Annotated in this window: 104 protein-coding genes and 1 tRNA gene (2 of these 105 cut by a window edge); 54 read left to right on the forward strand and 51 right to left on the reverse strand. The window is 71.4% G+C overall.

Annotated features, from left to right (window positions below; translation table 11 throughout):
• The 7 genes from aspS to ACIOHP_RS05495 all read left to right on the forward strand — a co-directional run.
• Positions 1–1168, forward strand: the 3' portion of a protein-coding gene (gene aspS, locus ACIOHP_RS05465; RefSeq protein ID WP_401883613.1) for an aspartate--tRNA ligase. The gene continues 596 nt to the left of window position 1, outside the view; only the last 1168 of its 1764 coding nucleotides appear in the window; its start codon lies off the left edge, out of view; the stop codon is at positions 1166–1168.
• A gap of 134 nt (positions 1169–1302) precedes the next feature.
• Positions 1303–2250, forward strand: coding sequence for an intradiol ring-cleavage dioxygenase (locus ACIOHP_RS05470; protein ID WP_401883615.1), 948 nt, complete (start codon positions 1303–1305; stop codon positions 2248–2250).
• Positions 2251–2559: 309 nt separating this feature from the next.
• Entirely contained in the window at positions 2560–3477 is a 918-nt protein-coding gene (locus tag ACIOHP_RS05475; RefSeq protein WP_401883617.1) for an intradiol ring-cleavage dioxygenase, read from the forward strand.
• A 169-nt stretch (positions 3478–3646) separates the two neighbouring features.
• Positions 3647–4234 carry a hypothetical protein gene (locus tag ACIOHP_RS05480; RefSeq protein ID WP_401883619.1) on the forward strand — a complete coding sequence of 196 codons (588 nt, stop codon included), beginning with the start codon at positions 3647–3649 and terminating at the stop codon, positions 4232–4234.
• A 156-nt stretch (positions 4235–4390) separates the two neighbouring features.
• Entirely contained in the window at positions 4391–5002 is a 612-nt protein-coding gene (locus ACIOHP_RS05485; protein WP_401883621.1) for a DUF4956 domain-containing protein, read from the forward strand.
• Positions 4999–5787 (forward strand): polyphosphate polymerase domain-containing protein, encoded by a 789-nt coding sequence (locus ACIOHP_RS05490; protein WP_401883623.1) that lies wholly within the window; start codon positions 4999–5001, stop codon positions 5785–5787. The genes ACIOHP_RS05485 and ACIOHP_RS05490 overlap by 4 nt, the downstream gene beginning before the upstream one ends.
• 107 nt (positions 5788–5894) lie before the next feature.
• Complete coding sequence (locus ACIOHP_RS05495; RefSeq protein ID WP_401883625.1) at positions 5895–7679, forward strand: carbohydrate-binding domain-containing protein; 1785 nt, start codon at positions 5895–5897, stop codon at positions 7677–7679.
• Between the two features lie 2 nt (positions 7680–7681).
• Here ACIOHP_RS05495 and ACIOHP_RS05500 read toward each other — a convergent pair whose 3' ends face one another.
• Complete coding sequence (locus ACIOHP_RS05500) at positions 7682–8047, reverse strand: PH domain-containing protein (protein WP_266889888.1); 366 nt, start codon at positions 8045–8047, stop codon at positions 7682–7684.
• A 63-nt stretch (positions 8048–8110) separates the two neighbouring features.
• Positions 8111–8575, reverse strand: coding sequence for a hypothetical protein (locus ACIOHP_RS05505; RefSeq protein ID WP_401883628.1), 465 nt, complete (start codon positions 8573–8575; stop codon positions 8111–8113).
• A 148-nt stretch (positions 8576–8723) separates the two neighbouring features.
• On the opposite strand from ACIOHP_RS05505, the gene ACIOHP_RS05510 reads away from it, so the two are divergent.
• On the forward strand, positions 8724–10067 hold the full coding sequence (locus ACIOHP_RS05510; RefSeq protein ID WP_401883630.1) for a polysaccharide lyase family 1 protein: 1344 nt from the start codon (positions 8724–8726) through the stop codon (positions 10065–10067).
• A 69-nt stretch (positions 10068–10136) separates the two neighbouring features.
• Here ACIOHP_RS05510 and metG read toward each other — a convergent pair whose 3' ends face one another.
• Together metG and ACIOHP_RS05520 are read right to left on the reverse strand one after the other, a co-directional pair.
• Positions 10137–11864 (reverse strand): methionine--tRNA ligase, encoded by a 1728-nt coding sequence (gene metG, locus ACIOHP_RS05515; RefSeq protein ID WP_361552419.1) that lies wholly within the window; start codon positions 11862–11864, stop codon positions 10137–10139.
• A 132-nt stretch (positions 11865–11996) separates the two neighbouring features.
• A complete protein-coding gene (locus ACIOHP_RS05520; protein WP_401883632.1) occupies positions 11997–13739 on the reverse strand; it encodes a VWA domain-containing protein in 1743 nt (580 codons plus the stop codon).
• A 294-nt stretch (positions 13740–14033) separates the two neighbouring features.
• Here ACIOHP_RS05520 and ACIOHP_RS05525 point away from each other — a divergent pair, with 294 nt between their 5' ends.
• Positions 14034–16106: a PhoX family protein gene (locus tag ACIOHP_RS05525; RefSeq protein ID WP_401883634.1), complete on the forward strand. Its 2073-nt coding sequence runs from the start codon at positions 14034–14036 to the stop codon at positions 16104–16106.
• A 14-nt stretch (positions 16107–16120) separates the two neighbouring features.
• Here the strand turns inward: ACIOHP_RS05525 and ACIOHP_RS05530 are convergent, their stop codons facing one another.
• Complete coding sequence (locus ACIOHP_RS05530; RefSeq protein ID WP_401883636.1) at positions 16121–17047, reverse strand: LysR family transcriptional regulator; 927 nt, start codon at positions 17045–17047, stop codon at positions 16121–16123.
• A 172-nt stretch (positions 17048–17219) separates the two neighbouring features.
• Here ACIOHP_RS05530 and snpA point away from each other — a divergent pair, with 172 nt between their 5' ends.
• Complete coding sequence (gene snpA / locus ACIOHP_RS05535; RefSeq protein WP_361552407.1) at positions 17220–17858, forward strand: snapalysin; 639 nt, start codon at positions 17220–17222, stop codon at positions 17856–17858.
• Positions 17859–17930: 72 nt separating this feature from the next.
• Here snpA and ACIOHP_RS05540 read toward each other — a convergent pair whose 3' ends face one another.
• The 3 genes from ACIOHP_RS05540 to ACIOHP_RS05550 are packed head-to-tail and all read right to left on the reverse strand — an operon-like array spanning position 17931 to position 21656.
• On the reverse strand, positions 17931–19859 hold the full coding sequence (locus ACIOHP_RS05540) for an FUSC family protein (protein WP_401883638.1): 1929 nt from the start codon (positions 19857–19859) through the stop codon (positions 17931–17933).
• Positions 19860–19912: 53 nt separating this feature from the next.
• Positions 19913–20899 (reverse strand): endonuclease/exonuclease/phosphatase family protein, encoded by a 987-nt coding sequence (locus ACIOHP_RS05545; RefSeq protein WP_401883640.1) that lies wholly within the window; start codon positions 20897–20899, stop codon positions 19913–19915.
• 10 nt (positions 20900–20909) lie between these two features.
• Complete coding sequence (locus ACIOHP_RS05550) at positions 20910–21656, reverse strand: alpha/beta fold hydrolase (RefSeq protein ID WP_401883642.1); 747 nt, start codon at positions 21654–21656, stop codon at positions 20910–20912.
• Positions 21657–21770: 114 nt separating this feature from the next.
• On the opposite strand from ACIOHP_RS05550, the gene ACIOHP_RS05555 reads away from it, so the two are divergent.
• Positions 21771–23099 (forward strand): PLP-dependent aminotransferase family protein, encoded by a 1329-nt coding sequence (locus ACIOHP_RS05555; RefSeq protein WP_361552398.1) that lies wholly within the window; start codon positions 21771–21773, stop codon positions 23097–23099.
• Here the strand turns inward: ACIOHP_RS05555 and ACIOHP_RS05560 are convergent.
• The gene (locus tag ACIOHP_RS05560) at positions 23014–23544 is read right to left on the reverse strand and encodes a hypothetical protein (RefSeq protein WP_361552395.1); all 531 of its coding nucleotides are present in this window, start codon (positions 23542–23544) and stop codon (positions 23014–23016) included. The two genes, ACIOHP_RS05555 and ACIOHP_RS05560, sit on opposite strands and share 86 nt — an antisense overlap.
• 142 nt (positions 23545–23686) lie before the next feature.
• Here ACIOHP_RS05560 and ACIOHP_RS05565 point away from each other — a divergent pair, with 142 nt between their 5' ends.
• Entirely contained in the window at positions 23687–24232 is a 546-nt protein-coding gene (locus ACIOHP_RS05565) for an SH3 domain-containing protein (protein ID WP_361552392.1), read from the forward strand.
• Between the two features lie 61 nt (positions 24233–24293).
• On the opposite strand, the gene ACIOHP_RS05570 is transcribed toward ACIOHP_RS05565, so the two are convergent.
• Complete coding sequence (locus ACIOHP_RS05570) at positions 24294–24767, reverse strand: hypothetical protein (protein ID WP_401883646.1); 474 nt, start codon at positions 24765–24767, stop codon at positions 24294–24296.
• A gap of 137 nt (positions 24768–24904) precedes the next feature.
• Between ACIOHP_RS05570 and ACIOHP_RS05575 the strand changes: the two genes are divergently transcribed.
• Both ACIOHP_RS05575 and ACIOHP_RS05580 read left to right on the forward strand, forming a co-directional pair.
• Positions 24905–26065: a PP2C family protein-serine/threonine phosphatase gene (locus ACIOHP_RS05575; protein ID WP_401883648.1), complete on the forward strand. Its 1161-nt coding sequence runs from the start codon at positions 24905–24907 to the stop codon at positions 26063–26065.
• Positions 26066–26134: 69 nt separating this feature from the next.
• Positions 26135–27193 carry a hypothetical protein gene (locus tag ACIOHP_RS05580; protein ID WP_361552383.1) on the forward strand — a complete coding sequence of 353 codons (1059 nt, stop codon included), beginning with the start codon at positions 26135–26137 and terminating at the stop codon, positions 27191–27193.
• Here ACIOHP_RS05580 and ACIOHP_RS05585 read toward each other — a convergent pair.
• On the reverse strand, positions 27183–29144 hold the full coding sequence (locus ACIOHP_RS05585; protein WP_401883650.1) for an Ig-like domain repeat protein: 1962 nt from the start codon (positions 29142–29144) through the stop codon (positions 27183–27185). The two genes, ACIOHP_RS05580 and ACIOHP_RS05585, sit on opposite strands and share 11 nt — an antisense overlap.
• 182 nt (positions 29145–29326) lie before the next feature.
• On the opposite strand from ACIOHP_RS05585, the gene ACIOHP_RS05590 reads away from it, so the two are divergent.
• The 3 genes from ACIOHP_RS05590 to ACIOHP_RS05600 are packed head-to-tail and all read left to right on the forward strand — an operon-like array spanning position 29327 to position 33643.
• Entirely contained in the window at positions 29327–29692 is a 366-nt protein-coding gene (locus ACIOHP_RS05590) for a hypothetical protein (protein WP_401883652.1), read from the forward strand.
• Positions 29693–29696: 4 nt separating this feature from the next.
• Positions 29697–32270 carry a caspase family protein gene (locus ACIOHP_RS05595; protein WP_401883654.1) on the forward strand — a complete coding sequence of 858 codons (2574 nt, stop codon included), beginning with the start codon at positions 29697–29699 and terminating at the stop codon, positions 32268–32270.
• A complete protein-coding gene (locus tag ACIOHP_RS05600) occupies positions 32270–33643 on the forward strand; it encodes an extracellular solute-binding protein (protein WP_401883656.1) in 1374 nt (457 codons plus the stop codon). The genes ACIOHP_RS05595 and ACIOHP_RS05600 overlap by 1 nt, the downstream gene beginning before the upstream one ends.
• A 6-nt stretch (positions 33644–33649) precedes the next feature.
• On the opposite strand, the gene ACIOHP_RS05605 is transcribed toward ACIOHP_RS05600, so the two are convergent.
• Positions 33650–34891 (reverse strand): amidohydrolase, encoded by a 1242-nt coding sequence (locus ACIOHP_RS05605; protein ID WP_401883658.1) that lies wholly within the window; start codon positions 34889–34891, stop codon positions 33650–33652.
• 97 nt (positions 34892–34988) lie between these two features.
• Here ACIOHP_RS05605 and ACIOHP_RS05610 point away from each other — a divergent pair, with 97 nt between their 5' ends.
• Entirely contained in the window at positions 34989–35564 is a 576-nt protein-coding gene (locus tag ACIOHP_RS05610; protein WP_361484041.1) for a tellurite resistance TerB family protein, read from the forward strand.
• Position 35565: 1 nt separating this feature from the next.
• Here ACIOHP_RS05610 and ACIOHP_RS05615 read toward each other — a convergent pair whose 3' ends face one another.
• A complete protein-coding gene (locus ACIOHP_RS05615; protein ID WP_401883660.1) occupies positions 35566–35739 on the reverse strand; it encodes a hypothetical protein in 174 nt (57 codons plus the stop codon).
• A 126-nt stretch (positions 35740–35865) separates the two neighbouring features.
• Between ACIOHP_RS05615 and ACIOHP_RS05620 the strand changes: the two genes are divergently transcribed.
• From ACIOHP_RS05620 to ACIOHP_RS05635, 4 genes are all read left to right on the forward strand, one after another.
• On the forward strand, positions 35866–37209 hold the full coding sequence (locus ACIOHP_RS05620; protein ID WP_401883662.1) for a tetratricopeptide repeat protein: 1344 nt from the start codon (positions 35866–35868) through the stop codon (positions 37207–37209).
• Positions 37210–37269: 60 nt separating this feature from the next.
• Entirely contained in the window at positions 37270–38271 is a 1002-nt protein-coding gene (locus tag ACIOHP_RS05625; RefSeq protein ID WP_361484047.1) for a permease, read from the forward strand.
• Positions 38268–39002, forward strand: a complete 735-nt coding sequence (locus ACIOHP_RS05630) for a TIGR03943 family putative permease subunit (RefSeq protein ID WP_401883664.1) — start codon at positions 38268–38270, stop codon at positions 39000–39002. Before ACIOHP_RS05625 ends, ACIOHP_RS05630 begins: the two co-directional genes overlap by 4 nt.
• A 573-nt stretch (positions 39003–39575) precedes the next feature.
• Positions 39576–40382: a GAF and ANTAR domain-containing protein gene (locus tag ACIOHP_RS05635; protein WP_401883666.1), complete on the forward strand. Its 807-nt coding sequence runs from the start codon at positions 39576–39578 to the stop codon at positions 40380–40382.
• A gap of 29 nt (positions 40383–40411) precedes the next feature.
• Here ACIOHP_RS05635 and ACIOHP_RS05640 read toward each other — a convergent pair whose 3' ends face one another.
• Complete coding sequence (locus ACIOHP_RS05640) at positions 40412–41185, reverse strand: hypothetical protein (RefSeq protein WP_401883668.1); 774 nt, start codon at positions 41183–41185, stop codon at positions 40412–40414.
• 236 nt (positions 41186–41421) lie between these two features.
• Here ACIOHP_RS05640 and thrS point away from each other — a divergent pair, with 236 nt between their 5' ends.
• Positions 41422–42669 (forward strand): threonine--tRNA ligase, encoded by a 1248-nt coding sequence (gene thrS / locus ACIOHP_RS05645; RefSeq protein WP_401883670.1) that lies wholly within the window; start codon positions 41422–41424, stop codon positions 42667–42669.
• A gap of 27 nt (positions 42670–42696) precedes the next feature.
• Complete coding sequence (locus ACIOHP_RS05650) at positions 42697–43659, forward strand: nucleoside hydrolase (RefSeq protein WP_401883672.1); 963 nt, start codon at positions 42697–42699, stop codon at positions 43657–43659.
• Positions 43660–43742: 83 nt separating this feature from the next.
• Here ACIOHP_RS05650 and ACIOHP_RS05655 read toward each other — a convergent pair whose 3' ends face one another.
• Positions 43743–44675: an LAETG motif-containing sortase-dependent surface protein gene (locus ACIOHP_RS05655; protein WP_401883674.1), complete on the reverse strand. Its 933-nt coding sequence runs from the start codon at positions 44673–44675 to the stop codon at positions 43743–43745.
• Between the two features lie 284 nt (positions 44676–44959).
• Between ACIOHP_RS05655 and ACIOHP_RS05660 the strand changes: the two genes are divergently transcribed.
• Entirely contained in the window at positions 44960–46609 is a 1650-nt protein-coding gene (locus ACIOHP_RS05660) for a glycoside hydrolase family 13 protein (protein WP_401883676.1), read from the forward strand.
• 5 nt (positions 46610–46614) lie between these two features.
• On the opposite strand, the gene ACIOHP_RS05665 is transcribed toward ACIOHP_RS05660, so the two are convergent.
• Positions 46615–47358 carry a DUF4142 domain-containing protein gene (locus tag ACIOHP_RS05665; protein WP_401884126.1) on the reverse strand — a complete coding sequence of 248 codons (744 nt, stop codon included), beginning with the start codon at positions 47356–47358 and terminating at the stop codon, positions 46615–46617.
• A gap of 186 nt (positions 47359–47544) precedes the next feature.
• Between ACIOHP_RS05665 and ACIOHP_RS05670 the strand changes: the two genes are divergently transcribed.
• Complete coding sequence (locus ACIOHP_RS05670) at positions 47545–48312, forward strand: carboxypeptidase regulatory-like domain-containing protein (protein WP_401883678.1); 768 nt, start codon at positions 47545–47547, stop codon at positions 48310–48312.
• 4 nt (positions 48313–48316) lie between these two features.
• On the opposite strand, the gene ACIOHP_RS05675 is transcribed toward ACIOHP_RS05670, so the two are convergent.
• Positions 48317–51742: an ATP-binding protein gene (locus tag ACIOHP_RS05675; protein WP_401883680.1), complete on the reverse strand. Its 3426-nt coding sequence runs from the start codon at positions 51740–51742 to the stop codon at positions 48317–48319.
• Positions 51743–52164: 422 nt separating this feature from the next.
• Here ACIOHP_RS05675 and ACIOHP_RS05680 point away from each other — a divergent pair, with 422 nt between their 5' ends.
• On the forward strand, positions 52165–52839 hold the full coding sequence (locus ACIOHP_RS05680; RefSeq protein WP_361552341.1) for a DUF6445 family protein: 675 nt from the start codon (positions 52165–52167) through the stop codon (positions 52837–52839).
• 28 nt (positions 52840–52867) lie between these two features.
• Here the strand turns inward: ACIOHP_RS05680 and ACIOHP_RS05685 are convergent, their stop codons facing one another.
• Positions 52868–53338, reverse strand: a complete 471-nt coding sequence (locus tag ACIOHP_RS05685; RefSeq protein WP_401883682.1) for a hypothetical protein — start codon at positions 53336–53338, stop codon at positions 52868–52870.
• A gap of 124 nt (positions 53339–53462) precedes the next feature.
• On the opposite strand from ACIOHP_RS05685, the gene ACIOHP_RS05690 reads away from it, so the two are divergent.
• A complete protein-coding gene (locus tag ACIOHP_RS05690; RefSeq protein ID WP_361552335.1) occupies positions 53463–53978 on the forward strand; it encodes a hypothetical protein in 516 nt (171 codons plus the stop codon).
• 73 nt (positions 53979–54051) lie between these two features.
• Here the strand turns inward: ACIOHP_RS05690 and ACIOHP_RS05695 are convergent, their stop codons facing one another.
• On the reverse strand, positions 54052–54414 hold the full coding sequence (locus ACIOHP_RS05695; protein WP_361552332.1) for a DUF6479 family protein: 363 nt from the start codon (positions 54412–54414) through the stop codon (positions 54052–54054).
• A gap of 157 nt (positions 54415–54571) precedes the next feature.
• Here ACIOHP_RS05695 and ACIOHP_RS05700 point away from each other — a divergent pair, with 157 nt between their 5' ends.
• Complete coding sequence (locus ACIOHP_RS05700) at positions 54572–55498, forward strand: SMP-30/gluconolactonase/LRE family protein (RefSeq protein ID WP_401883685.1); 927 nt, start codon at positions 54572–54574, stop codon at positions 55496–55498.
• A gap of 65 nt (positions 55499–55563) precedes the next feature.
• On the opposite strand, the gene ACIOHP_RS05705 is transcribed toward ACIOHP_RS05700, so the two are convergent.
• From ACIOHP_RS05705 to ACIOHP_RS05720, 4 genes are all read right to left on the reverse strand, one after another.
• The gene (locus tag ACIOHP_RS05705) at positions 55564–58173 is read right to left on the reverse strand and encodes an immunoglobulin I-set domain protein (RefSeq protein WP_401883687.1); all 2610 of its coding nucleotides are present in this window, start codon (positions 58171–58173) and stop codon (positions 55564–55566) included.
• Positions 58174–58261: 88 nt separating this feature from the next.
• A complete protein-coding gene (locus ACIOHP_RS05710) occupies positions 58262–58789 on the reverse strand; it encodes a hypothetical protein (RefSeq protein ID WP_361550664.1) in 528 nt (175 codons plus the stop codon).
• Between the two features lie 162 nt (positions 58790–58951).
• Entirely contained in the window at positions 58952–59866 is a 915-nt protein-coding gene (locus ACIOHP_RS05715; RefSeq protein WP_401883689.1) for a hypothetical protein, read from the reverse strand.
• Positions 59867–59899: 33 nt separating this feature from the next.
• Positions 59900–60595, reverse strand: a complete 696-nt coding sequence (locus ACIOHP_RS05720) for a hypothetical protein (protein ID WP_401883691.1) — start codon at positions 60593–60595, stop codon at positions 59900–59902.
• Positions 60596–60766: 171 nt separating this feature from the next.
• Between ACIOHP_RS05720 and ACIOHP_RS05725 the strand changes: the two genes are divergently transcribed.
• The 3 genes from ACIOHP_RS05725 (at position 60767) to ACIOHP_RS05735 (ending at position 63797) form a co-directional block, all read left to right on the forward strand.
• Positions 60767–61801, forward strand: coding sequence for a hemin ABC transporter substrate-binding protein (locus ACIOHP_RS05725; RefSeq protein WP_401883693.1), 1035 nt, complete (start codon positions 60767–60769; stop codon positions 61799–61801).
• 77 nt (positions 61802–61878) lie between these two features.
• Positions 61879–62721 carry a hypothetical protein gene (locus tag ACIOHP_RS05730; protein ID WP_401883695.1) on the forward strand — a complete coding sequence of 281 codons (843 nt, stop codon included), beginning with the start codon at positions 61879–61881 and terminating at the stop codon, positions 62719–62721.
• A 23-nt stretch (positions 62722–62744) separates the two neighbouring features.
• On the forward strand, positions 62745–63797 hold the full coding sequence (locus tag ACIOHP_RS05735) for an NAD-dependent epimerase/dehydratase family protein (RefSeq protein WP_401883697.1): 1053 nt from the start codon (positions 62745–62747) through the stop codon (positions 63795–63797).
• Between the two features lie 9 nt (positions 63798–63806).
• Here ACIOHP_RS05735 and ACIOHP_RS05740 read toward each other — a convergent pair whose 3' ends face one another.
• Positions 63807–64187 (reverse strand): luciferase family protein, encoded by a 381-nt coding sequence (locus ACIOHP_RS05740; protein ID WP_401883699.1) that lies wholly within the window; start codon positions 64185–64187, stop codon positions 63807–63809.
• Between the two features lie 265 nt (positions 64188–64452).
• On the opposite strand from ACIOHP_RS05740, the gene ACIOHP_RS05745 reads away from it, so the two are divergent.
• Positions 64453–66144 carry a lysyl oxidase family protein gene (locus tag ACIOHP_RS05745; RefSeq protein ID WP_401883701.1) on the forward strand — a complete coding sequence of 564 codons (1692 nt, stop codon included), beginning with the start codon at positions 64453–64455 and terminating at the stop codon, positions 66142–66144.
• Positions 66145–66225: 81 nt separating this feature from the next.
• Here the strand turns inward: ACIOHP_RS05745 and ACIOHP_RS05750 are convergent, their stop codons facing one another.
• Complete coding sequence (locus tag ACIOHP_RS05750; RefSeq protein ID WP_401883703.1) at positions 66226–67380, reverse strand: sensor histidine kinase; 1155 nt, start codon at positions 67378–67380, stop codon at positions 66226–66228.
• A 114-nt stretch (positions 67381–67494) separates the two neighbouring features.
• On the opposite strand from ACIOHP_RS05750, the gene ACIOHP_RS05755 reads away from it, so the two are divergent.
• The gene (locus ACIOHP_RS05755; RefSeq protein WP_361550644.1) at positions 67495–67863 is read left to right on the forward strand and encodes a DUF4333 domain-containing protein; all 369 of its coding nucleotides are present in this window, start codon (positions 67495–67497) and stop codon (positions 67861–67863) included.
• Here ACIOHP_RS05755 and ACIOHP_RS05760 read toward each other — a convergent pair whose 3' ends face one another.
• Together ACIOHP_RS05760 and ACIOHP_RS05765 are read right to left on the reverse strand one after the other, a co-directional pair.
• Positions 67864–68955, reverse strand: a complete 1092-nt coding sequence (locus tag ACIOHP_RS05760; RefSeq protein ID WP_401883705.1) for a cytochrome P450 — start codon at positions 68953–68955, stop codon at positions 67864–67866.
• Between the two features lie 93 nt (positions 68956–69048).
• Positions 69049–69882, reverse strand: coding sequence for a patatin-like phospholipase family protein (locus ACIOHP_RS05765; protein WP_401883707.1), 834 nt, complete (start codon positions 69880–69882; stop codon positions 69049–69051).
• A gap of 103 nt (positions 69883–69985) precedes the next feature.
• Here ACIOHP_RS05765 and ACIOHP_RS05770 point away from each other — a divergent pair, with 103 nt between their 5' ends.
• Positions 69986–70633 (forward strand): TetR/AcrR family transcriptional regulator, encoded by a 648-nt coding sequence (locus ACIOHP_RS05770; protein WP_361550638.1) that lies wholly within the window; start codon positions 69986–69988, stop codon positions 70631–70633.
• A 150-nt stretch (positions 70634–70783) separates the two neighbouring features.
• On the forward strand, positions 70784–71902 hold the full coding sequence (locus ACIOHP_RS05775; protein ID WP_401883709.1) for a sugar ABC transporter substrate-binding protein: 1119 nt from the start codon (positions 70784–70786) through the stop codon (positions 71900–71902).
• A 52-nt stretch (positions 71903–71954) separates the two neighbouring features.
• Here the strand turns inward: ACIOHP_RS05775 and fxsT are convergent, their stop codons facing one another.
• The 5 genes from fxsT to ACIOHP_RS05800 all read right to left on the reverse strand — a co-directional run bounded on the left by fxsT (position 71955) and on the right by ACIOHP_RS05800 (position 77750).
• Positions 71955–75689, reverse strand: a complete 3735-nt coding sequence (gene fxsT / locus ACIOHP_RS05780) for an FxSxx-COOH system tetratricopeptide repeat protein (protein WP_401883711.1) — start codon at positions 75687–75689, stop codon at positions 71955–71957.
• Complete coding sequence (locus ACIOHP_RS05785; RefSeq protein ID WP_401883713.1) at positions 75689–76276, reverse strand: toll/interleukin-1 receptor domain-containing protein; 588 nt, start codon at positions 76274–76276, stop codon at positions 75689–75691. The genes fxsT and ACIOHP_RS05785 overlap by 1 nt, the downstream gene beginning before the upstream one ends.
• A 6-nt stretch (positions 76277–76282) precedes the next feature.
• Positions 76283–76459 (reverse strand): DUF397 domain-containing protein, encoded by a 177-nt coding sequence (locus ACIOHP_RS05790; RefSeq protein ID WP_401883715.1) that lies wholly within the window; start codon positions 76457–76459, stop codon positions 76283–76285.
• A complete protein-coding gene (locus tag ACIOHP_RS05795; RefSeq protein ID WP_401883717.1) occupies positions 76456–77295 on the reverse strand; it encodes a Scr1 family TA system antitoxin-like transcriptional regulator in 840 nt (279 codons plus the stop codon). Before ACIOHP_RS05795 ends, ACIOHP_RS05790 begins: the two co-directional genes overlap by 4 nt.
• 125 nt (positions 77296–77420) lie before the next feature.
• Positions 77421–77750 carry an antibiotic biosynthesis monooxygenase gene (locus ACIOHP_RS05800; protein WP_327718293.1) on the reverse strand — a complete coding sequence of 110 codons (330 nt, stop codon included), beginning with the start codon at positions 77748–77750 and terminating at the stop codon, positions 77421–77423.
• A 116-nt stretch (positions 77751–77866) separates the two neighbouring features.
• Between ACIOHP_RS05800 and ACIOHP_RS05805 the strand changes: the two genes are divergently transcribed.
• The gene (locus tag ACIOHP_RS05805) at positions 77867–78649 is read left to right on the forward strand and encodes a calcium-binding protein (RefSeq protein WP_401883720.1); all 783 of its coding nucleotides are present in this window, start codon (positions 77867–77869) and stop codon (positions 78647–78649) included.
• A 66-nt stretch (positions 78650–78715) separates the two neighbouring features.
• On the opposite strand, the gene ACIOHP_RS05810 is transcribed toward ACIOHP_RS05805, so the two are convergent.
• Both ACIOHP_RS05810 and ACIOHP_RS05815 read right to left on the reverse strand, forming a co-directional pair.
• A complete protein-coding gene (locus ACIOHP_RS05810) occupies positions 78716–79399 on the reverse strand; it encodes an ankyrin repeat domain-containing protein (RefSeq protein WP_401883722.1) in 684 nt (227 codons plus the stop codon).
• A 98-nt stretch (positions 79400–79497) separates the two neighbouring features.
• Positions 79498–81096: an alpha/beta hydrolase gene (locus ACIOHP_RS05815; RefSeq protein WP_401883724.1), complete on the reverse strand. Its 1599-nt coding sequence runs from the start codon at positions 81094–81096 to the stop codon at positions 79498–79500.
• 268 nt (positions 81097–81364) lie between these two features.
• Between ACIOHP_RS05815 and ACIOHP_RS05820 the strand changes: the two genes are divergently transcribed.
• Together ACIOHP_RS05820 and ACIOHP_RS05825 are read left to right on the forward strand one after the other, a co-directional pair.
• Complete coding sequence (locus ACIOHP_RS05820) at positions 81365–82936, forward strand: CBM35 domain-containing protein (RefSeq protein WP_401883726.1); 1572 nt, start codon at positions 81365–81367, stop codon at positions 82934–82936.
• A gap of 72 nt (positions 82937–83008) precedes the next feature.
• Positions 83009–83632: a phosphoribosylanthranilate isomerase gene (locus ACIOHP_RS05825; RefSeq protein WP_361484117.1), complete on the forward strand. Its 624-nt coding sequence runs from the start codon at positions 83009–83011 to the stop codon at positions 83630–83632.
• A 108-nt stretch (positions 83633–83740) separates the two neighbouring features.
• Here the strand turns inward: ACIOHP_RS05825 and ACIOHP_RS05830 are convergent, their stop codons facing one another.
• Positions 83741–84235 (reverse strand): MarR family winged helix-turn-helix transcriptional regulator, encoded by a 495-nt coding sequence (locus tag ACIOHP_RS05830; RefSeq protein ID WP_401883728.1) that lies wholly within the window; start codon positions 84233–84235, stop codon positions 83741–83743.
• A 42-nt stretch (positions 84236–84277) separates the two neighbouring features.
• Positions 84278–85201, reverse strand: a complete 924-nt coding sequence (locus tag ACIOHP_RS05835) for an amidohydrolase family protein (RefSeq protein WP_361550614.1) — start codon at positions 85199–85201, stop codon at positions 84278–84280.
• Between the two features lie 942 nt (positions 85202–86143).
• Here ACIOHP_RS05835 and ACIOHP_RS05840 point away from each other — a divergent pair.
• From ACIOHP_RS05840 to ACIOHP_RS05860, 5 genes are all read left to right on the forward strand, one after another.
• Positions 86144–86569, forward strand: a complete 426-nt coding sequence (locus tag ACIOHP_RS05840; protein ID WP_401883731.1) for a hypothetical protein — start codon at positions 86144–86146, stop codon at positions 86567–86569.
• A 111-nt stretch (positions 86570–86680) separates the two neighbouring features.
• Positions 86681–87001 (forward strand): MerR family transcriptional regulator, encoded by a 321-nt coding sequence (locus ACIOHP_RS05845; protein ID WP_401883733.1) that lies wholly within the window; start codon positions 86681–86683, stop codon positions 86999–87001.
• 249 nt (positions 87002–87250) lie between these two features.
• Entirely contained in the window at positions 87251–87454 is a 204-nt protein-coding gene (locus ACIOHP_RS05850) for a cold-shock protein (RefSeq protein ID WP_046247661.1), read from the forward strand.
• Between the two features lie 98 nt (positions 87455–87552).
• Entirely contained in the window at positions 87553–87855 is a 303-nt protein-coding gene (locus ACIOHP_RS05855) for an SCO5918 family protein (protein WP_361484127.1), read from the forward strand.
• Between the two features lie 206 nt (positions 87856–88061).
• On the forward strand, positions 88062–89411 hold the full coding sequence (locus ACIOHP_RS05860) for a phosphatase PAP2 family protein (protein ID WP_401883736.1): 1350 nt from the start codon (positions 88062–88064) through the stop codon (positions 89409–89411).
• A 21-nt stretch (positions 89412–89432) separates the two neighbouring features.
• Here the strand turns inward: ACIOHP_RS05860 and ACIOHP_RS05865 are convergent, their stop codons facing one another.
• Positions 89433–90704, reverse strand: a complete 1272-nt coding sequence (locus ACIOHP_RS05865; protein WP_401883738.1) for a helix-turn-helix domain-containing protein — start codon at positions 90702–90704, stop codon at positions 89433–89435.
• 214 nt (positions 90705–90918) lie between these two features.
• On the opposite strand from ACIOHP_RS05865, the gene ACIOHP_RS05870 reads away from it, so the two are divergent.
• Positions 90919–91638: a DUF4232 domain-containing protein gene (locus ACIOHP_RS05870; RefSeq protein ID WP_401883740.1), complete on the forward strand. Its 720-nt coding sequence runs from the start codon at positions 90919–90921 to the stop codon at positions 91636–91638.
• Positions 91639–91742: 104 nt separating this feature from the next.
• Entirely contained in the window at positions 91743–92528 is a 786-nt protein-coding gene (locus ACIOHP_RS05875) for a calcium-binding protein (protein ID WP_401883742.1), read from the forward strand.
• 405 nt (positions 92529–92933) lie between these two features.
• On the opposite strand, the gene ACIOHP_RS05880 is transcribed toward ACIOHP_RS05875, so the two are convergent.
• The 8 genes from ACIOHP_RS05880 to ACIOHP_RS05915 form a co-directional block, all read right to left on the reverse strand.
• Positions 92934–93701 (reverse strand): GAF and ANTAR domain-containing protein, encoded by a 768-nt coding sequence (locus tag ACIOHP_RS05880; protein WP_361550600.1) that lies wholly within the window; start codon positions 93699–93701, stop codon positions 92934–92936.
• Positions 93698–94432: an ANTAR domain-containing protein gene (locus tag ACIOHP_RS05885; protein ID WP_361550598.1), complete on the reverse strand. Its 735-nt coding sequence runs from the start codon at positions 94430–94432 to the stop codon at positions 93698–93700. Before ACIOHP_RS05885 ends, ACIOHP_RS05880 begins: the two co-directional genes overlap by 4 nt.
• A gap of 64 nt (positions 94433–94496) precedes the next feature.
• Entirely contained in the window at positions 94497–94865 is a 369-nt protein-coding gene (locus ACIOHP_RS05890) for an STAS domain-containing protein (RefSeq protein ID WP_401883745.1), read from the reverse strand.
• A 208-nt stretch (positions 94866–95073) separates the two neighbouring features.
• On the reverse strand, positions 95074–96579 hold the full coding sequence (locus ACIOHP_RS05895) for a DEAD/DEAH box helicase (protein ID WP_361550594.1): 1506 nt from the start codon (positions 96577–96579) through the stop codon (positions 95074–95076).
• A gap of 206 nt (positions 96580–96785) precedes the next feature.
• Complete coding sequence (locus ACIOHP_RS05900; RefSeq protein ID WP_401883747.1) at positions 96786–96962, reverse strand: hypothetical protein; 177 nt, start codon at positions 96960–96962, stop codon at positions 96786–96788.
• Positions 96959–97507, reverse strand: coding sequence for a DUF5994 family protein (locus ACIOHP_RS05905; RefSeq protein ID WP_401883749.1), 549 nt, complete (start codon positions 97505–97507; stop codon positions 96959–96961). Before ACIOHP_RS05905 ends, ACIOHP_RS05900 begins: the two co-directional genes overlap by 4 nt.
• Before the next feature lie 155 nt (positions 97508–97662).
• Positions 97663–97914, reverse strand: a complete 252-nt coding sequence (locus ACIOHP_RS05910) for a hypothetical protein (protein WP_361550588.1) — start codon at positions 97912–97914, stop codon at positions 97663–97665.
• A gap of 129 nt (positions 97915–98043) precedes the next feature.
• Positions 98044–99246 (reverse strand): Ig-like domain-containing protein, encoded by a 1203-nt coding sequence (locus ACIOHP_RS05915; protein ID WP_401883751.1) that lies wholly within the window; start codon positions 99244–99246, stop codon positions 98044–98046.
• A 228-nt stretch (positions 99247–99474) separates the two neighbouring features.
• On the opposite strand from ACIOHP_RS05915, the gene ACIOHP_RS05920 reads away from it, so the two are divergent.
• Genes ACIOHP_RS05920 through ACIOHP_RS05940 form a run of 5 tightly spaced genes read left to right on the forward strand, consistent with a single transcriptional unit; the run spans position 99475 to position 105119 of the window.
• A complete protein-coding gene (locus ACIOHP_RS05920) occupies positions 99475–100686 on the forward strand; it encodes a lipid II:glycine glycyltransferase FemX (RefSeq protein ID WP_401883753.1) in 1212 nt (403 codons plus the stop codon).
• The gene (gene murJ / locus ACIOHP_RS05925) at positions 100683–102308 is read left to right on the forward strand and encodes a murein biosynthesis integral membrane protein MurJ (protein ID WP_401883755.1); all 1626 of its coding nucleotides are present in this window, start codon (positions 100683–100685) and stop codon (positions 102306–102308) included. Before ACIOHP_RS05920 ends, murJ begins: the two co-directional genes overlap by 4 nt.
• 23 nt (positions 102309–102331) lie before the next feature.
• Positions 102332–103015: a response regulator transcription factor gene (locus ACIOHP_RS05930; RefSeq protein ID WP_361484157.1), complete on the forward strand. Its 684-nt coding sequence runs from the start codon at positions 102332–102334 to the stop codon at positions 103013–103015.
• Complete coding sequence (locus ACIOHP_RS05935; protein ID WP_401883757.1) at positions 103012–104484, forward strand: ATP-binding protein; 1473 nt, start codon at positions 103012–103014, stop codon at positions 104482–104484. The genes ACIOHP_RS05930 and ACIOHP_RS05935 overlap by 4 nt, the downstream gene beginning before the upstream one ends.
• Positions 104481–105119 (forward strand): hypothetical protein, encoded by a 639-nt coding sequence (locus ACIOHP_RS05940; RefSeq protein WP_401883759.1) that lies wholly within the window; start codon positions 104481–104483, stop codon positions 105117–105119. Before ACIOHP_RS05935 ends, ACIOHP_RS05940 begins: the two co-directional genes overlap by 4 nt.
• 112 nt (positions 105120–105231) lie before the next feature.
• On the opposite strand, the gene ACIOHP_RS05945 is transcribed toward ACIOHP_RS05940, so the two are convergent.
• The 5 genes from ACIOHP_RS05945 to ACIOHP_RS05965 all read right to left on the reverse strand — a co-directional run bounded on the left by ACIOHP_RS05945 (position 105232) and on the right by ACIOHP_RS05965 (position 109351).
• Entirely contained in the window at positions 105232–105585 is a 354-nt protein-coding gene (locus ACIOHP_RS05945) for a helix-turn-helix domain-containing protein (RefSeq protein WP_361484163.1), read from the reverse strand.
• A 537-nt stretch (positions 105586–106122) separates the two neighbouring features.
• Complete coding sequence (locus ACIOHP_RS05950) at positions 106123–106398, reverse strand: hypothetical protein (protein WP_401883761.1); 276 nt, start codon at positions 106396–106398, stop codon at positions 106123–106125.
• Between the two features lie 115 nt (positions 106399–106513).
• Positions 106514–108022: a DEAD/DEAH box helicase gene (locus tag ACIOHP_RS05955; protein ID WP_401883763.1), complete on the reverse strand. Its 1509-nt coding sequence runs from the start codon at positions 108020–108022 to the stop codon at positions 106514–106516.
• Between the two features lie 245 nt (positions 108023–108267).
• Entirely contained in the window at positions 108268–108471 is a 204-nt protein-coding gene (locus tag ACIOHP_RS05960) for a cold-shock protein (protein WP_004986771.1), read from the reverse strand.
• 412 nt (positions 108472–108883) lie between these two features.
• A complete protein-coding gene (locus tag ACIOHP_RS05965; RefSeq protein ID WP_401883766.1) occupies positions 108884–109351 on the reverse strand; it encodes a DUF5990 family protein in 468 nt (155 codons plus the stop codon).
• Positions 109352–109555: 204 nt separating this feature from the next.
• On the opposite strand from ACIOHP_RS05965, the gene ACIOHP_RS05970 reads away from it, so the two are divergent.
• Positions 109556–112081 carry a hypothetical protein gene (locus ACIOHP_RS05970; protein ID WP_401883768.1) on the forward strand — a complete coding sequence of 842 codons (2526 nt, stop codon included), beginning with the start codon at positions 109556–109558 and terminating at the stop codon, positions 112079–112081.
• Positions 112082–112136: 55 nt separating this feature from the next.
• Here the strand turns inward: ACIOHP_RS05970 and ACIOHP_RS05975 are convergent.
• A tRNA-Gly gene (locus ACIOHP_RS05975) sits at positions 112137–112210 on the reverse strand.
• A gap of 501 nt (positions 112211–112711) precedes the next feature.
• Here ACIOHP_RS05975 and dcd point away from each other — a divergent pair.
• Positions 112712–113287 carry a dCTP deaminase gene (dcd, locus tag ACIOHP_RS05980; RefSeq protein WP_013001952.1) on the forward strand — a complete coding sequence of 192 codons (576 nt, stop codon included), beginning with the start codon at positions 112712–112714 and terminating at the stop codon, positions 113285–113287.
• Positions 113284–113524, forward strand: partial view of a phosphoribosyltransferase gene (locus tag ACIOHP_RS05985; protein WP_401883770.1) — the 5' end (the start) only. Its footprint extends 257 nt past the window's final position; the window shows 241 of its 498 coding nt (coding positions 1–241); it begins with the start codon at positions 113284–113286; the stop codon falls past the right edge of the window. Before dcd ends, ACIOHP_RS05985 begins: the two co-directional genes overlap by 4 nt.

Here is a 113524-nt window from a genome sequence, read left to right on the forward strand (position 1 = left end):
GCAGTTCAAGCAGCTGCTGATGATCTCGGGCTTCGACCGGTACTTCCAGATCGCGCCCTGTTTCCGCGACGAGGACGCCCGTGCGGACCGTTCGCCGGGCGAGTTCTACCAGCTCGACGTCGAGATGAGCTTCGTCGAGCAGGAGGATGTCTTCCAGCCGATCGAGAAGCTCATGACGGAGCTGTTCGAGGAGTTCGGCAACGGGCGTCATGTGACGTCCCCCTTCCCGCGGATCCCGTTCCGTGAGGCGATGCTGAAGTACGGCTCCGACAAGCCGGACCTGCGGGCCCAGCTGGAGCTCGTCGACATCACCGATGTCTTCGACGGCTCGGAGTTCAAGGCGTTCGCCGGCAAGCACGTGCGGGCGCTGGCGGTGCCGGACGTCTCCGCGCAGCCGCGGAAGTTCTTCGACCAGCTCGGCGACTACGCCGTCTCGCAGGGCGCCAAGGGTCTGGCCTGGGTGCGCGTGGCCGAGGACGGTTCGCTGTCCGGGCCGATCGCGAAGTTCCTCACCGAGGAGAACGTCGCCGAGCTGACCAAGCGGCTGTCGCTGGCCGCCGGGCACGCGGTGTTCTTCGGCGCGGGCGAGTTCGACGAGGTCTCGAAGATCATGGGCGCGGTGCGGGTCGAGGCCGCCAAGCGTGCCGGGCACTTCGAGGAGAACGTCTTCCGGTTCTGCTGGATCGTCGACTTCCCGATGTACGAGAAGGACGAGGAGACCGGCGCGATCGACTTCTCGCACAACCCGTTCTCCATGCCGCAGGGCGGTCTCGAGGCCCTGGAGACCCAGGACCCGCTGGACATCCTCGGCTGGCAGTACGACATCGTCTGCAACGGTGTCGAGCTGTCCTCCGGCGCGATCCGGAACCACGAGCCCGAGATCATGCTGAAGGCCTTCGAGATCGCGGGCTACGACCGCGAGACGGTGGAGGAGAAGTTCGCCGGCATGCTGCGCGCGTTCCGCTTCGGCGCCCCGCCGCACGGCGGGATCGCGCCCGGCGTCGACCGCATCGTGATGCTGCTGGCCGACGAGCCGAACATCCGCGAGACCATCGCCTTCCCGCTCAACGGCAACGCCCAGGACCTGATGATGGGCGCGCCGACGGAGCTGGAGGAGGCGCGGCTGAAGGAGCTGCACCTGTCGGTGCGCAAGCCGCAGCCGAAGTAAGGCAAGCCTTGTAACTCGGTTGATCGCAAAGGGACTTGAAATCGACGGACGATTTCAGGTCCCTTTTGCGTGCGCGCCGGAAAGGGGCTGTTTTCTCAGCTCGTTGACAGCTTTCTTACCTAGCTTCCAGCCGCATGACAGCGAATCACCAGCCTCAAGAAGCAGCGGAAGTACGGGATGTGACGCGCCGTGAGGTCGTCGCGGTGGGCGCCGGAGCGATCGCGGTGGCGGGCCTGGGCGGCAGCGCGTACGCGGCGAACGACGGCGCGGGGGAGAGGAGACGGCCTGCGGCGCGGGCGGCCGAGGAGTGCTATGTGCTGACCTCGGAGACCATCGAGGGGCCGTACTACATCGACGCGGACAAGATCCGCCGGGACGTCACCGAGGACCGGCCGGGTATCCCGTTCGTCCTCAGGATCAAGGTGATCGACAACGAGACCTGCCGGCCGGTCCGGAACGCGGCCGTGGACATCTGGCACTGCGACGCGGTGGGCGTCTACTCGGGGTACGAGGACATGGGCAACGGGGGCGGCGGTGGACCCGCACCCACGGGTGCGCCCACGGGCACCCCGACCGGCGCCCCGACCGGCCCTCCCCCGGGCGGTGGCGGTGGGCACCAGGAGCCCACCGACGACACCCGCTATCTGCGCGGCACCTGGCGGACGGACCGGCAGGGGTTCGTCACGTTCAAGACGGTCTTCCCGGGTTGGTACCGGGGCCGCACGGTGCACATCCACGTCAAAGTGCACGTCAACGGTGAGTGGACGGACGCCGGTTACGAGGGCGGCACCACCTGCCACACGGGCCAGTTCTTCTTCGACGAGGAGTCGGTCCTGGCCTCGGCGGTCGTGGAGCCGTACGCCTCCAACACGGCGGAGCGGACCACGCTCGACGAGGACTCCATCTACGACGGCGGCGGCACGGCGGGCGGTCTGCTGAAGCTGCGTTACCGCAAGGACGACATCGCCAAGGGCGTGCGCGGGTCGATCACGGTCGGCGTGGACCCGGAGGCGACCAACGACGGGCAGGACAGCGGCCCGGCGCCGAGCGAGTCGGCCTCGCCGTCCGCGTCCGTGAGCTGATCCGTCCGGCATTTCTGCGAATCCGCTTTCCCCGACGCGCCTTCGGGGAGAGCGGAGGGTCGTTGAAGAAGTCGCGCAAGAGCAAAGCCGACTTCGGCTGCGTATCCTGCGGCTTTACCTGCAACGCGGATGAAAACGCAGGATGTCACAACGTGACGATGTTCTACGCCCTGCGGTGGCCCTGCTGTTGACGGCGGGCAAGTAGCGGGCGAGCTGAAATTAAGGCAAGGCTCAGCTATCTCTATTCTATGAAAAGATCACAGCCTATTCCCGTGGCTCTCCCAGTCTTCTTACCTAAGTTCGGTGCTCATGACGGGAAACCAGCAGCACAACGAGCCGAAGCACAAGCGGGACCTGACGCGTCGCAAGGTCGTCGTGGCGGGCGCCGGTGCCGCCGTGGCCGTGGGCGCCGGCGCCGCGCTCGCCTCGGGTGCCTTCGCCGACGAGACGACGAGCACCGCTTCCACGAGCGGCACCTCCTCCGCCGAGGTCTGCTACAAGCTCACCTCGGAGACCACCGAGGGTCCGTACTACATCGACGCCGACAAGCTCCGCCGTGACATCACCGAGGACAAGGAGGGCATCCCGCTCGTCCTCGACCTCAAGGTGATCGACTCGGAGACCTGCAAGCCGATCCGCAACGCCGCCGTGGACATCTGGCACTGCGACGCCCTGGGCATCTACTCGGGCTACGAGAGCCTGTCGACCGGCGGTGGCGGCACCGCCCCCACGGACGCCCCCTCCGGCACCCCGACCGGTGAGCCGCCGTCGGGCGCGCCGTCCGGTGGCACCGGGGGCGGGGTCCACGAGGAGCCGACCGACGACGAGCGCTATCTGCGCGGCACGTGGAAGACGGACAAGCACGGCAAGGTCACCTTCAAGACGGTCTTCCCGGGCTGGTACCGGGGCCGCACCGTCCACATCCACGCGAAGGTGCACGTGGGCGGCGAGTGGACCGACGCCGGCTACGAGGGCGGGAACACCTGCCACACCGGCCAGTTCTTCTTCGACGAGACGTCCGTGCTCGCCTCCGCCGAGGTCGAGCCGTACTCGACCTCGACGACCGAGCGCACCACGCTCGACGAGGACACCATCTACGACCAGAGCGGCACCGCGGGCGGCCTGCTCAAGCTGAAGTACGACAAGAAGAACATCGCCAAGGGCGTCGTCGGCTCCCTCACGATGGGCGTCGACCCCGACGCGACGAACGAGGGCACCTCGCTGTAGCACTCCGCTGTCACCACGGACACGCACAAGGGCGCCCGGGACGGTCATGTCCCGGGCGCCCTTCGCCGTGAACCGCCATGGCGTGCTCACAGGAGCCGTACAGACGGCTCGGCGTCCGCGCACAGCGGTCCGGGGTCTCATGGGGAGACCGCAAGCGCTGGAGGAAGCGATGGGATACGTCGTACTCGCACTGTTGCTGATCGTCGGAGCGGCCGCCGCGGTCGTCGCACAGCGGAGGCGGGGCGGTCGGGCGGAACCCGCCGTGCCGGTGGCCGCGCCGCCCGCTGTCCCCGAACCCGAACCCGAACCCGATCCCGGGACCGGTGCCCGTGTCGAGGCCGCGCGGTGGGTCGAGCGGCTCGGGGCCGGTCCGGCGGGGATCGACGCGGCGGGTGACAAGGCGGCCGTGCAGGCCCTCGCCGACGCGACCGAGCGGTACCGCGCCGCGAAGGGGGAGCTCGCCGCCGGGCGGTACGACTCGGCCGCGGCGGCCGCCGTCGAGGGCCTCCACTACGTCCGCGCCGCCCGCACCGCGCTCCGCCTGGACCCCGGGCCCGTCCTGCCCGGCCTGGGCACGGGCGCGGTGACCGCCCGCGACGGCCGCGTCATCGTGGCGGACCGCACGTACACCGTCTCCAACCGCTGGCGGGACGGGGTGACGCCGTACTACTACGCGGGCGGGGTCGTCGCCGGACGCCGGGTCCCCGGGGGCTGGTACAGCGCGCCCTGGTGGAACCCGGCGCTGGCGGTGGCCTGAGCGGTCAGATCTCCCAGACCGGAAAGAAGCGAACTCCTCGTGCAGCAGGGGAACTTGTGGCATCGGACCCCGACGGTCCGGACAGTGCCAAGACTTCTTAAAGTCGCTTAAGCCTTCTCAAAGCGGACTCACAGGCTGTTCCCCGAATGTTTGGCCATGACGTCAACAGCCGTTCACCAGCTGGTTCTTGTCGCCTCCGACCTCGCCGCAGTCTCGGTGCTCGTCTTCGGCGTCTACTTCCCGCGCCATCACCGCCGCGACCTCGTCGCCTCCTTCCTCGGCGTCAATGTCGGGGTGCTCGCCGTGGCGATGACCCTGAGCTCGGCGTCCGTGGGCATCGGGCTCGGGATGGGCCTGTTCGGTGTGCTGTCGATCATCCGGCTGCGGTCGTACGAGATCGCCCAGCACGAGATCGCGTACTACTTCTCCGCCCTGGCCATCGGCCTGCTCGGGGGCCTGCCCGCCGAGGCCAACCCGCTGACCGCCGCGATGACGGGCCTGATCGTCGCCGTGATGTACGTCGCCGACCACCCCCGCCTCTTCCCCCGCCACCGTCAGCGCAGCCTGCGCCTGGACTCCGCCTACACGGACGACGACGCCCTGCGCGCCCACCTCGAGGTCCTGCTCGGCGGCCGGGTGGTCAATCTGACGGTGCGCAGCGTCGACCTCGTCAACGACACCACCCAGGTCGAGGTCCGCTACATCGTCTCCGGCACCCCGGTCCCGCAGGAGGCCGGTACGCCCGCCGCACAGGACGTACCGGCGTGACCGCGCTCGACCCCGTCCACACGGCCGTACGGCTCCTGCGCCCCGTCGGTCTCGACGAACTCCCGCCGCTGCTGACCCGCCTCGACCGCAAGTACGTCCTGCCGCCGGCCGACCTGCCGATCCTGCTCGGCGCTCTGGGCGAGGACGTACGGGTCCTGGAGATCGACGGCGAGCGGCGGTTCGGCTACCGGTCCCTGTACTTCGACACCCCGGGCCTGGACGGCTACCTCGGCGCCGCTTGGCAGCGCAGACGCCGCTTCAAGCTGCGCATCCGCACCTACCTGGACTCCGGGGAGCGCTTCGTCGAGGTCAAGACGCGCGGCCCGCGCGGCATCACGGTCAAGGACCGCATGCCGTACGACGGTGATCCGCACCGGCTGTCCCCCGGGGCCCGCGCCTACGCCGACGACGTGCTCGCCGGGGCCGGCATCGACATCCGGCACCTCCGGCTCGAACCCACCCTGACCACGGCGTACCGCCGCACCACGCTCCACCTCCCCGCCACCGACAGCCGCCTCACCGTGGACACCGGTCTGACCTGGTCCCTCCCGGACGGCATGGCCGAACTGCGCACCCCCGACCGGGCGATCGTCGAGACCAAGTCCGGCCGGGCCGGCTCCGGCGCCGACCGTCTGCTGTGGTCCCTGCGCCACCGTCCCCTCCCGGTGTCGAAGTACGGCACGGGCCTCGCCGCCCTCCGCCCCGAACTGCCCGCCCACCGGTGGCTGCCCGTGCTGCGCCGCCACTTTCCGACCGTGCGGAGCGCGCCGCCGGGACAGCGGTGAGAGCGCCGCGGGCCGGTGGGGGGCCGGTCGCTCCCGCACCGCGGAGCCGCACATCGGGCGCGGTGCCGCGCCGTACCTCGCCCGGATCGCCCAGACAGGAGTTCCTCATGAGAATCCGTACGACGTCCGTCCGTACGAAGGCCATGGGTGCCGTGGTGTCCGCCGTGCTCGGCGCCGCCGCGCTGGCCGGGTGCTCGTCGTCCTCGGCATCGGAGGAGGAGGCCGGTGGGAGCTCGTCCTCGGCCGCTGCCTCCGTCGACGGCGCTCAGCAGGCCGCCGCCGTTCTCGCCGCCGACAAGGAGGCCCACGACGGGGATTTCACCACCTCGGGTGCCGAGGACGTCGCCCTCGACGGGAAGAGCGTCACGCTCACCGAGGGCGGGACGTACCGGCTCAGCGGCAAGCTCTCCGACGGGCAGGTGCTCGTCAACGCCCCCGGCCAGAAGGTGACGTTGATCCTCGACGGGGTCGACATCTCCAGCTCCTCCGGTGCGGCGATCGCGGCGACGGAGGCCGAGGAACTGGTGGTCGTCCTGGCCGACGGGAGTGCGAACACCCTCTCCGACGCCGACTCCTACGAGGAGGACGCGGAGGCGAACGCCGCTCTCTTCAGTGCCGGGGACCTCACCGTCGGCGGCGAGGGGGCGCTCACCGTGCACGGGAACGGCAACGACGGGATCGTGAGCAAGGACGGCCTGGTCATCGCGTCCGGCACGGTCACGGTCGAGGCCGCCGACGACGGCGTACGCGGCAAGGACTACCTCGTCGTGCAGGGCGGCTCGGTGAAGGTGAGCGCCCGGGGCGACGGGCTGAAGTCCGACAACACCGAGGACACCAAGGCGGGTTACATCGCCCTGTCGGCAGGGACGGTCCGGGTGAGCGCCGCCGGAGACGGCGTCGACGCGGCCACCGACCTGGTCGTCACCGGCGGCACGCTCGACGTCACCGCGAAGGCGACCGACGACTCCTCCGCGCACGGCCTGAAGTCCGGCGTGATCACGGTCCTGGAGAAGGGCACCGTCGAGGTCGACGCCTCCGCCGACGGGCTGCACAGCGACGCGGCCGTGCACCTGGGCGGGGCGAAGGTGACCGTCGCGGCCGGGGACGACGGGGTGCACGCCGAGGGCGATCTGGTCATCAGTGAGGGCGCGGTCGAGATCACGCGGTCGAACGAGGGACTTGAGGGCAAGGACATCACCGTCGCGGGCGGCTCGACGAAGGTCACCTCGGGTGATGACGGGGTCAACGCGTCGGGGAGTACGACGAGTTCCGAGGGTCAGGAAGACGACCAAGGCGGCGGTCAGGGCGGCGGTCCGGGTGGCGGTGGCCCCGGCGGCGGGGGCGGCGGGGAGTCCGTGGGTGACTTCCGTCTGAAGGTCACCGGCGGCACCCTCGTCATCGACGCGGACGGCGACGGCTTCGACTCCAACGGCACCGCCGAGATCACCGGCGGCACGCTCGTGGTCAACGGCCCCGAGACGGGCGGCAACGGGGCGCTCGACGTCAACGGCGGCTTCACCGTCAGCGGTGGGGTGCTGCTCGCCGCGGGCAGCGCGGGGATGGCCGTGGCGCCGGACGAGGAGTCCGGGCAGGGGTGGCTGTCGGCGACGCTCGACTCGGCGGTGGCGGCGGGGACGACCCTGCACGTCGTCGACTCCGACGGCGAGGTGGTCGCCTCGTACGTCACCTCGAAGGCGATCCAGAACATCGTCTACTCGTCGGCGGCCCTCAAGAGCGGCTCGGAGTACCGGATCTGGTCGGGCGGCAGGGCCTCGGGCGAGGAGACCGGCGGGATGTACACGGCGGGCGACCTCGACGGGGCCGACGAGATCGCCACGGTGACGGCGGGCGACGCCCCCGAAGGAGGCTTCGGGGGCGGCCCGCGCAGGTAGGGCTAGCGCGCGACGTACTGGGTGAGGATCGCCTGCACCTCGTAGATGTCCACGCCCTTGGTGAAGGTCTTCTGGATCGGCACGGAGTTGCCGGAGACCCAGATCTTCAGCTCGGCGTCGAGGTCGAAGGTGCCGGCCGTCTCCACCGCGAAGTGCGTGATGCTGCGGTACGGGATCGAGTGGTACTCGACCTTCTTGCCGGTGATGCCCTGCTTGTCGACCAGGATCAGCCGACGGTCGGTGAACATGATGACGTCGCGCACCAGCTGGTACGCCGCCTGCACGCCCTCACCGGCGCCCAGCAGCTTGCCGAAGTCCGATGCCGCCTGGCCCGGATCGATGGTGTGCGCGTTGCCGAAAAGTGCCATGGATGAAACCCCCCACTAGTGATCTTCGGCATGTATAGCGCCTTGTGGGGGCGTCTGCCTAGATCAGGTGTCGTAACTGCCGTCCCAGGGCGGCCCGAAGCCCAGATTGTCCGGGTACAGCTCGGCCCAGAGCTCGTCCTCGTCCTCCCCGGTGACCAGACCGAACAGGACATCGTCGACGACGAGCTGGAAGGGCCGTACGGCGATGTCGGTGTACGTGCGCCGGGGCAGACTGCGCAACAGCGTGGCGAGGTGGGCCCGCGCCCGGGCGAGTACCGAACCGTCGCGCTGCTGCTCCGCCCAGGTGCCGGCACACCAGATCCGCGAGTCGCGGTAGTTGCCCTCCGCGTCGAAGGTGTGCAGCACGGCGTAGAGGCGCTTGTGCTGCTCCCAGCCGCTGTCGAGCCGGAACCCCTTGGGGAACGCGTACGAGACCGACCCGAGGAACTGCCCGTCCGCGTATAGCCCGATGGCCTCGGTACGGCCGTGCGGCTCGTAGGCGATCGGGATGAGCCCAGGTACTGCCATGGCGCAAACCATACGTAGCTTCTCTGGCAAGTTCCGCCCCCCATCCATCAGTTGATCACCGATGAGACGAAACTTTTACGGCAACCTTTTGGATCTCCACGACCACAGAAGAGTCGGAACTACCTCCCAAGTACGTAAGGACTCATCCGTGGCTGCTCCCGCACACCGCCGGTCTCTCCGCAAGCGCCGCACCCTCGTCGTCTCCGCCGCCGTGGTGGCGGCCGGTGTCGGTGCGGCCGCGCTCGTGCTGAACGCGAACGCCGGGACCGTCGACCTGTACCACGAGACCCTCGCAGCCAAGGACGGCTGGGCCTCCTCGGGGACGGGCACGACCGGCGGCACGAAGGCCGACGCCGCGCACACCTTCACGGTCTCCACCCGTGCCCAGCTGGTCAAGGCGCTGGGCTCGGCCTCCGACACCACGCCCCGGATCATCAAGATCAAGGGCACGATCGACGCCAACACCGACGACGCGGGCAAGAAGCTGACCTGCGCGGACTACGCCTCGGGCACCGGCTACTCGCTCTCCGCCTACCTGAAGGCGTACGACCCGTCGACGTACGGCCGCTCCAAGCTGCCCTCCGGCACCCAGGAGAAGGCGCGCGCCGCCGCCCAGACCAAGCAGGCGAAGAACATCGTCTTCAAGGTCCCGGCGAACACCTCGGTCGTCGGCGTCCCCGGCACCAACGCCGGGATCACCGGCGGCATGCTCCAGATCCAGAACGTGGACAACGTCATCGTCCGCAACCTCGCCTTCGCCGCCACCGAGGACTGCTTCCCGCAGTGGGACCCGACCGACGGTGACGACGGCAACTGGAACTCCAACTACGACTCGGTGACCCTGCGCGGCGCGACCCACGTCTGGGCGGACCACAACACGTTCACCGACGCGCCGCACCTGGACTCGGCGAACCCGAAGTACTACGGCCGCGAATACCAGATCCACGACGGCGCGCTGGACATCACCAAGAGCTCCGACCTCGTGACGGTTTCCCGCAACCAGTTCACCAACCACGACAAGACGACGCTGATCGGCAGCAGCGACAGCGAGCCCGCGGGCAAGCTGCGTGTCTCGATCCACCACAACGTCTACAAGGGCATCACCCAGCGCGCCCCGCTGTCGCGCGTGGGCCAGGTCCACATCTACAACAACTACTACGACGTGACCCCCCTGAACGGCTACGCGGTGCAGTACAGCATCAACTCCCGCGCCAAGGCCCAGGTCGTCGCCGAGAACAACTACTGGAAGGTCCCGTCGTCGGTGAAGGTCGCCAAGCTCCTCAGCGGCGACGGCACCGGCTCCGTCAAGGGCTCGGGCAACCTGGTCAACGGCACGGTGACGGACCTGGTGGCGGCGTACAACGCGGCGTCGTCGAAGGACCTGAAGACGACGGTGAACTGGACGCCGACGCTGACGGCGGGCCTGGAGTCCTCGGCGAAGAACCTGCCGACGACGCTGGGTACGACGGCGGGCGCGGGCGTCCTGAAGTAGGGCCGATCACGCAAGGAAGGGCCCGGGACGTGCTGTCCCGGGCCCTTTTCTCGGTTCGTATGTGACTGCTTACGCGGCCGGCTCGCCGCCGAAGCGCTCCTTGTACGTCTCCAGGTCCTCGTCCGTGAGCTTGGCGAAGAGGACCGGCGGGACGGTGAAGGGGGTGCCGACCGGGACGGCGGTGAGGGCGCGGGCGGCTTCCGGGCTGATCCAGGTGGCCGTGTCGTTCTCGAGGGCGAAGGCCTGGCGCATGGCCGCCGAGGTGGCCGGGATGAAGGGCTCCGAGACCACCGCGTAGAGGTGGATCAGGTTCATCGCCGTGCGCAGGGTGAGGGCGGCGGCCTCCGGGTCGGTCTTGATCTCCAGCCAGGGGGCCTTCTCCTCCAGGTAGGAGTTGCCGGCCGACCACAGGGCGCGCAGGGCGGCCGCGGCCTTGCGGAACTGGAGGGCTTCCATCTGCTCCTCGTACTCGGAGAGGAGGCGGGCGATCTCCTCGCCCAGCTTCGTCTCCGCGGCGCCCGGCTCGCCGCCCGCGGGGACCTCCTCGCCGAAGCGCTTCTTGGAGAAGGACAGGACGCGGTTGACGAAGTTGCCGAGGGTGTCGGCGAGGTCCTTGTTGACCGTGGCGGTGAAGTGCTCCCAGGTGAAGGACGAGTCGTCGGACTCGGGAGCGTTGGCGATCAGGAAGTAGCGCCAGTAGTCGGCCGGGAGGATGTCCAGGGCCTGGTCGGTGAAGACGCCCCGCCGCTGGCTCGTGGAGAACTTTCCGCCGTAGTACGTCAGCCAGTTGAAGGCCTTGACGTAGTCGACCTTCTTCCACGGCTCCCGCACGCCGAGCTCCGTCGCCGGGAACATCACCGTGTGGAAGGGGACGTTGTCCTTCGCCATGAACTCGGTGTAGCGGACGGGGTTCTCACCGGAGTCGGCCTCGTACCACCAGGACTTCCAGTCCCGGTTCTCCGGGTCCAGGTCCGACCACTCCTTCGTCGCGCCGATGTACTCGATCGGGGCGTCGAACCAGACGTAGAAGACCTTGCCCTCGGCCGCCAGCTCCGGCCACGTGTCCGCCGGGACCGGGACGCCCCAGTCCAGGTCACGGGTGATCGCACGGTCGTGCAGGCCCTCGGTCAGCCACTTGCGGGCGATGGAGGAGGCCAGCTGGGGCCACTCGGCCTCGTGGCGGGAGACCCACTCCTCGACCTCGTGCTGGAGCTTCGACTGGAGGAGGAAGAGGTGCTTGGTCTCACGGACCTCCAGGTCCGTGGAGCCGGAGATCGCCGAGCGCGGGTCGATCAGGTCGGTGGGGTCCAGGACGCGGGTGCAGTTCTCGCACTGGTCGCCGCGGGCCTTGTCGTAGCCGCAGTGGGGGCAGGTGCCCTCGACGTAGCGGTCCGGCAGGAAGCGGCCGTCGGTGGGGGAGTACACCTGGCGGATCGCCCGCTCCTCGATGAAGCCGTTCTCGTTGAGGCGGCGGGCGAAGTGCTGGGTGATCTCGACGTTCTGCTCGCTGGAGCTGCGGCCGAAGTAGTCGAAGGCCAGCGCGAAGCCGTCGTAGACCGCCTTCTGGGCGTCGTGCGCCTGGGCGCAGAACTCGGCGACGCTGAGCCCCGCCTCCTTCGCGGCGAGCTCGGCGGGGGTGCCGTGCTCGTCGGTGGCGCAGATGTAGAGAACGTCGTGGCCGCGCTGGCGGAGGTACCGGGAGTACACGTCCGCCGGGAGCATGGACCCCACCATGTTGCCCAGGTGCTTGATCCCGTTGATGTACGGAAGGGCGCTGGTGATGAGGTGTCGAGCCATCGGGGGCTGCTCCCAGGTCGGAATTCTCGGTGCTTTGCGAACCAAGAAATCGTATCCGACATGGGTGGGCCGCCCGCTTTCCGTCCTGAGGGGTGGAAAGGGGCGGCCCGGGGGTGGTGGGGACGGTGAGGGCTACGGGCGCCAGTCGATCAGTACGCCGTCGTAGAGCTCCGCGTCCGTGAGCTCCTTGGGGGTCGGGCCCGCGTGGAAGAAGGCCGTGTTGTCGGTCTTCAGTTTGCGGAGGTAGTCGAACGCCTTGTTCTCGTGCTCGCCGAACGCGACGAAGGAGAAGAACACCGAGGGGTGGCTCTTCGCGGCGTCGGTCAGGGCCTGGGTGGCGGGGGTCTTCGCGTCGGGGGCGCCGTCGGTCTGGAAGACGACCAGGGCGGGGGTCTTCGCGTCGGGGGTGGTCTTGTCGTAGTGGGCGAGTACGGCTTCCACGGCGGCGTGGTAGCTGGTGCGGCCCATGCGGCCGAGACCGGCGTGCGCCTCGTCGATCGCGTCCTTCGGGGAGGCGGGGGTGAGGTCGGTGGTGCCGTCGACCTCGGTGGAGAAGAAGACGACGTGGACGGAGGGGGTGTCCGCCTCGGCGTCCGGGGTGAGCTGGGTCGCGAGCGCGAGCGTCTGGTCCGCGAGGGCCTGTGCGGAGCCGTCCTTGTAGTACGGGCGCATGCTCGCGGAGCGGTCCAGGACGAGGTAGGTCCTGGCGCGGGCGGTGGTGAGGCCGGCCTTGGCGAGAGCGAGGGCGGCGGCGTCGTGGGCGACCGCGGGCGTTCCCTGCGGGGCGGACTCGCCTTCGGCGGCCGCGGCGATCGGTTCGGGGGCGACGGGTTCCTCGACGACCGGCTCGGGCTCGGTTTCGGCGACCGGCTCGGGCTCGGTTTCGGCGACCGGCTCGGGCTCGGTGGTGGGCTCTACGACCGGCTCCGGCTCCGTCTCCGCGGCCGGTTCCGGGGTGGGCTCCTCCGTGACCGGTGCCTCGGCGGGGGCTTCGGCAGAGACCGCCTCCGGCGAGGTTTCCTCGGCGACCGTCTCGGGCTCGGTCACCGCCACGGGCTCCTCGGCAGTCGCCGGCTCCTCCGCGACGGCCTCTGCGGCCGCCTCCGGCGCGGACTCCTCGACCGCAGGCTCAGGCTCGGGGGCGGCTTCCGCGACCGGCTCGGTCTCGGTCGCCGGCGCCTCTTCCGCGACGGCTTCGGCAGCCGTCTCGTCCACGGCGGCCTCCTCGACCACCGGCGCGGACTCCTCGACCGGCTCCACCGGGGCCGGCGTCGGCTCTTCGGTCTTGGCTTCGTCCGTGACCGGTTCCGCTACGGCGGTCTCCGTCACGGTTTCCTCGGCGGGCGCCGGCGTCGGTTCCGCCGCAGGCTCCTCGGCGACCGGCGTCGGCTCTTCGGCCTTGGCTTCGTCCGCGACCGGTTCCGCTACGGCGGTCTCTGTCACGGCTTCCTCGGCGGGCGCCGGCGTCGCTTCCGCCGCAGGCTCCTCGGCGACCGGCGTCGGCTTCTCGGCCTTGGCTTCCTCCGCGACCGGTTCCGCCACAGCCTCCTCGGCGGCCACCGGTGCCGTCTCCGTCGAGCCCGCCGCAGGCTCGCGTTCCTCCACCGGGCCCCCCGGCTTCGGTACCGCCACGTTGTCGAACGCCGCCGACACGAGGTCGTGCTCGTCCTTCGTCGACAGGGACGCCGACGTCGACGGACGCTGCTCCGGGACCTGGGCCCCGGCCGAGGTCGAGGTCGTGGTCGAGGTCGGGGTCGAGGGCTCGGGTGACGGGGAGGGCACCGTCGGCTTCGTCCCTTCCGCACCCTCTGCCTCGGCGCTGCGCCCCTTGCGTGACCGGCCGAACGCGTTCCGCAGGAGAGTGAGAATGCCCATGTGCGCAACCCTTCGCGTGAGTTGATGCCCGTAAATCCCTGGCCAGGACGGACACGTAAGGTTAGCGGCCTCGGATGGTGATCTTGGGCAGGGGCTGCCACAGGACCCTGCCTCCGTCAAGACCGCCAACCGGCCACCGGCCGGTCCCCATCCTCCCCCGGGCCGCCAACTCTTCTACCGCTACCTCGGATTCACCGGCAGTTCACCGAGAGTCCCCGCTGCCGCACAAACGGGCTCCTAGCGTCCGTGACGCGGATTCAAGGGGATTCCATGGGGAAGCAAGGGGAACACAAAATGCGCAAACTGCTGCCGTTGATCAGAACGTCGTCGTCCGACGCCCACCCGGGCGGCCGCTCCGCCCTGACCTGCCTGTACCGGTGCGGCAACGCCTGCTTCCACGAGGCGCCCAACACCAGCGCCAACGAGTACGTCGGCGATGTCATCGCCGGTGCCGTCAGCCGGCGGTCGATCATGCAGGCCGCCGCCGTCGTCACGGTCGCCGCGGCCGCCGGCTCCGCCACCGTCGCGGCCGCACCGCGGGCCCACGCCGCCACCGACGCGACCGCCGCCTCGTACAAGCCCGGCACCGGCAAGGCCGCCCGCGGGCTCCGTTTCACCCCGGTCGCGCCCAACACCGCCGACCAGGTCACCGTCCCGGACGGCTACGCCCAGAACGTCGTCGTCCGCTGGGGCGAGCCCATCCTGCGCGGTGCGCCCGCCTTCGACCCGGAGAACCAGAGCGCCGCCGCCCAGGCCGGACAGTTCGGGTACAACAACGACTACCTGACCCTGCTCCCGCTGGGCCACGGCAAGCAGCTCCTCGTCGCCAACCACGAGTACACCGACGAGGTCCTGATGTTCCGCGGCTACGACGCCGCCAACCCCACCCGCGAGCAGGTCGAGATCGCCTGGGCGGCGCACGGGCTGTCCGCGGTCGTCGTCGAGGAGAGCCGCAAGACCGGCAAGCTGACCGTCGTACCCCGCCATCCCCTCAACCGCCGGGTCACGGCCACCACCGAGTTCCGGCTCACCGGCCCGGCCGCCGGCTCCGACCTCCTCAAGACGTCCGCCGACCCGACGGGGACGAAGGTCCTCGGGACGCTCAACAACTGCTCGGGCGGTACGACCCCCTGGGGCACGAGCCTGCACGGCGAGGAGAACTTCAACCAGTACTTCGCCAACAGCGGCCGGGCCACCGACAAGCGGTACGGCATCGGGACGGGCGCGACCGAGCGCAAGTGGGAACGCTTCGACAAGCGGTTCGACGTCGCCCAGGAGCCCAACGAGGTCCACCGGTTCGGATACGTCGTCGAGTTCGACCCGTACGACCCGACCTCCACGCCCCGCAAGCACACCGCCGTAGGCCGCTTCAAGCACGAAGGCGCCACCATCCGGCTCACCGACGACGGGCGCCCCGTCGTCTACTCCGGTGACGACGAGCGCTTCGACTACTTCTACAAGTTCGTCAGCAGCAAGCGGATGAAGAGGGGGACGGGCCGCGCCGTCCGCGAGCACAATCTCTCGCTGCTCGACGAGGGCACGCTCTACGTCGCCAAGCTCACCGGCGACTCCCCCGCCATCGAGATCGACGGCACCGGCAAGCTGCCCTCCGACGGCGAGTTCGACGGCAGCGGCGAGTGGATACCGCTGGCCACCGCGACCGCCAAGGGCGCCGTCTCGCACGTCGACGGCATGAGCGCCGACGAGGTCTTCGTCTTCACCCGCCTCGCCGGTGACAAGGTCGGCGCGACCAAGATGGACCGGCCCGAGGACATCGAGCCGAACCCGCACACCGGCAAGGTGTACGTCGCCCTCACCAACAACACCAACCGCGGTGTCGGCAGCAACGCCCCGGCGGACGAGGCCAACCCGCGCAACGCCAACAAGCACGGGCAGATCCTGGAGCTGACCGAGCGCTGGAACCGGCCGGAGAGCACGAAGTTCGCCTGGCTGCTGTTCCTCGTCGCCGGTGACCCGAACGATCCGGCGACCTACTTCGCCGGTTTCCCCAAGGACCGCGTCAGCCCCATCTCCTGCCCGGACAACGTCGCCTTCGACCCGCACGGCAACCTGTGGATCTCCACCGACGGCGCCCAGCTCGGCTACCACGACGGTCTCTTCGGCGTCGCGACGAAGGGCGACCGGCGCGGTGAGCTCAAGCAGTTCCTGACCATGCCGATCGGTGCCGAGACCTGCGGCCCGATCGTCCAGGACCGCCGTGTCCTGGTCGCCGTCCAGCACCCGGGCGAGATCAGCGGGGCGACGGTGGAGAACCCGGCGAGCGTCTGGCCCGACGGGCCGGGCCGGATCGTCCGCCCGGCGGTCGTGGCGGTGTGGCGCAAGGACGGCGACGACATCGGCGTCTGAGGTCCGGGTGCGGGCTACCGGGCGGCCGGGACGGCGCGTTCCAGCCACTCCCGGTACGCCGGCGCCTGCCTGGCCGCCTCCCAGTAGGCCTCCTCCAGCGCGGGGCGCACCCCGTCCAGGTCCGTCTCCGTGCGGGCCGCGAGCAGCAGCCGGACGCCGAGCGGGTCGCCCCGCAGCCGGCGTACGGCCATCTCGGGGCGGGGCAGACAGGACGGCTGGCAGATGGTGACGACCTCGCCGGTGGCGACCAGGGCGGCGGCCGTGTGGTAATCGCCGTGCAGGACACGGGGGTTGAGCCCGGCGGCACGGAACACCCGGTGCACGGCGTCCCATTCGCCGTCGACGGTGGGGTCGATCATCCACCGGTCCTGGGCCAGGTCGGCGAGGTCGACGACGGGCTTGGCGGTGGCGGGGTGATCGGCGGGCAGGGACACGAACTGCGGTTCCCGCTCGACGATCACGCGCAGCCGCAGGCCCTCCGGTATCCGCAGGGGAGACCCCTCCACCTCGTGCACGAAGGCGACGTCGAGCTGTCCGTCGGCGACCATGCGCAGCAGGGCGTTGGGCGAGACGTCCATGTGGAGGGTGGGCTCCTGGCCGTGCGCCCTGAGCCTTCGCAGCCACCCCGACAGAGCTCTGCTCGCGGTGGACCCGACGCGCAATTGCGGTCCACCCACGGCGGCGGCCCGTGCCTCGGTGACCAGGGATCGCATCTCGGCCACCAGCGGCCGGGCACGGCTGAGCACCAGCCGCCCGAGCGGGGTGGGTCGGCACCCGGTCCGTTCCCGTCTGAACAGCGCCCCGCCCAGCTCCTGTTCGATGCGTCTGAGCTGTGTGCTCAACGAGGGCTGCGCGACACCCAGTTGACGGGCGGCGCGGTGCAGACTGCCGGTGTCGGCTATGGCGCACAGCGCGCGAAGGTGCCTCACCTCGAGCTCCATGCCCTGGAAGACTAAAGCGGGCGCACAGGTTCCACCAGACGCACAAACCGCCGCCGACGCACGCGAATCGGGGCCCTGATAGCCCCGCCCTATCCCCGATTGCCATCATCACAGCGGGCGCACGGCATCCGAGACTCACATCGACGACTCACCCCCCACCAAGGAGTCATCGATGCGCAAGCCCATCATGGCCGCGGCACTGGGCCTCACTCTCGCAACGCTCGGTCTGGCACCGGCGGTTCCCGCGTCCGCGTCGACCGTCGGCTACACCGCGACCGCGACAACGACCACGGACGCCGACGAGGCCTTCTTCCAGGCGGTGCTGGACTCCGTCGCCGAGAAGCGCGCCGCGAACCCGGACAGCACGGCGGCCGTCACGGTTGTCTACGACGCGTCCCGCGCACCCACGTTCAGCGCGCAGATAGCCTCCAGTACCCAGATATGGAACAGCGCGGTCTCGAACGTGAAGCTCCAGTCCGGCTCGGCCGCCTCCGCCGACTTCTCCTACCGCGAGGGCAACGACTCCAGAGGTTCCTACGCCTCCACGGACGGTCATGGCAGCGGCTACATCTTCCTCGACTACCGGCAGAACCAGCAGTACAACTCCACCCGCGTGACGGCTCACGAGACCGGCCACGTCCTCGGCCTCCCCGACCACTACTCGGGCCCCTGCAGCGAGCTGATGTCCGGCGGCGGCCCGGGCACGTCCTGCACCAACGCCCAGCCGAACGCGACCGAGCGCTCCCGGGTGAACCAGCTCTGGGCGAACGGCCTCGCCGCGGCCATGGACAAGGCACTCCAGAAGAACTGACCCCACCCCCCACCCGGTGCGGCCGCCCTCCTGCACAGGGCGGCCGCACCCTTTTGTCGACGCGGCGAGGCGTCAGTGCGGCGACGCGATCGCCCGGGCCGCCGCCACCTCCTGACGCAACGGCTCCAGGACGCTCCCCGACGGCCCGGTCAGGTCGGTGCGGACGGTGTAGAGCGTCTCGGCCTCCCGTACGCCCTGCGCCAGTTCCCGCAGTTGCAGGACCACTTGGGCGACCTCGGCGTCCGAGGGCAGGGGTGCTCCGTGCTTGGTGCGCACCCTCGCGGCCGTCGTCGCGTCGACGATCCGTTCCACGGCGACGACCAGCGGCCACCACGCGGCGGCCCGGCGCCCCGTCGGCGGGGGTTCGGTCAGGGCGCGCTGGAACTCCGTACGGATGGCCGACAGGTCGCGGTACAGGCGGCGGCGCATACGGGCGCGGGCCGGCGGGTCCACGGCCTGCTCGCCGAAGGCGCCCTCCACATAGCGTGCGGTGTCCGCCACCGCGTCCGCCAGCCGGTCGCCGACCCTGGTGTGCCAGCTCTCCGGCCAGAGCAGGTAGCCCGCGACCAGGGCGATTCCGCAGCCCATCAGCGAGTCCACCAGGCGGGGCAGGAGCAGACCGGTGCCCTGGTGGTTCAGCACGTCCGAGAGCAGCAGGATCACGGGGGTGATCGCCGCCGTCTGGTAGCCGTACCCGCGGGGTGTCAGCGCCGGGATCAGCGGGGCCAGGGCCAGCATGACCGGTACGTCCCACCAGCCGCGCGGCACCTGCGACAGGACCGCGGCGGCGATCACCAGGCCCGCCACCGTGCCCATCGCCCGCAGCAGCGCCCGCGAGAAGACCGAGCCGAAGTCCGGCTTCATGACGAAGGTGATGGTCAGCGCCACCCAGTACGAGCGGGGCACCGGGATGATCGAGACCAGCACCTGGGCCACGCCGATGCAGAGCGCCAGGCGCAGGCCGTAGCGCCAGGAGGCCGCCGAGAGGGCCACGTCGCGGGCGGCCCGCGCGGCGCGGGTGCGCAACGCGGCCGGGCGCCCGAGGCGGTCGGCGATGGCGCGGGGGTCCACGTCGGGGGCCGCGACGACCTCGGCCGCGTGGCGCAGGGCGTGGCCGACGGCGCGGGTCGTCTCGGTCACGGCCACCGGCAGCCGGAGCCCTATGGGGCCCGTGTAGCCCGTCTCCACCGCCTGGGCGAGGTGACGTACCGCTTCCGGGACCTCCGGCGGGAGCGGCTTTCCCGTCAGATGGGCCGCGGGGGCCGCCTCCACCACCGGGGTGATCGCGTTCAACTGGGCGAGGAGGCGGGTGAGTTCGGGGCTGCGGCCGTGGTGGCGGGCGCGGCGGGCGAGGATGAGGTCGTACGACTGGTTCAGGGACTGCGTGACGGCCTGGCGGGCCTCGGCGTAGTCCGGGGTGCCGCACGCCGTCAGCAGAGCGGCGACCGTCCGGTACGCCCCGGCCACCGCCGCCCGCTCCGGCACTCCCGACCTCAGCGGCCAGGCCAGCAGGGCGAGGACGAGGACGAGCAGGCCACCGCCCGTCATCAGCACCGGCGCCAGCCACCACGGGCCCGGCATCGGCAGACCCGCTCCCACCACGGAGTTCAGCAACAGCAGCAGCCCCGAGACCGAGGCGACCGCGCCGATCGTCGAGATCATTCCGGACACGAGGGCCACGCCCGTGACCACCGCCACCGCCAGCCATCCATGGCCGTACACCAGCGAACCCAGGGTCACCCCCACCGCGCCGAAGAGCTGCGGGATCGCGATGTTGAGGATCCGCATCCGGTAGGCGTCGGCGGTGTCGCCGATGACGCCGGAGAGGGCGCCCATGGAGGCGAGGGCGCCGTACGCCGGCTCGCCCGCCGCCAGTCCGACGGCCAGCGGCAGGGTCATCGCGATGGCCGCGCGGGCCACGGCCGCCCGGTTGACGGGTGCCGGCTGGGTCTGGAGGTTCCGGACCAGCCAGTCGGGCGGTGTGAGGCCGATGCGGGACATGCGCCTATTACACGTCATCCCCGCACGTCACTCCCGCGCGTCATGGGCGTAGGTCAGGGGCGTACGTGCAGCGTGATCTCCACCAGCAGGGCCCGGTGGTCGGTGTCGGCCAGATCCAGGAAGCGGGCCGTCTCCGCGGAGAAGTCCGAGGACAGCAGGACGTGGTCGATCTGCGCCCCGAGCGTCGGCGCGGTCCGGGCCGGCCAGCTCGGTGCGCGGTCGTCGCCGGCGAGCCGGGCGGCGTCGCGCAGCCCGGTGTCGAGGATGCGGCGGAAGGCGGCGTGGTCCTGGGAGGCGTTGAAGTCGCCCGCCAGCAGGGTCGTCCCGCCCGCCTGCTCCGCGGCGAAGTCCCGCAGTGCGCCGAGCTCACGCCGCCACACGTCCACCTGCCCCGGCAGTGGCGGCATCGGGTGCGCGAGCTGGAGCCGTACGGCTTGCCCGCGGACGTCGGCGACGGCTCCGGGCATCCCCATCGTGCCGGGGACCGGATCGGTCGCCCTGAGGGGGAACCTGCTCAGGATCACCGACCCCGCGGAGCCGCCGCCCTCGACGGCCTGCCGGTGCGGATAGGTGCCGCCCAGGGTTCGCTTCAGCTCGGCGTCGCAGGTGTACTCGCACTCCTGCACGAACACCAGGTCCGGCTTCTCCCGCCGTACGGCGTCGGTGAGCGCCCCGGTGGCCTGCCCGAACTCCACGTTCGAGGTCAGCACCCGGAAGGAGGCGACCGCCGGCCCGCCCGGGTCGGTGGTCTTGCCGTACGGCTCGATGAACCAGGCCAGCAGCCCCAGCAGGACGACACTCCAGACCACGCCGGGCCACCAGCGGGCGAGCAGGACGAGGGCCAGGCCGGCCGCGGTGGGCGCGACCAGCCAGGGCAGGAAGGCGAGGAACTGGGGGACGGGCGTGATCCCGTCGACGTCGGCGAGCCGGCACCCCATGACGACACTGACGACGACGAACAGCACGGCGGCGATCCGGATGCCGAGTCTCCGCCGTGCTCGCCGTTCTCGTCGCACGGGCTGTTCCTCGGGGCTGCTCACCGCTCCGAGACTAGGACGACGCGTCCACCTTTGTCAGAAACTCCCCGAGCGCCTCGTTGAACTCCGCAGGCCGCTCCAGGTTCGGCATATGGGCGGCGCCCTCGATCACCCGCAGTTGCGAGGAGGGCAGGGCCGCGTGCATCGCCTCGGCGTCGGCGACGGGGGTGTAGGCGTCGTCCGTGCCCACGACGACCAGGGCGGGGACCGTGACGTGGGTGAGCAGGTCGCGGTAGTCGGGACGGGCGGCGCGGGCGCGCAGGGCCGCCGCGGCGCCCTGCGGGGAGGTGGCCGTCATCATGCGGTGGACGTGGGCCTTCACCTCGGCGTCCGCGTACGGGGCGACCATCTTCTCCAGCACCTCGTCGGCGTAGCCCCGCATGCCCTCCCGCAGCAGGCGGTCCGCCATGGCGTGCCGGACCCCGACGCCCTCGGGTGTCTCCGGCGCCGGGAACGTGTCGGCGAGCACCAGCCCCCGGACGCGTTGGGGGAACTGGCGGTAGCAGTCCATGACGATCTGGCCGCCCATGGAGAGGCCGGCCAGCACGCACGCCTGCACCTCCAGCTCGTCCAGCAGCTCCCGGATGTCCTGGGCGAACTGTTCGAAGCGCGTGACCTCGGGGACTCGCGGTGAGGGGCCGTAGCCCCGCAGGTCGGGGGTGATCACCTGACGGTCCGCGGAGAAGGCCGCGCGCTGCGGGTTCCACATCGTGTGGTCGAAGGGGTGGCCGTGGACCAGGACCAGAGGGACTGTCGCCATGACGTCGACCCTAGGCCGCCCCAACTCCTCGGTGCAATAGGATCTTTGCCCTCGGTGCAATCGCGAGAGCATGCAGAGCAGTGACGCAAGAGCAGTGCAGCAAGAGGGGGACCCGTGGACGACTACCGGCGCATCGCCGACCGACTCGCCGACGACATCGCCGCCGGACGGCTCAAACCCGGCGAACGACTGCCGCCGCAACGGCAGTTCGCCCGGCGGCGCGGGATCGCCGGATCGACGGCGGGCCGGGTGTACGGCGAACTCGTCCGGCGCGGGCTGGTGGTCGGGGAGGTCGGGCGCGGCACCTTCGTACGGGCCGCCCCGGCCGGGCCCGCCGGGCGGGCGCTGACCGAGCAGGCGACCCGGGCGCCCGTGAACATGGAGCTCAACTACCCTTCCGCGCCCGGCCAGTCGGAGCTCCTCGCCCCCGTCCTCGAGCCGCTGCTGCGCCCCGACGTCCTCGCCGAGGCGCTCCTCCCGGCCGCCGCCACCGGCACCGCGGCGGCGCGCGAGGCGGTGGCCGCACTCCTCGCGACCCCCGGCTGGCACCCCGACCCGGCCCAGGTGCTGTTCACCGGCAACGCCCGTCAGTCCATCGCCGCCACCCTCGCCTCCCTGGTCCGGCCGGGCGGCCGGGTGGGGGTGGAGGCGCTGACGTATCCCCTGGTCAAGGAGATCGCCGCGCGGCTGGGCATCACCCTGGTCCCGCTGGCCGGGGACGAGGACGGACCGCTGCCGCAGTCCATCGCCGCCGCCCATCGCACGGCCCCGCTGTCCGCGCTCTACCTCCAGCCGACGTTGCACAACCCCACCTCCCTGACGATGAGCTGGGACCGGCGCCGGGAGATCGCGCTCACCGTGGCCGACCTGAACCTCCCGGTCGTCGAGGACCGCATCTGGTCCTTCCTCCACCCGCACGCCCCCGACCCCCTCGCCGCCCACGCGCCCGGTCTCACCCACGTCGTCGACAGCCTGTCCAAGCGGGTCGCGCCGGGGCTCACCGCCGGCTTCGTCGTCGTCCCGAAAGACCGCCGCCACGCCGTGGCCGCCGCGATCCGCTCCGGCGGGTGGAGCGCGGGACGGTTCGCGCTGGAGGCGGCCGTCCGGCTGGTCGGGGCGGGGGTCGTCCAGCGGCTGGTGGAGGCCAAGCGGGCGGACGCGGCCGTGCGGCAACGGCTCGTCGCCCAGGAGCTCGACGGGTTCGTCGTACGGGCTCATCCGCAGGTCTACTACGCCTGGTGGGAGCTGCCCGCGCCGTGGCGTGCCGACACCTTCACGGCCGCCGCGGCGGCACTCGGGATCGCCGTGACACCGGGGCCCGCCTTCGCCGTCGACCCGAACCGGACGCCGGACGCGGTCAGGCTCGGGCTCGCGTCGGCCGCACCGCGGGATCTGGAACGGGCGCTGCGGACGCTTGCCGGCGTCGTGCGCAAACGGCCGTGAGCCAGGTGGCACAGGCCGCGGTGAGACCGAGGGCGACCAGCAGCCAGGAGACCGTGCGCAGGGTGACGGTGAGGGCGTCGTAGATGGCGCCGGCGGCCGGGCGGCGCGTCTCGTGCAGGTCGGAGAGGGTCAGATGGCGGCCGAGTGTCACCGCGAGGCCCAGGAACGCGCCGCCCAGCGCCGTGCCCAGCGAGGTCGCCGTGACCGCGCGGCGGCGGCAGGCGGCGACCGCGATACCGGTGGCGGCGAGGATCAACGCGGTGACGGGGAGCCAGAATCCGGCGACCTCGAACGGCACGTAGGGGTCGGCGAGTTGATGTCGGAGTCGGGGGAGCCCGGCATTTCTTCCGTAGGTCGCCCAGGCCGCGAGCACCCCGAACGGGACGAGCAGACAGGCCAGGGCGATCAGGGCGGCCGACACGGCGTTGCGGAGGGGTGAGCGCACGGTTCCAGGCAAGGGGCCCGGGGGTGCGTGCGCGACCGGGGTGACTGCATATGGCCGCATGACGGCACCCCCGGCCGGGCTCTCCGGTGGAGGGTTCACCCGAACGGGTGTTTCCTGGATCTGGGGAGAAGGAGGCCGATCTATGCGCACCACACCGGCCCTGCGGACCCTGGCCGCGGCCCTGCTCACCGGCGGCACCCTGGCCGTCGCGGCAGCGGGCACCCCGGCAGCAGCCGCCGCCCCGCCGAGTTACGCCGACGGGCATGGAGGCGGCGGATCCGGCGGTCCGATCTGGGGCACCATCGTCTCCGGCGTCGACCTCAATGTGAGAGCCGCGCCCACCACTCACTCGCCCGTCGTGGCACAGCTCTCGCCGTGGAGCCAGGACCGCGTGGACTGCAAGGTCCAGGGGCAGAGAGTCAACGGCAATCCGTACTGGTACTGGCTCGAGGGCGCCCAGGGCTGGGCGAGCGCCGCCTTCGTCGACACCGGCGGTCGCTCGGTGCCGAGCTGCGCCGATCCGTGTCCCGAGTGGAAGGACGGGGCCTGGAGCAACTGGGACGACCCGTACTGGAACGACTCATGGAGCGCGTCGGGGTCCGGAACCTGGAGTTTCTCCGGCTCGTGGAGCTGGAGTGCCACCGGGTCCTCGGCGGACGCCTGGGACATGTTCCCGGGCGGTGGGTGAGAGAGGGAGACGAAGGGGCCCGGCAGCGGCTGCCGGGCCCCTTTGCCCACGTCACCCGGGGTCAGCGCAGACGGTTTCCGGCCCCGTCCTCGCGTGTGTAGTAGCGGTAGAAGAACACGCCGAAGATGCCCGCCGTGACCACCAGCCCCAGGACCGCGGACCGCAGCACGCTCTCGCCGGTCTGGCTGTAGAGGAAGCCGACCGCCGCGCCCGCGAAGGCGGACTTCACCAGAGAGTGCAGCTCGCGCTTGAGCAGCGGCGCGAACGTCGCCACCGCGATGCACAGCACGATGAACGCGAGCGCGGTCACGAAGCCGAACAGGATGTTCCAGCCGGTGATCTCGCCGCCGCCGCGGCGGTTGGCCGCGGCCCAGTAGCCGTAGACCAGGCCGAGGACGACGGGGATTCCGTACCGCGCCGCCCTGTGGACCTGCTCGCTGAAGACATCGGGTGTGCCGCGGGTCTCCGCCGGCCTTCGGCCGGGGGGACTCCCATATCGCTTCGCTCCGCGGGACGCGGGTGCCGCATGAGCCATGAGAGGACTCCTCTCTCTCGCCCCCGGATTGCCCCCGGATTCCAGAGCACACCTGGGAGGAGGCGCTGGCAAGTCGGCGGACCGCGGTATTCGGCACCGGATGGCGACCCCGGGCACCCCGTGCTTCGCTGAACGGCATGAAGCGCGACGTCCGCAGCCGCGGTGAGCTGCTGCGGGTCCGCGGCCGGAGCGTCGCCTGGGTGCCGCCGCTGCTTTTGCTCATCGGCATCACGGTGATCGACTTCAACACGGCCGGCGAGTTCCGGATGATCAGCTGGGTCGTGCTGGTGCCCGGTATCGCCGCCGCGATCTGCGGGGTGTGGGGCACCGCGGTGTTCGCCGTGCTCGCGCTGCTGAACTACTTCCTCGCGGACACCTCGTACCCGAATCAGTACCAGAGCGGACTGCCCGACTTCATCCTCGTCGGCGTCGGCGGCGTCCTCGCCGTGCTGGCCTGCGCGGTCCGGATGCGCGGTGAGCGGTTGATGCTGCACATGCGGGACATCGCCGACACCACGCGCCGCACGGTGCTGCGCCCGATCCCCGCGGACTGGGGCGGCCTGGAGCACGCGGCGGTCTATCTCGCCTCCGACGTCGAGGCCCGGGTCGGCGGCGACTTCTACGACATCCAGCCCGGTCCGCACGGCACCCGGGTCCTCGTCGGCGACGTCCAGGGCAAGGGCCTCGCCGCGGTGGAGGCGGCCGCCGCGCTGCTCGGTACGTTCCGCGAGGCCGGGTACCACGAGGCCGACCTCACGACGGTCGCGGACCGACTGGAGGTACGGATGGTGCGGCACCGCCGCCACATCAAGGCACTCGGCCGCGGCGACGGCGACGGCAACCGCTTCGCCACGGCGGTGCTGCTCGGCTTCCCCGACGACGACACCGGCGCCGTCGACGCCGTCGTCTTCGGCCACGAACCCCCGCTGGTCGTCGGCCCCGACGGCGTACGGCACCTGCCGCCCGCCGAGGCGCTCCCGCTCGGGCTCGGTGAACTCGCCGGCGGCGGCCCGCCCCCGGTGCTGCGGGTGCCCCTGGCGCCCGGGGAGACCCTGCTGGTGACGACGGACGGCGTGACCGAGGCCCGTGACCCCGGCGGCCTCTTCTACCCGCTCGCCGCCGAGGTCGGCGACGCCGTCGCCGCCGATCCGCGCATCGCCGAACCGCACCGGCTGGTCGCCTTCGTCCGCGACGGCACGCTGCGGCACTGCGGGGGACGGCTGGCCGACGACACGACGGTGTTCGCGGTGCGGCGGCCGGTGGGCACTCCGTCAGGAATGGGACGTTCGCAGTCCTGAGGTCCGCCTTCGCAGCCGCAGCGGTTACGGTGCTGCCGTACGTGATCGACGGGGGATGGGGAGGGACCGATGCCCGGAACCGTGCTGCTGCTGGCCACCGCACCGGCGGGCAGGGGGTGTTTGGTCGACGCGGCCTCCGTGCTCCCCGTCCTCGCCGCCGTACCGCCCGCCGTCCTGTCCGGCACGGACACGGCCAACGTGGTCGAGCTCGCGGACCCGGTGGAGCCGCAGGCGGTCCTGACGCGGCTGCGGGCCGCCGCGGCGGCTCCCGGTCCGCTCACGGTGTTCCTCACCGGCCAGCTCCAGCTGGACCGCCGCCAGCACCTGCCCCACCTCGCGCTGGCCCGCACCACCCCCTCGACGGTCCGCTACACCGCCTTCCCCTGGCACTGGTTCCGGGACGAGCTGCGGCTGCGCCCGGCCGGCGCCACGGCCTTCGTCCTCGATCTGCACGCCGACCCGGAGACCTGGGAGTGGCTGCGGACCAACCCCCTGGACACGGGCCGCAACAACGCCGTCCACGGCCGGATCGCACCGCCGCCGTCCCGGCGCACGGTGTCGACGCCCGCGTACATGAAGGCCGTCGCGACGATCCTGCGCAGTGGACACCGGCCCCCGCTGGAGCAGTTGCACCAGCAGGCGCTGAGCCGGACCCCGCAGGAGGGCCTGGGGCACGTCCTGAGCGCGCAGGGGCCCGCCGCGGGCGACCCGCACGTGCTGATCTCGGCCGCCGTCGCGGCCCGGCGGCACGGGGACGCCGACTCACTGGCCGCGCACCACGAGCTGACCGCCGTACGCGCCCACGGGCCGGCCTCCGAGGAGGCGCTGCACTGGAGCGAGGTCCGGGCGGATCTGGCGATGTTCGCCGGGGATCCGGCGCGCAGCTGCCGGGCCTGGCTGTCCGTGGCCACCACGCGGCTGGCCGCCGGGCAGGCCCCGGACGCGCCCGCCGTGGAGGCCGCCGCCGACCGGGCCCACCATCAGTGGGGGCGGATCGACGACCCGGCGCGGGCCCGGGAACTCGGGCCCGCGCTGGCCGATCTGAGGGCGCGGGTGCCAGGGCGCCGCGAGGGCGCCCTGGACCATGTGCACCGGCAGCTGGGCCGGCTCCAGACGATCAGCTCGTGAAGATGAAGTACTTCCACGCGCCGTGCGTCGTCGAGTTCACGGTGTCGCCCGACGAGGAGTTGATGTACGAGGAGCGGACGCGCATCCGGTAGCCCGTCTCGTGCTCACCGGTGAGCTCCACCTTCGAGATGCCCGCGGAGCCCAGCGTGAAGTACTCCGAGCCGAGGTCGTACCACGTGCCGTCGTAGTAGAACTCGAACTCCATGCGCTGCCTGCGGTCCGGGTACGCCGTCATCGTGGTCGTGAACAGCGGGTTCGTGGACTTCTTGAAGTAGTAGTAGGTGTGACCCCACGTGTACTTCGTCTTGTAGTGCTTGCTGACGGCCGTCGACACCTTCACCTTGGCGCCGACCGTGCTCGACACCGACTTCGGCGCGTACCGGGCGTCGCCCGCGAACTTCGCCGTGACCTTGGTGTCCCGCTTCAGGTCGAGGGTGACGGACAGGTTGCCGCTGGAGTTGACCGTGCCGGACTTGACCAGCTTGTTGGCCTTGTCCCCGCCGAACGGGTCGGCCCAGATCTCCACCTTGCGGTTCTTGTACGTCGTACCGAGGTGCGCGGTGAACTTGACGTCCTGGCCGTACGAGTAGACCTTGCCGTTGTTGTTCAGCGTCAGGGTCGTCTTGGCGCGGGACACGGCGACGCTGTCGGAGCCGCTGCCGGCCGCGTGGCCGGCGTCACCGGCGTACTTCAGCGTGTACGTGACCTTGCCGCCGACCGTCGGGGTGTCGGTGAAGGAGTACGTGCCGTCGGCCTTCACCGACACCGCGGGGAGCGCCTTGCCGGAGGTGTTCTCCAGGTCGGTGCGGGTCGCCGTGAGCTTGGTGCCGGCGGGCAGCGCGACCTTGGAGGAGACCTTGCCCTTGACGGTGAGCTGCTTGGCGCGGGTGGCGGTGTCCGGGGCGGTGACGGTGACTGAAGTGGTCGCCCTGGTGGGGGCGTTCAGGACGCGCAGCGAGTGGACGCCCGCGCTGTTGGACGTCACCGCGAACAGCCGGGAGCCGTCCGGCGCCCAGGCCAGGCCCGAGGTGGAGAGCAGGTCGCTGCCGCTGGTGCTGCCGGTGTTCGGGAAGTCGTACTCCCGGACGGAGGTGGTGCCGCCCGGCTTGTAGACGTAGACGTCCGGCTCGTACGACCCGGAGATGCCGGCCGCGACCGCGCCGTCGGGGGCGATGGCGACGGCGTTCGGGTAGGCGTCGCTGGCGTAACTGCCGTCCGCCGTCAGGTCGGAGGTCTTGAACACCTGGTGGTGGTAGGGCGCGCCGCTGGCCACGACGACGTCCTGGCCGTCCGGGGTGACCTGGAGGTCCCCGAGGTTGCTGCCGGCCTCGGTGGAGTACGCGGTACGGGTCGGGGTGCCGGTCGACACGTCGTACGAGGCCAGGGCGACCGGGCTCTGGCCGATCGCGCCCGCTATCAGGGTGTCGGCGCCGGGTGCGGCGTCCAGCATCGGGCCGGTGTACCAGAGGTTCCCCTCCTGGGCGAGGGTGACCACGGGCTGCTCGCCGGAGAAGTCGACCGAGCCGATGTTGCCCTCGCCCGCCGAGCCGTAGCCGAACCACAGTTTGCCGCCCGCCAGAGCGACGCTCAGCGGGCCGTCGCCCGCGGAGTAGCGGGCGGTCTCGGTGTCGGTCGCGGTGTCGAACGCGACGATCGCGTCGGCGTCCCGGACGGCCGCGTACAGGGTGCCGGAGTCGGCGGACAGCTCCAGGCCGACGACACCCGGCAGGCCCGTCAGCTGGCGGGTGACGTTCCCCGCGTAGTCGGTGACGACGATCTTCCCGTTGCTCGGATCGCTGACGAAGACCCGCTGGTGGACGCCGTCCACCACGATGTCCGCGGTCTGCTTCACCGGCAGGGACCTGGTGGCGTCCGCGGACGCCGGCGTGGCGGTCAGGACCGCCGAGCTGAAGAGGACCGCCAGCGTGGTGGCGGCCGTGAGGGAGCGCATGCGCACTTCTGGTTCGAACCCCCCGGTACGAAAGTGGAGGCCCACGCGCACAGCCATGTGTGGAACCTGTGGGGCGCGTGTGGCGAGTGAGCGAAGAGTAAGTCATGCCACTGACAACGTCGGCACAGGGGTCCCGTGCAAACCCTCCCGTGCACACAACTCCGCTGCCATGATGGTGAGTTATGGCTGAGGGGGATGGAGTGGCCGACCAAGGCATACGCGTACGGCTGGACGGGACCGCGAGCGAGACCGACATCGACGCCCTGCGCAAGTGGCTGGAGCGGGAGCAGCGGCTCGACGAGCGGGCGCGCGCCGGCGAGCTGCAGATCCTGGAGCGGCCGCGGACCGACGAGTCCGGCGCCCCGATGGGTATCGGCATGGACATCGTCGTGGCGATGGCGGGCGGCGCCGGGGCCGCGGTCGTCAAGGAGCTGCTGGAGTACGTCAAACGGTCGGTGGAGGAGTGGCGGGACGTCCGCCGTGGCGTGGAGAACGGGGATCCGCCCACGGGCCGCGTCGACATCGTGGACCTCCACGACGACAGGTAGGCCGGTGACCCGCTTCGACCCGCGAGGACGGGTCAACCGGGCGCTGCTGGTGGGTGTCTCCGAGTACGAGTTCACGGAGCCGCCGCACGGGGTGCCCGGCGACCTGCCGGCCGTCAAGCACGACGTGAACCGGCTGCGGGACGCGCTGCTGCGTGGCCGGGTGTTCGGCGAGCACGACGTCGTCGTGTCCCGATCGCCGTCCCAGGACGAGTTCAACCGGGCCCTGCACACCGCCGCGGGCGAGGCCGAGGGCCTGCTCCTGCTGTACTTCGCCGGGCACGGGGCCATCCCGAGCGCGGGCGACGAGCTGTTCCTGCAGATGCACAACGCGCGCGTGGTCCCGGGGCGGCACGCGGTGTTCCCGGGCGCGGAGATGTTCACCACCGTGCTGACGGTGCTCGCGGGCAGCCCGGCCGAGCGGGTCGTGGTGATCCTCGACTGCTGCTTCGCGGGCAACGCGGCCTGGCTGTGGGAGCGGTTCGAGAGCAAACGCCGGGTGCTGCTGCTGATGAGCGTGCAGGCCAACCACCGCGTCGACGCGGGCGATCCGGGCACGCCGACACCGTTCACCGGCGAGCTCGTACAGCTCCTGGACGAGGGCGGCGAGCTGGGGTTCCGGGAGCTGTCGGACGCGTTACGGGCCCGGATGGCCGCCGACGGTTACGAGACCGTGCGGGGCGATCCGTGGGAGCCGCAGAGCAGATCCGAGCCGGACGAGGACGTCCTGCTGTCGGCGCCCGGGGTGAAGCCGCCCCCGCCGCCGCCCCCGCCGCCGCCCCCGCCACCCGTGCCGCCCCGGCGCCCCCTGACCGCCCTCCTCGCACTGCCGGGCACCTGGGCCGACACCGTCGGCGCCCGGCTGCGCCGCTCCCGCCTCCCCGGTCTGCTGCACGCGGTGGGCCCCACCCGCCTCACCGCACTGCTCGCCGTCGCCGCGATCGGTCTCGGCTCCTACGGCATCGTCGCCCTGACCTCCGACAGTGACCCCTGTGCCCCGCCCCTGGAGCTGCGCGTCCTGGCCGACCCCGATCTCGCGCCGACGGTCACCGCGGCCGCCGACGCGTATCTGACGTCGGACGCCAACACCACCGGCGACGGCTGTCGGCGCAGCGGGATCACCGTCTACAGCGCGGGGTCCGCCGACACGGTCGCCGCGCTCGGCCAGGACTCGGTGGCCTGGCAGGAGCCGCGTGACGAGGAGTCCAACCCGCAGCGGGACGTCGGCCCGCAGCCGGACGTGTGGATCCCGGCCTCCCCCGCCGACGCCGCCCGGGTCGCCGCCCTCCAGGACACCGATGCCGTGGCCGAACTGATGCCGGACGACGAGCCCTTCGCGCACTCGCCGGTCGTGCTCGCGGTACCGGACCGGATCGCCGCGAAGTCCCTGGGGGACCGGGTCGGGCTCCCCCTGTCGCGGATGATCGACCATCTGCGGGTGCGTGACGAGAAGGCCGCGGTACGCCGTCCCGACCCGGAGTTCGCCGACGCGGCACTGCTCGCCACGGTCGGCCTGTACGACACCGCGAACGCCGACGCGGCCGGTGCCGAGCAGAAGGTCGTCCAGCCGGGGCCGCCCGCCCCGACCGCCGCCGACCTGCTGTGCGCGCTGCCCGACGACGACGCCGTGGACGACCATACGGCGGCCCTCGTGCCGGAGTTCCTGCTGCGCAGCGGCGTCGCCTGCGAACGCACGACGCGCACTCCGCGCACGGCCCAGTACCCGAACGACGTGCCCGGTGTGCAGCCCGTCTTCGTCCGGGTGCGCTGGGAGGGCGCCGACCGCGACGAGTCCGCGCGCGACCGGGCCGCCGGGGACTTCCGGGAGTGGCTGACCGGGGAAGAGGGGAGGGCGGTGTTCGCGGGGGACGGCTTCCGCTCCACGGACGGGGAGCTGCCACAGCCGCGCGCCCCCGGGGTGCTGGTCGATCCGGAACCGCTCGACGAGTCCGCGGGAGCCGGCGAGATGACGAAGGTCCTCGAGAGGTACCGCGCCGCGCACGGCCCCGGCCGGGTCCTGTATCTCCTCGACAGCTCCGGTTCGATGGCAGGCCTCTGGAAGGGCCCGAGCGGTGGCCCCGGCCTGCTGAAACAGTCCCTGGGCGGGCTCGGCGGGGAGGACGAGTACGCCGTGTGGGGCGTCTCGGGAACCTCCGGCGACCGCCCGTACGAGACCGTGCTCCCCTTCGGCCCGCACACCCGCAAGGAGGCCGAGCGAGCCGTCGACACCCGCGCCGAGGTCCGCGACGCCCAGGCCGATCCGCACGCCGCGCTGCTCGCCGCGCTCGACGAGATGGCGGAACGCGGCACCGCCGACGACCGTCCCCAGCTCATCGTCCACATCACCGACGGCGAGGACGACACCGCACTGACCGCCGGGAACCTCGACGACGTCCTGACCCACGCCCGCTCGGCGAAGATCCCGGTGGCCACGGTCTCCCTGGCCTCCGCCGGCTGCGACTCCACGGCACCGGCGGCCCGGATCGCCACCGCGAGCGGCGGCCGCTGCCTGGACGCCGGCGACGACCTCGGCGCGGCCCTGACGGACGAGGTGGCCCGCACCGGAACGGGGGAGGACTGATGGGCCGAGGTGGCCGACTGCTCGCCGCTGCCCTGTTGCTGACCGTCACCGCCTGCACCGGTGGCTCCGCCACCCCCGCCGCCGCCCCTCCCGACGTGGCCGGGGACATCGTGGTCGCCGGGGGGCGGGATGTGACCGGGCAGAACGGGATCCGGCAGCAGCTGATCGATGACTGGAACGAGCGGGAGCAGAAGGCGAACTCCGGGTTCCGTGCCCGCCTCGTCGAACTGCCGGGCAGCGCCGACGAGCAGCGCAGTCAGCTGCTCGGCGCGCTGCAGTCCGGCAGCGCGGTCTACGACGTCGTCAACCTCGATGTGACATGGGTACCGGAGTTCGCCGCGGCCGGCCTGATCCGCCCGCTGAGCCGGGAGGACGTCCTCGACCGCGATCACATCGAGTCCGTCGCGGAAACGGCCCGTTGGGGCGATGAGGTGTACGCGGTGCCGTTCAACAGCGACGTCGGGCTGCTCTACTACCGCCGCGATCTGCTCGAGGCGGCCGGTGTCCAGCGGACCGACCTGAGCGCGGGCCTCGACTGGGGGCAGCTGGAGGACCTGATCGAGGCGATCGACGAGCATCCCGCCGTGGGCGCCTACCAGAAGGGCTGGACCACTCAGCTCGCCCCCTACGAGGGCCGTACGGTCAACGCGGTCGAGGCGTTCGCGTCGGCGGCGAAGAGCTTCCACTTCACCGACGCCGACGGCCACTACGACGCCGACATCGACCAGTTGACCGCCGGGGTCGCCGAACTGCGCCGCCGTACCGGGTCCCCGTACACCCTCCAGGACACCGTCCACTCCGACGAGGCCGACTCCTTGAGCGACTTCGCCGACGGCCGCACCGCGTTCCTGCGCCACTGGCCGTACGCCTACCGCACCCTCCACCAGTCCTTCGACGAGGAGCAGTTGGGGGTCGCCCCGCTCCCCGGCCGGGCGGTGCTCGGCGGCCAGAACCTCGCGGTGACCGAGGGCTCGCAGCGGGCGCGGAAGGCGACCGAGCTGATCAGGTACCTCACCGGCCCGGAGAGCGAACGCTGCCTGCTGGACGCGGGGTTCGCGGCGACCCGGGCCTCGGCCTACACCAAGGACGTCCGCTGCCCCCTGGACCCCGCGGCCCCCTCCCCCTCCACTTCGCCCACCGGTGAGCGGGCCGACCGCATGCCCCGCGACGACGAGGGCCGCCCCCGCTACGCCCGCACCATCCTGCTCCCCGCCCTCCAGGACGCGGTCCAGCGCCCGCGCACCCCGCTCTACGGGGCCTTCACCCAGACCTTCACGGCACAGCTGGGCCCGCTCCTGGGCGACAGCCCGCCGGGTGACGCGGAGCTGGCGGCGGCGCTGGACGCGGCACTGAAGAAGGCGTTGCCGGACTAGGGCGTCCTACCGGACCAGATGGCTGAGCGCGCCCGCCACCAGCGTCCGCACCCCCGGCCCCACCACCGACAGGTCGGGCGCGAAGTGCGGGCTGTGGTTGCTCGGCAGCGCGTCCAGGCGGGCCGGAAGGTCGTCGCCGCCCGGCGCCGCGTCCCAGATCTCGGCCGGGGTGGTCGTCACGAACCAGTAGGAGTACGGCTGTCCGTCCGCCGCCAGCCGGGAGAAGTCCTCGCTGCCCATCGCCGGGCCGGGATCGAACACCGTGCCCTCGCCGAACACCTCGCGGTGCACGTCGGCGACCCGGCGGTCGGTCTCCGCGTCGTTCACGGTCAGCGGGTAGGACCCGCCCGGTGTCACCTCCGGCTCGCGCGGGCACCCCGCGGCCCGGCACTCGCCCTCGGCGATCCGGCGGATCGCGGCGAGCATCCGGTCGCGTACCGCCTCCGACTGGGTGCGCAGGTTGAGGGAGATCCGGGCGGTGGACGGGATGATGTTGGCCGCCGTGCCCGCCTCGATCCGCCCGACCGTCAGCACCGCGGACTCGCGGGGCGGCACCTCCCGGCTCACCACGGTCTGGAGCCGGGTGACGATGTACGCCGCCGTCACCACCGGATCCACGGTCGTCTCCGGCCGCGACCCGTGCCCGCCCCGCCCGTGCACCACGATGTCGACGTCGGTGGTGGCCGACATGATCAGCCCGGGAACGTGCGGATACAGGCCCACGGGCCCCGGCACCGCATGCTGCCCGAGCAGTACGTCGGGGCGCGGCACGCGCGCGTACAGTCCGTCCGCCACCATCGCCGCCGCCCCGCCGCCGCTCTCCTCGGCGGGCTGCCCGACCACCACCAGGGTCCCGGACCAGGTGTCCCGTCCCGCCGCCAGCACCTGGGCCGCCCCGGTCAGCCAGGTGACGTGCAGGTCGTGCCCGCAGGCGTGCATCACACCGGGGGTCCCGGACGCGTACGGCAGTCCGGTGTCCTCCTGGACCGGCAGCGCGTCCATGTCGGCGCGCAGCAGGACCACGGGTCCGTCCCCGTTGCGCAGCACCCCGGCGACTCCGGTGCCGCCGATGCCCTCGGCGGTGTCGTACCCCGCCTTCCTCAGCCGCTCGGCGAACCGCGCGGCGGTGCGGTGCTCCTGGCCGGAGAGCTCGGGGTGGCGGTGCAGGTCCCGGTAGAGGTCCTCCAGGTCCGGGACCGGGAGGTCGGCGGTGAGGTCCAGCGCGGTACGGGCGGCTGTGGAGGTCATGGGGGGCAATCTATGCCGGGGGCCCGCCGTGGAACCTTTTCCGGGGCGGGGCCGTTTCCGGGGTGAGATCGATCAGACGAGTACCGAGGTGACGGCAATGGCACTGTTCGACCGGCTCAAGGACCAGGCCAAGAGCTTGCAGCAGCAGGCGCAGGGCGGGCGCGGCACGACCGGGGGACACGGCTCGCAGACCGGATCGCGCGCGGGCTCGCACGGTGGATCGGGCGGTGGCTCCCGCGCCCAGCTGGTCGGCCTGCTGAAGAACCAGCTCGGCTCGATCAAGACCGAGCTGAAGAGCGGCGCGTACCGGGACGCGAGCATGGCGATGTGCGCGCTGGTCGCGGCGGCCGACGGTCATGTGGACGCGTCCGAGATGCAGCAGATGGAGCAGATGATCCTCAGCAACGAGGTGCTGCAGAACTTCCCGCCGGAGCAGCTGCGCACTCGCTTCCACAAGCATGTGGAGCAGCTCACCCGTAACTTCCCGCAGGGGAAGGCCGAGGCGATGCAGGACATCGCCAAGGCCGCCAAGAAGCCGACCGAGGCCCGGGCCGTGATCCAGACCGGCATCGTCATCGCCGGTGCCGACGGGCACTTCTCCCAGGCGGAGCAGATGGTCCTCCAGGAGGCCTGCGCGGCACTGGGGCTGAACCCCGCGGAGTTCCAGCTCTGACCTAGCCCCGCTGGGCGTGCCCGGCCTGCTCCACCTGTTCCACGTGGTCGGCCCGTTGGCCCTCCGTGGCCTTCGCGGGTCCCGCGTTGGCCGCCAGGACCAGGGCCGCCACCGCGACCACGGCGGCGATGGCGCTCCTCACGAAACGCTCGGTGGTGCTGGTGCGTTCGAGCACGACGACCTCGCAGTGACGACGGATGCAACAGCAACAACAGCAGCAACGTATTAAGCAGGCTTAATACGCCGTTTAACCTAGAGCCCGGCGTTGCCCAACGGCAAGAGGCGCAGGGGGAGTTGGGTCATGGTTGAACGTGACGATCCGGAGACCATCGGGCGAAGAGTCCAGCGGCTGCGCGTCGAACGGGGCCTCACCCAGCGGCAGGTGGCCGAGCCCGCCTACACCGCCGCCTATGTCTCCACCCTGGAGGCGGGCCGCGTCAGGCCCTCCGACCAGGCCCTGCGGCATCTCGCCGAGCGGCTCGGCGTCGAGGTCGACGAGCTCGCCACCGGCCGGCCCGCCCGTCTCGTCACCGATCTGCGGCTGCGGATCGTCGAGGCCCAGCGCACCCTCGCCACCGGCGAGGCCGAGGAGGCGGCCCGGCAGTACACCGCGCTGCTGGCGGAGGCGGACGCCCTGCGGCTCGTCGAGGTGCGGGCCGCCGCCCTTCTCGGGCTCGGGGAGTGCGCCGTCGAGACCGGTGACCTCGTCGAAGGACGGCAGTACTTCGAGCGGGCCGAGCAGACGCTGGCCGACGCCCCGCTGCCCGCCCGCGTCCCCGCCCTGCGCGGTCGCGCCCTGGCCCACTACCTCGCCGGTGAACTCCGCTACGCCGTCTACCTCCTGGAGTCCGCCCTCGACGAACTCAACCGCGGCGGACTGCACGATCCCGACGCACTGCTCCTCCTGTACGCCAGCATCATCGGGCCCTACATGGACATGGGCGCCCACGCCCGCGCCGCCCAGGCCGCCGAGTTCGCGCTTGCCCTCGCCCCGCAGGCCGGCGACCCCGCCCTCGTGGCCCGGATGCACCGGTCCGTCGCCCGCACCCTCATCGCCGAGGGCCGGGTCGCCGAGGCCGACGCCTCGCTCGCGAAGGCCGCCGAGCTGTACCGCCGGCTCCAGCTCCGCACCGAGCTGGCCAACTGCCACTGGATGCGCGGGTACGTGTACGCGCAGAACAACGAACTGGAGCGCGCCGAGGACGAGCTGAGGCGGGCCCTCACCATGCTCTCCGCCTCCCGGGCCGCCCTCTACAGCAGCCAGGCCGCCGTCGAGCTGGCCGACGTACTGCACCGGCGCGGCAAGTCCGACGAGGCCGCCGCCCTGCTCCAGGACGTGCTCGGGGACCTGTCCTCGGAGCGCGGCGCCGTCCACTCCGCCGCCGCGCACCGGCTGCTCGGCATCATCGCCGAGGACGCCCGCGACCCGGAGGCCGCCGAGGAGCACTACGTACGGGCGCTGAGCCTGCTGGAACGGGCGGGGGCCGCCGGCGACCTGGCCGACCTGTGCCGGCTGCTGGGTGACCTGCTGCGCAGGGAGGGGCGGGTGGAGGCGGCCCTGGACGCCTACCGGACGGGCCTCGGCCACCGTACGGCCCCCGGCACCACCACCCTCGGGCCCGCACCCGCACAGCCTCCTCTGTGACCCTTCCGATCCTGCGCACAGGGCTCACCGGTTAGCCTGCGCGGGGACGAGAGGGCGGGTGTGGAGAACCAGCGGAGTGTGGCCGACGGGCTGCGGTTCGTCGTGCGCGCGTTCGTGTACGCCGTCCTCGGCGGGGCCGCGCTGCTCGCCATCGCGACCGTCGTCTCCGTGCTCGGGCCCACCCTCGCCCTCGACCTCTACACCCCGCCCGTCGCCGCCTGGTGGACCGTCTTCACGGCGATCACCGTCCAGGGGGTGCCGTTCCTGCTGCTGGGGACCGTCGTCTCGGCGGCCATCGGCGCGTTCGTGCCGGAGCGGGTCTTCACCCGGCTGCTGCCCCGCAACCAGGCCCTCGCCGTGCCGGTCGCCGGGGCCGCCGGGGTCGTACTGCCCGGTTGTGAGTGCGCCTCCGTGCCCGTGGCCGGGAGCCTGATGCGGCGCGGGGTCGCGCCCGCCGCCGCCCTCGCCTTCCTGCTCTCCGCGCCCGCGATCAACCCCGTCGTGCTCGTCGCCACGTCGATCGCCTTCCCGGCCCAGCCGGAGATGGTGCTGGGCCGGCTCGTCGCCTCGCTGGCGACGGCCGTGGTGATGGGGTGGCTGTGGGCGCGGTTCGGGAAGGAGGAGTGGCTGCGGCTGCCCCAGCGGCACGCTCCCGAGGCCCGGGGGATCAAGGCCTTCGGCGCCGGGCTCCAGCACGACTTCCTGCACGCGGGCGGGTTCCTCGTGCTCGGCGCGGCGGCCGCCGCCACCTTCAACATCGTCGTACCCCGCTCCGTGCTGGACGTCTTCACCGGTTCCGCCTGGCTGTCGGTGCTGCTGCTGGCCGTCCTCGCGGTCGTGCTGTGCGTGTGCAGCGAGGCCGACGCGTTCGTCGCGGCCTCGCTGAGCGGGTTCTCGCCCACCGCGCGGCTCGCGTTCATGGTGGTCGGGCCGATGGTCGACCTGAAGCTGATCGCGTTGCAGGCGGGCACGTTCGGGCGGGCCTTCGCCGTGCGGTTCTCCGCGGTGACGTGGGTGGTGGCCGTGGTGAGCAGTGTGCTCGTGGGGTGGTGGCTGCTGTGAGGCGGTACGGGCCGGCCCTGCTGCTGGTGCTCGTCGGGGCGGCGATCCTGCGGATCTCGGCGTTCAGCGCGCTCTACCTGCGGTATGTGCAGACGGGGCTGCGGCCGTATCTGATCGTCTCGGGTGCGGCGCTCGTGCTGCTGGGGATCGCCATGGCGGTCGTACGACACTCGGCGGACGACGGCCATGACGACGACGGCCACGAGGACGGCACCGATCACCACGACCACGCCCACCACGGCCCCCGGGTCGCCTGGCTCCTCACCCTCCCCGCCCTCGCCCTGCTGCTCTTCCCGCCCCCCGCCCTGGGCTCCTACAGCGCCGAGCGCGAGGCGGCCCAGCGGGCGGCGCAGGGCGTCGGGGTCTTCCCGGCACTGCCCGCCGGGGACCCGGTGGAACTCGGCGTGGGCGAGTTCTCCTCACGGGCGATCTACGACAGCGGGCGGTCGCTGAAGGGCCGTACCGTGCGGATGACCGGGTTCGTGACCCACGGCGACGACGGGACCTGGTACGTCACCCGGCTCCTCGTCTCCTGCTGTGCCGCCGACGCCGGCACCGGCAAGGCCGAGATCCGCGGCGCCGACGCGCTGCCCGCGGACACCTGGGTCACCGTCACCGGCAGCTGGCACCCCAAGGGGAAGCTCGGCACGGACGGGGCGTGGCCGCCGGTGCTGGACGCGACGTCGGTGGAGCGGGTCGAGCAGCCGGCGGATCCGTACGAGAAGAGGTGAGGGTGAGGGAGCGGCCACCGTCCTGGTGGCCGCTCCCTCCGCGAGGACGCACGGCTCCCCTGCGTGGTCCTCGCCGGTGATCCCCGTTCCCGCGCGGAGCGGCGGGAGACGCTCCGCATCGGCGTCGCGGGCACGGGGACGCGGACCGGGGCCTCATGGTCCGGACAGCGCCCGCCGGCGGGCGGCACGCGTGGTCGCGGTCACGGCGGGGCAGGGACTTGAGCGGCTCCAGCACGGACGCACCACGTGGGCGGCCGCTTCCTGACTCGCCACAACCGACGGTAGCGACTCGCCCTCGGATTGTGAAGACCGCTCCTCAGCCCTCGCATCGCAGGAATCCGTCATGCCCCGCCACAGCGGGGTACCCGCGGACCGGAGACCGGTTTCTCGTCCGTCGGGACCACGGGGGCGTCGCCGGGCGACGGGCGGGCCGACGCGTTTCGTCCGACGGGCCAGGGGTAACCGGGGGGCGCGTGGAACGGGCGGACCACCGGTCACGGCTGCTGCTCCGGGTGAATCCGCGCCGCGCCCATGGACGACGACTGGCCACGCCGAGCGAAGGAGGCGGGGGCCGTGGGCCCCAGGGACGACCGCAGCGGAGCATCCGGCGACGGCCGCGGTCCGTACGGGGCGTCGGGCAGTGACCCGCGAAGGCTCGCACGGGACGCGGAGGGCGAGCGGGTGCTTGCCGTCGATGAGATCGCCGAGCGGGTCCGGGGGGCGGGACCCGGCGAGATGCCCCACCGGCTGTGCGTGGTGGCGGTCGAGCTGCTGCCGGTGACCGGCGCGAGCGTGTCGCTGGCCGCCAACGGGATGCCCGTCCGGCTGAGCGCGAGCGATGAGCGGGCGGCTCGGGTCGGGGAGATCCAGGCCACCCTGGGCGACGGTCCCTGCCGGCACGCGGCCCGGCTCGGCGCCCCGGTGCTCGCCGCCGACCTCACCGACGGCCGGGACCTCGACCGCTGGCCGGTCTTCGCCCACGAGGCGACGGCCGCCGGGGTGCAGGCGGTGTACTCGATCCCGCTGGGCAACGACGCCGTGTGCGTGGGCACCCTCGACCTCTACCGCGACACCCCCGGCGAGCTCAGCGCCCGCGAACTGCGCACCGCGCAACTGGTGGCCGGCGGGATCACCGTCGCGCTGATGGCGCTGCCCCACGCGGAGGACGGGGGACCCGGGGGAGAGGAACCGTGGCTGGGAGGTCTGACCACCGATCACGACCAGGTCTACCAGGCCATCGGCATGATCATGGCGCAGCTCAGGGTCGGCGAGGACGAGGCGCTGGCCCGGCTGCGCGCCCACGCCTTCGCGCACGACCGCACCGCCCTGGAGGTGGCACGCGCCGTGGTGTCGCACAGGCAGAGGCTGGACGCCGACTGAGTACGCCCGCACCGGACCGGCTACGGGAGTCAGACCTCCACGCGAGCCTGCTTCCGTACGTCCGCCAGGCGCCTGGCGCCCAGTTCCGCGACCCCCTGGGTGATCTCGGCGTACACGTCGCCCAGGCCGCCGTTGGTGAGGACGATCGTGTCGTCGCCGATGCGGACGGCGGCGACATCCAGCGTGAGCGTGGTCTCCTCGCCGTCCGCGCTCTCGCCGTTCAGCGTGAGCCGCAGGGACTGCCGGGAGTCTCCGATCTTCGGCAGCGGCGCCTCGGTGACCTCGGCTTTCTGGACGGCGCCGGTGGCGGTGGCGGCCGTGAACCGCCCGCACTTCTTGGGCATGGTCTTCAGCCAGGCCAGCGTCCTGTCCACGTCCGCGGGACGGTCGGCGACGACCTGATGGTGCAACTGGGCGTCGTTCCAGGTGTCGTCCAGGCCCGTCCTCGCCCGCACCTGGGCGTCCGCGCCGAAGAACTCCTCGGTGTAGAGGGTGTCCAGCAGCCGCTGGCAGTCGGGTGCGTTCGCGGTGGCCTTGAGGAGCCCGTCCCGCCAGGTCGCGGCGCCCTCCGTCATGGTCCAGGGCTCGCCGAGATCGGCGTCGGTGATCAGGGCGGCCTGGGCCTGGTCCGGGGTGAGGGCGGGGACCGTGGCGGGGGACGGGGGCGCGGTGGGGGCGGCCGAGGCCGTGGTGGGGGACGCGGCGGGCTTCTTGGCGGGGAGCGCCTTGTCCGTGGCGATGGCGGAGCAGGCGGTCGTGGCGAGGAGGGCGGCGAGCGGGAGGGCGAGGAGAGGGCGGCGCATGGGTCCACGGGAGCACCGCGGGTGAGGGGCCACCAGCGCGGCGGGCCGGATGGGGTACGGGCGTTGGTGCCGAGGAGTGGAAAACCGGTGGTGCCCGTCCGCTGCCCACCGCTAGCGTCGGCGCCATGAAGCGCGCCCATCCGTCTGCCACGACGACGCCGGACCACGTCCCGGCGCGCTGACCCATGAGCTGACGCGAACCCCGGGGCGAGTGCCCCGGGGTTCTCTGCTGTCCGGTGGCCTCGCCCTCTCACCGAGAGGAATCCGCCATGTCCGACCACCGCCGCCTGGGCCGAGAACTCGACCTGTTCGACACCGACCCGCTGATGGGCGCGGGGCTGCCGTACTGGCTCCCGGACGGGGCCGTCGTACGGCACACCCTGGAGGAGTACGTCAGGGAGGCCGAGCGGGCCGCCGGGTACCGGCATGTGTACTCGCCCGTGCTGGGCAAACGGGAGCTGTACGAGATCTCCGGGCACTGGGACCACTACAGCGAGGACATGTTCCCGCCCATGGATCTGGGCAGCGAGCAGGTCGTGCTGCGCCCCAGCCTCTGCCCCCACCACGCCCTCATCTACCGCTCCCGCTCGCACAGTTACCGAGAACTACCCCTCCGCTTGGCCGAGTTGGGCGGCATGTACCGCTCCGAGCTGTCCGGCGTGCTCGGCGGACTGACCCGGGTCCGGGCCATCCAGCTCAACGACGCCCATATCTTCTGCACCCTGGAACAGGCCGTCGACGAGGCCCGCGCCGCCCTCGGCCTGATCCGCCGCGCCTACGCCGACCTCGGCATCCGGGCCGCCCGGTACCGGCTGTCGCTGCCCGGGGAGGGCGCCAAGTACGTGGCGGACCCGGAGCTGTGGAAGCGGGCCACCGCCCTGCTGGAGCAGGTCCTCGACGGGATCGAGTACGAGGCGGTGGCGGGCGAGGCGGCCTTCTACGGTCCGAAGATCGACGTGCAGATCACCGACCGGGCCGGCCGTGAGTCCACCCTCTCCACCGTGCAGATCGACTTCCACCAGCCCGAACGCTTCGACCTGCACTACATCGGCGCCGACGGGGCCAAGCACCGGCCGGTCATGGTGCACCGCAGCATCATCGGCAGCGTGGAACGGGCGGTCGCGCATCTCATCGAGGAGCACGGCGGGGCGTTCCCGGCCTGGCTGGCACCGGCGCAGCTGGTCGTGCTGCCCGTGTCGGAGGAGCAGTACGACCAGGCGGACCAGGTCGTCCGCCGTGCCCTCGGCCTCGGACTGCGGGCCGAACTCGCGGGACCCGGGCACGGCACCCTCGGCGCCCGCATCCGCGCGGCCCGGCTCGCGCCGTACGTCGCGGTGATCGGCGCGCGGGAGGCCGACGGCGACCTGGCAGCCGTACGGCTGCGCGACGGGCGCCGGCCGGGGGCCGTACCGGTGGAGGAGCTGCTGCGGCGCGTGGGGGCGGTGGTCGAGGCTCGCGGGTCCGAACTGTGGGCGGCTGCGTAAGGTCGGTCCCGACGGAAGGAGTCCATCGTGACCGCCCACCCCATTCCCGTGATCATCGACTGCGACACCGGTGTCGACGACGCCCTGGCCCTGCTGTTCGCCGTACGTCACCCGGGCCTCGACGTACGGGCGATCACCTGCGTGGCCGGGAACACCGACGTCGACGGTGTCGTACGCAACACCCTGACCGTGCTGGAGCAGGCCGGGGCCGGTGACATCCCCGTCGCGCGGGGCGCCGAGCGGCCGTTGGTCGAGCCGGCCCGGTCGGCGAAGCATGTGCACGGGCAGGACGGGATGGGCGACCTCGGGCTGCCCGCGCCGACCCGGCGGCCGGTCGACGTGGACGCGGTGACGCTGCTGCGCCGCGAGATCCTGGCGTCGCCGCGGCCGGTGACGCTCATTCCGACGGCGCCGCTGACGAACATCGCGCTGCTGCTGCGGACGCACCCCGAGGTGGTGCGGAACATCGAGCGGATCGTGTTCATGGGCGGGGCGGTGGCGACGGGGAACGCGACGCCGGTCGCCGAGTTCAACGTGTGGCACGACCCGGAGGCGGCGGCGGTGCTGCTGACCGCGGGGGTGCCGATCACCATGTACGGGCTCGATGTGTTCAAGCGGGTGCTGGTGCCGGCGGCGGATGTGCAGCGGTTGCGGGCGAGTTCGGAGCCGCGGCTGCGGATGGCGGGGGAGTTGCTGGCCCACCGTGATCCGGCGACGTCCGGGGATCCCACGCCCACGGGGGGTCTGGGGGACGCGGGGGCGGTGTGTGCGGTGGTGGATCCGGGGGGTCTGAGCACTGAGCTGCTGCCGGTCGAGGTGAGCCTGGCGCCGGGGGCGACCCGGGGGCAGACCATTGTCGACCGTCGGCCGCGGCCCGGGGAGGCCGAGATCCACGAGGGTGAGCGCGAACTGACCCTGGTGGATGTGGGGTTGGACGTGGATGTGGAGCGGTACGTGAAGTTGTGGCTGTCGGTGGTGGAGGGCGAGTAGGCGGTGACGTGGCTGCCGGCCGGTAGGGGCCGGCCGCGCGGTTCCCCGCGCCCCTGAAGGGCGCGGGGAACCGCGTTTCGTCACTACGCGCGCGTCGCCTTGCGACGGCGGGTCGCCAGGACGATGCCCGCGCCGCCGGCCAGCAGGACGGCCGCGCCGATGGCGATCGGGCCGGTCGCGCTGGAGCCGCCGGTCTCGGCGAGGTCGTCGCCGCCGCCGTTCGGGGTGGCCGCGGGGGCCGTGGTGGACTCCGAGGCGGACGGGGTCGGCGTGCCCGTCGACGGGGTCTCGGAGGCCGGAGGCGTGGTCTCGGAGGCCGGGGGAGTCGACTCGGAGGCCGGCGGGGTCGACTCGGACGCCGGGGGAGTCGTCTCGGCGGGCGGGGTCGCCGGAGGCGTGGTCTGCGTCGTCGAGCAGTCCTTCGTGCCGCCGTTCCAGGCCGCGATCAGCTTGTCCTTGATGACCGGGCGGTCCGGACCCTTGGGCAGCTCACCGTGGGTGAAGCCGTCGTTGGCGTCGAGGTTGCCGTCGAACTTCGTGGCGCCCCGGTAGAGGTCGATCTGCGCGTAGCAGCCGGCGTCGGGCACCGCGATGTCGAGGGAGTCGCTCTGGCCCTGCTTGACGGTCACCGTGTCGAAGTCGACGAAGATCTGCTCGCCGGAGGTCGCGAAGGTCGGACCGTGGGCGATGTAGGAGGCCAGCGAGGCCGTGCAGGTGGCCGCGTCCTGAGCCGCGCGGACCTTGATGTGCACCTTGCCGTCCTCGGTCGGCTTCAGGTTCTGGTCGTCGACCTTGACCGAGTCGAAGAAGCTGACCCCGTCCAGGGAGAACTGGCAGCGGTCGGTCCCGGTCTCCGTACCCGCGCCCGTGCCGGGCTTGTAAGTACCACCGTGGTTCCAGCCGTCGCCGCCGGGCCCGGTGGCCCAGGCGGCGGATGCGCCCGAGGCGCAGAGGGCGAGCGTTGCGGCGCCCGTCCCCAGCAGGCGGCGCACAGTGACACGTCTCGCTATGGACATGCGTATCCCATCAGGGTGGAGTGATCCGAAAACGCCGAGGGCACAGAAAAGCGCTCGGCAACACTGGGCTCATTGGTCACATGCGCCACAGCTGCGGACATCGTGGATCTCGCCGCCGAAGGGTGTCAACCTGCGGGAATGCAAGGTCTGTTCATCGGCCATCACAATTCCGCCACACAAGGAACGCGGCGCTCCGCACCTTGGGGAGGTTCGTCCCTCCACAGCTGTGGACAGATTCCTCTTTGTTCGTCTTTGCCGTACGCACAGAGCACTCAGGAGATCGTGTGACCCCCGACCTCTCGTCCAGGGACCCGAACTGGTGGCGGCAGGCCGTCGTCTACCAGGTCTACCCCCGAAGCTTCGGCGACGCCGACGGCGACGGGCTCGGTGACATCAGAGGCGTCACCGAGCGGCTCACGCATCTGAGCGGCCTCGGCGTCGACGCCCTGTGGCTGAGCCCCTTCTACCCGTCCGAGCTGGCCGACGGCGGCTACGACGTCGCCGACTACCGGGACGTCGACCCGCGTCTGGGCACCCTCGACGACTTCGACGCCATGGTCACCGAGGCCCACCGTCTCGGTCTGAAGGTCATCGTCGACCTCGTCCCCAACCACAGCTCCCACCAGCACGTGTGGTTCCAGGAGGCCCTCGCCGCCGGGCCCGGCTCGGCCGCCCGCGAGCGGTACGTCTTCCGGGACGGGCGGGGTGCGCACGGGGAACTCCCGCCCACCGACTGGCAGTCCGTGTTCGGCGGCAGCGCCTGGAAGCGGGTACCGGACGGACAGTGGTATCTGCACCTGTTCACGCCCGAGCAGCCCGACTTCAACTGGGACCACGACGAGGTCCGCGCCGACTTCCGCACCACCCTGCGCTTCTGGTCCGACCGGGGTGTCGACGGCTTCCGCGTCGACGTGGCCCACGCCCTGGCCAAGGACCTCGCCGAGCCGCTGCGCGACCTCGGGTCACCCGAACTCAGCGGCGAGCAGGCGCTGGCCGAGTTCGCGCCCGGCACCCACCCCTTCTTCGACCGCGACGAGGTCCACGAGATCTACCGCGACTGGCGCAAGGTCTTCGACTCCTACCGCCCGCCCCGCATGGCGGTCGCCGAGGCCTGGGTCCCGGGCGCGGACCGGCGCGCGCAGTACGCCCGCCCCGAGGAGCTCGGCCAGGCCTTCAACTTCGCCTATCTGCTCGCGGGCTGGAACGCGGCGGAACTCCGCCAGGTCATCGTCGACTCCCTCGCCGGCGCCCGCGCGGCCGGCGCCTCGGCCACCTGGGTGCTGTCCAACCACGACGTCGTACGCCACACCTCCCGCCTGATGCTCCCGCCGGGCACGGACGAGAACGCCTGGCTGCTCTCCGGCGGCCAGGCACCGCACGTCGATGCCGCCGAGGGGCTGCGCCGCGCTCGCGCCGCCACGCTCCTCATGCTGGCGCTGCCCGGATCCTCGTACGTCTACCAGGGCGAGGAACTCGGTCTGCCCGAGGTCGCCGACCTGCCCGTCGAGGTGCTCCAGGACCCGATCTGGGAGCAGACGGGACGCGTCCGCAAGGGCCGCGACGGCTGCCGGGTGCCGCTGCCGTGGACACGGACCGGGCCGTCGTACGGCTTCGGCGCGGGCGGGGCCTGGCTGCCGCAGCCGGAGAGCTTCGCGCGGTACGCCGTCGAGGCGCAGGACGGCAGCGAGGGCTCCACCCTGGAGCTGTACCGCGCCGCCCTGAAGCTGCGCCGCAAACTGCTGGAGGGAGAGGCGCTGACCTGGTCGGACGGGGCCGCCGACGGGGTGCTGGACTTCGTACGGCACGACGGGTGGCGGTGTGTGGCCAACCTGTCCCCGGCGGCGGTGGAGCTGCCGCCGGGCGAAGTGCTGCTGGCCAGCGGCCCGTTGGAGGACGGGCTGCTGGCACCGGACACGACGGTCTGGCTTGCGTAGCGGAATCAGCCGATGGTCGGGTTCGGGCTGGCGCCCGCGGCCGGGGCGTTGCCCGCCTGCTCGCCGGGGAGCGCGACCGGAGTGGAGGTCGCGGTCGGCGGCGGGGTGAGGACGACCATCGGCTCGCCGGGCTGCGGGGGCGGCGGGGTCAGATCGGTGGTGGGCAGCTTCGGCGGGGTGGTCTGCTGGAAGAGGGCCTGGTCGAAGTTGACGAAGCCGGTCTTCTCCATGACCGTGATGTGGTCCAGGACGGTGTCGTTGGCCTGGTCCGCGAGCGCCCGCACCAGCGAGTTCTTGGTGGTGGAGCGGATCTTCGCCACCGTGTTGAAGATCGAGCCGTGGGTGATGCGCAGGATGTTGGCGAAGTTCGAGTCGAACTCCCGGCCGGTGCTGGAGGTGATCTGGTTCACGAAGGCCACCTGCTGCGGGCTCGCCACGTTCGGCAGGGTGATGTTGAGCATCGGGGCGATCTTGCGGCAGGTGGTGTCCAGCGCCGCGTGGCCGTCGACGAGATGCTCTCCCGCGGTCTTGACCTCCTTGGTCGTTCCCTTCTCCATGCCGATCTTTCCGAGGGGGTACTCCCACAGGCCCGCCGCCCGCACCTTGACCACGAAGTCCCGGTCCTGCTCGGTGAGCGGACCCCACTGGGTCTGGGCGATCACCCGGTCCTGAGCGGTCGAAACCTTGTCGAAGCCGAGCATCGCGGGATAGGCGAGCGCGACCAGGGTCAGGCTGAGCGCACCGCCCACGAAGAGCGTGCCCGTGGCATTCCGCGAAAAGCGCACCGTGGCTCCTGTCCGATCGGGGTTGTTCGGACCTTCAGTACGGACGAGGAGCCACGGGTGTTCATGATGCGTACGTCACTTCGCCGGTCCGCAACCCGTACGGACGCACAGCGCGAGACCTGACCCCCGACGCCCCGTCAGAATCGAGGAATGAGCCGGAAGACAGCCGCCCTGGGTATCACCGCACTCACCCTGATCGCATCGGCCTGGACGCCCGCCTCCGCGCACGGCGGCCGTGACCTCTGGGCCACCGTCACCATCGTGCCCGGTCGCGAAGGCATCGTGGAGGCCGCCGGATACTCCGGCCCCGCCCTCGGCGTCGGGTCACGCCTGACGCTCACCGCCCCCGAGGGCACCGCGGTCACCGACACCCCCCTCGACGCCCACGGCTACCGCGGCGCGGTCGACACCGACGGCGACAGCGCCACGTACACCTACACGGGCCCCACGAACGCGGGCGCCTGGCAGGAGCACACCTTCCCCTTCGTCCTCGCCGTACCGGCCGACGCGGTGCCCGGCACCCGTCTGACCGGCTGCGCGATGCGGCTCACGGACGCGAGCGGCACGCGCAAGGACCACGGAACCTGCGCGGTGACCGTCGGCCTGCCGGAACCGACGCTGACCCGGCCCGAGTCCGGGGTGCCGCTCGGCGCGCGGCCGGAGATGGCCGGGACCGCGTATCCGGGGGCGCAGGTGACCGTGCGGCACGAGGACGCGGAGGACGAGGGGGTGACGGGTCAGGGGCCGGAGCCGGGGGCCGAGGTGTGCACCACGACGGCCGGCGCCGGCGGCGCGTGGTCCTGCCGGCCCGCTCTGCCGCTTCCCGCCGGTCCGGGACGGCTCCAGGCGACCGCTTCCCTCAACGGCGTCAGCGCGCTGAGCGAGCAGAAGAACGTCACGGTGGCGCCCGCCAGGTGACGGGTCACGACGGGTTCGCGTGGGACACCCTGCGCAGCACGGTCGGGTAGGGCAGGGCCGTGGCGAGTTCGCGCACCCGGGCCGCACACCGCCCGGCCTCGTCCGCGCGGCCCAGTACCGCCAGCGCCGTCGCCTGCGCGGTACGGGCCTCGCATTCGGTGACCGCCTCGCCCGCCCCGGCGGCCCGTACGGCCTCCTCCGCGGCGAGCCGCGCGGCGCGCGCGGGATCGCCGGCCGTGAGGTGGGCCCAGGCGGCGATGACGGGGACGCCGGTGCCGGACACGGTCGCCAGCAGGGCGAGGGCGCGGTCGGGGCGGACGTCGCGGAGCGCCAACTCGGCCTGGGCGGTGCGTACTTCGTAGTCGGCCTGGTGGTCGGGCCGGCGGGACACACAGTGGGCCGCGCGGGTCAGCAGTTCGCGGGGGTCGGGGAGCGCGGGGCGGGGGCCGCCGCGCAGCTGGACGCGGGCGAGGGCGGTGAGGGCGTACGGCAGGCACCAGCCGGAGTGCGCCTGGGCCTCGGCGACGGCGTCGGCGGCGAGTTCCGCGGCCTCGTCGCACTCGCCGAGCAGGAGGTGCACTTCGGCGAGGTTGGCGCGTTCGAAGGCGGCGGCCTCCGGGTCTCCGCAGCCGTCGGCCAGGTCGAGGGCGCGGCGGCCGAGCGCGGCGGCCTCCCGTAGCCTGCCCGAGCGTCTCGCATGCTCGCGCAGGATCGACAGGACCATGGCCAGCAGTCGGGGGTCGCCGTGTGCCTCGGCATGCGGGAGGGCGGCGTCGGCGGCCGCGAGGGCCTCCGGCAGCCGGCCGGTGAGGGCGAGTGATGTGGACTGTTGGGCCAGTGCACGGGCTCGCAGGCCATGGGGGGTGTGCTCGCCGTTGGCGGGTGCGGGTTCGTTGTGGCTGGTCGCGCAGTTCCCCGCGCCCCTGACGGCGTCACACTCACCGGCGTTTTTCTCTGCCGTACGTGCTGCCCTCAACGAGCCCTCGTAGTCGCCCGTCACGAAGCACAGGACACCTCGCGCCATCCAGTGCGCCGCCAGTGTCTCCGCAGGTGTGCGATCACCAGGGAGGTACGTGTCCAGCAGGGCGAACCCCTCCCCCGCCTCCCCCGTCTTGGCCAGCGTTTCCGCCAACTGGGCGGCCACCCGCACCTGTTCCTCCGCTCTGCCGTGTCTCCGCAGATCCGTCAGCGCCTCCCGCAGGACCCGCGCCGCGTCCTCGTGGCGGGCCATGCGGCGCAGTACGGCGGCGTGGTCGAGGCGGATGCGGGCCGCCTCGACGGCGACCGCGTCGAGGCGGGCGGTCAGTTCGCCGTAGTAGTGGTCGGCGGTGTCGTCGGCGCCGACGGCCGCGGCCCGGCGTGCCGCGAGGTGCAGATGGTCGGCGGCGCGCGGGTCGTCGGCGCCCGTGAGGTGCGCGGCCACGGCGTCCACCGCGCCGGGACGGCGGCGCAGCAGCAGCTCGGCGTACGCGGTGTGCAGCAGGCGGCGTCGCGCGACCGAGAGCCGCTCGCGGCACACCAGCCGGATGAGCGGATGCCGGAAGCCCAGGCCGGGCACGGTCCGACCGTCCGTCGGTACGGGCCGTTCCTCCAGTACGGCGGCGGCGAGCGCGGCGTCGATGCCGTCGGCCACCTCCGCCGTGGCGCCCGCGACCTCCTGCACCTCCGTCAGCGCCGCGACCCCGCCGCACGCCATCGCCACGGTCTCGATGACCTGGCAGGCGGCCGGGCTGAGGCGGGACAGGCGTTCGGCGACGAGGAGGCGGACGCCCTCCGGCGGGGTCAGGTCCTCGTACCCGGACATCCCGGATGTCGCCTTGGCCAGTTCCACGGCGAACAGGGGGTGGCCGAGGGAGAGCTCCCAGACGCGTTCGAGGGTCGTGGAGTCGCCGTCGCCGCCCATCGCGTCCGCCGCCAGGGTCAGACAGTCCGTGCGGTCCAGGCGGGGCAGGTGGAGCCGGCGGGCCGTTCCCTGGCGGACGAGGGTGTCGAGGAGGGTGCGGCGCGGGTCCGGCTCGGGGAGGTCCTCGGGGCGGTACGTGGCCAGGAAGCGCACCTTCGCGGACCCCTGGGTGCGGCGGGCCAGGCGGCTCAGCAGGTGCAGGGACGCCGTGTCGGCCGTATGGACGTCGTCCAGCACCACCAGCGCACCGCCCGGTGCCGCCGCGGAGGCCAGCAGGCCGGAGACGGCGGCGAAGATCCGCTCGCGCTCGTACTCGGGGCCGCCGCCGCGCCCCGGCGCCGGGCCGATCTGGCCCAGTGACGGCAGCAGCGCCGCGAGCTCGGGGTACTCCGCGCCCGCCCGGGCCCGTTCGGCTGCCGGACGGCCGGCCAGCCAGCCCTCCAGGGCCTCCACGAACAGGCCGTACGGTGCCTGCTCCGCCGTGTCGTGGCTCGCGCCCCACAGCACGGCCGCCCCGTCCGCCGAGGCCCGCCGTGCCGCCTCCGCGGCGAGCCGTGTCTTGCCGATGCCCGCCTCGCCGCCGACCACGGTCAGGGCGGGGCGGGTGGGGTCGAGGAGGCGTTCCAGCTCGGCGCGGCGGCCGACGAAGGGCGAGGCCGCGAGGGTGTCGAGCACGGCGGGCGGCGGTGTCGGACCGGCGGGAGCGGGACGTCGTACGGCCGTCATGGAGGTGCCCAGCGCCGCGCGGTGCAGCGCCTCGGTCTCGGGTCCCGGCCGGATGCCCCACTCGGCGTCCAGCGCGCGCCGGCACTGGTGGTACTGGGCGAGGGCGCGGCGCCGCATGCCCTGGTGGAGGTAGGCGCCGATCAGGACCCGGTGGGCGCGTTCCTCGGCGGCGCTGTCGGCGAGGATCCGGCGGGCGGTGGCCGCCGCCCGTTCCGTGGCGCCGTCCGCCAGGTACGCCTCGGCGAGGGTGAGCCGTACGGAGTCGCGCAGCGCGTCGAGCCGCTCGCGTCGCGCCTCCACCCACGGGGTGTAGCGGTGCTCGGGGAGCAGCCCGCCGGTGAAGGCTTCGAGGGCGGCGGCCAGGTGGGCGGTGGTCCCGGTGCGCAGGGCCCGCTCGGCGAGGGTCTCGGCCTCGTCGGCGTCGATCCACACCGTGTCGGGCGCCAGCCGGAGCAGTGCGCCCTCGCCGATCAGGTACGAGGAGGGGGTGCGGGCCGTCAGCTCCGGCTCCAGGGCGCGGCGGGCGGCGTGCAGGGAGACGCGGAGGCTGCCGAGGGCGGCGGGGGTGCCGGCCGTGTCGGGCCAGCACATCTCGATGATCTCCTCGCGGTGCCTGACCCGGCCGGGGGAGACGGCCAGCAGTTCGACGAGGCGACGGGAGCTGGGGCGCGGCCAGCGATCGGCGACGGGAGCCCCGTCCGTGCGTTCGGTGCGGAAGCCGCCGAGCAGATACAGCCGCAGGACGGGCCGCGCCGGTCGGCGCACGGCACCGTCCGCCGTTTCCGCGTTTCTGCTGCTCATGTGGGCCGCACTCTAGCCCGGCTCCCTGTTTTGACCGGAATATGACCGGACAAATAAAATGTCCGGACATGTGAACTGCCCAGACGGATCACCGGAGGCCCCGCGGTGTGTGACCTCATCGGTCTCGCGGGGCTCCCGGCGTGTATCCCTACCCCCCACAGGAGGGATACGGCGGCTCCCGTCCCGAGGGGCATGACTCGGCCCTGCTCGTGGCCAATGTGTCGGAACAGGGCCGATGCGAGTGACCTTAGGCAGCGGGCGTTACTGGCGGATTACTGACACATGGGGTTCGGAATGCGGACAATTACGCGTGTGATATCCCGTATTCCGGCGGCTCGTTGACGAAGCGTTGACCACTTCGCGGGAGATTCCAGACCCCTTTGCGGGAGAGTCGAAAGAAGGCCCGGCCCTAGATTCGGCGCATGCCCCCACACCCCCCTGCCCCCCTTCCCGTGCTCCCCTACCGCAAGCCCACCAAGGGGCGTGACTACTGGGTCCTGGACGACGTCCTGCCCGACGCGGACGCCGTGCGGGAGCGGTGTCTGGCCAAGGGCGACTGGGTCGAGGGCTACCCGCACAAGCCGGAGGCGTGGCCGGGGCTGCGGGCCATGCCGGGTCTCGAACCGGACGAACTGGCCCGCGTCGAGCGGCTGGTGCGCCAGGCCACCGGCGCCAAGGAGCTGTGGGTCCAGCGCACCCCCGGCGGCGGCACCCTCAACCACAACTGCGTCCAGGTGGTCGGCGAGGGCGAGAGCACGCCCCGCCCGCACACCGACTCGCGCAACCTGTGCCGGTACGCGGCGGTCCTCTATCTCAACCCCGGCGTCCCCAAGGACTGCGGGACCAGCTTCTACCGCCAGTCCCTGCCCGGCGGCCGGCTCGGCGGCAACGTCGTGCAGGCCCCGCACAACAACCTCGTCGACGCGCTCGGCACCCGGTTCGTGGCGCCGGACGCCTTCGAGGAGGACGTACGCGTGCCGCACCGGTACAACCGGCTGCTGCTCTACAGCGCCAACCTGGTGCACAGCGCGACCGGTTACTGCGGCGCCACCCTGGAGGAGAAGCGGATGACGGCGGTCTTCTTCTGGATGGCGTGAGCCTTCGACGCGGGAGCAGGCGGCGGTTTCAGTAGCGGACCGCCCTGTCCACCTCCGCCTTCACCTCACCGGACAGATCGCGGTTGCTGCGGGCCGTCGCCTTCCCGGACTTGCCCGCCGGCACGTCGGAGACGGTCACCGCGACCGCGTCCAGCAAGTTGCCGTCGCCGTCGGTGAAGTTCACCTGCACCAGGAAGGACTTCTGGGAGCCGCCGCTGTTGGCCGCCGTGACCTCGGTCTCGGCGCGCCCGCCGGAGGCGGTGACCGTGCCGAGCTGCACGTCGCCCTTGACGTCGACGCCGTTCCTGACGTCGTCGAACCTCTCGCCGACCTCCGCCGTCGCCGACGCGAACGTGTCCGCGCCCTGGGACGCGACGGACGCGGCCCTGCTCGCCACCGACGCGGGGGTGTCGTCGTCGGAGCAGCCGGTGAGCGCGGTGAGTGCGGTGAGCGCGGCGGCCGCGACCACCGCCGCCGGTGCCGTGCGGTAGCCCGTCATATCGCCTCCAGGGTGCTGCGGGTGCCTCCAGTGAAGATCGGCCCGCCCGCGACCGCACCCCGGCCCTCACCCGTTCGGCCCTGCCCCCGTGGTGCCCGCCGGGGCCCGGGCAGATCGTCGAACCATGACTCAGCAACCGCATGCGACGCCGTCCTCCACGACACCGTCCGCCACGACACCGCCCGTATGGGACAAGGACCACCAGCAGGCCGCGCCCACCCCCGCCGACATGCCGGCGGGCAGCGGGTTCGTGACCGGCGGGCTCGTCTTCGCCGGTGTCCTGATGCTGGTGAACGGGGTGATGGCGGTGCTTCAGGGCATCTCCGCGCTCGCCAAGGACGATGTCTACAACCGGGTCGGCGACTACGTCTACAAGATCAGCCTCACCGGCTGGGGCGTCATCATGCTCGTCCTGGGCGTCGTCCTCCTGGCCGTCGGCTACGGCGTCCTCAAGGGCGCCTGGTGGGCCCGGATGACCGGCATCTTCCTGGCGTCGATGAGCATGGTCCTGCACTTCCTGTTCCTGCCGTACTCCACCGTCTGGTCCGTGATCATGGTCGGCGTCGACTTCTTCGTGATCTGGGCCCTGGCGACGGCACCCCACGTCTCAGGCCGCGGTACCGCCCCGGCGGGGCGCTGACCCGGCCCGGATCCCTGACGGCACAGGTATGGGGGCTGCCCCGTCGGCGGGGCAGCCCCTCTGCGTCACACCGTCACACGTGTCCCAGGCCGCCGCTGCCGAAGGATCCGCTGGACCCTGGCAGCCAGCGCTTTCGCTGCTGGTCCTTGCCTCGTTTACTGCTCTGCTGGAGCTGGTACGGCATGAGCCGCTCCCGCTCCGCGAGCGGGACCACGTTCGGCTCCCGCATCTCACTGATCTCGTGGACCGCGCCAGAGCTGGGAAGGGTGGGCTGCTCGTCCGGCCGAGGCCTGACGAGTTCCCGGTCCTGCACCCGCATGCCGAACTGCACGGCCAGGATCAGTGCACCGGCGATGAACGCACCACCGACGAAAGCGGCGATCACGTTGAGCACATCGCTCCCCGCGGCCGCTACTACAAACGTTGCGGTACTCATATGGCAAGTATCGCCGAAATGACTCAAAAGGGCAGTCCTGAATTCGAGGAACCTGTCCATATGCTGTCCGCGGGATTTCCGGGAACTCGCCTTTGCGCCGTGCCGTTTCCAACTAAAGGAACGGTAAACGGAGTTGGATTCCACGGAGGTCCCCACCATGATCCAGAACCCGAGCCGCAGAGCCGTCCTCGGCGGTGCCGCGGCGCTGGCCGCGCTGGCGGTGACGGCCGCCCCCGCCGCCGCACAGGCCGCCGCCTGGCCCACCGAGTTCCCGCTGCCGAACGGCTGGCTGCCCGAGGGCATCGCGATCGGCTCGAAGCCGTACGCCTACTTCGGCTCCCGTGGCAACGGCGGCATCTACCGCGTCGACCTGCGCACCGGCGAGGGCACGGTCCTCTACGCCGGAGCCGCCGGCCAGATAGCCGTCGGTCTGAAGATCGACCGCGACGGTCTGCTGTACGTCGCGGGCAACACCGGTGTCGCCCGCGTCCATGACGCGCGCACCGGCGAGGTCGTCCGCACCTTCCAGCTGAGCGAGGCCACCGGCCACTTCGTCAACGACGTCACCCTGCTCGGCGACCGCGCCTGGTTCACCGACTCCCGCGCCGCCCAGCTCTACAGCGTCCCCCGCGGCCGCGACGGAGCCGTCCGCACCCTCCCGCTCACCGGCGACTGGGTGCAGCTCCCCGACGTCAACAACGCCAACGGCGTCGTCGGCACCCCCGACGGCCGCGCCCTGATCGTCGTCAAGTCCACCCCGGGCGAACTCCACCGCGTCAACCCGAGGACCGGCCACGCCACGAGGATCACGCTGGTCGGCCAGGACACCGTCGTCAACGGCGACGGTCTGTGGCGCGTCGGTCGCACGCTGTACGTCGTCCAGAACCGTCTCAACCTGGTGAGCGTCTGGGACCTGGACGACAGGGCCACCACCGCGACCCTGCGCACCACGATCACCGACCCGCGCTTCGACGTGCCGACCACGGCCGCCCGCTACGGGGACCGGCTGTACCTGGTCAACGCCCGTTTCACGACCCCGCCGACACCGGAGACGACGTACGACGCGGTAGCCGTGTCCCTGTGACACCCCTGGCATGAGTCCGCCCTCTCCGGCCGCGCCGGAGAGGGCGAACGTCTGTAGGCCGGGTGTCAGTGGACGGTACGGCCCCGCCGGTATGCCACCCAGCCGGCGCCCGTCAGGGCGGCCGCGAGGACGGTGGCGGACAGCACGGTCACGCCGGTGGAGGCGAGGCTGCCGCCGGTGGATCCGGTGGCCACGGTCCCTCCTGCCGAGCCGCCGGTCGTGGCGGATCCCGCACCGCCGGTGGTGCCGCCGGAGTCCGAGTCGTCCGGGGTGTCCGTGCCGTCGTCCGTGCCCGGGTCCGTGTCGACCGGGTCCTGGCCGACGAAGCTGACCGGGACCTTCACGTCCTGGGAGCGGTCGCCGGAGAGGGTGTGGTCGGCACGGGTGGCCAGGACGCACTTCGCCTCGAAGCAGTCGGTGAACTCGTCCTTGGCGTCCACGGTGAGCTCGACCTCGAAGGAGCCGCCGTCCTCGTAGGGGGTCGCCAGGTCCTCGCCGTAGTCGGGCGGGTTGGACGAGATCCAGGCGGACGAGTGGGAGGCGCCGGTCATGTCGACGCCGCCGACACACGGGGTGGGCAGTTCGCCGTCGCCGTTGTCGACGCACAGGGCCACGTAGACGCCCTTGTCCTCGTCGTAGCCGGAGCCGGTGATCTTCAGGGTCTGGTCCTCGGTGGCGAGGTTGTTGACCGGAGTGACGGTCAGCCTCTGGCTCTCGGAGCCGGTGCCGGTCTTCGAGCCGGAGGGCTTGTCGTCCGCACCGTCGGTGGGGGGCGGGGAGCCGTTGCCGTCGTCCGGGTCGTCGTCCTTCACGACCGTCAGGGTGACCGGCGAAGTGCGGGTCGTGCCCGCCGTGTTGGTGAACTCGGCGCGGTACTCGAGGCCGTCCTGGACCGCCTTCGCGGTGAAGGTGAACGTGGGGTCCGTCGCGCCCGCGACCTTCCCCCAGGTCTGGCCGCCGTCGGAGCTGACGCTCCAGCTCACCGTGGGCGCCGGCGTGCCCTCGGCGGCGGCCGTGAAGGTGACCTTGCCGCCGGGGGCGACGGTCTGGTCGGCGGGGGAGAGAGTGACCTCGGGGGACGAACGGAAGCCGAGCTTGAGGACCTTGCTCTCCGCCCACTGCGTGACGTACACCGTCGCGGCGCCCGGGGTCACGGCGATGCCCGCGTACGTGGACGCCTCGGCGCCCGGCAGCACGGCCGGTGCGATCGCCTGCCGGAAGGTCCTGCTGTCCAGGATCTCCAGGGCGCCGTTGCCGTCCTGGACGGAGTCGCTGTCGGAGTGGTCCTGGCGCAGGACGAAGGCCCGGCCGGTGCGCCCGTCGAAGGCCGCCGCCGTGGCCCGGTCCGTGCCCGTCAGGGTGGTCAGCGGCTTGCCGTCGCCGTCCAGGACGAGCACCGAGGTCTCCAGGCCCACCCAGACGTTTCCGGTGGCCGGGTCGGGCTCGACGAAGTACACGGCGCCCGTGTCCGCGGGGAGTTCGGCCGTGGCGGTGACCTGGAAGGACGCGGTGGCCACGCGGCGCAGCACCTTCTTGTCCCCGGCGGTGCCGACGGACCAGGCCACGCCCCGGGCGGCGTCCACCCCGAGCTCCCTGCCGCCCTCGAGGGTGAGCGTGCTCTGCACGGTGCCGGTGGCGAGGTCGATGCGGCGCAGTTCGGGTCCCGCCGCGACCAGCACGCTGGAGGTGTCGGCGTCCTGTCCGACGCCGGTGAACCCCGTGCCGGTGTACGCGTAGCCCTTCGCGGCCGTGTCGCCGTCCTTGGCCATGCCGATGCCGCGCAGCGGGTAGTGGAAGAGCACGCCGTCGCCGGTGAGCGGGGCGATGATCCTGCGGCCCACGAGGGCCGACGTGGCGGGCACACCGGGGGCCTGGGCGACCTTGCTGAGGAGCGTGCCGTCCTCGGGGTCCAGGGCGTACAGGCCCGACTCGATGATGCCGGCGGTGTCGGGGATGTTCTCCGAACCGACGTACAGCTTCCCGGAGTCGGGGTGCAGCAGCACGTCCAGGGGGCGTCCGGCGGTGGTGAACCCGGCGGTCTGCGCGTAGCTGGGCGTGCCCGGGGGGACGTCCACGCCGTCGCCGCCGCCCTCGCCGCCGTCACCCGGGTCCTGGCCCTCGAAGAAGACCGGGATGCGGACGTCCTGGGACCGGTCGCCGCTCGCGTTGTGGTCGACGCGGGTGACGACCGAGCAGGCGACCTGGAGGCAGTCGAGGCCGCTCTCCTTGGACTTGACGCCGAGGGTGACGTCGAAGGTGCCGCCCTCGCCCCAGCGTTCGGCGACCGTGCCGGCGCCTTCGTCGGAGGCGTCCCTGGGGATGATCCACTTCGAGGCGCCGCTGCTGCCGTCCTGGTCGGCGCCGCCGAGGCAGGGGGTGGGGAGCCGGTTGTCGCCGTTGTCCTTGCAGACGGAGACGTAGATGCCCTTGGTGTCGTCGTAGCCCGCCCCGGTGACCTGGATGGTGTCGCCGTCCGGGTCCAGGTTCGCGGAGGCGGAGACGGTCAGCTTCTGACCGCTCTTGCCGAGTGCCGTCTTCGGGGTGTCGGCGGCATGGGCGGCGGGAGCGACGGTGACGGCGGTCACCGCCGCGGCCATCAGCGCGGCGGCGCCCAGGAGCGCCGCGGGACGTCTGAGACGGAGTCCGCCCGACCCGTCCGGTCTGTCGACTGCCATGGAAGGAACCTCACTTGTCGGGTACGCCCGGCACTCCGGTGGTGCGAGAGCCGGGCCCCGCGAGTGAGGGGCCCGGTCCGGCGGGCGCCTACGGGAAGGTGATCGGTACGTGCACGTCGTACTTGCGGTCGTTGGTGTCGAAGTGGTCGGCGCGTGTGACGACGGCGCAGTCGACGGTCGAGCCGCAGACGTTGCCGTCACCGAGGTCGGGGTTGACGTAGATGTTCACGTTGAAGGTGCCGCCGGTGCCGAACTTGGAGCTGTTGGCGAACATGCCGCCGAAGGTGTTGTTGACCCAGTGCGAGGCGCCGGTCGCGCCGGTCTCGTCCTGACCGCCCAGGCACGGAGTCGGCTTGTTCACGCCGGCCGCGCCGTCGACCACGCACAGACCGACGTAGATGCCCTGGCCGGTGTTGAAGCCGGAGCCGGTGACGTTGACGACCTGGCCGGCCGCGGAGGCGGTGCCCGGGGCGGTCACCGACAGGTTGTAGGTGGTGGTGCCGTCGACGATGGTGCGGGTCGAGGTCGCGGCGGACGCGGAGGTCGCCAGGCCCAGGGTGAGGGCGGAGGCGGCGGCGACGGCGAGGCCGGCGCGGGCGGCGAGGTTGGCTCTCATGGGGAGGAACACCCTTCTCTCAAGTTAGGTAAGGCAAACCTAAGTATGAGTTCGCGCTGTTTGTCAACGGACGGCAAAGAACTCTCAAATCCCTTGGTGGATAAGGGATGTGGGCATGCCGAAGAGCGGGCCGGCCCGGCCCGCTCCCTGCCCCATGAGGGGTCATTCCGGGGCCCGCACCCCGAACTCCGCGACGGCACCGCGCTCGCCGGCCACCGTGTACAGCTCCACGGTGTGGACGCCCTCGACGGCCGTGTCGTACACCGGGAAGGCCCGCGAGACCCGCCCCCGCCCGTCGGCCACCGCCTGATACCGGGTGTCCTGGTCGATCGAGACCAGCACGACCTCACCGGGCTCGAATCCCTCGCCGCTGACCCGCTGTTCGGCGCCGGGGGCGAGGGCGGAGCGCACGACGGCGGCAGTGGGGGCCGCCGGTTCGGACGCCGCCTGTTCCCGCTCCGTGGGCGTCGCGGTCGGGGCCGGAGCCGGCTGCGGGGTGTCCTGCGCCGCCGTGCTTCCGCTTCCGGTGCCCACGGTCACGTCCAGTACCCCGAATGCGTCGCCGGTGACGAACTCCGCTCCGCTCCCCGCGGACAGCAGCGCGGCGCCGTCCTCGGTGAGCGCCGCCCGGAGTCCGCTCCAGGTCACGCCGCTCGACCGTACGACGGGTTCGGCGCCGGACGTGACCTCGGCCAGGGCGAGTTCGCGGGCCCGCCCGTCGACGGCGGTACGGGAGTAGAGCGTGCCCGTGTCGCCGTCCAACTCCAGTCGGAGGCCGCTCAGGGGCAGCTGCTTCCCGGGGGCGGAGGTCAGCAGGGCCGTACCGCCCAACTCCACGTCCGCGTACCCCACTTCGGGGTCCGCCCCGCCGCCGGTCGCCGGGAACCAGGCACGGTCCCCCGATCCTCGTACGGCAGGTGCGGCGACGTCGAGCGAGACGTCCTGGTCCGCAAGGGTGAGGGCCGCGTAACCGCCGCTCACCTCGCGTGGCGGCGCGTCCGCCGTCGCGACGCCCGGACACAGCAGCGCGAGCAGCGCGCCGCCCGTCACGGCGGCGGCGCCGGATCTCTTCGCCATCTTCGACTCTCCCTGGGGGAAGTGGGGTGGGGTCTATCCGGCGTTCGTGGCCGTCCGGCGCCTGCGCGCCCACAGCCAGGTGCCGGTGCCGGCGGCGACCAGACCGGCCGCGATGAGTCCGGCGGTCAGGGCGGTGGAGCCGGTGGAGGCGAGGGGGCCGTCCGAGGTGCTTTCCGCACCCGTGGTGCCCGTGCCGCCCGTGGTGCCGCCGCCGCCCGTGGTGCCCGCCGTGGCGGAGGCGCTCGGCGTCGACGAGGCGGTGGACGAACCGGTCCCGCCGAACGTCACCGGGATCCGTACCGTCTGGCTCTGGTCCCCGCCCCGGGTGTGGTCGTTGCGCGTGATGACCGCGCACGTGACGCCCGACTTGGTGCAGTCGGTGTTGGCGTCCTTGGCGCGGACCTTGAGCCGCACGGAGAACGAGCCGTCGTGCCCGCTTCCCTTGTAGGGCTCGGCGAGGCCCTCGCCGTAGGAGGGCGGGTCGGACGAGACCCACACGGACGCCCCGGACTCGCCGGACATGTCCACGCCGCCGACGCAGGGGGTCGGGGTCCTGCCCGCCCCGTTGTCCACGCAGAAGGCGACGTAGATGCCCTTCTCGGTGTTGTAGCCGGTGCCGGAGACGGTGACCGTCTCGCCCGCCGGGTCCAGGCCCGCGCTCTTGGAGGCGGTGAGTTTCTGCCCCTCGGGACCGGTCGCCGTAGCGGCCGCGACGGCCGGTGAAACCACGGTCAACACCAGTCCCGCCGAGGCGGCGACCAGTGCGAAATGAGCAACTCCTCGGCCACTCAGGGCACTTGAGGACAGCAAGACGGCACCCCCACCATGGGTCAATAAGGTAAACCTAACCTAACCTTATTCTCAACTGTGCGGGACCCAGAGACTCGGAGGACTTCGGCGATGCGTAGGTCAGGAAGACGGATCGGACCGGCGTCGTGGGCCCTGGCCCTGGCGCTGCTGACGGCAGCCTGTGCGGGCGGCGGCCCGGACAAGGGGTCCGCCGAGGCCGCACCGGTCTCCGCGAGCGCACGGGCGGCGGCCGCCGGGAAGCAATTGGCGAAGAACACCCTCGTACCGCTGGAGGGCGAGGCGCCCACGCCGAAGCTGCCGGTGACGGTCGACTCCTCCGACGGGCGCCAGGTGACGGTGCGGGACGCGTCGCGCGTCCTGCCCCTCAACGGCGGCATCGCGGAGATCGTGTTCACGCTCGGTCTCGGCGACAAGGTCGTCGGCCGGGACATCACCGCCACCTTCGCGGAGGCCAAGAAGCTCCCGCAGGTCACCAAGGCGCACGACGTGAGCGCGGAGAGCGTGCTGTCGCTGCGTCCGACGGTCGTGCTCGCCGACACCGACACCGGCCCGAGCGAGGCCATCGACCAGATCCGCGACGCGGGCGTCCCGGTCGTGGTCCTGGACCCGGCGACGAAGCTCTCCGACGTCCCCACGCGGACCACCCGCATCGCGCGGGCGCTGGGCGTCCCGGAAGCGGGCAAGGCCCTCAACTCCCGTATCGCCGAGGACCTTTCCGCGGCGAAGGCGGGCGTCCCCGAGGGCAGCAGGCCCAAGGTCGCCTTCCTCTACATGCGCGGCAGCGCGGCCGTCTACCTCATGGGCGGCAAGGGCTCCGGCGCCGACTCCCTGATCGAGGCCGCGGGCGCGGTCGACGCGGGGGTCGAGATGGGCCTGGACAAGCCGTTCACGCCGCTCACCAGCGAGGCCCTCATCGCCGCCCGGCCCGACGTGATCCTGATGATGGACAAGGGCCTCGCATCGGTCGGCGGCATCGACGGCCTCGTCAAGATCCCGGGCATCGCCCAGACCCCGGCCGGCGCCGACCGCCGCATCGTGACCCTGGAGGACGGCGTCCTGCTGAGCTTCGGGCCGCGGACGCCGTGGGTCATCGACATCCTTGTGGACGCCATCCACAGGGTGTGAACAACGCGTCGGCAACCTGCCCCCGGCCGGTGGCGACCTGGTGGTGAAGTCCCACCCCACGAAGGGAGTTCACCCCCATGCGCACCCGCATCGCGCGTTTCGTCACCCTCCTCACCGCCCTGCTGGCGGCGGCCTTCACGACGGCCGCCCCGGCACAGTCGGCCGACAACTGGAACCCGCCGTCCACCCTCGTACAGCCCCTGAACGAGGTCTGGAACCACGTCGAGTCGACCTATCCGAACCTCTACGGCTTCCGCAACTACGGCTGGGACCAGGTCATGGCCAACAAGGGGAGCATCAACTACTGCGTCCGCTGGGAGTCCGACGCCCCCGTCAGCACCGCACTGCGCGACCAGATCCACGCCCAGCTGAAGAAGCAGTTCGGCAAGTGGACGGCGGCCATGCTCGACAACGGCACGGGCACCAACGCCTGGCCGTACCCCCATGTGCCCGTCAACATCGTCGGCTGGGCCGTGAAGAACCGCTCCACGCTCCAGTGGACCGACAACTCGGTCGACATCTACGTCAACAACCTGGACGGCGGCGGCGCCCCGCAGTGCGCGCCCGACTGCGGCCGCTTCTTCCACCAGGACGGCAACTACACGAAGTGCCCCGGCGGCGTCACCCGCCACTACGACCAGTCGCTGTGGCTCACCAAGGGCTTCCAGGGCGGCGCGGGCGGGGACTGGGGCCAGCGGGTCGGCCAGGAGTACTTCACCGGGGCCCTCGGCCAGGAGAACATCCATATCTATCTCCACGAAGTCGGCCACACCTTCGGGCTCGACGACTTCTACGACTGGACGCCGACCGGCCAGTGCTGTTTCCTCATGAAGGCCGGATCGGCCACGCAGATCACGGAGTTCGACAAGTGGATGGCGCGTGACTTCTGGCGCCATCTGAAGAGCCGCTACGGGCTCTGACACGTTCTGTTCGAGGAGCGCGGGTGGACGACGTGGAGAGGACCCCGGTCCTGGTGACCGGCGGCAGCGGCTTTGTGGGCAGCCACTTGGTGAAACGGCTCCTGGAGCGCGGCCATCGGGTCCGTACGACGGTCCGCAGCACCGCCGACTCGCCGAAGACCAGGCCCCTGCGGGCGATGCGGGCCGAATTCCCGGACAGGCTCGACCTGTTCGAGGCCGACCTGCTCGCCGAGGGCTCCTTCGACGAGGCCGCCCAGGGCTGCGGGACCGTCTTCCACGTCGCCTCCCCGTTCCTCGTACCGGAGAGGATCAAGGACGGCCGCAAGGACGTGGTGGAGCCCGCGCTCCTCGGCACCCGCAACGTGCTCGGCACCATCGACCGCACCCCGGCCGTCCGCCGGCTCGTCCTCACCTCCACCGTCGGCGCGATCTTCGGCGACTACGCCGACGTACTGGAGATGAAGAACCGGACCCTCACGGAGGAGTACGTCAACACCACCAGCACGGTGGCGAACAACCCCTACCACTACGCCAAGACCGTCGCCGAGCAGGCCGCCTGGGACGCGGCGAAGGCGCAGGACCGCTGGAGCATGGTCGCGGTCAACCCGGGCCTGATCCTGGGCCCTTCGCTCACCCCCGCCTCGGAGTCCGGCAGCCTCTTCCTCCTGGAGGAGCTCTTCAAGGGCTACTTCTTCTACGGCGCCCCGGACTTCAGCTTCACCACCGTCGACGTGCGGGACGTCGCCGACGCGCACATCGCCGCGGCCGAGAACCCGCGGGCACACGGCCGGTACATCCTCGCGGCGCCGACCATGACGTCCTTCCACGACATGTCCCGCATCCTGCGCGCCGCGTACCCCAGGAACCTCCGCCTGCCCCGGACCCGGCTGCCCCACTGGCCCGTTCGCGTCCTCGGCCCGGCGTTCGGCCTCACCCAGGACTACATCCGCAAGCACCTCGGCATCCGCTTCGAGGTCGACAACAGCCGCAGCATCGATGAACTGGGCCTCACCTACCGCCCGATCGAGGAGACGGTCCTGGACCACTACCGGGCATGGCGGGCATCGGCGGGATGACGGGACCGCTTACGCCGGTATGTCGCGCGGTACGACCGTCACCCGTCGGAAGTTGCACGTCGCCGCGGACTCGCCGGCCTGTCCCTGATACGCCTTGAGGGCCATGCTGACCAGGCTCAGCAGCAGGTCGACGTCGGTGTCGCAGTCCAGGTGCACGGTGACCCAGCGGGAACCGGGGACCAGGTGGATCGCGGTGGACCCCTGGAGGTCCCTCGCGAAGCGTTCGATCGCGCGGCCGGTCAGATGCAGGTCCACATCACGGTCGGAGTGGAAGTGCACGATCTCGCCGTGCGGGGAGCGCAGGGCCCGCCCGGTCCCGCAACTGGGGTGACCCGTGCGGAGGTCGGGCCAGACGTGGAGGCGCTCGAAGGCGCGCTCGGCGAGAGTCATGTGCCCATCGTCGCCTGCTCACCCCCGCGCAACCAGGGGTTGAGGGAAAAGTAACCGGGGCGTGAGGTGCGGGGACGGGCGCCGCCCGATCGATGGATTTCCTTCCCAACAGGCAACCTGAACACCCTCTTTACCGGTCTCACAGGACGCTCACAGGTGTGCCGGAGTGCATGTGGGGCCGCATGGGGGTGCGTCCACACCGTCGGCCGCCCGTGGGTTGTCCAGTCCGATGCCCCTGACCAGGGCACTCGCAGACGAGGAACCGATGACCAGTCAGCAACACCGCAACCGCAGCCGCTGGAAGCGCCCCGCGCTCGCCGCCGGCGCCGCGCTCACCGTCGTCGTCACCGGAGCCGGAGCGGCACCCGGCGCCGGGGCCGCGCAGGCCGCCACCCCCGGCAAGCCGAAGCTCAAGCTGATCGCCGCGTCGAACTCCGTGACGCTCGACCGGTGGCAGGGGGAACCCGGGGTCTACCTGGACCTGGGCACGTATGTCACCGTCGACAACGCGCCCCTGGAGTTCAAGGTGACGCGGAAGTCCTACAAGGACCCCGTCGTCGCCAAGCAGGTCTTCCGCCACGACGGCACGACGACGACCAAGGCGCTGCCCACCGGGCTCGTGAAGGACTTCTCCGGGCTCCCCGGGTTCCTGGAGGTGTCCGTCAAGGACGCGAACGGGGCGGAGGTCGCCAGGACCAAGGGGAACTTCTGCCCCAACAACGCCTCCGGCCGGCTCCGGCCGGACGCGCCCGCCACCTCGCACTATCCCGAGAGCTGTCCCACCAACCCGTTCACCATCGGGTCGGTGTGGGGTGTCGAGAAGGGCTGGGCGTCCAACTCCAGCACCGTCGACTACGACAAGCCCGTGGACCTGCCGGTGGGTGAGTACACCGCGAAGGTGTCCGTGGCGAAGAAGTACCGGGACCTCTTCGGGATCCCGAACGACTCGCCGACCATCAAGGTCACCGTCCGGCAGCCCAGCGAGGACGGCGGCGTCGGCCGGGGCATGTCCGCCCACCAGGGCGGCGCGCACGGCTCGGCCCACGGCTCGGCTCACGGGTCGGCCCAGGGCGCGGCCCACCACTACGGCCCGCGCGGCGCCGACGAGCCCACCCCGGGAGCCCTCTCCCACGCCCTGGAGGACCGTGGCCTCGCCCACCACCTCGGCGACGGCCGCGGCCACACCGACGGCTCGCGCATCGCGGCCGCACTGCGGCCCAACAGCACCCGGCCCACCGGGCGGGCCGGTGTCCCGGCCAACGTGCCCAAGCCGGACCTGCGTTCCCTCCCGGCGTGGGACATCGCCATCACCGACGGCGAGGACGGCGACGTACCCGGCAAGGACTACCTGGCCTTCAGCGCCAACGTCTGGAACGCCGGCCCCGCACCCCTGGTCGTCGACGGCTTCCGCAAGCCGGGCGCCGATCTGATGGACGCGTACCAGTACTTCTACGACGCGAATGGCAAGCAGGTCGGCTACACGCCCACCGGCACCATGGAGTGGGACCCGCGCATCGGCCACGAGCACTGGCACTTCACCGACTTCGCCAGCTACCGGCTGCTGAGCGAGGACAAGACGAGGGAGGTGCGCAGCGGCAAGGAGGCGTTCTGTCTCGCCAACACCGACGCCGTGGACTACACGGTGAAGAACGCCAACTGGAAGCCGTACAACACGGACCTGTCGACCGCGTGCGGTGAGCAGAACTCCATCTCGGTCCGCGAGGTCCTCGACGTCGGCTCCGGCGACACCTACACCCAGTACCGCCCCGGCCAGTCCTTCGACATCACGGACCTGCCGAACGGCACGTACTACATCCAGGTCATCGCCAACCCGGAGAAGCGCCTCCAGGAGACGAACCTGAACAACAACGTCGCCCTGCGCAAGGTGATCCTGAGCGGCGAGCCGGGCAAGCGCACGGTCAAGGTACCGCCGCACGACCTGGTCAACGCGCCGTAACCGAACGGCCTCGCATCGGCGCGGGTGTCGGACGGTGCCCCCTGCGGGCATACGGCGACACCCGCGCCCCGACCGCCTCGGTCATTCGGCCGAGAGCGGGAACACGGCCCTGGTCTCCCACCCGTGCCCCGCACGCGGCCCGGCCGTCAGCTCGCCGCCCAGCGCCGTCACCCGCTCCTTGAGCCCGACGAGCCCGAAGCCGCCGCCGTGCGCCGCGTCCGGGAGCGGGGAGCCGCCCCGGCCGTCGTCGGCCACGGACACGGTCAGACGGCCGCCGTCGAGGCCCAGCCGGACGGTGACCTCGGTCGCGTCGGCCGCGTGCCGTCGTACGTTCGTCAGCGCCTCCTGTACGACCCGGAAGGCCGCCGCCTGCACCTCGTGCGGCAGGTCGTCCGGGACGCCCCCGCGGTCCAGGGCGACCTTCTGGACCGGACCGCCGAAGCGCTCCACCAGGTCCTCGATGCCCACGAGGTCGCCCACCGGGCGCCGGTCGGCCTCGTCGGCGTCCCGCAGCACACCGACCGTGCGCCGCATGGACGCCAGCGCCTCGGTCGCGGCGCCCTCGATGCCCGCCAGCACCGGGTCGAGGTCCTCGGGCCGGGTGGTCGCCATCATGCGGGCCACCTGGGTCTGGACGAGGATGCCGGTCACGTGGTGGGCCACGAAGTCGTGCAGGTCGGCGGCGATGGCGAGGCGTTCCTCGCGGCGGGTCTCGGCGACGGCGACGGTACGGCGGTAGTCGAGGGACCGCAGATAGGCCGCCAGGGAGGCGACGAGACCGGCCAGGACCAGACCGACCAGGACGTAGGCCGGGGCCTGGCCCGAGGTCAGCTGCCCGGAGTAGCGGGCGGGCTGGGCGAGCACGGCCGCCAGGTCCAGCAGACCGCACACCACGGCCCAGCGCGGCGGACAGTGCCGTACCGCGACGAACAGCAGACACAGCAGGACGGCGACCTCGCCCGGGCCGAAGGCGGCGACCCGGTGGGGGGAGAGCGCCGACGCGGTGTAGAGAAGCGAGGCCAGGGCGGGCACGGCGGTGCGCAGCTGCGGGGTGAGCCAGTCGGGCCGCCGTGCGGCCGGCCACAGCAGCGCGGTCAGGCCGACGGTGAGGACGGCGGCCGGGCGCCCGACGCCGTAGCCCGCCTCCACCGTGCCCAGCACGTCGACGAAGCACAGCGCGAGCAGCGCACCCACGACGGCACCGCGGGCGCAGCCCCGGGGGGAAGCGGACTTCATGGGGATCACGGTATGCGCGCCGGTCCCGTCACGGGATCGGCCGAACGGCCGAGGAGCGGGACCCGGGGGAGGGGCGATGCTGGAGGTCCCTCTCACCTCAGGAGCACGTGCGCCATGCCGGACAGCAGATTCCTCCTCGGTGTCGTCGGCGGCGCCGCCGCGGTGCTGGCCCTCGGCGGGATCGGCACCCATCTGCTCTCGAGCACCGAGTCGACGACCGCGCTGGACGCGTACGACACCGTCACGGTCGACGGCCGCAAGGCCCTCGCCCCGAACATCGTCGCCGGCCGCACCGAGAGCCTCTACCACCCGCTGCCCTGGGTAGGCGTGAAGGTCCATGTGTCCTGCCCCGAGGGCCTGAAGGCACAGGCCGGGGCGACCCTCACCTGCACGGGCCGGCGCACCGACGGCACGACGCTCGACATCCCGGTGACGGTGGTGAGGGTGACGGACACGCACCTCACCTGGAAGTTCGAGCGCTGATCAGCCGACCCGCAGCGGCAGCTCGGCCAGCCCCCGCAGCAATGTGCTGCTGCGCCAGGTGAGTTCCGCCGGGTCGGTCGCGAAGGCGAGCGCGGGACGGTGTCGCAGGAGCAGCCGTACGGCGACGGCGGCCTCCATACGGGCCAGCGGGGCGCCGAGACAGTGATGCAGGCCGTGCCCGAAGCCGAGGTGGCCCGTCGTGCGCCGGGTGATGTCGAAGCGGTCGGGGTCGGGGAAGCGGAGCGGGTCACGGGAGGCCGCGGCGAGCGAGACGAGCACCGCGTCACCGGCGGCTATGCGGACACCCGCGAGCTCCAGGGGCTCGGCGGCGAACCGGAACGCGGTGGTGTGCACGGGTGAGTAGTGGCGCAGTGCCTCCTCGACGGCGGACTCGGTCAGACCGGGGTCGTCGCGGAGGAGGGCGAGCTGGTCCGGGTGGGACAGCAGCCCGTGGAGGGTGGCCGAGATCAGGTTGACGGTCGTCTCGTGCCCGGCGACGAGCAGCAGGAAGGCCATGCCGAGCAGTTCCTCGCCGTCGAGGTCTCCGGCGAGGTCGCCGAGAAGGGTTCCGCTGCGTCCGGTCAGCTCGGTCAGACACGCGGTCAGCGCGGCCCCCGCCGCGGCGGCCGCCTCCGGCGAGGTGGGCATGACCAGCTCGTTCGACCAGGCGTGGAAGCCGTCCCGCTCCTCGGCCGGAACCCCCAGCAGCTCACAGATCACGGTGACGGGCAACGGCAGCGCGTACTGCCCGACGATGTCCACGGTCCCCTGCCGTGGCAGTACGGAGATCAGCTCCCCGGCGATCTCCTCGACCCGCGGCCCCAGCGCACCGATCCGCCCGGCACTGAAGTGCCCCGCGACCAGCCGCCGCAACCGGGTGTGCTGCGGCGGATCGCTCTGCAACATGTTCCGCCCGAGAGCGTGCCCGCCGTCGCTCTCCCAGGACGCGGAGTACCGGATGTCATTGGCCAGCCGAGGATCGGTGAGCGCGGCCCGCGCGAGCTCCCACCCGACAACCATCCAGGCTTCGCCACTGCCGGGGACATGGACGCGGTGGACAGGACCTTGGGTGCGGAGGGTGAGGGGTTCCATGGGAGATGCCTTCCGTTTCATGCTTTTCAGCTCGTTTTCCGACGCCGGCTCGCTTCCTTGAGCCCGTCCGGCGTTTGAGGACGCGCACCCCCGCTACCCCTGCCACACCTCACCCACCGCCTCCACGACCCGCTCCGCCTGCGCCCGCCCCGCCAACGCCGCCCCCACCCGATGCGCATCGGAGGTCAGATCCCGCCCCATGGCCCGCCGCGAGGCGGCATCCGGCACGAGCAGGCTGACAACCGCACCCCCGGCACGGAGCTCGGCCGCCTGCCGCTCCGCCCCGGGATGCGGCCCGACCGCCTTCGCGACCGGCGCGACGGCCAGTACCCGCTCATACCCACGGGCCAGTTGGAGATTGGCCGTGGACCGGCTGCCCCCGTCGATCCAGCGCCGCCCACCGACGGAGACGGGAGAAAAGACCAACGGCACCGCACAACTCGCGGCCACCGCCTCGACGAGCGAGACCTTCGCATCACGGTCGAACGTCTCCACGACCCCCGTACGAGCGTCGACGGCGGCGATCCGCAGCCCGGCCCCCGGCCACTCCTCCACCCCCCGCAGCACCTGCCGCACCAGCGGGAGCACATCGCCGCCGGCCCCCGCGGCCAGCGCGGCCCGCCCCAGCCGCCGTACGGACCGCTCGGGGTCCCGGGACCCCAGCGCCGCCCACAGAAAGCGCGCCGTCTGTGCCGCGGTCACGCTCAGGACCAGCCGGTCTGCCCCGCTGAGCTGACGTTCGTACAGCTCACGCGCCGGCTCCCCGTACGCCAGCCGGGTGCCGAAGACCGCCCCGGCCGAGGTGCCGATGACGACGTCGGCACGGGCGAGGTCGACACCGCCGTCCGCGAGGCCGGTCAGCACCCCCGTCAGCCACGCACCCCCGACCGGCCCCCCGCCGCCGAGCACCAGTGCCGTCCCGCCCATGCCGTGCCCCTCCCGCTAGAAGTGGGGAGTACTCCCCACTTCGTGTTCCGAAGATAGCATCACGACCGGGGAGTGCTCCCCACTTGGGTACGGAGGGCAAGACATGGGCGCACTGCGACGCGACGCGCGGCGCAACCGGGAACTGCTGACGGAGGCGGCACACGACGTCTTCACCGAGCAGGGCCTCGACGCACCGCTGGACGTGATCGCCCGCCGGGCCGGCGTGGGCAACGCGACCCTCTACCGCCACTTCCCGACTCGCGCCGCCCTCATCGACGCCGTCTTCCGCGACCAGCTGACCGGCACGATGACGGCGGGCGAGGACGCGAGATCCGCCCCGGACGCCTGGACGGGCCTGACCGCCTACCTGGACGCCGTGTTCACCACCCTGGCCGCCGACCGCGGCACGAACGACCTCATGACCACCCGCGTGGACGGCGTCGACTCCCTGGCTGCCGTGCACGCCCACAACCGCGAGACGCTGGAACTCCTGCTGCGCCGCGGCCACGAGGAGGGCACCGTCCGCCCCGACGCCACCGTCGAGGACGTCCTGTTCACCCTGGCCGCCCTGGGCCGCGCGGTCCCCGCCCTGACCGCCGCGACGACCCCCGACACCTGGCGCCGCCCGCTGGCCCTGCTCCTGGCGGGCCTGCGCCCCGACGCGCTCCGGTCACCCCTGCCGGGCACGGCCCTCACCCCCGCCGAACTGGGCGACGTACTCCAGGAGTTGGGTCCGCACCGCACGGCGTGAGGACGGGCCCGCCCACCCGCCGACCACTCACAGGTCAAATGTGAAACAAGGCGTGGTGGGTAGGGGAGATTCGGTACGGGTCTCCTGTGAGCGGTTTTGGCGCGAGACGCTCGAAGCGCTCCGCCGCTCCACTGCTCGGAAGGCACGTCAGTGAACGTTCGTACCGCCCCCCACAGAACCGCCCTCCTCACCGTCGCCTCGGCGCTGCTGCTCACCTCCTGCGGTGTCGTCGACGCCGTCAGCGGAAGCGAGAGCTCCGCGAGTCCGAGGAAGGGCGACGACATCACGGTGGGCCTGCTCCTGCCCGACAAGGAGACCAAGCGCTTCGAGAAGTTCGACTACCCCCTCATCAAGACGCGGGTCGCCGACCTCACGCACGGCAAGGGCACGGTCCGTTACGCCAACGCCCTGGCGAGCGCGGACAAGCAGAGCCGGCAGTTCGAGCAGATGATCGCGGCCAAGGTGGACGTCGTCCTGGTGGATGCCGTCGACGCCAAGGCCATCGCGCCGGACGTCCAGAAGGCGAAGGACGCGGGTATCCCCGTCATCGCCTACGACCGCCTCGCCCAGGGCCCGATCGACGCGTACATATCCCACGACAATGAACTCGTCGGCGAGGTGCAGGCCCGCTCCATCCTGGAGGCGCTCGGCGACAAGGCCGAGTCCAGCAAGATCGTCATGATGAACGGCTCACCCGCCGACCCCAACACGGCCCGCTTCAAGGCCGGCGCGCTCAGCGTGCTCGCCAATCACGTGGTCATCGCCAAGTCGTACGACACCGAGGAGTGGAAGCCGGAGATCGCCAAGGCCAACATGACCAAGGCCATCAAGGCGGTCGGGCTGAGCAACATCTCCGCGGTCTACTCGGCCAACGACGGCATGGCGGGCGCCGTCATCGACGCGATGAAAGCCGCCGGCGCCACCAGGATCCCACCCGTCACCGGCCAGGACGCCGACCTCGCGGCAGTGCAGCGGATCCTCTCCGGCGGGCAGTACATGACCGTCTACAAGTCCTTCCTCGAAGAGGCCAACAACGCCGCCGAGATGGCCGTCGCCAAGGTCAAGGGCCGCTCCATCGAGTTCGACTCCCTCGCCCAGGACTCGGTCAACAGCCCGACCGAGCAGGACATCCCGTCGATGCTGGTGCCGGTGGTCGCGCTCACGAAGTACAACATCAAGGACACGGTGATCCGGGACGGGGTCTACACGGTGAAGGAGATCTGTACGCCGGAGTATGCGGCGGACTGCGCGGCGGTCGGGCTGAAGTAGGGCGGGGCGCTCAGCGTGTCCCCTCGGCCGTCGTGCCCTGCCGAATCCCGCGCTAGAGACGCACCCTTGTCTGGGGGGCTGACGTATCGGGTCGCTCCGGGTACGCGAGGTTCGGCTGCTGCACGGATCGGGCGCTGTGGGCGCGGCTGTTGACGATGTCCATGGTGTGCAGGGTGTCGGGGTGGCTCTGGCCGAGCAGGCTGATCTGTTGGGTGAGGGTGTCCAGGACGAGGTCCTCAGCCCGTTCCGTCTCACCCTGTGCGGCGAGATGGATGGCGAGATTGCCGGCGGTCACCAGGGTGTGCGGGTGGTTCTCGCCGAGCACGCGGCGTTGGCGGGCCAGGGTGTCCTCGGTCAGGGTGAGAGCCCCTTCGAGCTGCCCCAGTTCGGACAGGAGGACGGCGAGGTTGCCGGCGGTGACCAGGGTGTCGGGATGTTCCTCGCCCAGTAGTCGGCGTTGTGTTTCGAGGATCTGCACGGCCACAGCGCGGGCATCCGTCGTGCTGCCCAGGGCAGCCAGCCGCAGGGAGAAGTTGCCGCCGGCGCGCAGGGCGCCGGGGTGATCCGGGCCCAGCCGTGTCTGTTGCCAGTGCAGAGTGCTGGATTCCAGACGGTGGGCCTCGGAGAGCTCCCCCGTATCGGCGTAGGCACGGGCCAGGTAGGCGGCTGCCCACATGGTGTCCTCGACGTCGGCACCCAATCGCCGCTCCCAGTCCTGGTGCAGGTCCTGGAGCCGGGCCAGCGCGGTACGGGTGTCCCCGCGGTCCAGCAGGTACCAGCACGCCTCGCAGGCCGCGAAGCGGGCGAGCGGTGTGGTGAGGTCGGCGGGGCTGATGGCGAGGAGGTGCGGCAGCAGGGCGGGCCAGTGCGGCCAGGTCTCCGGGTCGGCGGCCTGGCCGGGGTAGGCGGTGGCCAGCAGGGCGCTGGCGTGGCGCGCGGCCAGCGCACGGCTCTCGGGGGTGAGCTGGTCACGTAGGACGGCTTGGGTGAGACGGTCCACCTGGATGCTGCCGCCGGACCCCCGGGCCAGCCCGAGGCGTTCCACCGCTGTCAGGGCCTTCCGGAAGGCGCGGGGGTCGGACAGTGCCTGCACCAACTCCGCGCCGCCGCCGTCGTCCTGTGCCTCCGCTCTGGCGGGGTCACTGGCGTGCAGCGGGAACGGCTCCGGTGCCAGCAGCGTGCACGCTCGCAACAGGTCGACCGCCAGCGGGTCCGAGCCGGCCAGCAGGGTCATGCTCCGGTCCAGCTGCGTGGACAGGGGGCCCGGATAGTCGAACGGCGTGCCGTCGCTGACCGCCGCGTCGGCATGGAGTTCCAGCTGTTGCAGGTACTGGTCCGGGGTGAAGAGATACAGGGACTCCCCGGCCTGCGCCAGCGCGAGGGGCAGATCGTCCAGGGCGGTGGCCAGGCGACGCGCGTCCTCGTCACTCAGGTGCGGACTGCGCAAGCGGAGAAGGTCCACCGCCTCGGTGCGGTCCAGGGCGCCGACCTCGACCGACGCGGCGACCTGGTGCCAGAGCGGGTTTCGGGAGGTGATCAGTACATGTCCCTCACCGGTCGGCAGATGGCGGGTGAGGTAGCCCGGGGCTTCGGCGTTGTCGAAGACGATCAGCCAGCGCGGCCGGGTTCGCAGGTGGTTGAGGAGCGCCTGGACCGCCTCCTGCTCGGAGGCCTTGGGGGCGGCACAGTCGATGAGCCGTGCGAGCGTGGCCAGCTGAGAGGGGATCGGCCGGTCGGCCTCGACCCACCACACCAGCTCGTACTCCCCGCTGAACCGGTGCGCGTACTCGATGGCCAGCTGGGTCTTGCCCACCCCGATCCGGCCGCTGAGGGCCAGCACCGATGCCGCGCGTGATTCCGTCAGCCGAGTGCGGACCTGCATCAACAGGTCCTCCCGGCCTACGAAGTTGGACCTGCGCGGCTGCACGTTCCACACCTGCGGCAGACTCCCCGGCAGCCGGGGCCCCGACGCGCTCGACCTCCGTGCACGGGTGCCACCCGGGAAGTCGGGCATGCCGGGCGGTCTATGCGGGCCGGACACCGCCTGCAGCAACGCGGCCCGCGCCTCCTCTTCGCCCAGCCCGGACAGGTTCGCCGCCAACAGCCTCCGCAGGGCCGGCGGTGCGACGGCGTCGTCGATGCGTACCGGGATGAGCCTGCCCTCCGTGGCGAGCACCGCGCTCTCCTCGTCCAGCGTGAGCCGACCGGCCTCGAAGTACGCCTGGGAGAACAGGGCCATCGTCCGCCCCTGAGACAGCCTCCGGTTCGCACGCTCGGCGAAGTCGTCCCCCGCGCCCCAGTGCCACACGTCCAGCTCGACCGTGTACCCGGCGTCCTGCAACTGCCAGGCCACCCACTCCGCCCATGGCCGGTCCGGACCGGCGTAGGAAATGAACAGGCGCTCGTCCGACGGGGCAAAGCCTGCCTCCGGAACCGCGCTCACGGGAGCGTCCCCCCGCAGCCGGGCACCGATCGCCCTCGCGACGCTCGGCAGCGCCTCCTCGGACAGCGTGTAGGGCGGGATCGACTGGGCGATGGACGGCAGATCGCGCAGTACGTGCCGGGGGGTGATGACGGGGAACAGGGCCCGGTCGGTCTGCTCCTCCAGGGTCTGCCGCAAGAAGTAGTTCACCTCGACCCGCCGCTGTGAGTCCACGGTGTCCCGGGCGAGCAGGATGAGATGCCGGCAGGTGTCGATGACCGCGTGCGGGTCGTCGTCCCGCGGTTCGCCCCAGAAGCTGGTGAACCCCTCGGTGGCGAGCAGCGTCACCAGTTTCCTGGCGTCGTCGCTCGTGTTCGCCGCACCGCTGATGAAGAAGTCGTACTGGTACTGCCCCCCACGCCGCCCCGTCCTGATCGCGGCGTCCACATACGAGTCCCGGCTCTCGGTGAAGAGCCGCACATCCGACAGGTTCCGTGCGATCAGCCCCGCGATCGAAGCGAGGCTGTGGCTGATGAGCTGAGGGCTCCTGAAGTCCTCGGTCAGGACCGGGAGTTCCTCGCCGAACGACCAGTACGCCGAGTACGGCACCGTGCAGTGATCCAGCACCCGCTCGACCGCCGCTCCCTCCGGAACCCAGGCGTTGTAGCTGGACTTGAGCGCGGGCTGGAGCTTCCGCCGCCACTCCGCCGCCCGCTCGTACTCCTCGCTCATGTCGAACCGGCAGAGCAAGGGAAGCGTCAGCAGCCGGGAGCGGTCGTACGGCAGCCCGTTGCGCGCCTTGGCCGCCCTGGCCACCACCTCCAGTACGCCGTCCACGTTCTGCTGGTTCGCGGTGAAGGCGTACGCCAGGATGTGCGGCAGCTGAGCCGTGCAGATACCGCCGGAGTCCGAGATGCCGGTCCTGCTGTCGACGAAGACGACGTCGTACGACTCGATCCAGCGCCGCCGCCAGTCCTCCAGCACGTTGCCGAAGTCCTGCTCCTCGTACAGCGCGTCCCAGTCGATGCCCTGCACGTTCGGGATGTAGTCGCCCCCGACCCCGCCCGCGGCGATGAGATCGAGCCGTGAGCCGTCCGGAAAGGTGACCGGTGTGATGTGCCCCAGCGCATCCACCGGCTGCCCGTCGCGAGCGCCCAGCACCATTTCCACCAGCCCGGTCTCCGGGCTCTCCATATGGGGGCGGAAGTAGTAGTGCAGGCCGGGGGCCTCCAGATCCCAGTCGATGCAGAGGACCCTGTATCCCCACTGGGCGAGCAGCGTGGCGGTGTTGGAGAGCAGAAAGCTGCGGCCCACCCCGCCCTTGTAGGAGTAGAACGTCACGACCTTGCCGTCGAGTTTGTCCATCACAACCTCGGCAGACGGCTCTGGGGAATCTTCCGATAGGCCTCCGGACGGTCGACCGGCCAGTCGGCCTGCCACTCCGGCGCGCAGTCGATGAGCGACGCGACCTCCTCGGCCACGGTCCGCATTTCCCGCTGGAACGCCACGTAGTCGGGAGTGTTCCGGAACTGCTCACCGTCGTGCCCGTACTTGCTCAGGTCCCTGCAGTGCTGTGTCGCCTGCGCGTCGGGGTGGAAGTGGTCACCGTCCGCGAACCTGATCGGGTAGATGAGGGTCGGCGCCTGACCGTTCGACTCCCCCAGGACCTCCTGACGCTTCCGCATGCTGGTCCACTCCGCCATGCACCACTCGGAACGGAAGTAGGGCGGCGACCATATCGCCACGAGACAGCGGCTTTTCAGGAGGGCGTCTTCGAGTTTCTCCGGCCAGCGTGTTCCCACCGGGATCTCGTAATCCACGAAGACCCGGGGGTCGTTGGGTAACACGTCCCACAGGGACTTCGTCAACTCTTCCTGGAAATGGTTCTTCACCCAGTCTTTTACATGCCCTCTGTTGCTGTAACTGATGAAGACGTCGTACTCGTAATCCACCCCGCGCTACCTCTGGGCGACAAAGGCGGCCCAGGCGTCCGGAGCGACGGTGAGCTGCGGACCGGCCGGGTTCTTGGAGTCACGAACGTGGATGACGGCGGGCTGAGTCGCGACCTCCACGCAGGCACCGCCTTCGTCACCGCTGTAGCTCGACTTGAACCACTGAAGTGCCGTGTCGCTCATCGCTCTCCCAGCAGACGATCCAGCAGATCCCTCGTGTCCTCGGGGGTGAGGGCCTGTGACCGCAGCATCGCATATTTCTGGTTGAGGATCGCCACCTCGCCCTGATCCGCGATGAGTTGGCTTCCGCGCTGCGTTTCCATGTAGGCGAGACGCTGGTGTTCCGGGGTCTCCAGGAGGATGAACGGCCCGTTGAGCCCCGCATGGGTGGTGCGCTTCAGCGGCAGCACCTGGAGCATGAGCCCCGGGAGTTCGGAGCACGAACGCAGGTGCCGCAACTGCTCGACCCAGACTTCCGTCCCGCCGATCGGCGCGTTCACGACCGGCTCCCAGATCACGAAGCTGGTCATCGGCCGATCCTTCCGGTGCAGGATGGCTCGCCGCTCCGTACGGCCCGCCACCAACTGCGCGATCTCGTCCTCGTCGTAGACCGGCACGCGACTGCGGAAGACGGCCTCCGCATAGGCATCCGTCTGGAGCAGGCCAGGCAGCACCTGGCTCTCGTACCACGAGACAGCGATGGCCTCCCGCTCCCGCGCCAGAAACTCCTCCGCCCACAGCGGGACGAGATCCACCTCCGGCATCTTGCTCAACGCGACCGACAACGCCCCCTTGGTGTCGAGGAGTTCATCGAGCCGCGCGGCGACGTCCGGCATCAACCGCCGTCTGCCCTGCTCGATCGAGGCGACGGTCTGCTCCCCGAGACCGAGCATGTCGCCCAGCTGCTGCTGCGTGTACCCGGCGGCCGTCCGGAAGACGGCGAGCAGCGCGCCCACCATCCTCATCGCGGAGGCGTTCCTGCGTGCGGTCCGTGACCGTGGACCTGTCGTCGTTCCCATGGCGTTGAACTCCCCCGCCGCGCCCGTACGTTCACCGCGACGCACCCGTACAAACGCGTTGTACGGGTGCGCACAGGGTTCCATGATGGACACGGAGAGTGACTTACGTCAGGGGAACGCCGGGATCAGCCCTCCTGGGGCCCCGCGGACTGCACGACCTCGAAGGACCACAGCGTCGCCCCGGACGCCGCGGGCTTCTGCTGCTCCCCGCCCTGGGCGCCACCGCCACCACCGTGGGAGGCCCCCATCTGGGACCGCCACTTCTCGAAGTCCTCCTCGGAGCGCCACCGCGTGTACACGAGGTAGGTGTCGGTGCCCTCCACGGGCCGCAGCAGCTCGAACCACTCGAAGCCGTCCGACCCCTCCACCGCCCCGGCCCGCGCGGCGAACCGCTTCTCCAGGACTTCGCGCTGCTCTTCAGGAACCGTGAGTACGTTGATCTTGACGATGCTCATGCCCCTATTGTCCGCCACGCACCAGGTGTTTCAGGCGTGATCACCGGTACGTACACTGCGTCCATTCGTCAGCGGCCCGCCATGGGGGTGGCAGGCCTGTCCCATGGGGGGACCTCATGCGTGGAACGACGATCGGCGCTGCCCTGACGGGCGCGCTCGCCATAGCCGCACTCCTCGTGCCGGGAGCTCAGGCGGACGAGGTGGTGGGCAACGCCGACGCCGGGGCCTTCCGGATCAGCGGCGGGGGTGGCTCGGGCAACGACGTCGTCCTGGGTGTCACGGACTCGCGGAAGATCACCGTGAGTCTGACGGCGAGCGACGACTCCGGCATCGACGTCGCGGACTTCACGCTCTATCACGGCAGGAGCCTCGCCACGGCCGACGCGGTCCTGAAGGCCGCCGAGACGACACCGGTCTGCAAGGCCGACGGGACCACCTCCGTCTGCACCAAGCACTACACGGTCGCCCCCCGGCGCGACCTGAAGAACTCGCTGGCCGGCATCTGGACGGTGGCCGTGGACGTTCGGGCCAACGACGGGGACTACGTGAAGGCGGACGGCCACACCACCTTCTTCATGAAGCGCTACGCCAAGCTGACCACCAACGCCTCCCCGGAGCCGGTCGCCAAGGGCGGCACGCTCACCGTCTCGGGCAAGCTCACCCGGGCCAACTGGGACACCCACGACTACCGCGGCTACGCGAATCAGAACGTCTCGCTCCAGTTCCGCAGGCCGAGCACCGACTACTACGAGCCCCTCGGCTACGTCGAGACCAACACCTACGGCGTCGCCACCACCAAGGGCACCGTCAGCGCCGACCGCTACTGGCGCTACTACTTCCGCGGCACCATGACGACCGGCGCGGCCAAGGCTCCGGGCGACTTCGTCGACGTCCGCTAGCCGCGGGAGGTCATGGCTCAGGTGTTGTGCTGTGGGAGGCAGGGAGTGCCGTGCACCCGCTGCCCTTCACAGCGTCCGCCCTTCCTGAAGCCGCACCCCGTCCACCGTGACCAGGTCCGTCCGTTCCGAGCCGCCGACCACGCGCACCCAGCTGTCGACGCTCAACTCGCTGCCCTGAAGCTTGATGTGGAAGCCGCCGTACATGCCGGGGACGGGGAACCAGAGGCGGGGGATGTCGAGTTCGGTGAGGACGGTCGGGTCGGGGAGGCGCAGGGCGTGTTGGGTGGCCAGGTCGTCGTTGCCTGTGCCGCCGCTGCCCGAGCGGTGGTGGATCAGGCGGTGGAGGTGGGTGCGGAGGCGGTCCAGGACGTCCTGGGGCTGCGGGTGGCGGTAGGCCGGTGACAGCAGGGCGACCAGGTGCTGGTGGCCTCGTTGCACGGCGATGTCCACCGGGCGGGTGCCGTCCGTGGAGCGCAGGGTGCGCCAGGCGCCGCGGGCGAGGAGGAGGCGGCCCACCGTCTCGACGTCGGCGCCGTGCCAGGCGGCCTGGTGCAGGGGGCCGTAGGCGCTACGGCCCTCCAGGCGCCCGGAGTTGACCCACTCGGGGCACTCGTCGAGGACCTGGAAGGCGGTCTCCCAGTCGCCGCTGTGCGCGGCGTCGGACAGCCGGTCCCGCTGCGCCGCCCACTTCTCCTTGATGGAGTCCCGGCGGACGACCCCGTCCCACTGCGCGCTGCTCTCCACGGCCATGGCGCCGAGTCTACGGATCATGAGAACCGAGGTCCGGTGGGCTCATGGGCTCATGGGCGAGGCGCCGGCCCTGGCAACGGACCGGCGCCTCAGAAGGGTCAGCGCAGGGTGCCGATGCGTTCCACCCGGTCGCTCACCCCGTTCCGGAGCTCACTCAGCGTCGTACCGGAAGGAGCCACCGTGGGCGTCGACGACGGCGGCTGGGTCTCGTCCGCGCAACTCGTGCCGCGCTTCGGGACCTTCAGGTCGGCCAGGTAGGCCGTCACCGCGTCCGTCGCGCACGCGCTGCGCCCGAACGCCGTGTGTCCCTCGGCCTTGAACGTGAGCAGCCGTCCGTTGTCGAGCTCGCGCGCCAGCGCCACCGCGTCCCGGTACGGGGTGTCCGGGTCACCGGTCGTGCCGAGGACCAGGATCGGCGCGGAGCCCTCCGCCTCGAAGGGGCCGCCGTAGCGGCTGACCTGCTCGCCGGGCCACTGGACACAGGCCGTGGCGTGCTGGTGGTCGTAGGTCGGCGGGCCGAAGGCCATGGCGGGGCCCAGGAGGGGGGCCAGCCGGGCGTTGGTGGTGACCTCGCGCTTCAGACGGGCCGCACTGTCCGGGTAGTCCTTGTCGACGCACTCGACGACCACGTTCGGGCCGAGGAAGTCGAAGCTGGCCGGGGACGGCGGCCGCAGCAGGAAGGACGTGTTGTCGCGCAGCTGCGCCTTGCGCATCGCCTCGCCGAGGGCGGGCCAGATGACCTTGCCCTCGTTGATGTTGAACATCAGGCGGTACACGAGGGTGTAGCCGTTCGCCCGGCCGCCGCTCGCGGTCACGACCGGGTTCGCGTCCAGGTCCGCCTTCAGCTTCTCGAAGGCCGCGCGCGGGTCGCCGTCGCCGAATCCGCAGGTCGCCTGGTCCGCGGCGCACCAGTCGAGGAAGCGGCTCATCGCGCCGTCCAGGGCGAGGTACTGGGTGCGGTCGTAGGCGTACGGCTGGTTCGCGTAGCGCTCCGGGTCGTAGGCCCCGTCGAGCACGAGGGCCCGCACCCGCTCCGGGAACAGGGACGCGTAGACCGTGCCGATGTAGCTGCCGAACGAGCGCCCGTAGTAGGTGAGTTGCTCCTCGCCGAGCGCCTGGCGCAGCAGGTCGATGTCCCGGGCGACGTACTCCGTGCCCACATACGGCAGCAGGGCCCCCGCGTTGTCCTGGCACGCCTGGTCGAAGGCGGCGGCCTGCTGTACGGCGGGTTCGTAGGCGTCGGGGCCGGGGACACCCTTGGCCGCGGTGACGGCGGCCGTGTACGTGGGGTCGTCCCAGCACTGGAGGGCCGAGCTGCGGCCGACGCCCCGCACGTCGTAGCCGAAGACGTCGAAGGAGTCGCGCAGTTCGGCCGGCAGGTCGGCGTAGTTGTTGCGGACGAAGTCCACGCCGGAGTTGCCGGGGCCGCCGGGCTGCATGAAGAGGGTGCCCTTGTGTTCGGCCTGGTCAGTGGCCTTCTTGCGGATGACGGCCAGGGTGATGGTGGCGCCGTCCGGGTCGTCGTAGTCGAGCGGCACGGCGGCGTTCGCACACTCGAAGCCGCCCTGGCAGGGCGCCCAGGCGAGGGTCGGTACCGGGGCCGGAGCGGTCCGGGCGGGTGCCGCCTGGACTGCCCCGGCCCCGGCTATGACGAGCGCGATCGCCGCCGCACCGACGGTTTTGAGTGGTCTGAGCACGGTGTGTCCCCCTGTAGCTGATGTGGCACCAAGAACCCGTGGATGAAGAGGAGTTCGAGGGGCTTCCCGTTCCACAGGGAACGCACAGGTGTTTCCGGGATGTCTCCGCAGCGTTCTTCCATGTGAACAGAAATCAGCTACCGGACTATTGACGTGCTCAGGCCAGCACTCCTACCTTCCGGAGGAAAGCGCTTTCCAAGCCTTGCGTCAGACACACCGCTCCACCCCTCTGGCACGACCCGCACCGTCCTGGAGATGGAGATCCACGATGCACCTGAGATCCGCCACAGCTTGCGCCGCCCTCCTCGGCGGCACCTTCGTCGCCCTGTCCGGCCCCACCGCGCAGGCCGCCACCGCCCGCTACGAGGCCGAGACGTCCCCGGCCGTCTGCACCGGCGCCATCGAGACCGACTGGACCGGCTACTCCGGCAGCGGCTTCTGCAACGCCACGAACGCCACCAGCGGCTACGCCCAGTTCACCGTCACCTCACCCGCGGCCGGCACGGCGACCGTGGCCGTCCGCTTCGCCAACGGCACCACCACCGCCCGACCGGCGAACATCATCGTGAACGGCACGACGGTCAGCACGGCCTCCTTCGAGGGCACGAGCACCTGGACGGGCTGGACCACCAAGACCCTGACCGTGCCGGTCAATTCGGGCAGCAACACCATCCGGCTCTCCCCGACCACCGCCAACGGCCTGCCCAACGTCGACTACCTCGACGCCACGACCCCCGACGGCGGCACCACACCTCCCGCGAGCGGCGCGCTCTACGTCTCGCCCAGCGGCACCGCGGGTGCGGCCGGCACGATCGACGCCCCGACCACCCTCGCCTCGGCGATCGGCAAGGTGTCCTCGGGCGGCACGATCTACCTGCGCGGAGGGACGTACAACCACTCCACGACGGTCACCATCCCGGCCGGCAGCAACGGCACCTCGTCCGCCCGGACCACCCTCGCCGCCTACGCGGGTGAGACCCCCGTCCTCAACTTCTCGGCCCAGACCGAGAGTTCGTCCAACCGCGGGCTCCAGCTGAACGCCAACTACTGGCACATCAAGGGGCTCGTCGTCGAGCGCGCCGGTGACAACGGGATCTACGTCGGCGGCAGCAACAACGTCATCGAGCGCACGGTGACCCGCTACAACCGTGACACCGGGCTCCAGCTCGGCCGGATGGCCTCCACCACCCCGAACAGCGAGTGGCCGGCCAACAACCTGATCCTCAGCGCCGAGTCGCACGACAACGCCGACTCCGACGGCGAGGACGCCGACGGCTTCGCCGCGAAACTGACGACCGGCAGCGGCAACGTCTTCCGGTACGCCGTCTCCCACAACAACATCGACGACGGCTGGGACCTCTACACCAAGACCGACACCGGTGCCATCGGCCCGGTGACCATCGAGGACTCCCTCGCCTACGACAACGGCACCCTCAGCGACGGCACGACGGCCGGCAACGGCGACCGCAACGGCTACAAGCTCGGCGGCGACGGCATCGCGGTCAACCACATCGTGAAGCGCAGCATCGCCTTCGAGAACGGCAAGCACGGGTTCACCTTCAACAGCAACCCGGGCACGATGACGATCTCGAACAACCTGAGCATCGCCAACACCGAGCGCAACTTCAACTTCGACGGTGGCACCTCGGTGTTCCGCAACAACACCTCCTGCAACAGCGGATCGTCCGACCGGTACATCGGTGACGCCGACGGCTCCAACCAGTTCTGGTCCGGCACCAACGGCTCCCGCTGCTCCTCCTACAACGGCGCCCTGGGCTGGTCCTTCGCCTCGAACGGCACGCTCGTCGTGACGATCGGCGGCACGAAGGTCACGCTGTAACGCCACGTTCCGCGTGTGAGGCCCGGGTCCCCGATCCGGGCCTTCCGCGCGCCATACGGCAGTCTGGGACCCGTGAGCGAGAACTCCAGCGAAACCCTGTTCATCAAGATCTGCGGTTTGCAGACCGAGCGGGACGTCGACACGGCCGTAGAGGCCGGCGCCGACGCCATCGGCTTCGTCTTCTCCCAGAGCCCGCGCCGCGTCGACGCCGCCACGGCCGCCCGGCTCAGCCGCCGGGTGCCCGAGCACGTCCTGACGGTCGGCGTCTTCCGAGAGGAGCCCCTGGACTTCGTCCGTGCCATGGCCGACGAGTCCGGCCTCGGGGCCGTCCAGCTGCACGGCCCCGAGGACCACGCCTACTACGCCGCCCTCGCCACCGGCGACTGGACCCTGATCCGCGCCGCCGCCTTCGGCGACTCCGTGCCCCGCGTCGGTGAGTACGGCGAGGACATGCTCCTGCTCGACGCCCCCGTCCCCGGCTCCGGCATCGCCTGGGACTGGTCCAGCAAGCCCGTCGCCGCCCCCGGCGAGAAGTGGCTCCTCGCCGGCGGGCTCACCCCCGACAACGTCCGGGTGGCCGTCGAGGCGACCAGCCCCTGGGGCGTCGACGTCTCCAGCGGAGTGGAACACGCCCGCGGCGTGAAGGACCCCGCCCTGATCACGGCCTTCGTCAAGGCGGCCCGCCCGCCGGGCTGACCCGGCAGGCGGCGGGTTCCGGGCGACCTCGGTGACGTCGGCGACTCCGACCGCTGCGAAAGCTGCCACACCGCGCGCCCCGCAGCGGCTCGGCTCGGGGCGTCGGCGTCAGGGCAGGCGGGGGAGGATGTCCCGCGCCGCGTGGCTCAGGATGCGCAGGTCCTCCGCGAACCGCTCGCGGTCCTCGGCCGGGAGAGGGGCCACGAAATATCGGTGGATGTTCTCCACATGCACCCGCGCGGCGGCGACCGTGGTCTCCTCGCCCCGAGGCGTCAGCCGCACCAGACGCCCACGCCGGTCACCGGGATCCTCGGCCCGCTCGACCAGACCCGCCGCCTCCATACGGTCCACCAGCCGGGTGGCGCCGCCGGTCGTCAGCACCTGCTCCTGCGCGACGGCCCGCATCGACAGCCCCGGCTCGCCCGCCCGGCCCAGGATGAGCAGTACCTCGAACATCAGGTGGCTGATCCCGCACTCCACCTCCAGGGCCCGCCCCAGGAGGTACTCCAGCCGGTTCGCCGCCCCCTGAAGCCGCCCGAAGGCGAGCACCAGCTCATTGCCCGCGGCCTCCTTCGCCGTCGAGATCTCCACCCGCTCGTCCACGGCTCAGCCGCCCTCTCCTCGTCCCTGCCGGTGCACCCCTGATCATGCCGTGCCGGTCAGCCCGAACAACCCCGCCGCGTTGTCGTGGCACACCCCCCGCAGCCACGGCTCCCCGAGGTCCAGCCGCTCCAGGGCGTGCAGCTGGTGCACATACGGATAGGGAATGTTGGGAAAGTCGGTGCCGAGCAGGATGCGGTCGCCGAGGTCGGTCAGGCGGGGCAGGACCCGGCGGGGGAACGGGATGAAGTCCTCGGTGAAGTCGGTGAACGCCATCGTCGTGTCCAGCCGCACCTCCCCGTACCGCTCCGCGAGGCCGAGGAAGTCCTCGTACTCGGGCATCCCCATGTGCGCGACGATCAGCCGCAGCCGGGGATGGCGCCCCAGCACCCGGGCGACCGGCTCGGGCCCGGTGTGCTTGCCGGGCGCCGGCCCGGAACCGCAGTGGATGACGACGGGGACCCCGGCCTCCGCCAGCAACCCCCATGCCCCGTCGAGGAGTTCGTCGGCCGGGTCGTACGCCCCCACCTGTACGTGGGCCTTGAAGACCCGCGCGCCCGCCTCGACGGCCTCGCGGACGTAGGCCTCGGTGTCCGGCTCGGGGAAGAGCGTGGCGGTGTGCAGACAGTCGGGGGTGCGGCGGGCGAAGTCGGCGGCCCAGTCGTTCAGCCACCGGGCCATGCCCGGCTTGTGCGGGTAGAGCATCGAGGTGAAGGCGCGTACGCCGAACTCCCGCAGCAGCGCCGCTCGTTCGGCCTCCTCCTGCCGATAGGTGATCGGCCACTCCAGGCCGCCGGTCAGCGGTCCGAGCGCGTCGAAGTACTCCCAGACCTTGCGCAGGACCCGCTCGGGCATGAAGTGCGTATGCACGTCGATCAGCCCGGGAAGCCCCAACCGCCCCCAGAAGCGGCGCACCTCGCCGGCTTCCTCGCCCGAAGGCACGTCGCTCATGGCCGCCTGATCGCTCATGCCACCCACGATCGCCTCTGACGAGGCCGCGCGTCCAACGGCGCGGCGACCCTCCGCCAGGGCCGGGCTCCGCCACGGCGGCGGGCGTAGGCTCGAAGGCACCGAGGGCTCTTCGCGCGCCGGCTCCGCTCCGGTGCCGTTCTCGGCGAACGACGATGCCGGGCCGGTCACCGTCGGGCCCGGGGCAGGGTTCGCCTCATGACCTCGAACAGCCCCGACCGCCCGGCGACCGCCCACCCCGGGACCCCGGTCCGGAGCCGACCGCATCCACAGCGGCACCGTCAGGGACCCTCCCCCGAGGAGGGCGAGCTCCTCCGCCCGCTGACCCGCCTCCAGATCGCCGACCGCATGGGCGAACTCGGCGAGCTGTACGCACAGACCGCACCGAGCGGACGACACAAACCGCGCGCCACGAACCGCGCGGCCCCCTGGACCACATCGGCCCGCCGCTCGACCTCCCCGACCGGCTCGCCCCCGGCCCGCTCGGCTCCTTCGGCCGGCTCGTCCCTGAGTGGCTCGGGCTCGGATCGTTCGGCTCCCGGTCGCTCGGTTCCTTCGGGTGGCTCGGCCTCGGATCGTTCGGCTCCCGGTCGCTCGTCCCCGGGCGGCTCGGCCCCGGGTGGCTCGTCATCGGGTGGCTCGTCATCGGGTGGCTCGGCCCTGGGCGGCTCGTCCCCGGGTGGCTCGGCCCCGGATCGTTCGGCCCCCGGTCGCTCAGCTCCTTCGGGCCGCCCAGTCCCGGATCGCTCGGCAGCCTCGGGCGGCTTGATTCCCTCGGACGGTTCGATCCGCTCGGCGGCCCCCACGGCCTCATCGCCCCCTTCTGCCGGCGCGGCACTCCCGTCGTCCTCGGGCCGGTCCTCCTTCCCGGACCCGTCAGCCCTCCTCGTCCCCTCGGCCCAGGCCAGGTCCGCCGCCTTTCTCCGGCGGCTCGCGGAGCACATGCGGCGGCCCGGGTTCGAGCTGCTGGTGGCGGAGACCACCCGCCCCTCGGGCGCCACCGTCCTCACGGCCTGCGCCTACGGCTTCCCCGTACTCGGCGACGACGCCTGGTGGCAGGAGCTCGGCGGATACCTCCCCGCGACCCTGATGGGCCTCGCCGCCCCCGGAGGCCTGTTCGTGATCGGCGACATCCTGGTCGAGCGCCGGGTGCGCACCCAGGACCAGAGCCGCGAGTGGAACCTCGCCCGTCGCCTGCAGAAGCGGCTGCTGAGCGATCACACCGCGGCCGTCGGCGTCATGCTCGTCGACCGCGACGACACGGACACCGTCGAGGCACTGCTGTCCTGGGGCTGGCGCTGTCTGCCGACGGCCGGGGTCCGAGGGGCGTCCCCATCGGCCGACCGCCGGCTCCTGGTGCTCCGCTGACACGGATTCTGTGCTCGCCACAGCAGGATTTCCACGGAGCCGACTAGAATTCCGGTACGGGAACCAGTTCCCCTGAGCGGGCCGTGACAGGCGGTCCGCGGGAAGGCACACATGCCCTCGGAAGACCGGCCGTACGCCGTCGGCCGGCTCGACGACGACCACCACCCCGCGTACACCATGGGCCGTGCCGCGGAGGTCATCGGCGCCAGTCCCGGGTTCCTCAGGGCGCTCGGCGAGGCCGGACTCATCGCGCCGATACGGTCGGAGGGCGGCCACCGCCGCTACTCGCGCCACCAGCTGCGCCTCGCCGCACGCGCCCGCGACCTGGTCGACCAGGGCACTCCGGTCGAGGCGGTCTGCCGGATCATCGGCCTCGAGGACCAGCTGGCCGACGCGCTGCGCACCAACGAGAAACTGCGCCGCGGCGAGTGAATATCTCACAGCGCCAGAGTAGAAACCCGACCGGTCAGGAAAAAGTACTTTCGGAGGCGGCGACAGTTTTTCCGCCGACTGCCCGCTTATTCTTGTCGTCGATTTCGTCCGTGCTAGGCTGAATATCAGTTGCAGTTGTGGTTGCCATTCTTGCCATTCATGCCGGTTTTCCCGGGGCAGGTGATCATCACAGCGATGAGGGAGCTCGCGAGGTGCGGGTTCCAGCACTGCCTAAGTAGGAGAAAACACATGGCCACCGGCACTGTGAAGTGGTTCAACGCGGAAAAGGGCTTCGGCTTCATCGAGCAGGAGGGTGGAGGCCCCGACGTCTTCGCTCACTACTCGAACATCGCCACCCAGGGCTTCCGCGAGCTTCAGGAAGGCCAGAAGGTGACTTTCGACGTCACGCAGGGCCAGAAGGGCCCGCAGGCGGAGAACATCGTCCCCGCCTGACACACGGCTGAGCAGGGGCCCGCACCTTGGGTGCGGGCCCCTGTCCGTTTCTCCGGCCCGGTTCTCACGCCGGATCCGCCCTGACCTGGTGAGGCACCATGCGCTGTGTGATCGCCCGTTACCCCTTCGACCTGTCCAAGGCCGAAGTGGAGAAGTCGATGGAGAAGGTCCGGCCCGAGCCGGTGACCGACGCCTCCGTCGCCTCGGTCGCCATCGGCGGCCGGCCGTACCCCGTCAAGCAGGTGGGAGCGGTGATCACGGGTCAGGATCCCCGTGACTTCACCGCCGCGGAAGTGGTCCGCGCCCTGGTCCGTCTCGGCTTCACCTGCGAGAACGCGCCCCCCAAGGCGGCCCCGGCCCCCGACCTGTCCTACGGCTCGGTCGACCGTCTTCTCGGCTGACCCGCCCCGCCCCTCCTGATGGCGCCCGTGACCGACGGTCGCCAAGGTGTGCGGTCGGTTAATTTTGGTGAAACCTGTGAGCGGCTCCGCTAACATGTTCGAGCTCGCGACGAACACCCCCATCGGGCGCGATACGTAGCCACTTCATCTCACACGTAAAAAATCGGTCAAAGTTGATAAACATATCACCACGGGTGCTTTCGCGAGTGAAGGGTCAGTCGCGAGCGGTGCTGTGGGTCGCCGCGGGCGCGGTGACCCTCGCGTTCCTCCTCATGCTGGAGATCGCCGCACGTCACTACGGTCTGCAGGGGCCGCTCACCTGCCAGCTGCGAGAGCTGATATCCGCCCCCAAGTCGGGCGGACTGCTGTACGCCGGCCTGGCGTTGACGCTGGTCGTGTTCCCCTGGCGGCAGCGGTTCCTCGCGCTCGGCACCGCGATTGGCATCGACGTGGTGATCGCGCTGGTTCGCTGGGCGGCCGGCATCAAGGTGACGGAGGGCCATCCCTTCGGTATCGGCGCGCTGTGGGTGATCCTGGGCTGTGCCGTCTTCGCACTCACCCGACGCACCGGCGCGGAACGCGTTCTGCTGCTGAAGGGCGCGGGCCTCGGACTGCTGCTGGGGGCCGGCCGCAAGGCCGGGGACACCTGGCTGCTCCTCACCTCGAAGACCCGCCCGACGGTGCTCGACCCGTACATCGCGACCGCCGACCACGCGCTGGGCGACCCGTCATGGGTGGTGGGCCGGATCGTCGAGGCCACCGGCAAGTTCGGCTTCAATCTCCTCGACTTCGTGTACGGCAACCTCGCGGTCGCCGCGGTCCTCGTCGCCCTGTACCAACTGCGCAACGTGGCTGCCGACCGCAGCTTCCCGCGCCACCATCTGGTGCGCACCTTCCTGGTGATCGGCCTCCTCGGGCCGGGCATCTACATGATCTACCCGGTGGTCGGACCGATCTTCGCCTACGGCAACGGCACCGAGCACTGGGCCGACGTCGCCATCTGGGCGGAGACGCACTCCACCGGTCAGTGGGCGGTGGCCCAGGTCTGGCCGGACACGGTGGCGCCGATCACCACCCCGCACTCCATACCGTTCGACGGCATCACCCCCCGCAACTGCATGCCGAGCCTGCACACGGCATGGGCCGTCGCGATCTTCATCCATTCCCGCAAGGGCCCGAGAGCGCTGCGCTGGGCAGGCACCTTCTGGCTGGTGGCCACGCTCGCCGCGACGCTGGGCTTCGGCTACCACTACGGCGTCGACCTCGTCGCCGGCGTGGTGTTCGTGCTCACCATCGAGGCGGCCCTGCGTACCTACGACCGCGACTGGGACCGGTCGGGACTCCAGCTGGTCGCCTACGGCACCACGGTCTTCGCCGGACTCCTGCTGTCGTACCGCTTCCTGCCGATGGAGATGGCCGGCCAGCCGTGGCTCTACGGTCCGCTGCTCCTGCTGGCGATGGCCTCGGTGATCTACGGCTACGTACGGACCACCCGGCAGTGGGAGACGGCAGCCGTCCCGGTGGAACAGCCGCAACGCCAGTCCGAACCCGTCTGACCCCCGCCGCCTCCCAAACGCTCAGCCGGGGATGTCGGGCTCGTACTCGTTGCGCCCCCACTCGGAGGCGCCGAGCGGATAGTCGTAGGCGGGCCGTCCCGCGTTTCCGCTCGTCCGGAAGGGCCGCCCCTGGTCGTCGATGCGTACGGTGCCCTTCCGGTCGCCGCTGGACCAGTCCAGCTCCAGGTACCACCTGACGTCGTGGGCCCGCGCGTCCGCGAGGATGTAGAAGACCTCGGGGTCGGACTCGCTCACCTTGTACGGGAAGTCGCGCTGACCGGCCTTGGGGGAGACCACGGGCCGCCCGGCGTCGAGGTCCACCGCGAAGGCCGTGGTGTCCACGTCGCCACCGCAGCCGACGCCCATCGAGAAGTCGTTCCAGTCGAGCGGCGCGCCCTTCTTCACCACCCGCACATGCAGGTCGTCCAGGACGACGGTGGCCCTCCCGGTGCCCTGCACGGTCAGCGCGAGCATCTGGCGCCCGGCGGAGACCGCGCCGAGCGCGTTGACCCAGCCACGAGCGTCCTGCTCACCCGGCGGGGGAGGCACCTGCTCGGGCTTGCGGTCGACCAGGAAGTGGGGTCCGCACTCGGTTTCCCACTTGTACGGATTGACGGCGACGGCGGGCGCGGTGGCCTTCTCGGCCTTCTCCTCGACACCGCTGTCGCCTCGGGCGGCCCCGGCCCCGCCGCTGCGGGAGGCGGAGGCGGAAGCCGTGGGACCGCCACTGGGGGAGCCGGACGGCGAGGCCGCCCCGCCCTTCGCGTCGGCCGGCCCGGAGGCGCGGGGACTCTCGTCGACGGACGGGACGGCAGCCCCCGCCGACTGCTTCCCGCCCTGCTCGTCATCGCCGTCACCGGGCACGAGATTCGCCACGAGCGCGGCCGACACGAGGACGGCGGCCACGGCGGCCCCGGCGAGGACGACGGTACGCCGGCGGGGGGTCCCGGCCGCCGCGGCTGTCCGCGTTTGCGGTTCCTCCTCGGCAGGCGGGCCGGCCGCCTCCGTCGCTTCGGGAGTCTCCGTGGCTTCAGGAGCCGCGCCCGCCTTCTGCCCCCGGCGGGCATCCATGAGAACCCACCGCCGATGCAGTTCCACCAGTTCCTCGGACGTCGCCCCGCACACCCGCGCGAACCGTTCCACGGGCGCGTAGTCCGTCGGTACGGCGTCCCCGTTGACGTACCGGTGAAGGGTGGACGTACTCGTGTGGAGGCGCTTCCCGAGCACCCCGTAACTGAGCCCGGACCGGTCCTTCAACTGGCCCAACAGCTCCGAGAATTCGTTGCCCGCCACTCTTCCACTCTCTCCCCGCGTCCCGGACCGCCATTCCAGGGGGAGGTCATTCCCCCAGGTCAGAGCCGTTTCAAGCATTCCAGCGTCCCGGATACCCCGGCAATCGTGGCGGTCGGGACGGATCACCGCACAAGCTGTTGCCATCCAAGCACGCCGCTCCCGGCACCCGGTCGAGCGGCCCAGGCCAACACCCGTACCGCACAGGGGGATTCACATGTTCACTCGCACCCACCGCACCCGTATGCTCGCCGCCGCCGCACTCGCGGCCGCCACGCTCACGCTGACGGCGTGCAACAACGGGCAGGGCGTCAACGACGAGGGTGCGTCGACGGAGTCCGCCGCCACGGCGACGGCCTCCACCGCGGCCTCGCCCGAGGCGAGCGCTTCCAAGGGCTCGACGGGCGGCGCGACCGGTTCGAGCGGCGGGACGGGTTCCTCGGGCTCCAGCGGCTCCTCGGGTACGTCGGGTTCCTCGGGCTCCACGGGTGGCTCTGCGGACTCGGCGTCGGACTCGTCGGCCACCACCGTCGCCTGCGCCAAGACCTCCACGCGGACGACCGCCACGGCCGTCTCCCGGCCCCTGAACCACCTTCTCCTCACCGTCACCAACACCGGCTCGAAGAACTGCACCCTCGTCGACTACCCGGCCGTCCGCTTCGGTGAGGCCCAGTCCGTCCCGCCGGCCTTCGAGGACTCCAAGCCGCAGGCGGTGGTCACGCTGGCCCCCGGCGAGTCGGGCTACGCGAGCGTCCTGCTCTCGGCGGCGGACGGCAGCGGCTCCAACGGCTACACGGCCAAGTCCCTGGAGGTCTACTTCAACGCGGCCGCGAACACCGCCGCCACCCCGTCGCTCCCCGCGAAGGGCGTGTACGTCGACGACTCGATCCGTGTCTCGTACTGGCAGTCCACGATGGCCGACGCACTGACCTGGTGACCCGGCGGCTCGTTGTGACGAACCTGTTGAATTAACAACGTGCTCAACCGTTGGCCATCGCCTTAGGCTCCCTCTGATCACCAAAACTTCATGGGGGGACATCCATGCGCGCAACCACGCGCCTCGCCCTGCTCGGCACCAGCCTCGCGCTGGTCGCCGGTGTCACCGGTGCAACCGCCGCGCAGGCGGAGGACGGCAGCGCGGGCGACATCACGATCGACAAGGTCGTCATCAACGGCGGCAAGCCGGTCGTCGTCGGCACCACCAACGCGGTGTCCGCCAAGGTCTCCGTGACCGCGACGGACAACTCGGGCATCGCCAAGGCCACGTACATCAGCGGGTGGGGTCCGAATCCGAACTTCGTGGACATCTGGTTCGACGACGGCGACATCACCTGCACCGAGGTCAGCGACACCACGTCGACCTGCACGGGCACGCTGACGTTCGACCCCCAGTGGGGCAACGGTGTCGTCAACAACGCCGCGGCGGCCACCTGGGACCTCGCCGTCTCGGTCAAGGCCAACGACCTCGACTACATCCACCGGGACGCGGCCACCACCTTCAAGGTGCAGCGCGCCTCGAAGCTGACGGTCAACGCCTCGCCGGAGCCGGTGGCCAAGGGCAAGACCGTCACGGTCACCGGCAAGCTGAGCCGCGCGAACTGGGAGACCGACAAGTACGCGGGGTACGCGACCCAGTCGGTGAAGCTGCAGTTCCGCAAGAAGGGCAGCACCACCTACACCACGGTCAAGACCATCAAGACCAACTCGACGGGCAACCTGAGCACCACCGTCAAGGCCTCGGTCGACGGCTACTACCGCTACAGCTTCGCGGGCACCGCCACGACCCCGGCGGTCAGCGCGGCCGGCGACTACGTGGACGTCAAGTAGCCGCGTAGGAAGAGCGGTTCAGCAGGCATCTCCGACAAGGGCGCCGTCCACACCGGGACGGCGCCCTCGTCGTACAGGCATCGCATACGGGGCCGACGGGGGGTTCTCACCAGGGGGAAGCGCACCTAGGCTGGCTGTGTTCGGTCGCCCGTGGAAATCCGCAGGAACGCACACTGTTCGGCAGCTGTCAGCTGCCCGTGCCCCATGACCCCGGGCAAGTACCGATTCTCGTCCCACCACCCCCGCCTGCCCCTCGTCGAGAGACCTGCACGGTGCCTCCCGCGCTCCGTCGCACGGTCCGACGCGGGGTACCCGGCTCCCGAACGCGCGCCCGACTTGGGGGAACGGCCGCGTGCGGGAGCCCCGACGGCCGCCGTCCGGGCCCGGACGCCCGGACGGCGGCCGTCAGCCGAGCTGTTCCCCGGGGCCCTCCGGCACCGGGGCCGGGATGGTCGAGGTGTCGAAACCACCCGAGACGATCTGGGTGGCCAGGTCCGACAGCCGCAGATGGCGGGCGCGGGCGTACGACCGGAACGCGGCGAAGGCGTCGTCGACGGAGGTCTCCCAGCGCTCCGCCAGCACGCCCTTGACCTGCTCGATCAGGATGCGGCTGGTGAGCGCGTTCTGGAGCTGGCTGTTCTCCACGTGCGACCGCTCCAGGGTGCGCTGCTGGAGGATCGCGATGGTGGCCACGTCGGCGAGTGCCTGGGCGAGGGCGATGTCGTCGTCGCCCAGATGGTGCGGGGTGGTCTGGAAGAGGTTCAGGGCGCCGACGATCCGGTGGCGCAGGCGCAGCGGGATGGCATGGGTGGCCACGTACCCCGTCTTGCGGGCCCGTGCGGTGAAGCTCGGCCAGCCCGTGATGGTCTCCGGGCGGGTCAGGTCGATGTTGGTGCGGGCGCTGCCGGTGCGGTAGCACTCGATGCAGGGGCCCTGGTCGTGCTGGAGCGCGAAGAGTTCCAGCAGGCGGGTGTGTTCGTCGGAGGCGGCGATGATCTGCAGTTCACCGTGCGCGTCCGCGAGGAGGATCCCGGCGGCCGACACGTCGAGGAGCTCGACGCAGCGGGTGGACAGCCGTTGGAGCAGGTCGATGACATCGAAATCCTCGACGAGGGAGTCAGCGACCTCCACGAAGATCTCGGCCAGACGTCGTTCGCGGGCCATGCCGATCATCCCTTTCCACCGTCGGGCGATTGCGGCCCGCTCTTATCGTCGTTGAATCGGAGCCGTCGGGCCACCACGTCCTGCGCCACTTCGCCGAGGGGGCGGTCGCCGGCGTAGGCGTGGGCCCGCAGCCGCAGGAGGGCGATCTCCATGGGCACGCCCAGCTGGACGCTGACCATGCCGGTGGCCTGGTGCACGGCCGCGCGGTGCAGGAAGGACGTATGCAGCTCGTTGAGGCCGGGGTTCTCGTTGTTCCGCCGGTCCGGGTGTTCCCCGTCCAGACAGGCCATGGTGAGTGCGGCGGCCAGGGCGGTCGCGTCGGCGTACTGCTGATCGTCCGGCGGGCGGGCCGGGTCGCACAGCAGGGTCAGGGCGCCGACGCGGATGGCCCCGATGCCCAGCGGGAAGCAGCACACACCGTGTACGCCCATCTTCCGCGCGGCCGGCAGCAGCGCGGGCCACCGCTCGGGTCGGACCCGGGCCAGGTCCGGTTCCAGCACGGGTGCGCCGGTGCGGATCGCGTCGGGTGTCGGGCCCTCGCCCAGCGTGAACTGCAGTTCCTCGAACCGCGCGCTCAGCTGCGGGTGGCCCCACAGTGGTTCGGCCAGCCGGTCCGGGCCCGCCAGCACCGACAGTGCGACGCCCTCGGCACCCAGGGCCCGCGCGGACGCCTGCGCGGCACCGTTCACCCCGCTCAGTCGCAGTGAGCGCAGGACCTCGGCCATGCCCTCGCTGATCACCGTGCTCCGTTCCGCAGCGGGCGGTTCTCCGGGGGGCGGGGAGCCGCCCGGCCACCGCAGTACATCACGTATCCCGGGCCATGGCCGTACAGTCGGCGGGTACGTCCAGCCAGGCATCGCCGACGTTGGCGTACCGGGGGAAACGCGTCAGCAGACCGCCGGCGCGGAACACGAGCCCTTGCCCCCGGCCGGTGTGGACGACCCGTATCCAGCCGCCCCTTCCGCGGCAGTCGTGCCACGCCCTGCACAGCGGGTCCAGGACGCTTCCGTCCATGAAGGTCACGCCCCGCAGATCGACTATCAGGAACAGCCGATCGCCGCCGAGGCGGACGTTCTCCAGGTCACGGGCGAAGGCCGGCGTGGTCGTCAGGTCCAGCTCACCGCTGGGCCGGACCAGGCGGCAGTCGTCGAACAGCTCCGGATGCGGGCTCATGTGGCCCCGTCTCTTCCGTCGTGGGATGGCTTACGCCTGCGCAGGGCCTCTGTTGCGCGGGACGGACCTTCACGGAGAGGGCCGGGGTCACGGGCTGCCGTACGGCCAGCCTACTGCCGTACGGCAGTACGACGGGGCACAGTTGCCAATTCGGCCCCCAGCCCCTACGGGAGGCAGGCCCGGGCCGATGACCTGGGCCTTTGCTCCGTCAGCGGCCGTTGCCCCTGGCGGGGGCGGAGCGGCGGCGGCTCTGGCCCGGGCGACCCCCGCGGCGGCTGCGCCGGGCGGCGGCCGTGGGCTCGGGGCGGGTCTCGGTGACCGGCGGAGCGATGACGACGGGCACGCCCGAGGGGGCCTGGGCGCCGGTGATACGGCTGAGTTCGTCGCCGCCCGAGCGGACCCTGGTGGTCGTCGGGGTGATGCCGGCGTCGGTCATCAGCCGGGTCATGTCGCGGCGCTGGTGGGGCAGGACCAGGGTGACGACGGTGCCGGACTCGCCGGCGCGGGCGGTACGGCCGCCGCGGTGCAGGTAGTCCTTGTGGTCGACGGGCGGGTCGACGTTGACGACGAGGTCGAGGTCGTCGACGTGGATGCCGCGGGCGGCGACGTTGGTGGCGACCAGGGCGGTGATGTGACCGTCCTTGAACTGGGCCAGGGCCCGGTTGCGCTGGGACTGCGACTTGCCGCCGTGCAGGGCGGCGGCGCGCACCCCGACGGCCAGCAGCTTCTTGGCCAGCCGGTCGGCGCCGTGCTTGCTGTCGATGAACATGATCACCCGTCCGTCACGGGCGGCGATCTCGGTCGTGGTGGCGTGCTTGTCGTCGTCCTCCACGTGCAGCACGTGGTGGTCCATCGTCACCACGGCGCCCGCGGACGGGTCGACCGAGTGGACGACCGGGTCGTCGAGGTAGTTGCGCACCAGCTTGTCGATGTTGCGGTCCAGGGTGGCCGAGAACAGCAGCCGCTGGCCGCCGGGACGCACCTGGTCGAGCAGCGCGGTCACCTGCGGCATGAAGCCCATGTCGGCCATCTGGTCGGCCTCGTCCAGGACGGTGATCTCGACCCGGTCCAGACGGCAGTCGTCCCGCTCGATGAGGTCCTTGAGCCGGCCGGGCGTCGCCACGACGACCTCGGCCCCGCCGCGCAGCGCGCTCGCCTGCTTGCCGATCGACAGTCCGCCGACCACGGTGGCGAGCCGCAGACGCAGCGCGCGGGCGTAGGGGGTGAGGGCGTCGGTGACCTGCTGGGCGAGTTCCCGGGTGGGGACGAGGACGAGGGCCAGCGGCTGCCGGGGCTCGGCGCGCTGTCCCGCCGTACGGGCCAGCAGGGCGAGGCCGAAGGCGAGCGTCTTGCCCGATCCGGTGCGGCCGCGGCCCAGGACGTCACGGCCGGCCAGCGAGTTGGGGAGCGTCGCGCCCTGGATGGGGAACGGGGTGGTCACCCCTTCCGCGGCGAGGGTGGCCAGCATCTGCTTGGGCAGGTCGAGTTCGGTGAACGCCTCGACCGGCGGCAGCGCCGGCGTGACGGTGACCGGCAGCGCGAACTCCCCGCCGGGCGCGGGGGCCCGGCCGCCGCGCCCGCCGCGGCCGGCCTTGGACGTGCCGTTCTTGGCCGCCGGGTTCTTGGCGGTGCGGGAGGGGGCGCTCTGGCGGCCCGTCCCCTGTGCGCGGGTGCGGGAGGAGGAGCTGGGGTTTCTACGGGCGGGGCGGTTCAATGGGGGACCTTCCTCTATACGGCGGTTCACGCGTGCGCGACCAGCGTCAGGCGGGGGCGATGTTCTCGGCCTGCGGCCCTTCTGGCCCGGCGTGACCCCACGGGAAGACCTGAAAAGCCCCGGAAGGTCCCGAAACGAAAAGAGTGCCCGTCGACGAAGGTCGAAGAGCACTCGAAGCCTCTGATAACCAAAACTGCCACTTTACATCAAGGTAGCACAGGTCCACGTTCCTCGGCGCGGCCCGTCCGGACACCCCGGGGCGGGCGGGCTCTCGTGGACGCGCCGCTGCCGCTCCTCGCCTCGAACCGGTGGACCAGGCGGGTCGCGGCGACGACCAGGATCAGCAGGGCGCTGACGGTCAGGGCGATGAGCACGGCGGTCACATCCCCACGGCGTTGTGGTGGCTCGGGATGATCGGCAGGAGGCTGCCGTCGCTCTCGTCCGTGTCGGCCCGCGGGGATCCCCGGAGAGCTCGTTCCGCCGTCATGAGCGCGGTCGCGGTGACCGGCGGGCCGGTGTCCGCGCTCGCGGCGGCCATCAGCCGGGCGGCCGAGGGGGCGCCGGTCTCCGGGGGCACGACCAGGAGGTTCCAGCGGCCCGCGGTGAAGGACAGCAGCACGATCGCGTGCGGATCCAGCTCGGTGGTGAACCAACCGACCTTCACCACATGGCCGTTGACGTAGATCCTGGGCGGGAGGATCGGCCAGTTGCGGGGGTTGACCGCGATACGGGTAATCCGTCCCCACAGCGGATCCAGCATGTCCGCCAGGGCGGCGAGCTCGCTCGTCAGGTCACGTGAACGAGGCCACCAGGCGCCGTCCAGCTCGGTGGGCCCGCCGGAGCGGCTCTCGGACTTCAGAGCGAGGCGCGCGGTGGGGGGCCTGAAGGGAACGGCTCGGAGCGGGGTGGGTGAGCTGGTCGCGGACATCGCGCAAACCTGTCTCCGGACCCCTGCGGGAGGGCAGCCGCCCGGTGTTGTCGCTCACCGGGAACGACACCGGCGCCGGGGCCGGTGCGCGAAGTGCTCCCGATACGTTCACGCTACTCCCCGAAGGGGCCGGGCGGGACGTTCCGGGCGCCGCCTCACGTCCGCCGGCCGGCTTCCTCCACCGGTCCGCTGGTCTCCAGCCACGACCGTGCGGGTTCCGCGGCGCGGGTGGTGTCCACGGTGAGCTGGAGGCGGGTGCCGCCGTCGGCGGAGGCGGGGTAGCTGCGCTGCTCGGTGGCGGCGAAGCAGTGGCGCAGAACCTCCGCGACCCGGCGGGCGACCTCGGGCGAGGCGGCGACGATGCGGACTTCGGCATGCCCGTCCGAGGGTGTTGTCGTGGGCTGCATGGCGACCTCGGAGTTCGATGTCCCGTGAGACGGGCCGGACCCCTCACTCTACTCCGGCGGGTCCCACGACCCCCGTGAGTGACGGCCTCCCGCCGAGCACCACGACCGGCCGGAAGCGCCGCACGCTTCTCAGCGCAGCGCGCTCTTCGCCTGCCACTCCGTCCAGGAGAGGTTCCACGCGCCGAAGCCGTTGCCGGGCGCGACCACGCCCTTGGTGTCCTTGCCGGTGATCTCGAACGGGTCGCCGGGCCGCACCTGGTCGTAGAACCAGGTCGCGTCCGCGTCGCTCATCCCTATGCAGCCGGAACTGTGGTTGGCCCTGCCGAAGTAGGCGGCGTTCCACGGGGCGGCGTGCGCGTACATGCCCGACCAGGTCAGCCGCATCGAGTGCTTGACCATCTTGTCGTAGGCGTCGCCGAGGCCCACCGTCTCGGAGTTCATGTTGACGGTGCCTTCCTTGGCCATGAGCACGGCGGTTCCGCGCCAGGACCGCTTGTCACCGCCGGGGGTGCCGCCGGAGACCGGTATGCGGCGGACCGTCCTGCCGTCGCGGACGAGGGTGAGCCGGTGGCTGTCGAGGTCGACCCGGGCGATCTGCCGGGCGCCGATGGTGAAGGTGGTCGTGTAGTCGCGTACGAACCAGCCGCCGGTCGTGCCCGAGTCGGTGCCGTTCAGCTCGGCCTTCAGGGTGACCTTGGTGCCGGGCTTCCAGTACGACTTGGGCCGCCAGTCCACCCGGTCCCTGCCCGACCAGTCGGTCAGCCAGCCCCAGGAGCCCTCGGTGTCGTTCGAGGTGGTGATTTTGAGCTGCTTCTCGACCTCGGCCCGGTTCTTGACCGGGTTGTCGAAGACCAGGGAGATCGGCTGGGCGACACCGACGGTGGTGTCGGTGCCCGGCCGCCAGTCGACCTTGTTGACCTTGTCCGCCGGAGCCGTGGTGAAGGAGGACTTGGTCGTCCTGACGGTTCCGGCCCCGGTCCGGGTCGCCGCCGTCACCGTGTACGAGGTGCCGGGTACGGACTTGCGGCCGGAGACCCACGAGCGGCCGTCGGCCGCGACCTCGCCGGCGAGCTTGCGGCCCTCGGCGTCGGTGACGGCCACCGAGGTGAGCCTGCCGCCCGAGGCCGTGATCCGCACCGAGTCGCCCGCCCGGACCTGGTCTCCCTCGGGGGTGACGGTGACCTTGACCGGGCGGTCGTCGGCCCTGGGCGTCACCCGGGCGTCCGGGGCGCCGCCGGAGGAGGCCGACGAGCAGGCGGCGAGCGGCGTCAGCAGGGCGGCCACGACGGCGGCCCGGACGCGGGAATGGGCGAGTGCACGAGTGCGCGACAACAGAACCTCCGGAAGGGAAGGAAAGGGCGGGAAGGGGGGTGGACGAGTCGGCGATGTCGTGACTGTAGAGCCGGAAAACCCGAGGTCAGCCGCTATAGGGCAATGTGACGGCGACTGGTGAGGAACGGTCATGGTCCGGTCACATTCGCCGCGCGGAGCGGTCATGGAGCGCTGTGAGCATCCTTTGCGTCCCCGCGACAGGTCCGGGGAGAAGGAGAGGCTCAGACTGTGTCAGCGCTGCTCGTTCCGCCCAGCCGCGTGTCCCCAGCACGGAACCGGGGCACGGCCCTGCGGACCATCACCGCGGAGACCTACCGCGCCTTCCTCGCCTCCCCCGACGGCGCCGCTCTCGGCGCCGGGTTCCTCCAGTGCCCGTCCTGGGCCGACGTCAAGGAGGGCTGGCGTGCCCAACTGCTCGGCTGGGGGCCGGACCCGGAGGCCGGCGCGCTGACGGGGGTGGCCCTGGTGCTGCTGCGTCAGTTCCCCGGCACCCGCAAGTACTTCGCCTACCTTCCCGAAGGGCCGGTCGCCGACTGGAACGACCCCGACGTGGACGGCTGGCTCGGCCCGCTCCTCGAACACCTGCGCGGCGCGGGCGCCTTCGCCGTGCGCATCGGCCCCTCGCCCGCCTACCGGCGCTGGGACGCCGCCCGGCTCAAGCCGCTCACCGGCCCGGGCCGGCGCCTCGGTGACGTCCTCGCCAGCGAGGTCGACCCGCTCGGCACCGCCGTCGCCGAGCGGCTGCGCGCCCGCGGCTGGCGCCGCTGCGGCGGTGACGGGACGGGAGGGGAGGGGACCGGCGGGGACGGGGACGCCCAGCCCCGGCACGTCTTCCACGTACCGCTCGCCGGACGCACCACCGAGGACCTGTGGTCCGGGCTCAACCAGGAGTGGCGCCGCAATGTGCGCCGGGCCCGGAAGGAGGGAGTGGAGGTGGTGGTGGGCAGTACGGCCGAACTCCCCGAGTTCTACCGGCTCCTCGGCATCACCGAGCGCCGCGACGGATTCCGGCTCGGCCGCTCGCTCGCCTACTACGAGCGCCAGTACGCGGCGCTCAACACCGAGGAACCGGGCCGGATGAAGCTGTACCTCGCCCGGCACCGAGGAGAGATCCTGGCCGCCCACACGATGATCACGGTGGGCCGCCGGGCCTGGTACCAGACCGGCGCCTCGGCCGACCACCGTCGCGAGGTCCGGCCCTCCAACGCCCTGCAGTGGCGGATGCTGCAGGACGCCCTCGCCCTGGGCGCCGACGTCTACGACATGCGCGGGGTACCCTCCACTCTCGATCCTGAGGAACGTGCGTACGGATTGCTGCGGTGGAAGCTCGGCACCGGGGGACAGGTCGTCGAGACGTTGGGGGAATGGGAGAAACCATTGGGCGGCAGCGCCAACCACGCGCTCTACCGCGCCTTCCAGGCGTATCTGAACCGCCGATGACGCAGACGACGCCGACGCCCCCGACCACCACCGCGCCGAGGGACACGGCGGCACGCAGCAGTGCCGTCATGGCCGCCGGATCCCTCGTGTCCCGGGCCACCGGCTTCGCCCGCTCCGCCGTGGTCGCGGCAGCGCTCGGCACCATCGGGCCGACCGCCGACGGCTACGCGGTCGGCAACGCCCTGCCCACCATCGTCTACATCCTGCTCCTCGGCGGCGCGCTGAACGCCGTCTTCGTCCCGGAACTGGTCAAGGCCGCCAAGGAGCACGCCGACGGCGGCACCGCGTACACTGACCGGCTCGTCACCGTGTGCGTCGTAGCCCTGCTGGCGATCACCGCGACCGCCGTGTGGGCGGCCCCCGCGATCGTCGACGCGTACACCGACTACACCGGCCCGCAGGCGGCCATGACCACCGCGCTCGCTCGCTACTGCCTGCCGCAGATCTTCTTCCTCGGACTGTTCACGCTGCTCGGACAAGTCCTCAACGCGCGGGGCAGGTTCGGCGCGATGATGTGGGCGCCGGTCCTCAACAACCTCGTCGTCATGACCGTGTTCGGCCTGTACCTGGCGCTGGCCATGGGCGGCGGGGACACGCTCACCGCGACCGAGACGGCCGTGCTCGGCTGGGGCACGACCGCCGGTATCGCCGTCCAGGCCCTCGCCCTCCTCCCCGCGCTGCGCGCCGCCCGCTTCCGCTGGAGGCCCCGCTTCGACTGGCGCGGCAGCGGACTGACCCGCCCCCTGCGCGCGGCCGGCTGGCTGGTGCTGCTCGTCCTGGCCAACCAGGCCGCCTACTGGGTCACCACCCGCCTGGCCACCACCGCGGGCCTCGACGGCGGCCCCGGCTACGGCGCGTACAACAACGCCTATGCCCTGTGGGTCGTACCGCACGGCATCATCACGGTCTCCCTGGTGACCGCGCTGATGCCCCGGATGAGCGCGGCCGCCGCCGACGGGGACACCGCGGCCGTGCGGCGCGACGTCTCCCACGCCCTGCGCGTCAGCGCCTCGGCCGTCGTCCCCGCCGCCTGCGCGCTGTTCGCCCTCGCCCAGCCGGTGATGGCCCTCGTCTTCGGGTACGGCAGGACCGGCGCCGACGACACGGCCGCCATGGCCGGGATCCTGATGGCCTTCGCGCCGGGCCTGATCGCCCTGTCCGGCCAGTACGTCCTGTCCCGCACCTTCTACGCGCTCTCCGACACCCGTACGCCGTTCCTGCTCAACCTGCTGATCGTCGCCCTCAACGCCGGACTGTCGCTGGCCGCCGCCCACCTGCTGCCGGCCCGCTGGGCCGTGACCGGCATGGCGGGCGCGTACTCCCTGGCGCTGTGCGCGGGCTGGGTGGTGACCGGCCTGGTGCTGAGCCGTCGGCTCGCCGTCGCCCGCCCGCTGCGCTCCTGCGCCGCCGGCGCCCACGCGCGGCTGTTGCTCGCCGCCGTCCCCGCCACCGCCCTCGGCCACCTCGCGGTCCTCGGCACGGCACGGGCAGGAGCCCTGGTCGCCGCAACTGCCGGGGCGGTCGTCGTCGTCCTCACCTTCGCCCTGCTCACCCGTCCCCTGCGACTCGCCGAACTCGACGCACTGCTCTCGCGCGTACGCCTCGGACGGACCCGGACCTGACCATCACCGAGGGAGAACTGCCGATGCCCCGCGTGCTCCTCATCGAGGACGACCCCTCTGTACGCGAGGGGGTCGAACTCGGTCTGCGCCGCCGCGGCCACGAGGTCCGGGTGGCGGCGACCGGCGAGTCCGGCCTCGCCGCGCTGGCGGAGTTCCGCCCCGACCTGCTGCTGCTCGACCTGATGCTGCCGGGAATGAACGGCGTACAGGTCTGCCGGCAGGTCCGCGAGGAGAGCCAGCTGCCGATCATCATGCTCACCGCGCGCGGCGACGACTTCGACGTGGTCATCGGCCTGGAGGCCGGCGCCGACGACTACATCGTCAAGCCCGCCCGCCCCGAGGTGATCGAGGCCCGGATCCGTGCCGTGCTGCGCCGCCTGGACGACAGCGGTCCGGGCCGCCCGGCCATCGAGGTCTACGGCGACCTCACCGTCGACCGCGTCGGACTGACCGTCACCAAGGCCGGCCGCCCGCTCGCACTCGCCCCCTCGGAGCTCAAGCTCCTGCTGCACCTCTGCGCCGCCCCCGAGCAGGTGTTCAGCAGGCAGCAACTGCTGGAACACGTCTGGGACCACAGCTACCACGCCGACGCCCGCCTGGTCGATGCGTGCGTCCGCCGGCTGCGCGGCAAGATCGAGGACGAGGCCGGCAGCCCCCGCTACGTCCAGACACTGCGGGGCTTCGGCTACCGCTTCGGGCCGCTGTGAGCGGCGGCGAGCAGCGTTCGCGGGTCAGGGCGTTCGGGCTGCGCGCGCGGTTGTTGCTCGCCTTCCTGCTGGTCGCCGCCGTCAGCGCCGGCACGACGGCCGCGCTGACCTACCGTGAGGCCCGCAACTCGCTGCTGGAGACGGCCCAGGACACGGCGGTCACCTCCTTCCGCGACCACGTCCAGCAGACGGCCTTCGCCCTGCCCGTACAGAACGAGGGCATGGAGGAGGTCCTGCGGGACATTGCCCGCAAGGGCAAGCCCCACCCCTGGGTGGTCTTCGCCGAGTACGGCTCGCTCCGCGCCTCCTCCGGCGAGAACCCCGTCTCCACCGTCATCACGCCCGAACTGCGCCGCGCCGCACGGGCCAACCCCCACGGCAGCTTCGAACGGGTCGTCAAGGACGGCGTCCCCTATCTGACCATCGCGATGCCCACCGTCTTCAAGACGAGCCCGGACAGCCTGCTGCCCACCGGGCTCGTCCTGTACGCCGTCATGCGGATGACCGACGAGCAGATCAACGTCGACGCCCTCCTCATGGCCGCCCGGGACGGAGCTCTGCCCGGCCTCGCCATCGCGCTGATCCCCGCCCTGATCGCCGCGCGCAGCGTGCTGCGTCCGGTGCGGGAACTGCGCCAGGCGGCCCACCACATGGGCAGCGGCAGACTCGACACCCGGATCCGGGTGCGCGGCAGCGACGAACTGGCCGACCTGGCACGCACGTTCAACGAGTCGACCGGCCAACTGGAGCGGTCCGTGCGGGAACTGCGCGAGGCCGAGGAACGCGCCCGCCGCTTCGCCTCCGACGTCTCTCACGAACTGCGCACCCCGCTCGCCGGAATGCTCGCCGTCACCGAGGTCCTCGACGAGGACGCGGACGGCCTGGACCCCGACACCGCCCGGGCGGTCCGGCTGGTCAGCGCGGAGACCGGAAAGCTGGCCGTGCTCGTCGAGGACCTGATGGAGATCTCCCGCTTCGACGCGCGCGCGGCCGAGCTGAACGCCGACGAGGTCGACGTGGCCGTGGCCATCCGCAAGACCTTGCAGAACCGGCACTGGACCGACGACCGGGTCCGCACCGAACTCCCCGACGGCATCCGGGCGCGGCTCGACCCGCGCCGCTTCGACGTCGTGATCGCCAACCTCGTGGGCAACGCCCTGCGGCACGGCGGCGCGCCCGTCACGGTACGGCTGCGCACCGAGGAACGCCTGCCGGGTCCGCCCGTGCTGATCACCGACGTCGTGGACAGCGGGCCCGGCATCCGCCCCGAAGCGCTCCCGCACATCTTCGACCGCTTCTACAAGGCCGACGCGGCGCGTACCCGCTCGGCGGGCAGCGGCCTGGGACTGGCGATCACGCTGGAGAACGTGAAGCTGCACGGCGGCACGATCCACGCCGGGAACCGGCCCGGGGGCGGTGCCGTCTTCGCCGTCGAGATACCGCTGTATTCGGAGGGGGCCGGCGGATGAGGCGACGTGTGCCGGCTGTGGCCTTCGCCGTCGCGGCCGGCGTATCGCTGCTCGGCGGCTGCGGTATCCAGGAGACCGACGTCATCGAGGCGGGCGGTCCCGCCAGCGTCCAGGCCTTCCTCGATCGCGAGAGCGACATGCTGCTCTTCTTCCGCTCCCCCGACGGAGGGCTGAGCCCGGTGATCCGGTCGCCCGGGCCCTCGACCGTGTCCGGCGGCGGAGTCTTCCACACGGCGACCGTTCAAGACCAGGACGCGAACGGACCAGTGCCGACGGAGAAGGTCGTCTCGGCGCTCCTCGCCGGCCCGGGGGACATGGACCGAGCCGCGGGACTGACCACGGCCCTCCCCACCGCCGACCGCGGTGACATCGTCAAGGTCGACACCTCCGTGAACGGCAGGGTCACGGCTGGCCTCCCCCTCGCCCTGGAGGGGCTGGACTCCACCGCCCTGCGCCAGCTCACCTGCACGATCGCCTACAGCCAGGACGCCGAGGGCCGGATCGTCGTGGAGCTGAGAGGCCAGGACGGGACGTCGAGGTCGGGCACCTGCGGACTCGCTCCCGGCAGTGCGGGGAGCCTGCCCACGGTGACCGGGACCCGGGAACCGGGCCCGTCGGCCGGCGCGAGCGGCTGAGGCGGCGTCGCAGGGGGCGGCCGGGCGTCGGAGGGAGCGAGGCCGAGATCATCCGGCAGGGGATTCACCTCGCCGCGACGGCGACCGGGTACTCGGCCTTCCGCTCACGTGATCAGCCCGAACCGGGAACGGACCCGTCGTGCGCCTCGTGCCCGGCACGGCGGCGGTACTCGGCGTTGATGCGCTGAGCCTCCTCGAGCTGGTCCTCGAGGATGACGATGCGGCAAGCGGCCTCGATCGGAGTGCCCTTGTCGACGAGCTCGCGGGCGCGCGCGGCGATCCGCAGCTGGTAGCGGGAGTACCGGCGGTGTCCGCCCTCCGAGCGCAGCGGAGTGATCAGACGGGCCTCACCGAGGGCGCGGAGGAAGGCCGGGGTGGTGCCGAGCATCTCGGCGGCCCGCCCCATCGTGTATGCGGGGTAGTCGTCGTCGTCGAGACGATTACCGAGAGGGGTATCTGCTGTCATGTCACCTCGTAGTACAACGCGTCGAGGGGCCCTGGTGCCGTACGGCACCAGGGCCCCGAAGGAAATTCAACACCATCTGTCGGCTCTTGTGCTGTGCCGACCTGCTGTTTCCGCTACCGGCCCTGCAGGAGGGGGTGCGGGGATCGCGGCTGCGTGACCGGGGACCACCTTCCAATCCGGGGTCTTGCGGTACCCGGCCGCGTACTGCTCCGGCCGGGCGATCCTGATGGCGTCCGTCCTCCGTCCTTGCTCTGTATCAACCTCTTGGCCTGCGAACTTCAGGTACTGCGAGCCCGCCAGTTCGTGTCTGCCGGGTATCACTGATCCGTCTTCGATGAGAAAAGGCTAACCGTGTCGGAGCTCAATGTCTACTCCGGCAAGAACAGATTTCAGCTTCTTGGGGGAACAGGTAGTTTCGATCCGTCACCAAGGGTGACGTGCCTCTCCCCGGAGCGGCGAAGACGGACGCCGAGACAGCGGTGAGGGCCCTGCCGACGTGTGTCGGCAGGGCCCTCACCGGGATCCTGAAGGTGGTTCTCAGCCGAGGTGGACCAGGGCCCGCCCGTGCTCCGCGACGACGGTGCGCCGGGGGACGGGCGAGATGACCGCCCCGCCGAGGACGTCCCGCAGCCGGACCCGGTCCGTGTACGCGGAACTCTCGCGGTGAACGGCGAGTTCGGCGCGGGTGACCGAGCCCGTGCACTGGTCGTCCCCGTCGACCAGGAGGAGGAACTCGACACGGGCACCGGCCATGACGGACAGCGCGACCTCGACAGTCATGTCGTCCCGGACCCGGGGCCCGGACGTGTCCATGACGTCGACCACGGCCAGGTGAGCCGGGTTCGCGTGCTGTCGTTGTGTCCGTACCGGTGTCAAAGGTGCCTCCGCGGAGATGGGGAGCTGCTGGACGATGCTTCGGGCCCTGGGGTCAGGCCGCGGAGTCGAGGGCGGGCCGCTGCGCACGGCGACGCCCCGCTCCTCCGCCGGCGCGTCCGCGACCGGAACGCTCCTGACGGCCTCGGGACGAAGGGCTCCCGGAGGACCCGGCGCGGCGGGGACGGTCCACGACCGGTGCCTTGATGACGACCGGGACACCGGAAGGGGCCTGGGCGCCGGTGATCCGCGTCAGTTCCGCCTCACCGGACCGCACGGAGGCGATCTGCGGGGTGATGCCGGCCGAGGCCATCAACCGGGTCATGCCACGGCGCTGGCCGGGTGTCACGAGGGTGACGACGCTGCCGGACTCGCCGGCACGGGCGGTACGGCCGCCGCGGTGCAGGTAGTCCTTGGGGTCGGTCGGCGGATCCACGTTGACGACCAGGTCGAGGTTGTCGACGTGGATGCCGCGGGCCGCGACGTTGGTCGCCACCAGCACCGTCACATGCCCGGTCTTGAACTGGGTGAGGGTCCGGGTGCGCTGGGGCTGGGACTTGCCACCGTGCAGGGCCGCGGCGCGGACGCCGCTGTTCAGCAGGTGCTGGGTCAGCCGGTCCACGGCGTGCTTGGTGTCCAGGAACATGAGCACCCGGCCGTCGCGCGCCGCGATCTCGGTGGTCGTGCGGTGCTTGTCCGCCTCGGGCACGTGGAGCACGTGGTGCTCCATCGTGGTGACCGCACCCGCCGACGGGTCGACGGAGTGGACCACCGGGTCGGACAGGTACTGGCGGACCAGCCGGTCGACGTTGCGGTCCAGGGTGGCCGAGAACAGCATCCGCTGCCCCTCGGGGCGCACCTGGTCGAGCAGGGCGGTGACCTGGGGCATGAAGCCCATGTCGGCCATCTGGTCGGCCTCGTCGAGGACGGTGATGTCGACGTCGTCCAGGCGGCAGTCGCCACGGTCGATGAGGTCCTTGAGCCGTCCCGGTGTCGCGACGACGATCTCCACGCCGGCCCGCAGCGCACGCGTCTGCTTGCTCATCGGCAGGCCGCCGACCACGGTGGTCAGCCGGAGCTTCACGGAGCGGGCGTACGGGGTGAGCGCGTCGGTCACCTGCTGGGCGAGCTCGCGGGTGGGGACGAGGACCAGGGCGAGCGGCTGCCCCGGCTCCGCGCGGCGGCCCGTCGTACGGGCCAGCACCGCGAGGCCGAAGGCGAGGGTCTTGCCGGACCCGGTACGGCCGCGGCCGAGCACGTCACGTCCGGCGAGGGAGTTCGGCAGCGTCGCGCCCTGGATGGGGAACGGCACCGTCATGCCCTCGCGTCCGAGCGCGGCCAGCAGGGGCGTCGGCAGGGCGAGGTCGGAGAACGACTCGACCGCGGGAAGCGCGGGAGTGATCGTCACCGGGAGGGCGAACTCGCCCTGGAGCGGGGCCGGTCGGCGCCCGTTGCCGCCGCCGGAACGCCGCGGAGCACCCGAGCGCTGGGCGGCAGAGCTCCAGGAGCTACGGGTCGGGCGGGAGGTGGTGCGGGCAGTGCGGGCGGTGCGTGCGCGGTTCAAGCGGAACCTTTCCTCGATGTGAGCACGTAGGCACGTAGCAAGGAGTTTCCGCAGCAAAAGGAACGGCGCAGATAATCACGAGAACGGCCCGGTGATGATGAGCGCCGAATCGGATCGACGGGGGAATGCGTCACCGTCAGGTGATGCGATGGAACCTTCCCGTCACGCGCTCTGAAATGCAGCGAGCCGGGGCCCGCACCCCAAGGTGCGGGCCCCAGCTGCGAAGAATGTGTTGCTGCCGGTGGTCAGGCCGGAACGATGTTCTCGGCCGTCGGGCCCTTCTGGCCCTGCGCGATGTCGAACGACACCTTCTGACCTTCCAGCAGCTCGCGGAAGCCCTGGGCGGCGATGTTGGAGTAGTGGGCGAAGACGTCGGCGCCGCCGCCGTCCTGCTCGATGAAGCCGAAGCCCTTTTCCGCGTTGAACCACTTCACGGTGCCAGTAGCCATGTCATTTCTCCTTCGGAGACGATTTCCGGAATTCACCCTGTGTGGATTCCGCGTCGCCCGTGCTGATTAACCCGTCGGAAAATGAACCCTCTGGCAACCACACCTGCAACTGGCACCGACATTAGCATGCCGCGATCGGCCCTGTGCGGTCTGTAATTCCACTGGGGTTGACGGTCGAGGAATACTCGCAGTGCACCGCAGCCATTTCTCACTTCACGGATACAGATATTGACTCGCGCGGATGAGCTGTTTTCTGGCGAACCTTTCCGGCCGCAGCGCCATGACCTCCGGCGATGTGCCGCGCGCCGCTGCCGGCACCCTCGCCTGACGGGACACCGGCGCACACGCCGCGACCCCACTGACGCAACGAATGTCACATCCGCCGCGCCAGACGACACCGACGTCCGGCGTCCTACCCGGCGTGTGCCGCGGTCCAGGTGATCAGCGGGGGCTCGACCCGTGCGCACAGCGGCCCGCCCCGCTCGTCGGTCAGCCCGAGCCGCCCGACCAGCAGCCCGTCGCGCGCGGCGGCGTCGAGCGTGTCGGCGGGGATGACGTCGAGCATGAGCTTGGCGCGCCGGAACATCGTGAACAGGCCCGACCCGTCGACAGTGCCCCACGACAGATAGATGAACCGCCGCCCCAGACGGTTCTGCACGTAGGGGCCCGTGACCTCGGTACCGGCTGCCGAGGAGCTGGTGCTGCACTCCAGGGTCCACGTCGCGGCCGGCGCGTCCCCGGGCTGCGGCTCGAGGAGCTCGGCCGGACGGTCGCGGCGTTGCACGGCGACATGGACGTTGTCGTAGGTGGCCACTGTGCCGTCGGCGGGGGCGGGGTGGGTGAGGCCGGGGAGGTCGATGGCGTCGATGCGGATGCGCATGGCCGCCATCATCCGGCATGGCACGGGCCCCTGGGGCGAGCCCGTTCTCCCCACCTCGCACAGGGCGGTGTCGACCGTCTCTCGGCGATGTCGGTGCCGCGCTTTACAGTGAGCTGATCGTCTTCTGCGGCGGATGTGCCGGGGACGGTTCTCAGGGGAGACAGCCAAGGGGGGCAACTGATGTCCGTTTTTCGCGTGGGGCGGATGCGAAGACGTGCTGCGGCGGGGCTGTGCGGAGCGGCACTGACCGCCTCGACGCTGCTCACGCCCACGGCGACAGCGACGGGCGATGAACCGGCCACGACAGGGACGGTTTCGCCGACAAAGGACGCCGCGTTCCGTACCGGGCGGAGCGTCGCGATGGGCGACCACGGGCGCGTCGAGCTCATCGACGGACGTGACATCCGGGTGACGGCGGACGCGGCACGCTACTCCGTCGCGTCGTTGGACGGCACGGTGTCCGTGCGGCCGACCGGGAAGTCCGCGGCGGACCGCCCGACCGCGGAGCTCCGGTCGACGGCGGGCACCGAGGACGCTCGGGACGTTCCCGCGACGACGTACGCCGCCGCGTCGACGTACGCGGTCAAACTGAGCATCACGAACGCCGATGTCCGGTCCAAGTCGTTCTACGTCTGGGACCGCAAGACCTGGACCTCGTACGCCGTCGACAGCGACACCGCCGGCGGTTCGTCGACCGTGAAGCTGCCGCCGGGTGACTACTTCTCGGTCGCGCTGCACAACGACTGGCAGGAGCCCAGCTACCTGCTCACCCGCACCTTCTCGGTCACTTCGGCTGCCAAGACGGTCACCTTCGACCAGCGCGCCGCCAAGGAGACCGCGATCCGCACCGACGACACCACCGCGACCCGCGCCGCCGCCGCCGTGTGGATCAGCGTCCCCGGTGGGGACCTGGCGGGCTTCGCCGGATCGGGAGCCGACAAGGTGTACGTCACCCCGTTCTCCGTGAGCGGCGTCTCGCTGCGCCTGCACGAGGTGCTCGGCAAGAAGGGCGCCTCGGCGAGCGTCCCGAGTCCCTACCGCTACGACCTCACGCACAGCTTCACGACCACGGTGCCCGCCTCGCCCGTCGTGACAGTCCGTGCCTCCACCCTGGCGAAGACCGTCACGAAGGTGGGCGCCCCGGGCACCCGGACCACGGCCTATCTGCAGACCGTCCCGTCCTTCGGCGAGTGGACGGGCGTGTTCGTCGCCTCTTCGGTGCCCGTCGCCGGTTCGGTCACCGAGTACGCCACCCCGGGCGTCACCTACAGCCGGCTGCTCTCCTACGGCACCGGCGAGCTGAGCCTGAACCTCCCGGACCGGACGCTGCCCGCCGGAACCAGCGCGGGCGAGACCCTGGGCGCGGCTCCGCTACAGCCACTTCGCTCGGAGTGGGGCGGATCGCAACGGAACTACGGGAAGATCCGGTTGTCCGAGCCGAACGCCTTCGGTGACTCCGCCGGCCACACGGCGGTCGACGGCCGTGCGACGTACTCGTACAAGCTGACCTCCTCCGGCGGCATCACCTACGCCCAGGCCGACGGCCTCGACGCCTACCAATCGCTCACCTCGTCCAGCCTGCCGTCGCTGGAGCAGACGTACACCCTCGACCAGACCGTCCACCGCCGGGTCCCGTACGCCCGGCTGTCCACGGACGTACACAGCGCGTGGACGTTCCGCTCGGGTTACGCGGAGGGCCGGGAACTCCCGCTCATCGACGCCAAGTTGAACGTTCCGGGGCTCGACGGGTACGGCCGCGCGGCCGCCGGTCCGGTCCAGGTGCGGGCGAGCGCGACCACGCGCGACGCGGACGCGGCGACGGCCAACACCAGGATCACGGGGCTCGCCTACTCCACGGACGGCGGCGCCACCTGGACGGACCTGGACGTCGCGGCGGACGGTTCGGCGACGCTCGACGTTCCCGCCACCGCCTCCTTCGTCTCGCTGCGCGTCACCGCCGCCGACGACCAGGGCGGCATCCTCCGCCGCACCATCGTGCGCGCGTTCGCGGGCCCGGCGCCCCAGAGCGACGAGACGGTGGGCGCTACCCGCGTCTCGAACGTCGTGGTCAACGGGGGCAAGCGGGTGGAGCTGAGCGACGAGCCGCTGCAGGAGTTCAAGGCGAAGTTCACCGCCACCGACGCCTCCGGGGTCGCGGGCGGAGACATGTACCTCTACAAGGGTTCGTACGACACTCCCGACGCCGTCCTCTACGGCACCTGGCCGGCGGCCTGCACCGAGGTCAACGCGACCACCTCCACCTGTGAGGCCCACTTCGCCTACATCCAGCCGCGCTGGATCCTGGGCCGCAACTCCCTGGCCGGCACCTGGAAGGCGGCCGTCTGGGCCGAGTCCAAGGACGGTACGGGCCATGCCGACCTGCACGCCGCCAAGTCGTTCCCGGTCGTGCGTGACGCGACGCTGACAGCCAACGCGGCTCCCGAACCGGTGGCCAAGGGCAAGACCCTCACCATCACCGGCAAGCTCTCCCGCGCGGACTGGGAGACGCTCGGCGGCTACCACGGCTACGCGGACCAGAAGGTGAAGCTGCAGTTCCGTAAAAAGGGGGCGTCCACGTATACGACCGTGAAGACGGTCACGACGAGCGGCACAGGAACCCTGAAGACCACGGCGAAGGCGTCGACGGACGGTTACTGGCGCTACGTCTTCACCGGCACGTCCACCACCGCACCCGCCACCGCCTCGGGCGACTACGTCGACGTCCGCTGACCTCGCCGACCCCGCCCACGCGAAAGCCCCAGGTCACCGACCTGGGGCTTCGATCTGGAGCGGGTGACGAGAATCGAACTCGCACTCTCAGCTTGGGAAGCTGATGTTCTACCACTAAACTACACCCGCGTAAGACGCCGGTTGAGACCGGTGTCGGAACGCTCTGTCACTCTACCTCATGCCAGACCCCCGGCGCCGGAGCCGTGGGGTCTGAGTGTGTTTCAGGGGAGCGATGGGGCTGCGGGGCGCCGGAGTTGGGGCGTACGGTGGGGAGATGGGAGAGGCTCCGGGAGAGGTCGGAGTGCCGCCTGGAGAGTCGTTCCTTCCATCCCGTAATGTGGCTTTTGTCGTCCGGCGAGCAGCAGCCGGACGCGGCTCTTGGGGAAGGGACTCCAGAACTTGATGGAGCGCACTGTCGTCCGTTGTGCCGATGGGCACGTGTTCAGCACCGCTTCGTTCCCGATGCAGCAGGCCGAGCGGCTCGGTCCCGGGCGACTCGTCCGGTGCCCTCGGTGTGCCCGGCTTCGCAGCGTTGTTCCGGTGACCTTGGAGAAGCGGTAAAGGAGTAGTACCGAGGCGCGCGGACCGTCCGATGGTGGTCGGTCCGCGCGCCTTGCGTATCCTCGGGGCGTGCTTCTCTCAGACAAGGACATCCGGGCCGAGATCGATTCCGGGCGGGTACGGATCGATCCCTACGACGAATCCATGGTGCAGCCGTCCAGCGTCGACGTGCGCCTCGATCGCTTCTTCCGGGTGTTCGAGAACCACCGCTACCCCCACATCGACCCCTCCGTCGAGCAGGCGGACCTCACGCGCCTCGTGGAGCCGGAGGGCGACGAGCCCTTCATCCTCCACCCCGGCGAGTTCGTCCTCGCCTCGACGTACGAGGTCATCACCCTCCCCGACGACCTCGCCTCGCGCCTGGAGGGCAAGTCCTCCCTCGGCCGCCTCGGCCTCGTCACCCACTCCACCGCCGGTTTCATCGACCCCGGCTTCTCCGGGCACGTGACGTTGGAGCTCTCCAACCTCGCCACCCTCCCCATCAAGCTCTGGCCCGGCATGAAGATCGGCCAGCTGTGCCTGTTCCGGCTCTCCTCGCCGGCCGAGTTCCCCTACGGCAGCGAGCGCTACGGCTCCCGTTACCAGGGCCAGCGCGGCCCAACGGCCTCCCGTTCCTTCCTCAACTTCCACAGGACGCAGGTATGAGCGACGTACGGGAGAACCTGACGTACGAGCGATTCGGCGTCGCCGTCCGCGAGCTCGCGCAGACCATCGCCGACGACGGCTACGAGCCCGACATCGTCCTGTCCATCGCCCGCGGCGGTGTGTTCGTCGCGGGGGGCCTGGCGTACGCGCTGGACTGCAAGAACATCCACCTGGTCAACGTGGAGTTCTACACCGGCGTGGGCACCACCCTCGACATGCCCGTCATGCTCGCGCCCG

It is taken from the genome of Streptomyces sp. NPDC087859 (genome assembly GCF_044742595.1).
In the GTDB taxonomy this organism is placed as follows: domain Bacteria; phylum Actinomycetota; class Actinomycetes; order Streptomycetales; family Streptomycetaceae; genus Streptomyces; species Streptomyces canus_F.

What these genes read in the sequence shown, in the direction of transcription:
- ACIOHP_RS05470 (WP_401883615.1), top strand. Translation starts at nt 1,303, where the DNA reads ATGACAGCGAATCACCAGCCTCAAGAAGCAGCGGAAGTACGGGATGTG.
- ACIOHP_RS05475 (WP_401883617.1), top strand. Translation starts at nt 2,560, where the DNA reads ATGACGGGAAACCAGCAGCACAACGAGCCGAAGCACAAGCGGGACCTG.
- ACIOHP_RS05480 (WP_401883619.1), top strand. Translation starts at nt 3,647, where the DNA reads ATGGGATACGTCGTACTCGCACTGTTGCTGATCGTCGGAGCGGCCGCC.
- ACIOHP_RS05485 (WP_401883621.1), top strand. Translation starts at nt 4,391, where the DNA reads ATGACGTCAACAGCCGTTCACCAGCTGGTTCTTGTCGCCTCCGACCTC.
- ACIOHP_RS05495 (WP_401883625.1), top strand. Translation starts at nt 5,895, where the DNA reads ATGAGAATCCGTACGACGTCCGTCCGTACGAAGGCCATGGGTGCCGTG.
- ACIOHP_RS05500 (WP_266889888.1), bottom strand. Translation starts at nt 8,047, where the DNA reads ATGGCACTTTTCGGCAACGCGCACACCATCGATCCGGGCCAGGCGGCA.
- ACIOHP_RS05505 (WP_401883628.1), bottom strand. Translation starts at nt 8,575, where the DNA reads ATGGCAGTACCTGGGCTCATCCCGATCGCCTACGAGCCGCACGGCCGT.
- metG (WP_361552419.1), bottom strand. Translation starts at nt 11,864, where the DNA reads ATGGCTCGACACCTCATCACCAGCGCCCTTCCGTACATCAACGGGATC.
- ACIOHP_RS05520 (WP_401883632.1), bottom strand. Translation starts at nt 13,739, where the DNA reads ATGGGCATTCTCACTCTCCTGCGGAACGCGTTCGGCCGGTCACGCAAG.
- ACIOHP_RS05525 (WP_401883634.1), top strand. Translation starts at nt 14,034, where the DNA reads ATGCGCAAACTGCTGCCGTTGATCAGAACGTCGTCGTCCGACGCCCAC.
- ACIOHP_RS05530 (WP_401883636.1), bottom strand. Translation starts at nt 17,047, where the DNA reads ATGGAGCTCGAGGTGAGGCACCTTCGCGCGCTGTGCGCCATAGCCGAC.
- snpA (WP_361552407.1), top strand. Translation starts at nt 17,220, where the DNA reads ATGCGCAAGCCCATCATGGCCGCGGCACTGGGCCTCACTCTCGCAACG.
- ACIOHP_RS05540 (WP_401883638.1), bottom strand. Translation starts at nt 19,859, where the DNA reads ATGTCCCGCATCGGCCTCACACCGCCCGACTGGCTGGTCCGGAACCTC.
- ACIOHP_RS05550 (WP_401883642.1), bottom strand. Translation starts at nt 21,656, where the DNA reads ATGGCGACAGTCCCTCTGGTCCTGGTCCACGGCCACCCCTTCGACCAC.
- ACIOHP_RS05565 (WP_361552392.1), top strand. Translation starts at nt 23,687, where the DNA reads ATGCGCACCACACCGGCCCTGCGGACCCTGGCCGCGGCCCTGCTCACC.
- ACIOHP_RS05570 (WP_401883646.1), bottom strand. Translation starts at nt 24,767, where the DNA reads ATGGCTCATGCGGCACCCGCGTCCCGCGGAGCGAAGCGATATGGGAGT.
- ACIOHP_RS05575 (WP_401883648.1), top strand. Translation starts at nt 24,905, where the DNA reads ATGAAGCGCGACGTCCGCAGCCGCGGTGAGCTGCTGCGGGTCCGCGGC.
- ACIOHP_RS05580 (WP_361552383.1), top strand. Translation starts at nt 26,135, where the DNA reads ATGCCCGGAACCGTGCTGCTGCTGGCCACCGCACCGGCGGGCAGGGGG.
- ACIOHP_RS05585 (WP_401883650.1), bottom strand. Translation starts at nt 29,144, where the DNA reads ATGCGCTCCCTCACGGCCGCCACCACGCTGGCGGTCCTCTTCAGCTCG.
- ACIOHP_RS05590 (WP_401883652.1), top strand. Translation starts at nt 29,327, where the DNA reads ATGGCTGAGGGGGATGGAGTGGCCGACCAAGGCATACGCGTACGGCTG.
- ACIOHP_RS05600 (WP_401883656.1), top strand. Translation starts at nt 32,270, where the DNA reads ATGGGCCGAGGTGGCCGACTGCTCGCCGCTGCCCTGTTGCTGACCGTC.
- ACIOHP_RS05605 (WP_401883658.1), bottom strand. Translation starts at nt 34,891, where the DNA reads ATGACCTCCACAGCCGCCCGTACCGCGCTGGACCTCACCGCCGACCTC.
- ACIOHP_RS05610 (WP_361484041.1), top strand. Translation starts at nt 34,989, where the DNA reads ATGGCACTGTTCGACCGGCTCAAGGACCAGGCCAAGAGCTTGCAGCAG.
- ACIOHP_RS05620 (WP_401883662.1), top strand. Translation starts at nt 35,866, where the DNA reads ATGGTTGAACGTGACGATCCGGAGACCATCGGGCGAAGAGTCCAGCGG.
- ACIOHP_RS05640 (WP_401883668.1), bottom strand. Translation starts at nt 41,185, where the DNA reads ATGCGCCGCCCTCTCCTCGCCCTCCCGCTCGCCGCCCTCCTCGCCACG.
- ACIOHP_RS05655 (WP_401883674.1), bottom strand. Translation starts at nt 44,675, where the DNA reads ATGTCCATAGCGAGACGTGTCACTGTGCGCCGCCTGCTGGGGACGGGC.
- ACIOHP_RS05670 (WP_401883678.1), top strand. Translation starts at nt 47,545, where the DNA reads ATGAGCCGGAAGACAGCCGCCCTGGGTATCACCGCACTCACCCTGATC.
- ACIOHP_RS05675 (WP_401883680.1), bottom strand. Translation starts at nt 51,742, where the DNA reads ATGAGCAGCAGAAACGCGGAAACGGCGGACGGTGCCGTGCGCCGACCG.
- ACIOHP_RS05680 (WP_361552341.1), top strand. Translation starts at nt 52,165, where the DNA reads ATGCCCCCACACCCCCCTGCCCCCCTTCCCGTGCTCCCCTACCGCAAG.
- ACIOHP_RS05685 (WP_401883682.1), bottom strand. Translation starts at nt 53,338, where the DNA reads ATGACGGGCTACCGCACGGCACCGGCGGCGGTGGTCGCGGCCGCCGCG.
- ACIOHP_RS05690 (WP_361552335.1), top strand. Translation starts at nt 53,463, where the DNA reads ATGACTCAGCAACCGCATGCGACGCCGTCCTCCACGACACCGTCCGCC.
- ACIOHP_RS05695 (WP_361552332.1), bottom strand. Translation starts at nt 54,414, where the DNA reads ATGAGTACCGCAACGTTTGTAGTAGCGGCCGCGGGGAGCGATGTGCTC.
- ACIOHP_RS05700 (WP_401883685.1), top strand. Translation starts at nt 54,572, where the DNA reads ATGATCCAGAACCCGAGCCGCAGAGCCGTCCTCGGCGGTGCCGCGGCG.
- ACIOHP_RS05705 (WP_401883687.1), bottom strand. Translation starts at nt 58,173, where the DNA reads ATGGCAGTCGACAGACCGGACGGGTCGGGCGGACTCCGTCTCAGACGT.
- ACIOHP_RS05710 (WP_361550664.1), bottom strand. Translation starts at nt 58,789, where the DNA reads ATGAGAGCCAACCTCGCCGCCCGCGCCGGCCTCGCCGTCGCCGCCGCC.
- ACIOHP_RS05715 (WP_401883689.1), bottom strand. Translation starts at nt 59,866, where the DNA reads ATGGCGAAGAGATCCGGCGCCGCCGCCGTGACGGGCGGCGCGCTGCTC.
- ACIOHP_RS05725 (WP_401883693.1), top strand. Translation starts at nt 60,767, where the DNA reads ATGCGTAGGTCAGGAAGACGGATCGGACCGGCGTCGTGGGCCCTGGCC.
- ACIOHP_RS05730 (WP_401883695.1), top strand. Translation starts at nt 61,879, where the DNA reads ATGCGCACCCGCATCGCGCGTTTCGTCACCCTCCTCACCGCCCTGCTG.
- ACIOHP_RS05740 (WP_401883699.1), bottom strand. Translation starts at nt 64,187, where the DNA reads ATGACTCTCGCCGAGCGCGCCTTCGAGCGCCTCCACGTCTGGCCCGAC.
- ACIOHP_RS05745 (WP_401883701.1), top strand. Translation starts at nt 64,453, where the DNA reads ATGACCAGTCAGCAACACCGCAACCGCAGCCGCTGGAAGCGCCCCGCG.
- ACIOHP_RS05750 (WP_401883703.1), bottom strand. Translation starts at nt 67,380, where the DNA reads ATGAAGTCCGCTTCCCCCCGGGGCTGCGCCCGCGGTGCCGTCGTGGGT.
- ACIOHP_RS05755 (WP_361550644.1), top strand. Translation starts at nt 67,495, where the DNA reads ATGCCGGACAGCAGATTCCTCCTCGGTGTCGTCGGCGGCGCCGCCGCG.
- ACIOHP_RS05760 (WP_401883705.1), bottom strand. Translation starts at nt 68,955, where the DNA reads ATGGAACCCCTCACCCTCCGCACCCAAGGTCCTGTCCACCGCGTCCAT.
- ACIOHP_RS05765 (WP_401883707.1), bottom strand. Translation starts at nt 69,882, where the DNA reads ATGGGCGGGACGGCACTGGTGCTCGGCGGCGGGGGGCCGGTCGGGGGT.
- ACIOHP_RS05770 (WP_361550638.1), top strand. Translation starts at nt 69,986, where the DNA reads ATGGGCGCACTGCGACGCGACGCGCGGCGCAACCGGGAACTGCTGACG.
- fxsT (WP_401883711.1), bottom strand. Translation starts at nt 75,689, where the DNA reads ATGGACAAACTCGACGGCAAGGTCGTGACGTTCTACTCCTACAAGGGC.
- ACIOHP_RS05790 (WP_401883715.1), bottom strand. Translation starts at nt 76,459, where the DNA reads ATGAGCGACACGGCACTTCAGTGGTTCAAGTCGAGCTACAGCGGTGAC.
- ACIOHP_RS05795 (WP_401883717.1), bottom strand. Translation starts at nt 77,295, where the DNA reads ATGGGAACGACGACAGGTCCACGGTCACGGACCGCACGCAGGAACGCC.
- ACIOHP_RS05800 (WP_327718293.1), bottom strand. Translation starts at nt 77,750, where the DNA reads ATGAGCATCGTCAAGATCAACGTACTCACGGTTCCTGAAGAGCAGCGC.
- ACIOHP_RS05805 (WP_401883720.1), top strand. Translation starts at nt 77,867, where the DNA reads ATGCGTGGAACGACGATCGGCGCTGCCCTGACGGGCGCGCTCGCCATA.
- ACIOHP_RS05810 (WP_401883722.1), bottom strand. Translation starts at nt 79,399, where the DNA reads ATGGCCGTGGAGAGCAGCGCGCAGTGGGACGGGGTCGTCCGCCGGGAC.
- ACIOHP_RS05820 (WP_401883726.1), top strand. Translation starts at nt 81,365, where the DNA reads ATGCACCTGAGATCCGCCACAGCTTGCGCCGCCCTCCTCGGCGGCACC.
- ACIOHP_RS05835 (WP_361550614.1), bottom strand. Translation starts at nt 85,201, where the DNA reads ATGAGCGATCAGGCGGCCATGAGCGACGTGCCTTCGGGCGAGGAAGCC.
- ACIOHP_RS05840 (WP_401883731.1), top strand. Translation starts at nt 86,144, where the DNA reads ATGCGGCGGCCCGGGTTCGAGCTGCTGGTGGCGGAGACCACCCGCCCC.
- ACIOHP_RS05845 (WP_401883733.1), top strand. Translation starts at nt 86,681, where the DNA reads ATGCCCTCGGAAGACCGGCCGTACGCCGTCGGCCGGCTCGACGACGAC.
- ACIOHP_RS05850 (WP_046247661.1), top strand. Translation starts at nt 87,251, where the DNA reads ATGGCCACCGGCACTGTGAAGTGGTTCAACGCGGAAAAGGGCTTCGGC.
- ACIOHP_RS05855 (WP_361484127.1), top strand. Translation starts at nt 87,553, where the DNA reads ATGCGCTGTGTGATCGCCCGTTACCCCTTCGACCTGTCCAAGGCCGAA.
- ACIOHP_RS05870 (WP_401883740.1), top strand. Translation starts at nt 90,919, where the DNA reads ATGTTCACTCGCACCCACCGCACCCGTATGCTCGCCGCCGCCGCACTC.
- ACIOHP_RS05875 (WP_401883742.1), top strand. Translation starts at nt 91,743, where the DNA reads ATGCGCGCAACCACGCGCCTCGCCCTGCTCGGCACCAGCCTCGCGCTG.
- ACIOHP_RS05880 (WP_361550600.1), bottom strand. Translation starts at nt 93,701, where the DNA reads ATGATCGGCATGGCCCGCGAACGACGTCTGGCCGAGATCTTCGTGGAG.
- ACIOHP_RS05890 (WP_401883745.1), bottom strand. Translation starts at nt 94,865, where the DNA reads ATGAGCCCGCATCCGGAGCTGTTCGACGACTGCCGCCTGGTCCGGCCC.
- ACIOHP_RS05905 (WP_401883749.1), bottom strand. Translation starts at nt 97,507, where the DNA reads ATGTCCGCGACCAGCTCACCCACCCCGCTCCGAGCCGTTCCCTTCAGG.
- ACIOHP_RS05910 (WP_361550588.1), bottom strand. Translation starts at nt 97,914, where the DNA reads ATGCAGCCCACGACAACACCCTCGGACGGGCATGCCGAAGTCCGCATC.
- murJ (WP_401883755.1), top strand. Translation starts at nt 100,683, where the DNA reads ATGACGCAGACGACGCCGACGCCCCCGACCACCACCGCGCCGAGGGAC.
- ACIOHP_RS05930 (WP_361484157.1), top strand. Translation starts at nt 102,332, where the DNA reads ATGCCCCGCGTGCTCCTCATCGAGGACGACCCCTCTGTACGCGAGGGG.
- ACIOHP_RS05940 (WP_401883759.1), top strand. Translation starts at nt 104,481, where the DNA reads ATGAGGCGACGTGTGCCGGCTGTGGCCTTCGCCGTCGCGGCCGGCGTA.
- ACIOHP_RS05945 (WP_361484163.1), bottom strand. Translation starts at nt 105,585, where the DNA reads ATGACAGCAGATACCCCTCTCGGTAATCGTCTCGACGACGACGACTAC.
- ACIOHP_RS05950 (WP_401883761.1), bottom strand. Translation starts at nt 106,398, where the DNA reads ATGGACACGTCCGGGCCCCGGGTCCGGGACGACATGACTGTCGAGGTC.
- ACIOHP_RS05960 (WP_004986771.1), bottom strand. Translation starts at nt 108,471, where the DNA reads ATGGCTACTGGCACCGTGAAGTGGTTCAACGCGGAAAAGGGCTTCGGC.
- ACIOHP_RS05965 (WP_401883766.1), bottom strand. Translation starts at nt 109,351, where the DNA reads ATGCGCATCCGCATCGACGCCATCGACCTCCCCGGCCTCACCCACCCC.
- ACIOHP_RS05970 (WP_401883768.1), top strand. Translation starts at nt 109,556, where the DNA reads ATGCGAAGACGTGCTGCGGCGGGGCTGTGCGGAGCGGCACTGACCGCC.